At 65.0% G+C, this 115,343-nt stretch carries 95 protein-coding genes (1 of these 95 running past the window's edge); 52 read left to right on the forward strand and 43 right to left on the reverse strand.

The window, feature by feature from the left end; genetic code table 11:
• Nucleotides 1-357: the start of a cytochrome P450 gene (locus tag ACRQ5Q_RS39790; RefSeq protein WP_439395239.1), read on the reverse strand. It extends 852 nt beyond the left edge of the window; only the first 357 of its 1,209 coding nucleotides appear in the window; the start codon lies at nucleotides 355-357; its stop codon lies off the left edge, out of view.
• A gap of 81 nt (nucleotides 358-438) precedes the next feature.
• Here ACRQ5Q_RS39790 and ACRQ5Q_RS39795 point away from each other — a divergent pair, with 81 nt between their 5' ends.
• Nucleotides 439-945, forward strand: a complete 507-nt coding sequence (locus ACRQ5Q_RS39795; RefSeq protein ID WP_439395241.1) for a MarR family winged helix-turn-helix transcriptional regulator — start codon at nucleotides 439-441, stop codon at nucleotides 943-945.
• 410 nt (nucleotides 946-1,355) lie between these two features.
• Here ACRQ5Q_RS39795 and ACRQ5Q_RS39800 read toward each other — a convergent pair whose 3' ends face one another.
• On the reverse strand, nucleotides 1,356-3,203 hold the full coding sequence (locus ACRQ5Q_RS39800; protein ID WP_439371797.1) for a feruloyl-CoA synthase: 1,848 nt from the start codon (nucleotides 3,201-3,203) through the stop codon (nucleotides 1,356-1,358).
• A gap of 148 nt (nucleotides 3,204-3,351) precedes the next feature.
• Here ACRQ5Q_RS39800 and ACRQ5Q_RS39805 point away from each other — a divergent pair, with 148 nt between their 5' ends.
• Both ACRQ5Q_RS39805 and atzF read left to right on the forward strand, forming a co-directional pair.
• On the forward strand, nucleotides 3,352-3,846 hold the full coding sequence (locus ACRQ5Q_RS39805) for a MarR family winged helix-turn-helix transcriptional regulator (RefSeq protein WP_439371798.1): 495 nt from the start codon (nucleotides 3,352-3,354) through the stop codon (nucleotides 3,844-3,846).
• A 193-nt stretch (nucleotides 3,847-4,039) separates the two neighbouring features.
• A complete protein-coding gene (gene atzF / locus ACRQ5Q_RS39810) occupies nucleotides 4,040-5,842 on the forward strand; it encodes an allophanate hydrolase (protein ID WP_439371799.1) in 1,803 nt (600 codons plus the stop codon).
• Between the two features lie 15 nt (nucleotides 5,843-5,857).
• On the opposite strand, the gene ACRQ5Q_RS39815 is transcribed toward atzF, so the two are convergent.
• From ACRQ5Q_RS39815 to ugpB, 11 genes are all read right to left on the reverse strand, one after another.
• A complete protein-coding gene (locus ACRQ5Q_RS39815; RefSeq protein ID WP_439395243.1) occupies nucleotides 5,858-6,073 on the reverse strand; it encodes a hypothetical protein in 216 nt (71 codons plus the stop codon).
• 112 nt (nucleotides 6,074-6,185) lie between these two features.
• The gene (locus ACRQ5Q_RS39820; protein ID WP_439371801.1) at nucleotides 6,186-6,908 is read right to left on the reverse strand and encodes a GntR family transcriptional regulator; all 723 of its coding nucleotides are present in this window, start codon (nucleotides 6,906-6,908) and stop codon (nucleotides 6,186-6,188) included.
• A gap of 4 nt (nucleotides 6,909-6,912) precedes the next feature.
• Nucleotides 6,913-7,305 (reverse strand): oxalurate catabolism protein HpxZ, encoded by a 393-nt coding sequence (gene hpxZ / locus ACRQ5Q_RS39825; protein ID WP_439395245.1) that lies wholly within the window; start codon nucleotides 7,303-7,305, stop codon nucleotides 6,913-6,915.
• A gap of 1 nt (nucleotide 7,306) precedes the next feature.
• A complete protein-coding gene (locus tag ACRQ5Q_RS39830; protein WP_439395247.1) occupies nucleotides 7,307-8,701 on the reverse strand; it encodes an AtzE family amidohydrolase in 1,395 nt (464 codons plus the stop codon).
• Between the two features lie 7 nt (nucleotides 8,702-8,708).
• The gene (locus ACRQ5Q_RS39835) at nucleotides 8,709-8,888 is read right to left on the reverse strand and encodes a DUF4089 domain-containing protein (RefSeq protein WP_439371804.1); all 180 of its coding nucleotides are present in this window, start codon (nucleotides 8,886-8,888) and stop codon (nucleotides 8,709-8,711) included.
• Between the two features lie 22 nt (nucleotides 8,889-8,910).
• Nucleotides 8,911-10,758 (reverse strand): dipeptide ABC transporter ATP-binding protein, encoded by a 1,848-nt coding sequence (locus ACRQ5Q_RS39840; protein WP_439395249.1) that lies wholly within the window; start codon nucleotides 10,756-10,758, stop codon nucleotides 8,911-8,913.
• 265 nt (nucleotides 10,759-11,023) lie between these two features.
• Nucleotides 11,024-11,923 (reverse strand): ABC transporter permease, encoded by a 900-nt coding sequence (locus ACRQ5Q_RS39845; protein WP_439371806.1) that lies wholly within the window; start codon nucleotides 11,921-11,923, stop codon nucleotides 11,024-11,026.
• 3 nt (nucleotides 11,924-11,926) lie between these two features.
• Nucleotides 11,927-12,940, reverse strand: a complete 1,014-nt coding sequence (locus ACRQ5Q_RS39850; protein ID WP_439371807.1) for an ABC transporter permease — start codon at nucleotides 12,938-12,940, stop codon at nucleotides 11,927-11,929.
• Between the two features lie 209 nt (nucleotides 12,941-13,149).
• Entirely contained in the window at nucleotides 13,150-14,772 is a 1,623-nt protein-coding gene (locus ACRQ5Q_RS39855) for an ABC transporter substrate-binding protein (protein WP_439395251.1), read from the reverse strand.
• 327 nt (nucleotides 14,773-15,099) lie between these two features.
• Nucleotides 15,100-16,047, reverse strand: coding sequence for an aminoglycoside phosphotransferase family protein (locus ACRQ5Q_RS39860; RefSeq protein ID WP_439395253.1), 948 nt, complete (start codon nucleotides 16,045-16,047; stop codon nucleotides 15,100-15,102).
• A gap of 193 nt (nucleotides 16,048-16,240) precedes the next feature.
• On the reverse strand, nucleotides 16,241-17,566 hold the full coding sequence (gene ugpB, locus ACRQ5Q_RS39865) for a sn-glycerol-3-phosphate ABC transporter substrate-binding protein UgpB (RefSeq protein ID WP_439371811.1): 1,326 nt from the start codon (nucleotides 17,564-17,566) through the stop codon (nucleotides 16,241-16,243).
• A gap of 209 nt (nucleotides 17,567-17,775) precedes the next feature.
• On the opposite strand from ugpB, the gene ACRQ5Q_RS39870 reads away from it, so the two are divergent.
• The 10 genes from ACRQ5Q_RS39870 (at nucleotide 17,776) to ACRQ5Q_RS39915 (ending at nucleotide 29,185) form a co-directional block, all read left to right on the forward strand.
• Nucleotides 17,776-18,765: a TRAP transporter substrate-binding protein gene (locus ACRQ5Q_RS39870; protein WP_439395255.1), complete on the forward strand. Its 990-nt coding sequence runs from the start codon at nucleotides 17,776-17,778 to the stop codon at nucleotides 18,763-18,765.
• A gap of 54 nt (nucleotides 18,766-18,819) precedes the next feature.
• Complete coding sequence (locus ACRQ5Q_RS39875; RefSeq protein WP_439375759.1) at nucleotides 18,820-20,850, forward strand: ATP-binding protein; 2,031 nt, start codon at nucleotides 18,820-18,822, stop codon at nucleotides 20,848-20,850.
• Nucleotides 20,820-22,565 carry an ATP-binding response regulator gene (locus ACRQ5Q_RS39880; protein WP_439371814.1) on the forward strand — a complete coding sequence of 582 codons (1,746 nt, stop codon included), beginning with the start codon at nucleotides 20,820-20,822 and terminating at the stop codon, nucleotides 22,563-22,565. The genes ACRQ5Q_RS39875 and ACRQ5Q_RS39880 overlap by 31 nt, the downstream gene beginning before the upstream one ends.
• Nucleotides 22,566-22,575: 10 nt before the next feature.
• The gene (locus ACRQ5Q_RS39885) at nucleotides 22,576-23,310 is read left to right on the forward strand and encodes a response regulator (RefSeq protein ID WP_439371816.1); all 735 of its coding nucleotides are present in this window, start codon (nucleotides 22,576-22,578) and stop codon (nucleotides 23,308-23,310) included.
• A gap of 482 nt (nucleotides 23,311-23,792) precedes the next feature.
• The gene (locus ACRQ5Q_RS39890; protein WP_439371818.1) at nucleotides 23,793-24,404 is read left to right on the forward strand and encodes a sigma-70 family RNA polymerase sigma factor; all 612 of its coding nucleotides are present in this window, start codon (nucleotides 23,793-23,795) and stop codon (nucleotides 24,402-24,404) included.
• Between the two features lie 384 nt (nucleotides 24,405-24,788).
• On the forward strand, nucleotides 24,789-25,487 hold the full coding sequence (locus ACRQ5Q_RS39895; RefSeq protein ID WP_439395257.1) for a cytochrome c biogenesis CcdA family protein: 699 nt from the start codon (nucleotides 24,789-24,791) through the stop codon (nucleotides 25,485-25,487).
• A gap of 31 nt (nucleotides 25,488-25,518) precedes the next feature.
• Nucleotides 25,519-26,082 (forward strand): thioredoxin family protein, encoded by a 564-nt coding sequence (locus tag ACRQ5Q_RS39900; protein ID WP_439395259.1) that lies wholly within the window; start codon nucleotides 25,519-25,521, stop codon nucleotides 26,080-26,082.
• 102 nt (nucleotides 26,083-26,184) lie between these two features.
• Nucleotides 26,185-27,159, forward strand: coding sequence for a hypothetical protein (locus ACRQ5Q_RS39905; RefSeq protein WP_439395261.1), 975 nt, complete (start codon nucleotides 26,185-26,187; stop codon nucleotides 27,157-27,159).
• 307 nt (nucleotides 27,160-27,466) lie between these two features.
• Nucleotides 27,467-28,060, forward strand: a complete 594-nt coding sequence (locus ACRQ5Q_RS39910) for a L,D-transpeptidase (protein WP_439371824.1) — start codon at nucleotides 27,467-27,469, stop codon at nucleotides 28,058-28,060.
• Between the two features lie 87 nt (nucleotides 28,061-28,147).
• The gene (locus ACRQ5Q_RS39915) at nucleotides 28,148-29,185 is read left to right on the forward strand and encodes an amino acid ABC transporter substrate-binding protein (RefSeq protein ID WP_439371825.1); all 1,038 of its coding nucleotides are present in this window, start codon (nucleotides 28,148-28,150) and stop codon (nucleotides 29,183-29,185) included.
• Between the two features lie 266 nt (nucleotides 29,186-29,451).
• Here ACRQ5Q_RS39915 and ACRQ5Q_RS39920 read toward each other — a convergent pair whose 3' ends face one another.
• Complete coding sequence (locus ACRQ5Q_RS39920; RefSeq protein WP_439371827.1) at nucleotides 29,452-30,591, reverse strand: acyl-CoA dehydrogenase family protein; 1,140 nt, start codon at nucleotides 30,589-30,591, stop codon at nucleotides 29,452-29,454.
• 92 nt (nucleotides 30,592-30,683) lie between these two features.
• The gene (locus tag ACRQ5Q_RS39925; protein ID WP_439371829.1) at nucleotides 30,684-31,898 is read right to left on the reverse strand and encodes an acyl-CoA dehydrogenase family protein; all 1,215 of its coding nucleotides are present in this window, start codon (nucleotides 31,896-31,898) and stop codon (nucleotides 30,684-30,686) included.
• Nucleotides 31,899-32,038: 140 nt separating this feature from the next.
• Between ACRQ5Q_RS39925 and ACRQ5Q_RS39930 the strand changes: the two genes are divergently transcribed.
• Together ACRQ5Q_RS39930 and ACRQ5Q_RS39935 are read left to right on the forward strand one after the other, a co-directional pair.
• Nucleotides 32,039-32,584 carry a carboxymuconolactone decarboxylase family protein gene (locus ACRQ5Q_RS39930; protein WP_439395263.1) on the forward strand — a complete coding sequence of 182 codons (546 nt, stop codon included), beginning with the start codon at nucleotides 32,039-32,041 and terminating at the stop codon, nucleotides 32,582-32,584.
• 186 nt (nucleotides 32,585-32,770) lie between these two features.
• Nucleotides 32,771-33,265 (forward strand): VOC family protein, encoded by a 495-nt coding sequence (locus ACRQ5Q_RS39935; protein WP_439371832.1) that lies wholly within the window; start codon nucleotides 32,771-32,773, stop codon nucleotides 33,263-33,265.
• A 159-nt stretch (nucleotides 33,266-33,424) separates the two neighbouring features.
• Here the strand turns inward: ACRQ5Q_RS39935 and ACRQ5Q_RS39940 are convergent, their stop codons facing one another.
• Both ACRQ5Q_RS39940 and ACRQ5Q_RS39945 read right to left on the reverse strand, forming a co-directional pair.
• Nucleotides 33,425-34,660, reverse strand: coding sequence for an MFS transporter (locus tag ACRQ5Q_RS39940; protein WP_439395265.1), 1,236 nt, complete (start codon nucleotides 34,658-34,660; stop codon nucleotides 33,425-33,427).
• Nucleotides 34,661-34,803: 143 nt separating this feature from the next.
• Complete coding sequence (locus tag ACRQ5Q_RS39945) at nucleotides 34,804-36,048, reverse strand: MFS transporter (RefSeq protein ID WP_439395267.1); 1,245 nt, start codon at nucleotides 36,046-36,048, stop codon at nucleotides 34,804-34,806.
• 186 nt (nucleotides 36,049-36,234) lie between these two features.
• Here ACRQ5Q_RS39945 and ACRQ5Q_RS39950 point away from each other — a divergent pair, with 186 nt between their 5' ends.
• A complete protein-coding gene (locus ACRQ5Q_RS39950) occupies nucleotides 36,235-38,304 on the forward strand; it encodes a prolyl oligopeptidase family serine peptidase (RefSeq protein WP_439395268.1) in 2,070 nt (689 codons plus the stop codon).
• 269 nt (nucleotides 38,305-38,573) lie between these two features.
• Here the strand turns inward: ACRQ5Q_RS39950 and ACRQ5Q_RS39955 are convergent, their stop codons facing one another.
• Nucleotides 38,574-39,248, reverse strand: coding sequence for a DUF938 domain-containing protein (locus tag ACRQ5Q_RS39955; protein ID WP_439395270.1), 675 nt, complete (start codon nucleotides 39,246-39,248; stop codon nucleotides 38,574-38,576).
• 259 nt (nucleotides 39,249-39,507) lie between these two features.
• On the opposite strand from ACRQ5Q_RS39955, the gene soxX reads away from it, so the two are divergent.
• From soxX to ACRQ5Q_RS40010, 11 genes are all read left to right on the forward strand, one after another.
• Complete coding sequence (gene soxX, locus ACRQ5Q_RS39960; protein WP_439371840.1) at nucleotides 39,508-39,861, forward strand: sulfur oxidation c-type cytochrome SoxX; 354 nt, start codon at nucleotides 39,508-39,510, stop codon at nucleotides 39,859-39,861.
• A gap of 24 nt (nucleotides 39,862-39,885) precedes the next feature.
• Complete coding sequence (gene soxY, locus ACRQ5Q_RS39965) at nucleotides 39,886-40,377, forward strand: thiosulfate oxidation carrier protein SoxY (RefSeq protein ID WP_439371841.1); 492 nt, start codon at nucleotides 39,886-39,888, stop codon at nucleotides 40,375-40,377.
• A gap of 15 nt (nucleotides 40,378-40,392) precedes the next feature.
• Entirely contained in the window at nucleotides 40,393-40,704 is a 312-nt protein-coding gene (gene soxZ, locus ACRQ5Q_RS39970) for a thiosulfate oxidation carrier complex protein SoxZ (RefSeq protein WP_439371843.1), read from the forward strand.
• Nucleotides 40,704-41,567 (forward strand): sulfur oxidation c-type cytochrome SoxA, encoded by an 864-nt coding sequence (soxA, locus tag ACRQ5Q_RS39975; RefSeq protein WP_439395272.1) that lies wholly within the window; start codon nucleotides 40,704-40,706, stop codon nucleotides 41,565-41,567. Before soxZ ends, soxA begins: the two co-directional genes overlap by 1 nt.
• Complete coding sequence (locus tag ACRQ5Q_RS39980) at nucleotides 41,564-41,869, forward strand: hypothetical protein (protein ID WP_439371846.1); 306 nt, start codon at nucleotides 41,564-41,566, stop codon at nucleotides 41,867-41,869. The genes soxA and ACRQ5Q_RS39980 overlap by 4 nt, the downstream gene beginning before the upstream one ends.
• 61 nt (nucleotides 41,870-41,930) lie before the next feature.
• Complete coding sequence (gene soxB, locus ACRQ5Q_RS39985) at nucleotides 41,931-43,676, forward strand: thiosulfohydrolase SoxB (protein ID WP_439395274.1); 1,746 nt, start codon at nucleotides 41,931-41,933, stop codon at nucleotides 43,674-43,676.
• Nucleotides 43,677-43,735: 59 nt separating this feature from the next.
• Nucleotides 43,736-43,918 carry a hypothetical protein gene (locus tag ACRQ5Q_RS39990; protein ID WP_439395276.1) on the forward strand — a complete coding sequence of 61 codons (183 nt, stop codon included), beginning with the start codon at nucleotides 43,736-43,738 and terminating at the stop codon, nucleotides 43,916-43,918.
• A 66-nt stretch (nucleotides 43,919-43,984) separates the two neighbouring features.
• On the forward strand, nucleotides 43,985-45,022 hold the full coding sequence (locus tag ACRQ5Q_RS39995) for an MBL fold metallo-hydrolase (protein WP_439375760.1): 1,038 nt from the start codon (nucleotides 43,985-43,987) through the stop codon (nucleotides 45,020-45,022).
• Nucleotides 45,023-45,110: 88 nt separating this feature from the next.
• Entirely contained in the window at nucleotides 45,111-45,296 is a 186-nt protein-coding gene (locus tag ACRQ5Q_RS40000) for a hypothetical protein (RefSeq protein WP_439371849.1), read from the forward strand.
• Nucleotides 45,297-45,471: 175 nt separating this feature from the next.
• Entirely contained in the window at nucleotides 45,472-46,683 is a 1,212-nt protein-coding gene (locus ACRQ5Q_RS40005; RefSeq protein WP_439371851.1) for an MFS transporter, read from the forward strand.
• A gap of 92 nt (nucleotides 46,684-46,775) precedes the next feature.
• A complete protein-coding gene (locus ACRQ5Q_RS40010; RefSeq protein ID WP_439395278.1) occupies nucleotides 46,776-48,491 on the forward strand; it encodes an N-acyl-D-amino-acid deacylase family protein in 1,716 nt (571 codons plus the stop codon).
• A gap of 51 nt (nucleotides 48,492-48,542) precedes the next feature.
• On the opposite strand, the gene ACRQ5Q_RS40015 is transcribed toward ACRQ5Q_RS40010, so the two are convergent.
• Nucleotides 48,543-49,889, reverse strand: a complete 1,347-nt coding sequence (locus ACRQ5Q_RS40015) for an MFS transporter (RefSeq protein ID WP_439395280.1) — start codon at nucleotides 49,887-49,889, stop codon at nucleotides 48,543-48,545.
• A 146-nt stretch (nucleotides 49,890-50,035) separates the two neighbouring features.
• On the opposite strand from ACRQ5Q_RS40015, the gene ACRQ5Q_RS40020 reads away from it, so the two are divergent.
• From ACRQ5Q_RS40020 to ACRQ5Q_RS40035, 4 genes are all read left to right on the forward strand, one after another.
• Nucleotides 50,036-50,689: an ABC transporter ATP-binding protein gene (locus tag ACRQ5Q_RS40020; RefSeq protein ID WP_439371854.1), complete on the forward strand. Its 654-nt coding sequence runs from the start codon at nucleotides 50,036-50,038 to the stop codon at nucleotides 50,687-50,689.
• Nucleotides 50,686-53,148: an ABC transporter permease gene (locus ACRQ5Q_RS40025; protein ID WP_439395281.1), complete on the forward strand. Its 2,463-nt coding sequence runs from the start codon at nucleotides 50,686-50,688 to the stop codon at nucleotides 53,146-53,148. Before ACRQ5Q_RS40020 ends, ACRQ5Q_RS40025 begins: the two co-directional genes overlap by 4 nt.
• Nucleotides 53,138-54,220, forward strand: coding sequence for a lipocalin-like domain-containing protein (locus ACRQ5Q_RS40030; protein WP_439395283.1), 1,083 nt, complete (start codon nucleotides 53,138-53,140; stop codon nucleotides 54,218-54,220). Before ACRQ5Q_RS40025 ends, ACRQ5Q_RS40030 begins: the two co-directional genes overlap by 11 nt.
• 90 nt (nucleotides 54,221-54,310) lie before the next feature.
• On the forward strand, nucleotides 54,311-54,697 hold the full coding sequence (locus ACRQ5Q_RS40035; RefSeq protein ID WP_439395285.1) for an MAPEG family protein: 387 nt from the start codon (nucleotides 54,311-54,313) through the stop codon (nucleotides 54,695-54,697).
• A gap of 94 nt (nucleotides 54,698-54,791) precedes the next feature.
• Here ACRQ5Q_RS40035 and ACRQ5Q_RS40040 read toward each other — a convergent pair whose 3' ends face one another.
• The 3 genes from ACRQ5Q_RS40040 to ACRQ5Q_RS40050 form a co-directional block, all read right to left on the reverse strand.
• Nucleotides 54,792-55,982 (reverse strand): ABC transporter substrate-binding protein, encoded by a 1,191-nt coding sequence (locus ACRQ5Q_RS40040; RefSeq protein WP_439371860.1) that lies wholly within the window; start codon nucleotides 55,980-55,982, stop codon nucleotides 54,792-54,794.
• Between the two features lie 271 nt (nucleotides 55,983-56,253).
• On the reverse strand, nucleotides 56,254-59,421 hold the full coding sequence (locus ACRQ5Q_RS40045) for an efflux RND transporter permease subunit (RefSeq protein WP_439395287.1): 3,168 nt from the start codon (nucleotides 59,419-59,421) through the stop codon (nucleotides 56,254-56,256).
• Nucleotides 59,418-60,623, reverse strand: coding sequence for an efflux RND transporter periplasmic adaptor subunit (locus ACRQ5Q_RS40050; protein ID WP_439371863.1), 1,206 nt, complete (start codon nucleotides 60,621-60,623; stop codon nucleotides 59,418-59,420). Before ACRQ5Q_RS40050 ends, ACRQ5Q_RS40045 begins: the two co-directional genes overlap by 4 nt.
• A 368-nt stretch (nucleotides 60,624-60,991) precedes the next feature.
• Between ACRQ5Q_RS40050 and ACRQ5Q_RS40055 the strand changes: the two genes are divergently transcribed.
• From ACRQ5Q_RS40055 to ACRQ5Q_RS40085, 7 genes are all read left to right on the forward strand, one after another.
• Nucleotides 60,992-62,146: an iron-containing alcohol dehydrogenase gene (locus ACRQ5Q_RS40055; RefSeq protein WP_439395289.1), complete on the forward strand. Its 1,155-nt coding sequence runs from the start codon at nucleotides 60,992-60,994 to the stop codon at nucleotides 62,144-62,146.
• A 17-nt stretch (nucleotides 62,147-62,163) separates the two neighbouring features.
• Nucleotides 62,164-63,714 carry an AMP-binding protein gene (locus tag ACRQ5Q_RS40060; protein ID WP_439395291.1) on the forward strand — a complete coding sequence of 517 codons (1,551 nt, stop codon included), beginning with the start codon at nucleotides 62,164-62,166 and terminating at the stop codon, nucleotides 63,712-63,714.
• Between the two features lie 342 nt (nucleotides 63,715-64,056).
• Complete coding sequence (locus ACRQ5Q_RS40065) at nucleotides 64,057-65,655, forward strand: ABC transporter substrate-binding protein (RefSeq protein ID WP_439371867.1); 1,599 nt, start codon at nucleotides 64,057-64,059, stop codon at nucleotides 65,653-65,655.
• A gap of 35 nt (nucleotides 65,656-65,690) precedes the next feature.
• A complete protein-coding gene (locus ACRQ5Q_RS40070; protein WP_439371868.1) occupies nucleotides 65,691-66,638 on the forward strand; it encodes an ABC transporter permease in 948 nt (315 codons plus the stop codon).
• A 197-nt stretch (nucleotides 66,639-66,835) separates the two neighbouring features.
• Nucleotides 66,836-67,729 carry an ABC transporter permease gene (locus ACRQ5Q_RS40075; RefSeq protein WP_439371869.1) on the forward strand — a complete coding sequence of 298 codons (894 nt, stop codon included), beginning with the start codon at nucleotides 66,836-66,838 and terminating at the stop codon, nucleotides 67,727-67,729.
• Complete coding sequence (locus ACRQ5Q_RS40080) at nucleotides 67,729-68,736, forward strand: ABC transporter ATP-binding protein (protein ID WP_439395293.1); 1,008 nt, start codon at nucleotides 67,729-67,731, stop codon at nucleotides 68,734-68,736. The genes ACRQ5Q_RS40075 and ACRQ5Q_RS40080 overlap by 1 nt, the downstream gene beginning before the upstream one ends.
• Nucleotides 68,733-69,728 carry an ABC transporter ATP-binding protein gene (locus ACRQ5Q_RS40085; protein ID WP_439395294.1) on the forward strand — a complete coding sequence of 332 codons (996 nt, stop codon included), beginning with the start codon at nucleotides 68,733-68,735 and terminating at the stop codon, nucleotides 69,726-69,728. Before ACRQ5Q_RS40080 ends, ACRQ5Q_RS40085 begins: the two co-directional genes overlap by 4 nt.
• Before the next feature lie 15 nt (nucleotides 69,729-69,743).
• Here ACRQ5Q_RS40085 and ACRQ5Q_RS40090 read toward each other — a convergent pair whose 3' ends face one another.
• The 7 genes from ACRQ5Q_RS40090 to ACRQ5Q_RS40120 all read right to left on the reverse strand — a co-directional run bounded on the left by ACRQ5Q_RS40090 (nucleotide 69,744) and on the right by ACRQ5Q_RS40120 (nucleotide 78,397).
• Nucleotides 69,744-71,720 carry an acetyl-CoA carboxylase biotin carboxylase subunit gene (locus tag ACRQ5Q_RS40090; RefSeq protein ID WP_439395296.1) on the reverse strand — a complete coding sequence of 659 codons (1,977 nt, stop codon included), beginning with the start codon at nucleotides 71,718-71,720 and terminating at the stop codon, nucleotides 69,744-69,746.
• Nucleotides 71,717-73,333 carry an acyl-CoA carboxylase subunit beta gene (locus ACRQ5Q_RS40095; RefSeq protein WP_439371876.1) on the reverse strand — a complete coding sequence of 539 codons (1,617 nt, stop codon included), beginning with the start codon at nucleotides 73,331-73,333 and terminating at the stop codon, nucleotides 71,717-71,719. Before ACRQ5Q_RS40095 ends, ACRQ5Q_RS40090 begins: the two co-directional genes overlap by 4 nt.
• A gap of 113 nt (nucleotides 73,334-73,446) precedes the next feature.
• On the reverse strand, nucleotides 73,447-74,313 hold the full coding sequence (locus ACRQ5Q_RS40100; RefSeq protein WP_439371877.1) for a 3-keto-5-aminohexanoate cleavage protein: 867 nt from the start codon (nucleotides 74,311-74,313) through the stop codon (nucleotides 73,447-73,449).
• Nucleotides 74,314-74,449: 136 nt separating this feature from the next.
• On the reverse strand, nucleotides 74,450-75,250 hold the full coding sequence (locus ACRQ5Q_RS40105) for a helix-turn-helix domain-containing protein (protein WP_439395297.1): 801 nt from the start codon (nucleotides 75,248-75,250) through the stop codon (nucleotides 74,450-74,452).
• A gap of 181 nt (nucleotides 75,251-75,431) precedes the next feature.
• Nucleotides 75,432-76,085, reverse strand: coding sequence for a glutathione S-transferase family protein (locus ACRQ5Q_RS40110; RefSeq protein WP_439395299.1), 654 nt, complete (start codon nucleotides 76,083-76,085; stop codon nucleotides 75,432-75,434).
• Complete coding sequence (locus ACRQ5Q_RS40115; protein WP_439371882.1) at nucleotides 76,085-77,248, reverse strand: acyl-CoA dehydrogenase family protein; 1,164 nt, start codon at nucleotides 77,246-77,248, stop codon at nucleotides 76,085-76,087. The genes ACRQ5Q_RS40110 and ACRQ5Q_RS40115 overlap by 1 nt, the downstream gene beginning before the upstream one ends.
• Before the next feature lie 12 nt (nucleotides 77,249-77,260).
• Nucleotides 77,261-78,397, reverse strand: coding sequence for an acyl-CoA dehydrogenase family protein (locus tag ACRQ5Q_RS40120; RefSeq protein ID WP_439395301.1), 1,137 nt, complete (start codon nucleotides 78,395-78,397; stop codon nucleotides 77,261-77,263).
• 267 nt (nucleotides 78,398-78,664) lie between these two features.
• Here ACRQ5Q_RS40120 and ACRQ5Q_RS40125 point away from each other — a divergent pair, with 267 nt between their 5' ends.
• Together ACRQ5Q_RS40125 and ACRQ5Q_RS40130 are read left to right on the forward strand one after the other, a co-directional pair.
• Nucleotides 78,665-80,215, forward strand: a complete 1,551-nt coding sequence (locus ACRQ5Q_RS40125; protein ID WP_439395302.1) for an acyl-CoA synthetase — start codon at nucleotides 78,665-78,667, stop codon at nucleotides 80,213-80,215.
• 75 nt (nucleotides 80,216-80,290) lie between these two features.
• A complete protein-coding gene (locus tag ACRQ5Q_RS40130) occupies nucleotides 80,291-81,514 on the forward strand; it encodes an ABC transporter substrate-binding protein (RefSeq protein ID WP_439371888.1) in 1,224 nt (407 codons plus the stop codon).
• 70 nt (nucleotides 81,515-81,584) lie between these two features.
• On the opposite strand, the gene ACRQ5Q_RS40135 is transcribed toward ACRQ5Q_RS40130, so the two are convergent.
• Entirely contained in the window at nucleotides 81,585-82,346 is a 762-nt protein-coding gene (locus tag ACRQ5Q_RS40135; protein WP_439371889.1) for a helix-turn-helix transcriptional regulator, read from the reverse strand.
• Nucleotides 82,347-82,533: 187 nt separating this feature from the next.
• Here ACRQ5Q_RS40135 and ACRQ5Q_RS40140 point away from each other — a divergent pair, with 187 nt between their 5' ends.
• From ACRQ5Q_RS40140 to ACRQ5Q_RS40155, 4 genes are all read left to right on the forward strand, one after another.
• Complete coding sequence (locus ACRQ5Q_RS40140; RefSeq protein ID WP_439395304.1) at nucleotides 82,534-84,798, forward strand: marine proteobacterial sortase target protein; 2,265 nt, start codon at nucleotides 82,534-82,536, stop codon at nucleotides 84,796-84,798.
• A gap of 180 nt (nucleotides 84,799-84,978) precedes the next feature.
• A complete protein-coding gene (locus ACRQ5Q_RS40145) occupies nucleotides 84,979-85,545 on the forward strand; it encodes a class GN sortase (RefSeq protein WP_439395306.1) in 567 nt (188 codons plus the stop codon).
• A gap of 128 nt (nucleotides 85,546-85,673) precedes the next feature.
• A complete protein-coding gene (locus tag ACRQ5Q_RS40150; protein ID WP_439395308.1) occupies nucleotides 85,674-87,890 on the forward strand; it encodes an acetate--CoA ligase family protein in 2,217 nt (738 codons plus the stop codon).
• 108 nt (nucleotides 87,891-87,998) lie between these two features.
• Nucleotides 87,999-88,820, forward strand: a complete 822-nt coding sequence (locus ACRQ5Q_RS40155; protein ID WP_439395310.1) for an MlaD family protein — start codon at nucleotides 87,999-88,001, stop codon at nucleotides 88,818-88,820.
• A gap of 122 nt (nucleotides 88,821-88,942) precedes the next feature.
• Here the strand turns inward: ACRQ5Q_RS40155 and ACRQ5Q_RS40160 are convergent, their stop codons facing one another.
• The 8 genes from ACRQ5Q_RS40160 to urtA form a co-directional block, all read right to left on the reverse strand.
• On the reverse strand, nucleotides 88,943-89,983 hold the full coding sequence (locus ACRQ5Q_RS40160) for an aliphatic amidase (RefSeq protein ID WP_439395312.1): 1,041 nt from the start codon (nucleotides 89,981-89,983) through the stop codon (nucleotides 88,943-88,945).
• Between the two features lie 43 nt (nucleotides 89,984-90,026).
• On the reverse strand, nucleotides 90,027-90,404 hold the full coding sequence (locus ACRQ5Q_RS40165; protein WP_439371896.1) for an FmdB family zinc ribbon protein: 378 nt from the start codon (nucleotides 90,402-90,404) through the stop codon (nucleotides 90,027-90,029).
• Between the two features lie 109 nt (nucleotides 90,405-90,513).
• On the reverse strand, nucleotides 90,514-91,743 hold the full coding sequence (gene fmdA / locus ACRQ5Q_RS40170) for a formamidase (RefSeq protein WP_439371897.1): 1,230 nt from the start codon (nucleotides 91,741-91,743) through the stop codon (nucleotides 90,514-90,516).
• Nucleotides 91,744-91,770: 27 nt separating this feature from the next.
• Nucleotides 91,771-92,460, reverse strand: a complete 690-nt coding sequence (urtE, locus tag ACRQ5Q_RS40175) for an urea ABC transporter ATP-binding subunit UrtE (protein ID WP_439395313.1) — start codon at nucleotides 92,458-92,460, stop codon at nucleotides 91,771-91,773.
• A gap of 179 nt (nucleotides 92,461-92,639) precedes the next feature.
• Nucleotides 92,640-93,395: an urea ABC transporter ATP-binding protein UrtD gene (urtD, locus tag ACRQ5Q_RS40180; protein ID WP_080133634.1), complete on the reverse strand. Its 756-nt coding sequence runs from the start codon at nucleotides 93,393-93,395 to the stop codon at nucleotides 92,640-92,642.
• A 64-nt stretch (nucleotides 93,396-93,459) separates the two neighbouring features.
• Nucleotides 93,460-94,602, reverse strand: a complete 1,143-nt coding sequence (gene urtC, locus ACRQ5Q_RS40185; protein ID WP_439395314.1) for an urea ABC transporter permease subunit UrtC — start codon at nucleotides 94,600-94,602, stop codon at nucleotides 93,460-93,462.
• Between the two features lie 17 nt (nucleotides 94,603-94,619).
• Nucleotides 94,620-95,546: an urea ABC transporter permease subunit UrtB gene (gene urtB, locus ACRQ5Q_RS40190; protein WP_439395316.1), complete on the reverse strand. Its 927-nt coding sequence runs from the start codon at nucleotides 95,544-95,546 to the stop codon at nucleotides 94,620-94,622.
• A 132-nt stretch (nucleotides 95,547-95,678) separates the two neighbouring features.
• On the reverse strand, nucleotides 95,679-96,938 hold the full coding sequence (gene urtA / locus ACRQ5Q_RS40195) for an urea ABC transporter substrate-binding protein (RefSeq protein ID WP_439395318.1): 1,260 nt from the start codon (nucleotides 96,936-96,938) through the stop codon (nucleotides 95,679-95,681).
• Between the two features lie 170 nt (nucleotides 96,939-97,108).
• Here urtA and ACRQ5Q_RS40200 point away from each other — a divergent pair, with 170 nt between their 5' ends.
• Together ACRQ5Q_RS40200 and ACRQ5Q_RS40205 are read left to right on the forward strand one after the other, a co-directional pair.
• Nucleotides 97,109-100,480, forward strand: a complete 3,372-nt coding sequence (locus ACRQ5Q_RS40200) for a hybrid sensor histidine kinase/response regulator (protein WP_439395319.1) — start codon at nucleotides 97,109-97,111, stop codon at nucleotides 100,478-100,480.
• The gene (locus ACRQ5Q_RS40205) at nucleotides 100,464-101,390 is read left to right on the forward strand and encodes a response regulator (protein ID WP_439395321.1); all 927 of its coding nucleotides are present in this window, start codon (nucleotides 100,464-100,466) and stop codon (nucleotides 101,388-101,390) included. The genes ACRQ5Q_RS40200 and ACRQ5Q_RS40205 overlap by 17 nt, the downstream gene beginning before the upstream one ends.
• A gap of 244 nt (nucleotides 101,391-101,634) precedes the next feature.
• Here ACRQ5Q_RS40205 and ACRQ5Q_RS40210 read toward each other — a convergent pair whose 3' ends face one another.
• Nucleotides 101,635-103,137 (reverse strand): flavin-containing monooxygenase, encoded by a 1,503-nt coding sequence (locus tag ACRQ5Q_RS40210; RefSeq protein WP_439395323.1) that lies wholly within the window; start codon nucleotides 103,135-103,137, stop codon nucleotides 101,635-101,637.
• Between the two features lie 125 nt (nucleotides 103,138-103,262).
• Complete coding sequence (locus ACRQ5Q_RS40215; protein WP_439395324.1) at nucleotides 103,263-104,021, reverse strand: S1 family peptidase; 759 nt, start codon at nucleotides 104,019-104,021, stop codon at nucleotides 103,263-103,265.
• Nucleotides 104,022-104,125: 104 nt separating this feature from the next.
• On the opposite strand from ACRQ5Q_RS40215, the gene ACRQ5Q_RS40220 reads away from it, so the two are divergent.
• Entirely contained in the window at nucleotides 104,126-104,761 is a 636-nt protein-coding gene (locus ACRQ5Q_RS40220) for an HAD-IA family hydrolase (RefSeq protein WP_439395326.1), read from the forward strand.
• Nucleotides 104,762-104,882: 121 nt separating this feature from the next.
• Here ACRQ5Q_RS40220 and mtnA read toward each other — a convergent pair whose 3' ends face one another.
• The 3 genes from mtnA to ACRQ5Q_RS40235 all read right to left on the reverse strand — a co-directional run bounded on the left by mtnA (nucleotide 104,883) and on the right by ACRQ5Q_RS40235 (nucleotide 107,406).
• The gene (gene mtnA / locus ACRQ5Q_RS40225) at nucleotides 104,883-105,989 is read right to left on the reverse strand and encodes an S-methyl-5-thioribose-1-phosphate isomerase (RefSeq protein WP_439395328.1); all 1,107 of its coding nucleotides are present in this window, start codon (nucleotides 105,987-105,989) and stop codon (nucleotides 104,883-104,885) included.
• Nucleotides 105,990-106,007: 18 nt separating this feature from the next.
• Nucleotides 106,008-106,883 carry an S-methyl-5'-thioadenosine phosphorylase gene (locus ACRQ5Q_RS40230; protein ID WP_439371912.1) on the reverse strand — a complete coding sequence of 292 codons (876 nt, stop codon included), beginning with the start codon at nucleotides 106,881-106,883 and terminating at the stop codon, nucleotides 106,008-106,010.
• A 250-nt stretch (nucleotides 106,884-107,133) separates the two neighbouring features.
• Nucleotides 107,134-107,406, reverse strand: coding sequence for a phosphopantetheine-binding protein (locus ACRQ5Q_RS40235; protein ID WP_439371913.1), 273 nt, complete (start codon nucleotides 107,404-107,406; stop codon nucleotides 107,134-107,136).
• Between the two features lie 358 nt (nucleotides 107,407-107,764).
• On the opposite strand from ACRQ5Q_RS40235, the gene ACRQ5Q_RS40240 reads away from it, so the two are divergent.
• The 5 genes from ACRQ5Q_RS40240 to ACRQ5Q_RS40260 all read left to right on the forward strand — a co-directional run bounded on the left by ACRQ5Q_RS40240 (nucleotide 107,765) and on the right by ACRQ5Q_RS40260 (nucleotide 115,188).
• Nucleotides 107,765-108,982 carry an acyl-CoA dehydrogenase family protein gene (locus ACRQ5Q_RS40240; RefSeq protein WP_439395330.1) on the forward strand — a complete coding sequence of 406 codons (1,218 nt, stop codon included), beginning with the start codon at nucleotides 107,765-107,767 and terminating at the stop codon, nucleotides 108,980-108,982.
• Nucleotides 108,983-109,038: 56 nt separating this feature from the next.
• Nucleotides 109,039-110,019, forward strand: coding sequence for an amino acid--[acyl-carrier-protein] ligase (locus ACRQ5Q_RS40245; protein ID WP_439371917.1), 981 nt, complete (start codon nucleotides 109,039-109,041; stop codon nucleotides 110,017-110,019).
• A 73-nt stretch (nucleotides 110,020-110,092) separates the two neighbouring features.
• Entirely contained in the window at nucleotides 110,093-110,968 is an 876-nt protein-coding gene (locus ACRQ5Q_RS40250; RefSeq protein WP_439395331.1) for an acyl-CoA acyltransferase, read from the forward strand.
• Between the two features lie 173 nt (nucleotides 110,969-111,141).
• Nucleotides 111,142-114,009 (forward strand): PAS-domain containing protein, encoded by a 2,868-nt coding sequence (locus ACRQ5Q_RS40255; RefSeq protein ID WP_439395333.1) that lies wholly within the window; start codon nucleotides 111,142-111,144, stop codon nucleotides 114,007-114,009.
• Nucleotides 114,010-114,213: 204 nt separating this feature from the next.
• The gene (locus ACRQ5Q_RS40260) at nucleotides 114,214-115,188 is read left to right on the forward strand and encodes a tripartite tricarboxylate transporter substrate binding protein (RefSeq protein WP_439371922.1); all 975 of its coding nucleotides are present in this window, start codon (nucleotides 114,214-114,216) and stop codon (nucleotides 115,186-115,188) included.
• Nucleotides 115,189-115,343: the final 155 nt, after the last annotated feature.

Raw genomic sequence — 115,343 nt, forward strand, 5'->3', positions numbered from 1 at the left:
GTCCCGCACCTGCTTCATCACCGTCGGCGACAGAACCTTCGACAGCACCGCGCGGGTGCGGGTGTGCGCGGGGGGATCGGCCTCCAGGATCAGGCTTGGCGGCCGCCAGGGCGTCTCCTTCCTGAAGTCTGACAGGCCGACGCCGCGGCTGGAGCAGAAGGTGGCAGGATCGTTCAGCACGGCATGGACCTCGGCATAGCGCGCCACACCGTAGACCTTCCATTTATCGAGATAGACCACCGGCCCCGCCTCCCGCAGCAGCTCATGGGTGGGATAGGGGTCGGCGAAAAACTTCATGTCGAAGGGGTCGACGTCGAGATGCGGGACGCCTGATACGGCGGAGCCGGGTGCGCTCATTGAAGTCCTCCCTCATTTTAATCTTGTGAAAGGGCGGCGCATGCCCTTAGGTCTTTCGGCACGCCGCGAGTCAGTACCGATATGCCGCCGTCCTCGACCAGAGCCCGCCAGAAGCCCGCGCCCACGGATGCTGGGCCGACGCTCGACCTCGAGCGTTACGTGCCGGCGTTCATCACCTTCATCGCCAACAAGCTCTCGAACAGCGCGACCGCATTCTACCAGAAGCAGTTCGGCGTCAACGTCACGGAATGGCGGATCATGTCGCTGCTGGCGATCGAGCCCGGCATTCCCGCCTCGCGCATCTGCCACGTCATCGGCTTCGACAAGGGTCCGGTGAGCCGGACGCTGGCGGGCCTCGATAAGCGCGGGCTGATCTCGATCCGCACCGACCCCAATGACGGCCGCACCCATTCGATCTCCCTGACCGCGAGGGGCCGCGCCACCCATGACAAGGTGATCGTGGCAGCGTTCGAGCGTGAGCGGCGCCTGTTGTCCTGCCTGAGCAAGGACGAGCGCGAGGTGCTGATCGACCTGCTTCGCCGGCTGCACGAGAATCTCGGCGCGGTGACGGACGGCAGCTACACCTGACGCGCCGCGCCGCGCGCGATTCGCACCGCCACTGTCAGCCATACGCCCGCGTTTGCCCGCGGCACCTCTCCTGCCAAGCATTGTTTCCTCCGAGAGCGGCCGCGGCAGTTCTTCCACCGTCGACCTTCACCAGAACGGTTCGCACAAATTAGTTGCTTAGGCAACAAAATATATCGTGACAGGTTGGCTGCCGTAGTTGGGGGCCCTTCATTCCCTCTCCCCGTTCTTACGGGGAGAGGGTGGGGCGGGGGATAGTCCCTCTTGGCACGAGGCCGTCGACCATTCTCCGTCATTGCGAGCGCCGCGAAGCAATCCAGAGTCTTTCCACGGTGGGATTCTGGATTGCTTCGCTGCGCTCGCAATGACGGGTGGACTGAGCGTGGCCTTACTCCGACTAGATCTACCAGCGGCTACAGCCCGATCCACTCCCCCGACGCATCGTCGTTCAGTCGGGCCACCGCCTCAGCGCGCCGCGTCAGCACGGCGCGCTGGTTGATGTAGCCCTTGTCGGTGATCTCGCCGCCGTCGACCGATGGCGGCTCGGCGAGCAGCAACGCGCGCGTGGCGTGGCCGGAGGAGTTTGCGCTCTGCTGCTTCAGTCTTGCGAGACCCTGAGCGATCGCGCTGCGGACCTTGCCATGCGCCAGCACATCGCTCACCGCTGCCGTCTCGGGCAGGTCCGCATGAGCGCGGCAGGCCCCGATGTTCGGAAACACCAGGAAGCGCACCTCGTCGCCGCCGTGGCCCGACACGACGATGTCCTGCGCGAGCGGCGCCAGCGCGGCGATGCCGGCAACGCGTAGCGTACCGACACTGACCCAGGTGCCGGAATTGAGCTTGAAGTCCTCCGCGACGCGCCCGTCGAAGAACAGGCCGCGCTCCGGCCGTTCGCGATCGGCAAGCTTCACCGCATCGCCGATGCGATAAAACCCCTCCTCGTCGAACGCCTGCTTCGTCAGCTCGGTCGCCTTCCAATAGCCCGGCGTGACGTTGGGACCGCGCACCCGCACCTCCAGCTTGTCGGCTGACCTAACGAGCTTCAGCTCGGTGCCGGGAATCGGCACGCCGATATTGCCGGAGCGCTCGGCCAGGAAATGACAGTCGGTGGCGAGCGGCGAGGTTTCGGTCGATCCCCAGGCCGAGACCATCGGAAGCGCCCGGCCGACAGTCTCGACGGAGAGCTGCTCGAGCGCATCCCAGAGATTCTGCGGCAGCGCCGCGCCGGCATAGAACGCGAATTTGACCTCGCTGAAGAAGCGGCGACGCAGTTGCTCGTCGCCGCGCAGCGCCCCGATCAGCATGTCGAAGCCGCGCGGCACGTTGAAATAGACCGTCGGCATCACGCTTTTCAGATTGGCGAGTGAGGTCGCAAACAGGCCGGGCGCGGGCTTGCCGCCGTCGATATAGAGCGAGCCGCCATTGCGCAGCACGAGGTTGAAATTGTGATTGGCGCCGAACGTATGGCTCCAGGGGAGCCAGTCAAGGATGACGAGGTCGCGGCTGCGCTCGAGAAATGTCCAGGTCTGCGCCTTGGCCTGCTGGCTCGAGGTCAGCATGCGCTGGGTGTTGATGACGGCCTTGGGCGTGCCGGTCGAGCCCGACGTGAACAGGAATTTTGCAATCGTATCAGGCGTGATCGCAGCGAAGGCCTTTGCGACTTCCGGACTCTCCGGCGTTGCCGCAACAGTGCGGAAGGCCAGCGCATCGGCGTCATCCGCATTGCCGCTGATGATAGGCGCCCGGTGCAGCGGCTTGATCGCAGCGAGCGCTGCCGCAAACGGCTTGGTCGCGGAGACATAGATTGCGCCGGGCTCCAGCAGCGCGATCATGCTCTTGAGCTTGTCGAAATCTTTCGACATCAGCGAGTAGGCCGGGGAGATCGCCGCCGAGGGCGCGCCGACATGCTGGGCGGCAAGCGCGAGCAGTGCGTGGTCGATGCTGTTGTCGGAGAGGATCGCGAGCGGGCGCTCCGCGCTGAGGCCTTGCGCGAGGATCCACGACGCCGTCCCGCGCACCCGCCGCAGCGCCTGCGCGTAGGTGACGGTGGTCCATGGCGCATCAACATTGCCGCGTTCAGCGAGGAAGATCGTGTCGGGCGTTTGCCGCGCCCATTGCTCCAGCCAGTCGCCGATGCACCGCGCGCTTTCGCGCAGAGGCTCGGGCGAACGCAGCACGATGGTGCCGTCCGCGCGATGCTCCGCGACCGTGTTGGGCGCTGCGAACAGGTTCGAAGCTTCACCGCGAGCGGCGCTTGTCATGGTTCCCTCCTCCCCCGTATCAGCGGTCGGCCGCAGCCTCGTTCCGGACTGCTTTGGCCATAATGTCGGGCATGACAATTGTTGTCGTCAACAACAATCTTTCGCTGTGGCTGTCGAGACGCTATGGTTCCGCGGCAGGAGACACAACGTGACAGCCAACGCAGCCCTGACGTCCCCGCGTCAACGATCCGGCAACGGCGCAGTGCGACGCAATGACGACGACGAAATCGGCCTCGACGCACTGGTCGGCCACGCCGGCTATGCGGTGCGGCGCTTCCAGCTCTGGATTTTCCAGGACTTCATCAAGACGCTCGGCGATGTCGACATCCGGCCAACGCAATATTCGGTGCTGACGGTGGTGGGCGCCAATCCGGGCCTGTCGCAGATGGCGGTGGCAAAGCGCCTTGGCATCGAGCGCGCCCGTCTGGTGCACCTGCTCGACAGCCTCGAACAGCGCAAGCTGGTGAAGCGCATCAAGTCGAAGGAGGACCGGCGCTCCCACGCGCTGCACCTCACCACGCAGGGCGCCACCGCGCTGGCGAAGTTCAAGCGGCTGGCGGCCGAGCACGAGCGAAATGTCGAGGCCAAGATCGGCAAGGAGAACCGGGAGCGGCTGCTTCGCATCCTTGCGGGCTTCACCTGATCCAATCCGCCCAATCTTTATGCAGATGCCCGGAACAGGGCGCTGGCACGACCACCTGCCGTGGCGCCGAAATATCCCCCAACTCACTGATCCCACGATAATATCCGGCGCACGTGCCCTGCCCGGATTCTGTACACAATGGCACATCGCTTGCTTCCGTCCGGGTGAAGCATGTTGCCGGAGTTTGGATGCCATGGGGGCCGAGCCTGAAACGATCGCCGCGATTGTGGCCGCACATCGCGCGGGCACGCTGACCCCCGCCGAGACGATCGCGCGGACCTATCAGCGCATCCGCGACCACAACGATCCCGCCGTCTTCATCAGCCTGCGCGAGGAGAAGGACGCGATCGCGCAAGCGGAAAAGCTCGCCACGCAGAATGCGGCCAACCTGCCGCTCTATGGCGTTCCGGTCGCGGTGAAGGACAATATCGACGCGCTGGGCTTTCCGACCACGGCGGCCTGCCCGGCTTTCTCCTACACGCCGACGCATGATTCGACCGCGGTGGAGCGCCTGCGCGCCGGGGGCGCCATCATCATCGGCAAGACCAATCTCGACCAGTTCGCAACCGGCCTCGTCGGCGTGCGCTCGCCCTACGGCATCCCCCGCAACGCGACCCGGGAGGACCTCATTCCCGGCGGATCGAGCTCGGGATCGGCAACCGCCGTCGGCGCCGGCCTCGTCCCGCTGTCACTCGGCACCGACACCGCAGGCAGCGGCCGCGTGCCGGCGATGCTCAACAACATCGTCGGGCTGAAGCCGAGCCTCGGCATGATCTCGACCGCGGGCCTCGTGCCGGCCTGCCGCACGCTCGACTGCATCTCGGTGTTCGCCTTGACGGTGGACGACGCCGCGCTCGCGCTGTCGGTGATGGCCGGACCGGACCAGGCCGATCCGTTTTCGCGCGACCGGCCGCTTGGCGCACTTACGCCGTTCCCCGCGAATTTGCGCCTCGGCGTGCCGCGCAATGGACAGCTGATCTTCTTCGGCGACAAGAAGGCGGAAGCGGCTTACGGCGATGCACTGAAGCGCTGGACCGCGCTTGGCGCAACGCTGGTCGAGTTCGACCTCGAGCCGTTCTACGAGACGGCGCGACTGCTGTATGAAGGTCCCTGGGTCGCCGAGCGCTATCTCGTGATCAAGAACCTGCTCGCCTCGGCACCTGACTCAATCCATCCGGTCACGCGCGAGATCACCGCCGCCGGCGCGCGGCTCACCGCCGCGGAAACCTTCTCGGCGCTCTATCGCCTGCAGGGCCTGCGCAAGATCGCCGAGCGCACGTTTGCGAACATCGACGCGCTGGTGCTGCCGACCGCCCCGACCGCCTACACGACCGCGCAGGTGCTCGCCAATCCGATCGAGCTCAACAGCCGGCTCGGCACCTACACCAATTTCGTCAACCTGCTCGACCTCTGCGGCCTCGCGGTCCCGGCAGCGATGCGCAGCGACGGCATTCCGTTCGGCATCACGCTGCTCGCGCCGGCAGGACGCGATGCGCTGCTCGCGAGCATCGGGCGCGTGTTCCATGCGGATACGAAGCTGACCGTCGGCGCGAAAGACGTGGCGCAAACACCGCTCGCGCCGCTGCCTGCGACCGGCGGCGACGAGATTCCGATCGCAGTGGTCGGCGCTCATCTCTCCGGCATGACGTTGAACGGCGAGTTGAAGGCGCTGAGCGGCAAGCTGGTCGAGGCGACAAGGACTGCGCCGGACTACAAGCTCTATGCGCTTCAGACCACGCCGCCGAAGCCGGGCATGCTGCGCGTCGAGGCCGGCAAGGGCGCTGCGATCGAGCTGGAGATCTGGTCGCTCTCGGCGGCTGCGTTCGGCAAGTTTGTGAATGCGATACCGGCGCCGATGGCGATCGGCACGATCAGACTCGCCGATGGGCGCAGCGTGAAGGGTTTCCTCGTCGAGCCGGAAGTGCTGGGCGAAGCCCGCGACATCACGAGCTACGGCGGCTGGCGGAAGTTCATGGCGGAAGCAGCGACGGCGTAGACGTCGACCGCGCTCTCACGCCGATTTGCGCCAGGCGGCTTCGTTCTTCTTCTCGTAGTCCTCGAACGCCTTGATGAGGCCGGCCAGCACTTCGGCCGAGGTCTCGAACATCGCCGCGAGTTGCGGCTCGTCGACCTTGCGGATGTCTTCGCGCAGATGCGTTACCGTCTCCTGGAGACGCTGTTTCATCTTCCGGGTGTGATGCCGCGGATCTTTCTCGGAGGATGCCATGATGTTTCTCCTCATCGATCGATGAGAGAAAACGATCGGGGCAAAGCCGGGTTCCCGGCAGCAGTCACCGCTGCTTCACCTCGCAGTGAACGCGCGAAGGTCAACCGGGAACTCAAACCGACACTGCGTAGATCTCGTACTCCCCGCGCACCAGTTCGATGTGCGCGCGCATCGCAGCCGCAGCGCCCTGCTTGTCGCCGCGCATGATGGCGACGACGACGCGGTCGTGCTCGGCCTGCGATTTGGCGAGGCGGCCGAGGTTGCGGAACTGGGCGCGGCGGAACGGCTGCACCCGCACGCGCGTGGCCAGCGTGATCTCGGCGATGTAGCCGTTCTGGGAGCCCGCATAGATCGTGTTGTGGAAGCGCTCGTTGACCTCGTGGAAGCGCTCGGGATTGCCGGCGTAGCTCAAGAGCCGCAGCTCTTCGTGGACGGCCTCGAGCGCATGCCGCTCGGCAGGGGACATGCGCTCGGCGGCAAGGCCGGCGCACAGCGCCTCGAGCTCGGCCATCGCCTCGAACATGCTCTTCAGCCGCTCGATCGACGGCTGCGCCACCACTGCGCCGCGATGGGGCCGCGCCTCGACCAGGCCGCTCGCCACCAGCTGGCGCAGCGCCTCGCGTACCGGCGTGCGCGACACGCTGAAGCGCCGCGCGATGTCGGTCTCGTCCAGCGGTGAGCCCGGGGCCAGGGTCCCACGCACGATCTCGTCGGCAAGCTGAAGACGCAGCTCCTCGGCGCGCGTGACCTTCAGCACCGACGGCAGTGCCCGGTCGACGCGGGGCACCACCGGCTCGGCCGGCAGTGTCCCGGGCGGAAGATCGTCAAGCGTCATTCGATCAGGTCTCTTTCGGCTCGTCGATGATGCTGACATGAGCGGCGACGACGCGCCAGCCCTCCGGGAAACGTATCCACGTCTGCATCTGCCGGCCGACCTTGCCGGGCGCCGTGTCGCGATAGAACAAGGTGGATGCCACCGCCGTGTCGCGGCCATAGCTGGTAATTACGGTTTTCGCGGTCCGGCGATTCAGTCCGACCGGCGAACGGCCGGCGCGGAAGCCGGAGATCGCCTCGTAGCCATAGAGGTTCTCGCCGATGCCGTAGCGCAGCGTGCGGGGATCGTTGCGGAACAATTCGCCGAGCACGGCGACGTCATTGCTGACCAGGGCCTGCTCATAGCGCTCGAACGCGGCTTTGACTTCCGCGATCGTCTCGGGGAGATCGATCTCCATTTCAGAATCCTCTTGGTGCGGGCGCGGATACGACGCCCATCTGTTCCAGGGCGTACGCGACACGCAACGCAATATCCTCGCGCCAGGGCGCGGCGATGATCTGTACGCCGATCGGCAACGGCTCGAGCGGCACCGGGACGGCGACGACGGGCAGGCCGATGAAGGAGATCGGCTGGGTGTGAATGCCGATATTGGCGCGCACCGGCAACTCGACGCCGTCGAGGCTGAAATTGACCTGGCCGAGTTTTGGCGCGGTGCAGGGCGTTGCGGGTGCGAGCAGCACGTCGACCGATTTGAAGATCTCCGCGAGCTGCGCGCGATACCAGCGGCGGAATTTTTGCGCGCGATCAACCATCGGCGCAGGAACCATGGCGCCCGCGATCAGCCGGTCGCGCACGGCAGGATCGAAATCGTTCGGGCGCTTGCGCAGGCGATCGAGATGCAGCGATGCGCCTTCGGTGGTGGTGATGACGTAAGCCGCCGCGCGGGCGCGCGAGGCTTCGGGGATGTCGACGATTCGCGTTGCGCCCAGCGCCTTGGCAACGCGGCCGACGGCTTCGACCGCTTCCGGAAACACGTTCGTCTGGAAGTGGCCGCCGGCGATCGCGATGCGCAAATCCGAGATTGGATTTGCGATCAACGGCAGCGTCGGCTCCAACCCGCGCGTGGTGCAGGCGCCATCATCCGCGTCCGGACCCTGCATCGCGTCATAGGCGAGCGCGAGATCGGTGACGGAGCGCGCGAACGGCCCGAGATGATCGAGGCTCGCCACGAACGGGAACGAGCGGGCACGAGAGAGCCGGCCATAGGTCGGTTTCAAACCGAAGATGCCGCAGAACGAGGACGGCACGCGGATCGAACCGTTGGTGTCGGAGCCCAGCGCGATCGGCACCAGCGCGCCGCCGACGGCGCTGCCCGAGCCACCGGAGGAGCCACCGCTCATCCGGGTGGTGTCATGCGGATTGCGCGAGGGACCGTCATGGATGTTCTCGCCGGTGAAGTCGTAGGCGTATTCGCCCATGTTGAGCGCACCGACGAGGACGGCGCCGGCCGCCTCCATCCGCTCGATCAAGGTGGCGTCGCGCCTGGCGGGCGCGAGGTCGCGGTTGATCTTCGAGCCGGCGCGCGTGGCAAGGCCCGCGACGTCGAACAGGTTCTTCACCGCGAAGGGCACGCCGGCGAGCGGGCCGACGGTCTTGCCCGCCGCGACGTCCGCGTCGATCGCGCGCGCTTTCGCACGGGCGCGCTCGGCGGTCACGTCGGTGAAGGCATTGAGGATGCCGTCGTGCTGCTTGATGCGTGCAAGAGCGGCTTCGGTGGCATCGAGCGCGCACAATTTGCCGCCGGCCACCGCTTTGGCGATGTCGGCCGCATTCATCTCTGGCTTGGCGGTCATGGCAGCATCAGGCGGTGAAGATCGGCGCCGGCTCGGTCTCGTCCGGCAGTTCGAATTCGTCGACCAGGCGGGCGAGCCGCAGCGACACTTCGAGGTTGGCGCGGATCGCGGGCCTGAAGGCCTCCTCGACCGGCAGCGCCAGCGCTTTCGATACGGCGTCGATATAGTCGTCCAGCGGCTCGGCCATCACGCTCCCAAACAATCAATTCTCAGTGGACCGGCAACGGCGGATGCGGGATCGCCGTCAGCAGCTCCTTGGTGTAGTCGTCCTGGGGATCGCTGAGGACCTGCTCGGAAGAGCCTTCCTCGACGATCCGCCCCGTCCGCATCACAATGACACGATCGCACAACAAGCGCACTACATTCAAATCATGCGAGACGAACAGATAGCTCATACCTAGCCGCGCCTTGAGATCCTGCAGCAGGTTGAGGACCACGGCCTGCACCGAGACGTCCAGCGCCGCGGTCGGCTCGTCCAGGATGACCAGCTTCGGATGCAGGGCAATGGCGCGGGCGATGCCGACGCGGGCTTTCTGGCCGCCGGACAATTGGTGCGGGAAGCGGTCGAGCAGATTGTGCGGCAGCCCGACCATGGTAGCCAGCTCCTCGCAGCGGGCGCGCAGCGCGTCGCGCCCCTTGATGTCCCCCAATTGCATGATCGGGTCGGCGATGGCGCGCGCCGCGGTGAAGCGCGGGTTGAGGCTGTCGGTCGGATCCTGGAACACCATCTGGATGCGGCTGCGCTGCGGCAGCCGGGCAAATGATGCCGGCTGGATGGCGCCGATGTCCTCGCCGTCGAACTCGATCAGGCCGGAGGTCTGGTCCAAGAGGCGCATCACCATCATGGACGTGGTCGATTTGCCGCAGCCGGATTCGCCGACGAGGCCGACGCTCTCGCCATGGCCGATCGAGAAGCTGATGCCGTCGACGGCGCGGAACACATCCGGCTCGACCGGCGGCTTGCGGCTGAACAGCTTGCCGAGCACGGCCGTGGCGCCCTGGCGGGGGTACTCTTTCACGAGCTTTTCGATCCGGAGGAGGGGCTGGTCGCTTGCGCTGGTCTGCTCCCTCTCCCCGTCCTTCACGGGGCCGCGACGAGCTTCGCTCGCGCTGAGAGGGTCGTGGTGAGGGGCCGCCTCCGCGAACTCGGCTCGTGGCGCGTCCCCCTCACCCGCCGCGCGTTGCGCGTCGGCCTCTCCCCGCACGCGGGGAGAGGCGAAGACAGCGGCGTCCTCTTCAGGCAGCAAGTCTCTCAACGACACGCCGAGCCGCGGCGTCGCGCGCATCAGCTTCTTGGTGTAGGGGTGCTGCGGGCTCGCGAAGATGTCCGCGGCTTTCGCGGTCTCGACCACGCGGCCCTTCTCCATCACGACCACGCGGTCGCAATAGGCAGCGGCGAGGCCGAGATCGTGCGTGATCAGGATGGTCGACATCGCGCGGCGTTTCGTGAGTTCGACGATCAGATCCATCACCGCCTTCTGCGTGGTGACGTCGAGCCCGGTGGTCGGCTCGTCCGCGATCAGGAGCTGCGGATTGCAGGCGAGCGCGAGCGCGATGACGACGCGCTGGCACATGCCGCCGGAGAGCTCGAACGGATAGGCGTGATAGCGCTCGCGCGGGCGGGCGATCTTGACCTGCTCCAGCGCCTCGATCGCCTTCTCGCCGTGATCTTTGACCTGGGCCTGCTGCACATGGGTGCGCAGCACGTCCTCGATCTGGTCGCCCACCTTCCGGATCGGGTTCAGCGCCGCACGCGGGTTCTGGAAGATCATCGAGACTTCGCGGCCGCGCAGGTCGCGCATCTGGTCTTCGGTCGCCGCCTTCACGTCGACGCCGGAGAACATCACCGAGCCCTCGGCAATCTTGCCCGCGCGGTCGAGGATGCGCATCACCGCGTAGGACGTCACCGACTTGCCGGAGCCGGACTCGCCGACGATGGCCAGCGTCTCGCCCTTGGCGACGGCGATGTTGACGTGCTGCACTGCTTTCACGATGCCGCGGCGGGTGGTGAACTCGACCGTGAGATCCTGGACGTCGAGCAGGGGTTGGGCGGTCATGGGCGGCTCCCGTCGCTCAAGGCGTCGAAAACAACCCCATGCACAGTAGAATGAGGATTGGAATCATTGAGGAATTTTGCGCGTGAGGAGGGCAAAGCTGTCTCGCTCCCTCCCCCCTCGTGGAGGAGGGTCGGGGAGAGGGGTGGCCCCAAGCGAGATCGGAGTTCGTGGCTACCCCCCTCTTTGCCCCTCCCCCACAAGGGGGGAGGGAATGAGAGAGTGGCGCCCTCCTCACATGGTGGTTTGACACACTCGAATCCGGCCATCACGTCCTCCTCTGGGGGTCGACGATGTCGCGCAGGCCGTCGCCGAGGAGGTTGAAGCAGAACACGGCGATCATCAGGGCAAGGCCCGGGAACAGCGCGATCCACCATTCGCCTGAGACCATGAAGCCCGCGCCTTCGGCGACCATGATGCCCCATTCCGCGGTCGGCGGGCGGACGCCGAGGCCGATGAAGGACAGGCCCGCGGCGTTGAGGATGGCGTAGCCCATGGTCAGCGACATCTGCACGATCATGATCGGCATGATGTTCGGCAGGATGTGCACCAGCAGGATGCGGAATTCGCCGTTGCCTGAGAGACGCGCGGCCTGCACGAAGCCGGCATTGCGGCGGACATTGGCCTCGGCGCGCGCGACGCGGGCGTAGAGCGGGAAGTTCACGATCGCGGTGGCGAGGATGATGTTCTGCACGGTGTTGCCGAGGGCTGCGACGATGCCCATGGCGAGCACGAACAGCGGGAAGGCCATGATGGTGTCGGCGATGCGGCCGACAATGCGGTCGGTCCAGCCGCCGAAATAGCCCGCGGCGATGCCGGCGAGGCCGCCCATAAAAAACACCAGCACGACCGAGGCGATCGCGATGAAGAAATCGAGCCGCGTGGCCACGATGACGCGGCTGAAGATATCGCGCCCCAATTGGTCGGTGCCGAACCAGTGCGCCGCCGATGGCGGTTTCAGCGCGGCGGCGGTGTCGGAGGCGAGCGGATCGTAGGGCACCACATACGGGCCGAGCAGCGCGGCGAACACGATGATCAGGAGCAGCGCGAAGGCAAAGCCCGTGACCTTGTTCTCGCCGAGGACGTAACGGGTCTGTTCGAGCACCGCGACGAGGCCGGACGTGCGGGCGGGACCGACAGGTTCAACAGCAGGCGCAACCGAACTCATGATTTAGCCCTCCAACCTGACGCGCGGATCGATCACCCCGTACAAAATGTCGATCACGAGATTGAGCAGCACGTACATGACCGCCATGGTCAGCACGAAACCCTGTACCGGCGCGAAGTCCGATGAGATCAGCGCTTCCACCGCGTAGGAACCGATGCCGGGCCAGGCGAACACCTTCTCCACCAGCACGTTGGCGCCGAGCAGGAACGAGAACACCATGCTGAGCGTGGTGATGACCGGCAGCATCGCGTTGCGAAAGGCGTAGGTGACGATGACGGTCGCCGGCGACAGGCCGCTGGCGCGCGCGGTGCGGACGAATTCGGATGCGAGCACCGCCAGCATCGAGGCGCGCGTCATGCGCGCGATCGGGGCCAGCGAGAAGATCGCGAGCGTCGTCGCGGGCAGGATGAGCTGGCTCAGCGCCGAACGGAACGCCTCGACATCGCGCGCGATGAGCGTGTCGATCAGATAGAAGCCCGTCACCGTCGGCGGCGCGCTGTAGAACACGTCGAGGCGGCCGAGCGGCGCCGGCGACCAGCCGAGCCGGAAATAGAAGACATAGACCAGCACGAGGCCGGTGAAGAACACCGGCAGCGACACGCCGGCCGTCGTCGTGACCCGGCAGAGATGATCGATCCATGACCCCGGCCGTGTCGCGGCCAGCACGCCCAGCGGAATGGCGATCACGATGGAGACGATGAGGCCGAGCAGCGTGAGCTCGGCGGAGGCCGGCAGGCGGTTGCGGATCTCGGTCGCGACCGGCTGGCCCGTGGTCAGCGAGTTGCCGAAATCGCCGTGGGCGAGATCGTTGGCGTAGCGGAAGAACTGCTCGACCAGCGGCTTGTCGAAACCAAGCTTTTTCCGGATCTGCTCGACGGCTTCCTTCGTCGCCGCGGGGCCGGCGAAGTAGGCGGCCGGGTCACCCGGCAGGGCACGCGTCAGCAGGAAGGTGACGATGACGACGCCGATCAGCGAGGGAATCGCAAACATCAGGCGCTTGCCGATCATGGTCAGCATGGGATGAGACTCCAGGATGACGAAGCTCTGCCGATGAGAGGCGACCTAGCCCTCGCGCGCTCCGCTGCGTTCCCTCCCCCCTTGTGGGGGAGGGCTAGGGAGGGGGGTGGCTCCGGGAGGGATCGGAGTTCGTGGCTACCCCTCTCCCCAACCCTCCCCCGCAAGGGGGGAGGAAGCCTGAAGAGCGTGCTCACCTCACCCATCACGCGTCACCCCTTCGCCATCGCGCGATAATCGAGCCTGCGGTGGAACCAGTATTGGTAACCGCTGATGTTCTTCTGCATCGCGACGTTGACGAAGGGCTGGTACAGCGGGATGCGCGGGATGTCGGCGAAGGCGAGGTCGACGAAACCTTTCACGTCGGTGGCGTAGGTCGCGGTGTCGCCGGTGGCGGCGGCGGTGCGCGCGCCGTCGATCAGCTTGTCCATCTCCGCCGACTTGTAGCTCATGGTGTTGAAGACGGAATTGTTGCCGTGATAGCACCAGTAGAAGAAGTACTCGGGGTAATCGAGCCAGCCCGAGAACACGTTGGTGAAGAGCGGCATCTCCTTCTTGTTCAATTCGGTGCGCCAGTTGGCGCCGGGCACCTTGTTGATGGTGGTCTTGATGCCGAGCTGAGCCAACGATTCCTGCACCAGCACGCAGAGCGGCTCGTTGACGCCGGCGAAGTTGAGATCGAACGAGATCGTGGTCTCGAAGCCGTTGGCGTAGCCGGCTTCGGCCAGCAGCGCCTTCGCCTTCTCCATGTCGGTGTTGTATTTGTGCGGCTGCGGCCAGGCGACCTCGGTGGCCTTGTCCAGGGGCGCGCCGAACATGGGATTGCCGAGGCCGAACAGCACCGCGTCCATGATCTTCTGGTACGGCAGCGCATAGGCGATCGCCTGCCGCACCTTGACGTTATCGAACGGCGGCTTGGTGACGTTCATGCCGATGTACTGGATGCCGTTGGAGAACGGCAGTGACACCACGTTGAGCTTGCCGTTCGCCTTCATCTCCTGGAAATCCTTGAACGGCAGCTCGTAGGAGATGTCGGCGTCGCCGCGCTCCAAGAGCGCGCGACGGTTGCCGGCCTGCGGCACCATGCGCCAGATCACGCGCTTGATCTTGGGCAGGGGACCACCGACCCAATCCTCGCTGCGCTCCATGATCACTTCGGTGCCGGCGGTCCATTTTGTGACTTTGTAAGCGCCGGAGCCTGCGGTCTGCTGCTTTGTGAACTCGAGACCCCACGGGTCTTTCTCGCTCGCATTCTTCTTCACCAGCTCGGAGTTGACGATGCAGGGCACGATGACCGCGAGATCGGGAATCGTCAGCCGGTCCTTCTTGGCGAAATCGACGCGCACCGTGGAATCGTCAACCACGACGAACTGCTCCGGCTTGGTCAGCGAGCCCGCGCTCATCTGGAAAGTGGGGAAGCCGCCGACGCTGACGGCGCGGTCGAGCGACCATTTCACATCCTTGGCGGTAACAGGCGCGCCGTCGTGGAATTTGGCGTTCTTCTTCAGCTTGAAGGTGACCGACATGTCGTCGATCTTGAAGTCGTCGGCGAGCTCGCCCTTGAACTTGTCGCGGTCGTAATAGGGCACGCCGCCGGGGCCGCTCTTCATCTCGTGGCTGATCAGCCGGTCGTAGCAATTCCAGGACACCTCATAGCCGGGCACGTTGGTGCCGACGCCGTGGATGTCGAGATTGTTGGGGCCGCCCTCCGAGACGATCAGCAGCGTCTCCGAGCGCGCATCGGCCCTGGCCGAGGAGATCACCGAGGGCATGGCCGGAAGCGCCGCGCCAGCGGCCAATCCGGAAACGGACTTGAGGAAATCGCGGCGCTTCATGAAATCGCTCCAACACAAAAGTTTCTGGTTGGAACGGGCTTCGCAAGGTTCGTGCCAAGGATTAAGGGAAGCTCACGCCACGAATAAACTATTGATATAGAACAAGAATATTTCTGTTCGCACCGAGGGATACTTTCTGATCAAAGCCAATCATTGCATACAAAGCTGTGATTTTGACTATAAAACAGGCTGGCATGCGCGGAGCCCGATTTGTCACCACAACTTGCCCCGGCATAACCTCGTCGCGAGCGCAGCGAAGCAATCCAGAATCTTTCCGCCGAGACAGTTCTGGATTGCTTCGCCGCGCTCGCAATGACGGGTGGGTCGTCAGCCTGCCCAGATCAAATCCTGCAGCTCGATCAGATCACCCGCCCTCTCCTGCCAGCCCTCGATGCAGATGTGGCTGTTGAGGTCGCTGGCATGGTGCAGCAGCATCAGCGCCATCAGGCGGCGCTTGAGCGCGAAGTCGAGCTTCGCATAGCCAAAACCTTCGAGCAGGCTCTTCACCCTCCCCGGCCGTCCGGCGGCCATGAAGGCGCTGGGGCCGAGCAAATCGTAGTCGCGCCAGCCGGCGCGCACGTCGCCGAAGTCGAACAGGCCTTTGAGCGACCATGCGCCGTCATCGCGGCCGAGCAGGAAATTCTCGGGGATGTATTCGCCGGTCAGGATCACCGGCGGCGCATCCATCGGAATCAGCGCGGCCGCATCGCGCAGGAGATCGTCGAGGCCTTCGAGGAATTTCGGCGCAAGGCCGAGGCGTTCGTGCCGCGCACGGCAGCCCCGCATCTGGGCACGCATGAAGTCGTCCCAGCGCGGCTCGATGTGTGCGAGCGGACCGAGCGGGGCGCGCTGCACCGAGGCGATGGTCTCGCCGATCTGGCGCAGCACACGCTCCTTCTGGTCTTCCGCCAGGGACGGCCACACCTCCGAGCCGAGCGTGCCGGCAAGGCGGGTGATGACGAGATAGGGCCAGCCGTCGCGCACCCCTTCCGCGACGATCTCGGGGATGGGCAAGGACAGCCGGCCGGCAAGTTGCGTCAGCGAACCTCGTTCGGAGAGGAATTGCGCGCGAAGCAGCGGCGGGAAGACCTTCAGGATCAGGTTCTCGCCGAAGCCAACCACGAGATTGGTGCCTGTCGCGAAGACGTGAGGCGCGCTGATATCGAGACCGTGGCCGCGCGCGATGTCGAGCGCGATTCCCAGCCATCGCGCGCGGTCGGCGCGAAAGATGCGAAAGCTTTTGGAGTCGATGATGTGAGGCAGTTTCAGCGACATTGCGACCTTGATGCATTTCAAAATCAGTTTCCCCGCGGTCCCATCCGTCGAGACGCCCGCTTTGGCGGGCTCCTCAGGATGAGGGCGGAGTGCGTGGCAACAATTTCGCGGGCACCGATGCCGCTTAGCCGCCATCCTGAGGAGACCGCGACAGCGGTCGTCTCGAAGGACGAGGCGAGCGCTGAGACCGCCGCTATCGCTCCGGACTTGCGCGCTCGAACTGGCGCAGCAGCTTGTTGCCGCGCTCGACCGCGGAATCGAGCGCTCCCTGCGCGCTCTTCTGGCCGGTAAAGGCCTGCTCCAGCTCGTCCTCGATCACGCCGCGGATCAGGACGAAGGAGCCGAGCCGGATGCCCTTCGAGTTCTCCGTCGGCGGATGCAGCGTGATCTCCTCGAACGAGATCGCCGATCCCGGATTGCGCTGGTAGAACCCCTGCGCCCGCGTCAGCTCGAAAGCGGCGCGGGTCACAGGCAGATAGCCGGTGTTCTGGTGCCAGGCGGCCTGCACGCCGGGCTGCGACAGATAAGCGAAGAACCGCGCCACGCCCTTGTATTCCTCGCGCGGCCGGTCGCGCAGCACCCACAGCGTGGCGCCGCCGATGATCGAGTTCTGCGGCGCATCCTTCACGTCCGGCCAGTACGGCATCATGCCGTAGCCGATCTCGAATTTCGAATTCGCCTTGATGTCGGCGCGCGTCGCCGAGGAGCCGATGAAAATGCCGCATTCGCCGTTCTGGAAGCGCGGCTCGGCGGACTGGCCACGACCGCCATAGTCGAACACCTTGCTCTTCTGCCATTCGGCGAGCTGGGCGACGTGCTTGACGATGACGGCATTGTTGATGGTCAGCTCGGCATCGAGCCCGGCAAAGCCGTTGGTGCGGGTCGCGAGCGGCAGATTGTGGAAGGCGGAAAAATTCTCGACGTGAATCCAGGACGGCCAGGACGTGGTGAAGCCGCACGGCGCGCCGCGATCGCGCAGGCGTTTGGCGGCGGCACCGAGCTCGGGCCAGGTCCTCGGCGGCGCCTCCGGATCGAGGCCGGCGTCGCGGAACATGGACTTGTTGTAGTACAGGATCGGCGTCGAGGAATTGAACGGGAACGACAACAGATTGCCGGCCGCATCGGTGTAGTAGCCGGAGACCGCGGGAAGGTAGTCGTCGAGCGAGAACGGCTCGCCCTCGTCCCGCATCAGGCTGAACACCGGATAGATCGCGCCCTTGGCCGCGGTCATCGTGGCGGTGGCGACCTCGTTGACCTGGACGATCGCGGGCTGGCTGCGCGAGCGGAAGGCGAAGATCGCGGCCGTCACCGTCTCGGTATAGCTGCCCTTGTAACTCGGGACGATGCGGTAATCCGGCTGCGAGGCGTTGAAGTCGGCGGCGAGCTTGTCCAGTTGCCGGCCGAGCTCGCCGGACATGGCGTGCCACAGCGCAATCTCGGTGGCGGCGCGCGCCGGCGCGGCCAGCGAGAGAGCCGCGAAGACGGCGAGGACCTGCAACAGGCGCGATGCTGACGTCACGATGGCTCTTCCCGTGTCGCACGACCAAAGGCGACCGGTCCTGCTTAAGGCGGGGCGTTTGCGGTTTCAACGGGAATGAGAGGCGGCCGCACCGCACAATCAGCCCGCGGGCCGGGCGCGGGATGGCCTTCCCTTGACCATCTGCTAGATTGCATTGAACCTTTTGGTCCCGCCATAGACTCCACCACTGAGGGGTTGAGTGTGCCAGTGTGTTGAACCGTGCCGAACTCTCGCGGACCGGGGTGATCTTCGTCGCGCTTCTGCTCGCCGTCTGCGCCACGGGCGCCGTCGCGCGCGAATTTCGCGCCGCCGACACCCAGACCGAGGATTATCCGACCGTCCAGGCGCTGCGCTACATGGGCGCGCTGATCACTGAACGCACCGGTGGCCGGCACCAGATCAAGGTGTTCCACTCCCGCCAGCTCGGCGAGGAGAAGGAGACCATCGAGCAGACCCGGGCCGGCGCGATCGACCTCAACCGGACCAATGTCGCCCTGATCGGCAATTTCGTTCCGGCCATGAACGTGCTCGCCATGCCGTTCCTGTTCCGGTCCATCGAGCACATGCAGAAGGTGCTGGACGGGCCGATTGGCAGCGAGATCCTGAACAGTTTCGAGCCCTACGGCTTCGTCGGGCTCTGCTTCTACGATTCCGGGGCACGGTCGATCTACAACGGTGTCCGCCCTATCAGGAGCATCGAAGACCTCCGGGGCCTGCGGATCCGTGTGCAGCAGTCGGAGTTGATGAGCCAGATGATCCGCTCGCTCGGCGCCGAACCGGTCGAGATGCCCTACGGGCAGGTGCTCACCGGGCTTGCCAACCACCTGATCGACGGCGCCGAAAACAACTGGCCATCCTTCGTGACGACCGACCATTACAAGCATGCCGGGCACTACACGTTGACCGAGCACACGATGAGCCCCGAGGTGCTGGTGATCTCGCTGAAGGCCTGGCGGAGCCTCCCGGCGGAGGACCAGACCATCTTCAGGGAGGCCGCGCAGCGCTCCAGCCGGTTCATGCGCGAGAAGTGGCGCGACCTCGAGGAGCAGTCGCAGCGCAAGGCGGTCGCAGCCGGTGTCAGCATCGTTAGGGACATCGACCGCAAGCCGTTCGAGGATGCCATGGCCCCGATCTACACGAGGGCCGCCCGGGACCCCGCCGCGGCCGCACTGATCGAACGCATTCGCAAGGTGGAGTGAGCCCCGTTGCCTGCGCCTGGAAACAGCGAGCACGCAGACAGGCCGTCCGGCCCGATCGGGGGGGTGCGCGTGCGTCTGGTCGGCGTGCTCCGCGCAGTACCGATCCGCTGGCGCATCCTGTCGATCGCGGCGCTGAACTCCGCCGTCGTGGTGGTGCTGGTGGCGCTGATCTGGAACGGCTCGCAGGTGCTGGGCTCGGCCTGGGACGACGTGCGCCGGGTGCGCGAATCCGACCGCATCCTGGCGCTGCTCGAAAGCGAGACCGGGCGCCTGCACAATCTGATCCACCGCTACATCAACCAGCCGAGCCCGGACCTGTTCGCCGAGATCCTGTTGCTGCGCGAGGCGGTGCTGGGCACGCTGAGCAACCGTGCGGCCAAGGACCCGATGCTGTCGGGCTCGGTCGAGGAGCTGGAGCGCACCACCGAGCGCTTCCTCAACGGCTTTGGCGAGCTGCGCAGCGTGCAGGCGACGATCGCGAAGACCTATGAGGACCAGGTGCAGGGGCCGGCCAGGGACATGGCGGGGCTCTATTCCATCATCGAGGGTGCCACCGGCCATCGCGACGCGCTGATCTGGCCTTCGCTCGGCAAGTCGCGCGAGGCTTTCACCGCAATGCTGGTCGCGGCCAATTCCTACTATCTGTCGCAGTCGAAGGGCGCGGCCGACGATGCGCGCCGCCACACCGAGACGATCGAGAAGACCATTCCCGTGATGATCGATCTCGCCGACAACGACCTCCAGCGCATGGCGCTGCAGCGGCTCGGGGCCCGCACCGCGTCCTTACGCGAGGGCTTTGCCAAACTCTCCGAGCAGCTGACGAGCCGCACCGAGCTGCTGCGCAACAGCATCGACGTCAGCCAGGCCGAGGCGATCGGCGCCATCGATGATCTCTCGACCAAGATGCGCCAGCGCGAGCAGAAGGCGCAGGAGACCTTCGACCGCACGCTGGCGGACATCTCCCGCCGTGTGCTGTCCATTGCGGTGATCTTCCTCGGCATCATCCTCACCGCGGGCGTCTTGATCGCGCTGTCGATCCGCCTGCCGCTGCAGCAGATCATGGCCGCGATGCGCGCGATCACGCTCGGCAATCTCGATCGCGAGGTGCAGGGCACCATGGCACGCGACGAGGTCGGCGCCATGGCGCGCGCGGTGGAGGTGTTCCGCGAGAACGCGATCGCGAAGCGGCAGACCGAGGACGAGCTGCGTGCGTCGAAGGAAAAGGCCGAGAGCGCGCTGCTCGAGCTCAATACCGCGCAGCAGAATCTGATCGATGCCGAGCGGCTGGCCGCGCTCGGCGGTCTCGTCGCCGGCGTTGCCCACGAGGTCAACAACCCCATCGGCATCAGCCTGACGGTCGCCTCCAGCTTCGCCCGGCGGACCGAGATCTTCGAGGCCCAGCTCAAGGGCGACGGCGGCCTGCGCCGCTCGCAGCTGGAGGAGTTCGTGCAGTCCTCGCGCGACGCCTCGCAGCAGCTCGTCGCCAACCTCACCCGCGCCGGCGAGCTGATCCAGTCGTTCAAGCAGGTCGCGGTCGACCGCTCCCATGCCGAGCGGCGGCAGTTCTCACTCAGCGAAGCCACCGACCAGATCATCGCGAGCTTAAGGCCCGTGCTGAAGCGCTCGCCGATCACGCTCGAGGTCGACGTGCCCGAGGGGCTGCTGCTGGACGGCTATCCCGGCTCCTACGGCCAGATCCTGACCAACCTCTTCCTCAACGCCGCCAACCATGCCTTTGCCGACGGGCGCGCCGGCACCATCACGATCTCGGCGCGGCCGCGCGGGGCTGACGACATCGAGATCATCTTCACCGACGACGGGGCCGGCATGACCCCGGACGTGCAGCGCCAGGCCTTTGACCCCTTCTTTACCACGAGGCGCAATGAAGGTGGTACGGGACTCGGGCTGCATATCGTCTATAACCTCGTCACCCAGCAGCTCGGCGGTCGCATGATGCTGGAATCCAAGCTGGGACAAGGCACCACTTTTCGCATTATCATGCCGCGAGTCGCCAAGGGCGGCGCGCAAAGCACAGAGACTGACGGGACTTCTCAATGGCCGAACAGGACGATGTCCTCCACCTGATCGACGACACCGGCGCCGCGTCGGAGGACCAGAACGCACGAAAGTGGAAGATCGCCGTCATCGACGACGATCCGGCCGTGCATGACGGCACCCGCTTCGCGCTGTCCGACTATACCCTCAACGGCCAGAGCCTCGAGATCCTGTCGGCCTATTCCGCGGCGGAGGGCCGCGAGCTGATGGCCGCGCACGGCGACATCGCGGCCGTCCTGCTCGACGTCATCATGGAGACGGATGTGGCCGGCCTCGATCTCGTCGAGTTCATCCGCAACGAGATCAGGAACGAGACCGTGCGCATCATCCTGCGCACCGGCCAGCCCGGCCAGGCGCCCGAGCGGCGCGTGATCGTGCAGTACGACATCAACGACTACAAGGCCAAGACGGAGCTCACCGCCGACAAGCTGTTCACCTCGCTGACCGCGGCGCTGCGCTCCTATCAGCAGCTCGAGCGCATGGTGCAGACGCGGCGCGGGCTCGAGATCATCATCGACGCTGCGTCCACGCTGTACGATTTCAAGTCGATGCAGCGGCTCGCCGAGGGCGTGCTGACCCAGCTCGCCTCGCTGCTCAACGTCGACTGCGCAGGTATACTGGTCCTGCGCGATAATGGCGGCGTCGACCCCGAGTTGTCGGTGCTCGCCGGCAGCGGCTGCTACAGCCGCTTCATCGGCACCACGTCGTCGAAGGCGCTCGACCCCGAGCTGCGCGAGATGGTGGAGGCCGCGTTCCAGCGCCGCAAGAACGAGTTCGCCGATCATCGCAGCGTGATCTACCTGCGCACCGGATCCGGCCGCGAGGTGGTGGTGCTGCTGCAGGCCGAGCGCGAGCTCTCGGAGACCGACCGCTCGCTGGTCGAGATCTTCTCCTCGAGGCTCTCGATCGCCTTCGACAACGTCATCCTCTATCAGCAGCTGCAGGACGCCAACACGCAGCTGGAAGACCGCGTCGCCCAGCGCACCCGCGCCCTGATGCAGGCCAACCGCCGCCTGTCGGCGCAATGGCTGCGGCTGCAGCGCGCCAACGGCTTCAAGAACGAGATCCTGGGCACCGTCGCACACGACCTGAAGAATCCGCTCGGCGTCATCCTCGGCCGCACCGAGATGCTGAAGGAGCTGATCTCGACCGGCGCATCCGAAAGCGGCGTGGTCGCCCAGGTCGATCACATCCGCGACGCCACCAAGCGCCTGACCACCATGGTCGACCATCTGATCTCGGACGCGATGGCCGATGCCTTCGACATCACCATCCGCCGCGAGCCGGTCGACGTCGCGGCCCTGGTCAAGGAGGTCGCCGAGGCCAACCAGCCGCTCGCCGTCAACAAGCAGCAGGCGATCAGCGTCACCGCGCCGTCCAACATCGTCACCATGTGCGACACCGACCGCATCCGCGAGGCGATCGACAACCTCATCAGCAACGCCATCAAATACTCGCCGATCGGCGGCAGGATCGGCGTCGCCGTCGTCCACGAGGGCAGCGACACCATCGTCCGCGTCAGCGACGAGGGCGCCGGCCTGTCGCCGGAGGATCTCGGCCGCCTGTTCGGCCGGTTCCAGCGGCTGTCCGCCAAGCCAACCGCCGGCGAGAGCTCGACGGGGCTTGGGTTATCCATCGTCAAGCGTATCATCGACATGCACGGCGGCGAGGTGACCGCCGAGAGCGACGGCCCCGGCAAGGGCTCGACCTTCACCATCACCCTCCCTGCGACAGAGATGCCGTGACCTAGAGACCATGACCCAAAGCCAGCACATCATGATTGTCGACGACGAGGCCCCGGCCCGGGAGATGGTCGGCGATTACCTCAAGATGCACGGCTTCACCGTGACGCTGTGCGACGGCGGCAAGAGCTTGCGCGCCGCGATCCAGGGCAGCATGCCCGATCTCGTCGTGCTCGATCTCAACATGCCCGAGGAAGACGGGCTCTCGATCATCCGCGACCTCAAGAGCCGCATCAACGTGCCCGTGATCATGCTGACGGCGACCGCGAGCCCGATCGACCGCGTCGTCGGCCTCGAGCTCGGCGCCGACGACTACGTCGCCAAGCCGTGCGAGCTGCGCGAACTGATGGCGCGCATTCGCTCGGTGCTGCGGCGGAGCACGCCGGTGAAAGCGGCAGCGGAGACGGCGGCGGCGAAATCCGACAAGGACCAGCTGGTGCGCTTCGGCACCAAATGGCTCGACCTCGAGGCGCAGGCGCTGCGCGACGACGAGGGCAATGAGCATCCGCTGACCGCATCCGAATTCGGATTGCTGAAGGTGTTCGCGGCCAATCCGAAGCGCGTGCTGTCGCGCGAACGTTTGCTCGAGCTCGCCAATGCGCGCGATGCCGAAGCCTTCGACCGCGCGGTCGACCTCCGCATCATGCGCATCCGCCGCAAGATCGAGCCGGATCCGGCCAAGCCCGCCGTGATCCGCACCATCCGCGGCGGCGGCTATCTGTTCTCGCCGCAGGGCGAGAAGGCGTAAGCTCGGCATCGCTGCCTCCAACGTCACATTGCGAGCGCAGCGAAGAATCCAGAATCCCTCCGCGGAAGGACACCTGGATTGCTTCGCTGTGCTCGCGATGACGGAGCAAGTGGCATCGGCGCCACTCTCCATCAGGCATTTCAGGCCGCGGACCCACCGCCCGCCTTGAGCCCATCAAACGCCCTGGACCGGCGCTTTCCCCCCGCGACCGCAGCGCTGGGTCTCGCGCCACCGAACGCAATCCCCCAAAATTCGTTCCCCTCGCCTCGGCGCGCCTCCAAATCCCACCCCCGTATTTTCCGTATATTGAAATTCCACGGTTTTTTGCCCCGAATGTTTCGTCGCGCCTTCTGCGACGAAACAATTTGGCGGCGCACGAAACCATTTTCCGCTTTTGGCGCAGACGTCCCGAAACGGTGGCTGATTAACACTTTGCTCCAAGGAAACGCCGCTCGGTTGCGGCGCTACGGGGAGCCAGGTCCATGCCGAACGTCATCGCCATCAACGCCCAGGCCAGCCAGAGCATCATTGCCGCTCAGGCGACTTCGGACGACATGCTGCTCGAAAGCATTGCCGACGGCAACCGGACCGCGATGCACATCCTTTATTGCCGGCACAATGTGCGGGTCTACCGTTTCATCCTGCGCATCGTGCGCGACGTCACCACGGCGGAAGATCTGGTCAGCCAGGTGTTCCTCGACGTGTGGCGCACCGCCGGTCAATTCCAGGGCCGCTCGCAGGTCTCGACCTGGCTGCTCTCGATCGCCCGCTTCAAGGCGCTGACTGCGATGCGCCAGCGCCGCTTCGAGGACATCGACCAGGAAGACGTGCGCCAGATTCCCGACGATTGCGACACTCCCGAGACCTCGCTCGACCGCAGCGACACCAGCGCCATCCTGCGCGCCTGCGTGGCAAAATTGTCGCCCGCGCATCGCGAGATCATCAACCTCGTCTACTACCACGAGAAGTCGGTGGAGGAGGTCGGGCAGATCATCGGCATCCCCCAGAGCACGGTGAAGACGAGGATGTTCTATGCCCGCAAGCAACTGGCCGATTTGCTTAAGGGCGCCGGCGTTGATCGTTTCGCCGCGTAAGCACAAGGATTTCAAGGGGATAGGACATCAATCTCGATCCTGTCCCCGGACACGGAAGCGTTACCGCCGATGAAACAATTGAAACAAACGACAACATCAGGCGGAAAAACTTCCCCCCTATAAAGGTCCCATACGGTTTCGTTAAACCTCCCAAGACCTCCAGCGACCCGGACGATGCCCCCGTCCGGGTCGTTTTTATTTGGGCCCAGGCTCTCGCCGCGGGCTCCCGCCTCTCCCGCGCCGCGAGCGGGGGAGGGAGCGCACCTCCTGTGCGGTTAGCAATTGCTCCGCCAACAACCGCACCCGTCACGAAGGCGTGACGTCGCGTAACGACCGCCCCATCGCACACGAACTGCCCTCGTGACCTCCATCACGAGTGCCCCGATGCTCGAACTTCTCTTCGCCGTCCTTGCCGGCATCCTCACCATCGCCGCGCCCTGCACGCTGCCGATGCTGCCGATCCTGCTCGGCGCCTCGATCGGGCGCGCGGGGCACTTGCGCCCTGCGATGATCGCGATCGGCTTCGTCGTTTCCTTCTCCGCGGTCGCGCTGCTGCTAGGCGCGCTGACGCGGCTGTTCGATTTCGATCCGAACGTGCTGCGCGAGGCGGCGTCGATCCTGCTGCTCGGCTTCGGCCTGGTGATGCTGTGGCCGGCGCCGTTCGAGTGGCTGTCGATCCGGCTCAATGGCTGGCTCGCTTTCGGCAACGCGAGCGGCGTGCAGCGCGAGGGCGCGCTCGGCGGGCTCATCCTCGGCACCACGCTCGGCCTGGTCTGGACGCCCTGCGCCGGACCGGTGCTCGGCTCGATCCTGACGCTGGTGGTGACCTCGAAGAACCTGGCCTGGGCCGGCACGCTGCTGGTCGCCTACGCCATTGGTGCTGCGATCCCGATGCTCGCGATCGCCTATGGCGGACAGGCCGCGACCACGCGCGTACGCAGCCTGGCGCGGATCTCGCCGCGGCTGCAGCAGGGCTTTGGCGTCATCGTGATCGCCTTCGCGGTCGCCGCCTATTTCCAATACGACACGCTGATCGTGGCGTGGCTGACCGGCTTCTATCCCACCGGCCAGATCGGCCTGTGATCATCCCAAGGCTTCACCGGAGGAGACTTCCATGACTCTCAAACTGCTCGCAACGTCTGCTGCACTGATCGGCATCACTGTCATCGGCGCCGTCATCCCCGGCATCTGCGACGAGGCCGCGCGTGCTACGCCGGTCACCGCCGCCGCCGCGAGCCAGCAGGCCGCACCCGACTTCACCGGCATCACGAACTGGTTCAACTCGAAGCCGCTGAGCCTTTCCGAGCTGCGCGGCAAGGTCGTGCTGGTCGACTTCTGGACCTATGGCTGCGTCAACTGCGTCAACACGCTGCCCCACGTCACCGACCTCTACGCAAAATACAAGAACAAGGGCCTCGTCGTGGTCGGCGTGCACACGCCGGAATTCCCGTTCGAGCGCTCGGCCGCCAACGTGCAGGCCGCGCTGAAGCGCCACGGCATCACCTATCCGGTGGCGCAGGACAATGATTCCAGGACCTGGAACGCCTACAGCAACCAGTATTGGCCGGCGCAATACATCATCGACCAGAGCGGCAGGATCGTGTTCCAGCACGCCGGCGAAGGCCGCTACGACGAGATCGACCGCACGGTGGCCAGGCTGCTCAACGCCAGCAGTTGATCCCGCGCGGAGATCGTGCGGCTGATTTCGCCTGACGCCCTTGTTGCTTGACTCCGCAGACCCGTCCGTGGAGTTTCGCGCCATCGGAACCAGCCGCCCGCAATGGACGACGCGAACACCAGCACCGACATCCGCCTTCGTGAAGGCTCCTCGATCGCGCAGCGGCTGGTCGTGTCCGGCTTCGCGGCCGCTGTCGCGCTGTGCTTCACCCCGGGCCTGTTCACGCACGACGCCCTGGAGATCGTCATCGCGGTGGTGGCGCTGCTGGTCGGAGCCGGGTTCGTCGTCGGCATCATGATGGCCCCGGCGGTGGTGTGGATCATCACGCCCGATGAGATCCTGATCGGGCATCAACGGCCATTCGGGAAACTGCAGACGCGGCTCGTCGGGAAGGACGAGATCAGCAGATTGCAGGTTCCCGGCAGCAGGCGGGTGAAGGCCCGCTTTCAACTCGTCTTCACGCTGGTCTCGGGAGAGCGCCTGACGTCGCCGCCGATCTCAGACGTCACGCATGTTCACGACACCGTGGCGCGGATCGCCGCGCAGTTCGATGTCCCCAACGTCGAGGCCCCCAGCAATCCGCTCGATGCCAGCAATCCCGAGATGCATCTCGGCGAGCCGCTCGAGGCGTTTTCCGCGCGCGATATCCGCATCGTCGCATTGATCGCCGTCGCGTTGTCCGCCGTGCCCTACGCCTACAAGCTCTGGCGCGGATGGCCGCCCAGCCATGTCGATATCCTGCTGCTGCCGCTCGGCGCTCTCGCCGCGTTCGCGGTCTACAGATACGCCAACCTGGCGACCGGCGCGTTCTGGGTCATCCGGCAGGGCGATATCCGCGTCGAAAGATTGTGGGGCGACGGCACGCCGCGCACGGACAGCATCAGGGGAGACGAGGTCAAGACGATCACCGTCGAGCGCCGCGGCCGGTCGGAGGACGAGCATTGCATCGTGGTGATCCGGCTCCATTCAGGACGAAGGTTTCGCAGCCCCCGCATCGGCTCACGGCTCGAGGCCGGTGCGGTGGGAGCTGAAATCGTGCGGCGGCTCGGGATCGCGCCGGAGAGCAACAAGATCTAGCTCCTGAGTCAGACTCTGAGGAGCGCGCCCTTGCGCGCGTATCGAAGGATGGGGCGCGCGCTCAGGCCGCCGTCAAGAAATCCCACGCGATCCCTTCCCGCAGCCGGGGAGAGGGAGCCCACTACCACCGCGGTACCATTCTGGGCTTTTCGCGCCATACCCTGTTTGTGGCGTTGCCCAGACCTCGTAAAAAACCGAAGCATTCTCGTGACATACCAGCCGCGCGCGCCATCAACTTGCCATGAACATGCCCCTGAGATTTGATGGTTCCGAATGATTTGCGCTGTGGCAGCGGGGAGAGCTTGAAATGACGGATTATCGTCGCCTGACCGGGGCGTTCATCACGGCCCTCAGCCTGGTTCTGACCACCTCATACGGCTCCGCCCAGCAGCCGGACCGCGGCGACGAGCCGGGCCTGATCGCCGACGAATCCTACCAGCTCGATCCGGAATGGCAGAAGCAGGTCGTGTACTTCCGCACCACGGAAGCACCGGGCACCATCATCGTCTCGACTGCCGAACGGCACCTCTATCTGGTACAGCCCGGCGGGCGCGCGATCCGCTATGGCATCGGCGTCGGCCGCGACGGCTTCCAGTGGCAGGGGCTGGTGACCATCACCAACAAGAAGGAATGGCCGGACTGGACGCCGCCGGCGGAGATGATCCAGCGCCAGCCCTACCTGCCGCGCTTCATGGCCGGCGGCCCCGGCAATCCGCTGGGCGCCCGCGCCATGTATCTGGGCACCACCGTCTATCGCATCCACGGCACCAACCGTCCTGACACGATCGGCACCAAGGTGTCCTCGGGCTGCTTCCGTCTCGTCAACAACGACGTCGCCGATCTCTACGATCGCGTCCCTGTCGGCACCAAGGTCGTGATCCGGCAGAAGCCCGAGCTCTAAGGGCTATGGTTCGAGCATGATCGCACCGATCATGCTCCGCCCCCTCCTGCCATTTCCTTTTCCCGATTTTTTCGAGAGAGAGACATCATGCGCACTTTTCGAGGCGGCCTGCTGATCGGGCTCGCGGTCGCCGTGCTGGTCGGCGTGCTCGCCGTCATCTACGAGTTCTACGACACCCGCACCCTGAAGCGCACCGTTCGCCGCGGCGAGGTGCTGTGCGGCGTCAACAAGGGCCTGCCGGGCTTCTCGATCCCCGACGACAAGGGCAACTGGACCGGCTTCGACGTCGATTTCTGCCGCGCGGTGGCGGCGGCGATCTTCAACGACCCGAACAAGGCGAAGTTCGTTCCGCTCGACGCCAGCGAGCGCTTCAAGGAATTGCAGAGCCGCAAGGTCGACATCCTCTCGCGCAACTCGACCTGGAGCATGGCGCGCGAGCTCGACTACGATCTTTATTTCCCGGCGGTTGCCTATTACGACGGCGCAGGCTTCATGCTGCCGCGGTCGCGCAACAAGGAGACCTCGCTGGACCTGACCGGCAGCAACGTCTGCGTGCAGGCCGGCACCACCACGGCGCTCAACGTCTCCGACTACTTCCGTGCCAACAACATGAAGTATGAAGAGGTGAAGTTCGACAAGCTGGATGACGTGGTGAAGGCCTACGACACCGGCAAGTGCGACACGCTCTCCGCCGACGTCTCGCAGCTCTATGCGCTGAGGCTGAACCTGTCGAAGCCCGGCGACCACATGATCCTGCCGGACATGATCTCCAAGGAGCCGCTCGCCCCCGTGGTGCGCCAGCGCGACGACGACTGGATGATGATCGTGAAGTGGACGCTCTATGCGATGATCAACGCGGAAGAGCTCGGCGTCTCCTCGGAGAACATCGACGAGGCCCTGAAGTCGAAGAAGCCAGAAGTGATGCGCCTCGTCGGCACCGAAGGCAATTACGGCGAGCAGCTCGGCCTCACCAAGGACTGGGTCGTCCGCATCATCCGCCATGTCGGCAATTACGGCGAGATGTACGAGCGCAACATCGGCGAGAAGTCCAAGCTGAAGATTCCGCGCGGCATGAACCAGCTGTGGAACGCCGGTGGCGTGCAGTACGCGCCGCCGATGCGGTAACAGGTCCCTCCGCCGTCATTGCGAGCGAAGCAAAGCAATCCAGAATCTTTCCACGGCGACGGTCTGGATTGCTTCGTCGCAGGCGCTCCTCGCAATGACGAGCTCGGGGCAGGCGCTTTCCACGCCCTCAACTGTCATCGCCCGGCTCGATCGGGCGATCCAGTACGCCGCGGCCTCTCCTTAAGATCACTGCTGCCTCTGGATTCGGTCGCCCGGCTTGACCGGGCGAGGACACCGATATTGAGGCGCGCGCCGCCTGCCGCGCCTCAATACCCCCGCGCCCTTGCCAGTTGCTCGGTGTGGTAGTTCGCATCGCCGAACAATTCCTCGCAGACCCGCGCGCGCTTCATGAAGAAGCCGATGTCGAACTGGTCGGTCATGCCCATGCCGCCATGCATCTGCACGCCCTCCTGCACCGCGCGCGTGGCGGTGGTGCCGGCACGCGCTTTTGCGACCGCGACGGCTGAGGCGGCCCTGGCAACGTCGGCATCCAGCGCCTGCAGCGCCTTCATGGTGGCGGCGCGGGTGATCTCGATGTCGACATAGAGCTGGGCGGCGCGGTGCTGCAGCGCCTGGAATTCGCCGATCAGCTTGCCAAACTGCTTTCTGCTCTTGAGATACTCGACGGTGCGGCCGAAGACCTCCTCGCTGAGCCCGACCATCTCGGCGGCGACCGCGCCGCGGCCGATGTCGAGCACGCCGTCGAGCAGCGTGGCGCCCTGATCGACCTCGCCGAGCACGCTGTCGGCGGTGACCTCGACATTGGCCAATTCGATCCGCGCCGCGTTGTGTGCATCGACCATGATGGTGCGCTCGACGGCAACGCCCTTGGCCTTGGGGTTGACCAGGAACAACGTCAAGCCGTCGCGCTCGCCGGCCGAGCCTGCGGTGCGCGCGGCGACGATGAAGAGGTCAGCGACATGGCCGTCGACGACCAGTGCCTTGGCGCCGGAGAGTTTGAAACCGTTGCCGGCGCGCACGGCCTGCAGGCCGGTTTGCAGCGGGCGATGCTTGGCGCCCTCGTCGACCGCGAGTGTCGCGAGCAGCGAGCCGCTCGCAATCTTCGGCAGATATTCCGACTTCTGCGCGGCGTTGCCGCCGCGGTTCAGCGCGGAGGCCGCGACCACGCTGGTGGCGAGGAAGGGGGACGGCATCAAGGTGCGGCCGATCTCCTCCATGATGACACCGACTTCAATGAAACCAAGGCCGCTGCCGCCGAACTCTTCCGGCACGAGCAGGCCGGCGAAGCCCATCTCGGCGAAGGATTGCCACAGCTCCTTGGAGAAGCCGGTGGGATCCCTGGAATCGCGCAAGTGACGCAGATGCGACACCGGCGCCTTGTCGCTGATCAGCCCGCGCGCGCTGTCGCGGAGCATCGATTGTTCTTCGGTGAGGACGAGGGCCATGTGCGTGTTTCCGATTCGAAATCTATTTGTCGCCGTCATTTTGGGAGGGGCCGCCGGCGCAGGCCCGGAATGACGGGTGGCGAGAGCGTGGCTCACGCCCCCGGCAAATCCAGGATGCGCTTGGCGACGATGCCGAGCATGACTTCGGACGTGCCGCCCTCGATCGAGTTGGCCTTGGTGCGCAGCCAGGCGCGCGGGCGGGCGCCCTGCTTCGAGCGCTCGCTCTCCCATTCCAGCGCATCGACGCCGCCGGCCGACATCAGGATCTCGTAGCGGCGCTTGTTGAGCTCGGTGCCGTAATATTTCATCGCCGAGGAGAACGCCGGATGTGCCTGCCCGGCCTTGGCGAGATCGACCGCGCGCTCGGCGCTGGCGGCAAGGGCGGCCTCATCGACCTCGAAACTCGCGATCTGGCCGCGCAGCATGGCATCATCGAGCCGCCCCAGCGCATCGGTGCCGACCGAGTCGGCCGCGATCTGGCCGAGCGGACGGCCGACGCCGCGCTCGCCCATGCCTGAGATCATCGCGCGCTCGTGCTGGAGCAGATATTTCGCGACGTCCCAGCCGCGGTTGATCTGCCCGACCACATGCGACTTCGGCACGCGGACGCCATCGAAGAAGGTCTCGCAGAACGGCGAATAGCCGGAGATCAGCAGGATCGGCTTGGTCGAGACACCCTTCGAGGTCATGTCGAACAGGATGAAGCTGATGCCGTCGTGCTTCTTGGCGGTGGGATCGGTGCGGACGAGACAGAAGATCCAGTCGGCGTAATTGGCGTAGGACGTCCAGATCTTCGATCCCGTGATGATGAAATCATCGCCGTCGCTTTCGGCGCGGGTCTGCAGCGAGGCGAGATCGGAGCCCGCGTTCGGCTCGGAATAGCCCTGGCACCAGCGAATCTCGCCCGCGGCGATTTTTGGGAGATGCTCCCTTTTCTGCGCCTCGTTGCCATACTTGAGCAAAGCCGGCCCGAGCATCCATATGCCGAAGCTCGACAGCGGCGGCCGCGCCCCGATCCGCGCCATCTCGGCGCGCAGCACCTTGTGCTCGGCAGCGCTCAAGCCCCCGCCGCCATACTCCTTCGGCCAGTCGGGCACGGTCCAGCCCTTGTCGCGCATGCGCTCGAACCAGATGCGCTGCGGCTCGGACGAGAATTTTGCATTGCGTCCGCCCCAGAACACGTCGGCGTCGGATGTTGCGGGCTTGCGCATCTCCGGCGGGCAGTTCGCTTCCAGCCAGGCGCGCGTCTCGGCGCGGAATTGTTCGAGATCGGCGGTCTCAGTGTCGCTGGTTTTCGGGTCAGTCATTGGTCGTTTCCATCGCTCAAAATCGGCTTGTTGGCGGCGACTCTGGGCCAAGCTCCTGCGGAATTCAACCACTTCCGGCGAGCCGCATTCGGCTATAGTCCCTGCTCACGACGGTGCTTGAAAACAAAGAGGAAACGACAATGCGCCTGAAACTTCTTTCGCCCGGCGAAATGAACGAGAGCCAGCGGCAGACTTATGACGAGTCGATTGCCGGCAAGCGCGGCAGACCGCCGGCCCCGATGATGGCCTGGCTGGGCAGCCCGGAGATGGCGCGCCACGCCACGCGGCTCGGCGAAGTGCTGCGCTTCGACACGATCTTCCCGGCAAAGCTCTCGGAGATCGCGATCCTGGTGACGGCGCGGCACTGGACCGCACATTACGAATGGTATGCGCATAAGCGCCTCGCGCTCGCCGGCGGCATGAAGCCGGAGATCATCGACGCAATCCGCGATCGCCGCACGCCCGAGTTCGACGATCCCAAGGGCAAGATGATCTACGACGTCGCGAAGTCGCTGCACGAGGGACACGGCGTCGCGAAGGGGCTCTATGAGGAGGCTGTGAAGCTGCTGAGCGAACGCGGCGTGGTCGAAGTGATCGGGTTGTGCGGCTATTACACGCTGGTGTCGATGACGCTGAACACATTTGAATTCGGGTTGCCCGAGGGCGAGGTGTCGGAGCTCAGCTAGAGCGGATGAAGTTGCGTACGACCGGACCGCATCTTGCGATGCGATCCGACCTCTGCCCTGCGCGGACACCCGACACCATCAATTCATCCCAATTGGTTTCCCATCCGGAAACGATGGGTTTCGGGATCGGCCCATGGCGCGGTGCCGGAGCCGGCCTTATGTGGATGGCTTGAACGGAGCATCCCCATGTCGCAGAACCCAGCCGTCGCCGCCGCCACCCGAATCGGCCACGTCCATCTCAAGGTCGCCGATCTCGATCGCGCGCTCGGCTTCTATTGCGGGGTGCTCGGCTTCGAGCTGATGCAGAGGATGGGCTCGGGCGCGGCGTTCATCTCGGCCGGCGGCTATCATCACCACATCGGGCTCAACACCTGGGAGAGCAAGGGCGGCTCGCCGCCGCCGCCGGGAACGACGGGCCTCTTCCACACCGCGATCCTCTATCCGACGCGCCCCGCGCTGGCGGATGCGCTGCACCGGGTGCTCACGGCGGGCATTGCGCTGGACGGCGCGAGCGACCACGGCGTCAGCGAGGCGCTGTACTTGCGCGATCCCGACGAGAACGGCGTGGAGCTGTATTGGGACAAGCCGCGGGAGCAGTGGCCGTTCGGGCCCGACGGCAAGCTCGCGATGTTCACCAAGCGGCTGGATGTGGAGGCGTTGCTGAGGCAACGCGAGGATTAAACTTCGCCCTCTCCCCGTCATTGCGAGCGCAGCGACTTGTCCGCCGAAGCCTCGGCGAAGGCGCAAGCAATGCAGAATCTTGCCGCGGAAACAGTCTGGATTGCTTCGTCGCAAGGGCTCCCCGCAATGACGGAGTGTGTTGAGACCGCCGTCGCCCCTCTATGAAAGCTTCGCCCGCGGCTTTCCCCGCACCATGATCAGCGCCGCGGCGACCACCTCCAGCGCGATGCAGAGATAGAACGGCAGCACGTAGCCGCCCGACCAATCACGCAAGGCCCCGACGACACCGGGGCCGAACGCGTAGGTCACCTGGTTGATCGCGGTGTTGAGGCTGATCAGCACACCGAACGAGGCGCTGTCGAACTCCTGCTGCACGATCAGCGACGGCAGCGTGATCAGGTTGCCGACCGAGAAGCCGAACACCGCGCAGCCCGCGATCAGCACATGGTCGTTGTGCAGGTTGATGACGACGAGGAGCGCGGCGGCCTGGCTCAGGAACGAGATGGCCGAAGCCAGCCGCTGGTCGAGGCGGTCGATCACCAGCGAGAACAGCACCCGGCCGACCACCGCCATCGCGGTCAGCACCGCGACGGCAACCGCGGCGCGCTCGCGGCCGATCACGGGATCGAGGAACGAGATCAGGTGCACGACGAAGCCGACCTGCGCGAACAGCACCAGCGAGAATGCGATCGTCACCGTGAGGAAGCCGACGTCGCGCAGCGCCCAGGCGCGGATCTGCGTCGACGATTGCGGCTTCTCCTTCGCCGCCGTCCAGCCGTGAAGATCGGGCGGGCGGCCGACGAGAAGCAGGATTACCGGCGCGAGCAGCACCAGCATGGCGCCGGCGGCGGCATACATCGCGCTGGCAAAGCCGATATGGCCGATCAGCGTCACCAGCAGCGGCACGCCGACGATGCCGCCGAAGCTCGCCCCGTTGAGCGCGAGACTGATCGCCATGCCGCGCTTGTGGTCGAACCACAGGCTGATCGTGTTGGTGATCATGGCAAGACTGGTGCCGGCCCAGCCGAAGGCGAGCACGGCGTCGGCGAGATAGAGCTGCCAGGGCTCGCGCACCGCGCCGATCGCGACCGCGGCGGCCGCCATCGCCAGCGCGCCGGCGATCAGGCTGAGCCGCGGGCCATATTTTCGCACGGCTTCGCCGACGAAGACGACGAGCAAGGCGCCGAACAAATAGAAGAAGGTCGTGCCCGACGAGATCAGCGAGGCCGACCAGCCGCGGGCGCGCTGGAGCTCGGCGACATAGACGCTCTGGCCGTAGAAGCCGAGCCCCCAGCCGAAGGTCGCGAGCAGGAAGCAGACGGCGACGATGCGCCAGCCTTCGTAGCGCAGCGAAGATTCGTCGATGGAAACCGTATGGCGGGGGTTGTCGAGCATTTGCGCTTCTCCGTGAGGTTCTCCCGCAAGCGCCCGGCTTTCGCGCTCACCCGTTCATGACGAGCATCATGTAACAACGCGGCTTCCGAAAATCACTTCGACGGCGATCGAAGTGTCGACACTGCTGACAGTCTCATGCCAGTTCAAACCGCGTCGGGGAACTCGCCGATGGCCGCCTCCGGCCGCGCCTTGCGCCTCGCCCAGGAGACCAGCGAGAGCACGGCAAGGCCGAGCATAACAGGCGGGAACACCACCATGTTCACCGCGGACCAGCCATAGTTCGCGAGCAATTGGCCGGAGGAGAACGAACCGATCGCCATCATGCCGAACACCAGGAAATCGTTGAAGGCCTGCACCTTGTTGCGCTCCTGCGGTCGGTGCGTCTCCAGCACCAGCGCGGAGGCACCGATGAAGGAGAAATTCCAGCCGATGCCGAGCACGATCAGCGTGGCCCAGAAATGCATCGCGGTGAGGCCGGAGAGGCCGATGCCGGCGGCGCCCGCTTCCAGCAGCAATCCGGCAGCCACGATCTTCGGCGCGCCGAAGCGGGCGATCAGCGCGCCGGTGAAGAAGCTCGGCCCGTACATGGCGACGATGTGCCATTGAATGCCGAAATTGGAATCGGACACGGACAGGCCGCACATCTTCATGGCGAGCGGCGCCGAGGTCATCACCAGATTCATCAGGGGATAGGCAATGACACCGCACAGCGCGGCCGCGATGAAGCGCGGCTGGGTCACGATCATGAGCAGCGGTCGCCCGCCGTGCAGATCGGCCGGCGCAGGCCTCGGCATATCGATGCCGGCGACGATGCCCATCGCGATCAGCGCGACGGCGGCCTGCACCAGGAAGCTGAAGGCGAACAGATAGGGCTGCCAGACATCCATGGTCCATTGCACGAGCTGCGGACCGAGTACCCCGGCGAACACGCCGCCCGCCATCACCCATGACACCGCCTTGGGGCGGTACGCGGCGCTGGCGCCGTCGGCGGCTGCGAAACGATAGGATTGCGCCACCGCGCCGTAGAGGCCGCCGAGGAAGGTCGCCAGACAAAACAGCGCGAACGAGCCGTGCAGGATCGCGAACGAGCCGAGCAGACCGGTGAGCGTTCCGAGACCCGTGCCGGTGATGAAGGCGGCGCGGCGGCCGAAGCGGCGCGAGATCGCGCCGGTCGGCAGCGTGCCGGCGGCGAGGCCCACCACATACATCGAGATCGGCACGGTCGCGAACCACATGTCGGGTGCGAGCGTGGCGCCGACGATCGCGCCGGTGGCGAAAATGACCGCCGAGTTGGCGCCGGTCAGCGCCTGCGCGGCGGCAAGGCGCACCACATTGGCACGCACGCGGGCGTCGGCGGCAATCTCATTGGCAGTCGTCACGTCCAGCATCGGCATGTCCGCCCAAAGGGCTGTGTTGATTCGCGGCACTATGGAGGGGTGAGGGAGAGCGGGCAACCGGCGCAAACGGGCGCGGGCCATGCCCCTGACGCAATCGGTGGGATGATAGCGGCGCGCGCCCTTGACGGCTTGCGCTCGATCAAATCCTATCCGCCGCAGATGACCGGAGCTTCGTTCATGCGCGTCGACGACAGGCCCACGCTTCAAGCCCCCGACGACGATCCCTGGCTGTGGCTGGAAGACATCGAAGGCAGGCAGGCGCTCGATTTCGTCGAGCGGCAAAATCAGCTGACGCTGAGCGCGTTCGGCGGGACTGCCTATGAGCGCGACCGCGATATCCTCGCCGCGATCTACGACCGTCCGGACAACATTCCCTATGTGCGGCGCCGCGGCGGCTGGCTCTACAATCTCTGGAAGGACGCCGACCATCCACGCGGCCTGTGGCGGCGCACCACGCTTCCAGAATTTCGCAAGCCCGAGCCGTCCTGGGAGATTCTGCTCGACATCGACGAACTCGCTGCAACGGAAGGCAAGGACTGGCTTTTCAGCGGGACGTCCTCGCGGCCCGGAAGCGCGCGCGTCATGCTGGGTCTGTCGCGCGGCGGCAGCGATGCCGTGACGTTGCGTGAGTTCGATACCGATACCAGGAGTTTCGTGGCGGACGGCTTCTTGCTGCCGGAAGCCAAGAGCAGCGCCGATTGGGTCGATGACGACACGCTGCTGCTGTCGAGCGCGCTAGGCGAGGGCATGGCGACGGCATCGGGCTACGCAAGGACCGTGCGGCTATGGCGAAGAGGGAGCAGCGTCGACCAGGCGCCGGTGATCTTCGAGACGACCGCCGACCATATGCGCGTGTACAGCTACGTCGACGACACCGTGCCGGCACAACGCATCTGGTTCATCGACCAATCCGACTTCTTCAATTTCCGCACCTCGATTGGCACCACAGCCGGCGCCACGACGAAGCTCGACCTGCCCAGCAACATCTGGATGCAGACCCACGGCGATTGGCTGTCAGTCAAGCCACGCGCGACCTGGTCGGTCGCGGGACACACCTATGAAGCCGACGCGATGCTCGGCATTTCACTATCGGCATTTCTTGCCGGCAGCCGCGAATTCACGGTCCTGTTCGAGCCCGAACCACGGCGGGCCGTGCAGGGCTTCTTCTGGACCGGAGGCAAGCTCGTCCTCTCCATCCTCGACGAATTGCAGCCCGTGTTCGAGGTGTGCACGCCCTCAGCTTCGGGTTGGAGCAGGCAGAGAGTGGAGGGACTCCCAGGCATCGGGGTGGTCGACGTCTGGAGCCTCGATCATCATGAATCCGAGAGCAACGGCGACATGCTCGCCAACGTGCAGGATCCGCTCACGCCGCCCTCGCTGATGCTGATCGAACGGGATGTCGCGAGTCCGGCCGTTCTGAAGCAGGCGCCGCGGACGTTCGCCGCCGACGCTCTCGTGGTGACGCAGCACGAGGCAATCTCCATCGACGGCGAGCGCATTCCCTATGTCCAGACCGGCCCTGCGGGCGAGACCGGCGATGCGCCGGTCTATATGAGCGCCTATGGCGGCTTCGGAGCTTCGGTGAAGCCGTATTACAACGCTTCGCTCGGCAAGCTGTGGCTGGAGCGGGGCGGCACCACCGTGCAGGCAAATTTGCGCGGCGGCGGCGAGTTCGGCACGCGCTGGCACGATGCCGGGCGCCTTGCCGGCAAGAAACTCTCGCACGACGATTTCGCCGCCGTTGCCGCCGATCTCGTCCGCCGCGGCGTGACGAGCGCGAAGCGCATCGCGGCGCAGGGCGGCTCGAACGGCGGCATCCTCATCACCAACATGCTGGTGCGCTACCCCGAACGTTTCGGCGCATTGTTCTGCACCATCCCGCTGATCGACATGCGTCGCTATACCAAGCTGCTCGCGGGCGCGAGCTGGATCGCGGAATATGGCGACCCCGATAAGCCCGAGGAATGGGAGTGGCTGAAGACCTACTCCGCCTATCACAACGTGAAAACCGGCCAGGCCTATCCACCGATCCTGATCGCTACGACGCGGCGCGATGACCGCGTTCATCCTGGCCATGCCCGCAAGATGGCGGCAAAGCTCCAGGCGATGGGCTATGAGGCCTGGTTCTACGAGCCGGCCGCAGGCGGCCACGGCTACGGCAAGGACAACAAGGAGCGCGCCGGCTTCGAGGTGCTCGGCTATCGGTTCCTGAAGGACAAAATCGGGTGGCGGGATAGCGAATGCTGACGCTTTGCGACAGCCAAACTCGCGGCCATCCTTCGAGACGCCCGCTTTAGGCGGGCTCCTCAGGATGAGGACGGAATGCGTGGCGGCAGTTTCAACAGCCACGGCGCTGCTTAGCCTCATCCTGAGGAGACCGCTGGAAGCGGTCGTCTCGAAGGACGAGGCCTGCGGTCAGGCGTCGCCAAATGTCATATGCGATGACCCTCCCCCGCAGGCAAGGGAGGGAGCGCACCGCCGTCGTGGCGTGCACCCGGACTTAAATCGGCAACGCCTCAGCTTCGCGCGAACACCAGCGTCAGATTGTTCGCGGGCATCTCGACCGTATCGACGAGGCAAAGGCCTGCCGCGTTCGCGAGCTTCTTGACATCGACGATGTCGCGGACGCCCCAGTCGGGATTGCCTTCGCGCAACGACGTGTCGAACACGGCATTGCTGAGCGCGGTGTGCTTGCCGTCGCGCTTGAACGGGCCATAGAGGAACAGCTTGCCGTCGGCGCGCAGATAACGGCCGGCGCCGGCGAACAGGCCTTCGGCCACGGTCCAGGGCGCGATGTGGATGACGTTGGCGCAGAACACGGCGGCAAGGCTGGTCGGCCCCTGCCCGCTCTTCATCTCCGGGCACCAGTCGGGATCGGTGAGATCGATCCGCAGCGGCGAGCGGATGTTTGGCAGGCCCGAATGGACGCGCCAGGCCTCGATGCTCTTCACATGCCGCTGGTTGAGATCGCTCGGCCACCAGATCAGGCCGGGCGTATGCCGGGCGAAATGGACCACGTGCTGGCCGGTTCCGCTGCCGACCTCGATCACGTTGCCGGTCAGCCCAGCCAGGTGCTTCTCCAGCGCCGCCCAGATCGGCTCGTGATTGCGATGGAAGGCCGGCGCATCGAGCCGGCCGTCAGGCTCGACCCGTCCGCCGTCCCTGCCAAATTCGACGACATATTCAGCCAAGTGAGGTCCCCTTGAAAAACCGAGAACGCGATGAAAACAGGATGAGCGCCCCAACGTCCTGGAACAGCCGGCCCGCACCCACTACCCTTAACGCCTGGCCAAATCGGCCGCACAAACGATCTCTTCAGTTGCAATGCGGAAGATATTAACTCCAATTTGCCGCGTGCATAGTCTTGATTGTCAGGGGCACCCCTTTGTGCTTTGGAACGCTCCTATTTCCGCGATCGAGATCATCGCCATAACGCCTCGGAATGACACCTTGACCGCCCTTGTCCGGACGCCTGTCCTGTTCATCCTGCTGGCCATCGCCGCCGGTTTCGCGAGCCCGGCACGGGCACAATCCGCCGTGACCGAGGGCCAGAAGCTCGCCTTCGACCGCGGCAAGGGCAATTGCCTGACCTGCCACGTCATCAAAGGCGGCGACCTGCCGGGAACGATCGGGCCGGAATTGAAGGACATCAAGTCGAAATACCCTGATCGCAACGAGCTGGCGGCGATCATCTTCGACGAGACCAAGCGCAATCCCCAGACCATGATGCCGCCGTTCGGCCGGAACCGGATTTTGACCGAACAGGAGATCAGCGCGATCGTTGATTTCCTGCAGACCCTGTAACGGCAGCGGCCCAGGAGACCCGAGATGACCACGACCACCGGCCCTCATCCGACGCGCCGCCTGATCCTTCAGGGTACGGCCTCCGTCGTGCTGCTCGGCCTCGGCAATCTGCCGTTCGCAGCCGCGCCTGCGCACGCGGCAGCCAACGACAAATATCCGGACGAGGCGTTCAAGCAAAAGAACGAGGCGGACGCGATCAAGGCGCTCTACGGCAAGACGGCCGAGCCCTCGGACAAGGTCAAGCTCGACGCGCCCGAGATTGCCGAGAATGGCGGCGTGGTGCCGATCTCGGTGACGACGACGCTCGACAAGGTGACCTCGATCTCGTTCTTCGTGGCCGAGAACCCGGTCGCGCTCGCAGCAAGCTACAGGATTCCGGACGGCACGCTGCCGGGTGTCGCCAACCGGCTGAAAATGGCCAAAACCACCAACGTGACCGCGATCGTGGAAGCCGACGGCAAGCTCTACAGCGCGACCAAAGAGGTCAAGGTCACCGTCGGCGGTTGCGGCGGTTAAGCGAGGCAGATCGACATGGCATCCAGCATTCGCGTGCGCGCAACATCAAACGGCGACATCACCGAGGTGCAGGCGCTGATCCAGCACCCCATGGACACCGGGCTCGTGAAGGATTCCAAGGGCGAAGTGATCCCCGCGCACTTCATCCAGCGGCTGACGTTCGAATGTAACGGCAAGGACGTGTTCGTCGCCGATTGGGGCACCGCGGTCTCCAAGGACCCCTACGTCAAGTTCAGCTTCAAGGGGGCCAAGAAGGGCGACGAGCTCAAGATCTCCTGGACCGACAACAAGGGTGGCTCGGATACGACCACCGCGAAGATCGCGTGATGAAGGCCCGCATCCCCCTCCTGCTTGGCTCGCTCAGCGCCGCGCTGGTCGCACTGGCGCTGAACTCTCCACGCGTCGTCGCGGCCGACAGGGTCGATCCTGTCGCTGATGCCAAGGCATTCCAGAACTTCTTCTTCCAGAAGTTTCCCGACGTGAAGCACGAGGATTTCGTCAACGGTCCTTATTCCATGAACGAAGACATGAAGCGGCAGTGGCAGGAGAAGGAGGAATTCCCGCCTTACGAGTTCGCGCTCGATGCCGGCAAGGAGATGTTTTCGACCCCGTTCAGGAACGGCAAGACCTATGCCGACTGCTTCCCGAACGGCGGCATCGGCATCCGCCAGAACTATCCCTATTTCGACGAGAAGGAAGGCAAGGTCGTCACGCTCGAGCTCGCGCTCAACCGCTGCCGCGAGGCCAATGGCGAAGCGCCCTATTCCTACGTCAAGGACGAGATGGCCTCGCTGACCGCCTACATGGCGTACACCTCGCGCGGCAAGCTGATGGACATCAAGATTCCCGATGATCCTCGCGCGCTCGCGGCGTTCGAGAACGGCAAGCGCTATTTCTACACGCGGCGCGGCCAGATGAATTTCTCCTGCGCGAGCTGCCATGTGCAGAGCCCGGGCGAGCGCATCCGCGCCGAGATCCTGGCGCCGGCGCTCGGCATTTTGAACGCGATGCCGATCTACCGCTCCGAATGGAGCGGCATGGGCACGATCAGCCGGCGCTTCGTCACCTGCAACAGCCAGACCCGCGCGGTTCCGCTGGAGCCGCAGGCGGATGAATATCGCGACGTCGAATATTTCCTCTCCTACGTCGCCAACGGCCTGCCGATCTCGGGACCGGGAGCGCGGCCATGAAGCTGTCACTTCCCCTCGCCATGCTGCTCGCCTTTAGCCTTGCGCCATCCGCGCGCGCGGCAAACGAGGCGGACTACAAGGCGGCCTATGCCGCTGCCGAGGCCGCCTCCAAGGAGGCAGCCGGCATGCGCAACCAGTGGACCGTGACCGTATCTGCGCTGGCAGCCGCCAAGAAGGCGGCCGACGGCGGCGATTTCGACCAAGCGCTGGCCGCAGCCAGGGAAGCCGAAGCGCTGGCGAAGGCGTCGATCTTCCAGGCGACGTCCGAAAAAGAAGCCTGGAAGGCGATGGAAATCCGCTAGACTGGGCCTGCTGGAACTGTCGGACCGTCGTTGAAGGGGCGCGGAGAATTCGAGATTCGAGATGGCCATCCGCCGCCGCGATTTCCTCAAGACTGCAGGCCTTGCCGCCGTATCGCTCAGCCTGCCCCGGCTCGCGAGCGGCACTGAGACCGCGAGCATTTACGAGCTCGAACGGTTCGGCAATGCGCGGATCCTGCACATCACCGACGCGCATGCGCAGCTCAATCCGGTCTATTTCCGCGAGCCGAGCGTCAATATCGGCATCGGCGACATGGCGGGACGGCCGCCGCATCTGGTCGGGCGCGCCTTCCTCGAGCGATTTGGAATCCGCCCCGACAGCGCGGATGCCTATGCCTTCACCTGCTTCGAGTTCGAGAGGTCCGCGGGCCGCTTCGGCAAGCTCGGCGGCTTCGCCCATCTGAAGACGCTGGTCGATCGGCTGCGCGGAGAGGTCGGCGAGAAGGATTCCGTGCTCGTCGACGGCGGTGACCTCTGGCAGGGGACCGGCCTTGCCAACGTCATGCAGGGCCGCGACATGGTCGAGGTCGCCAATCTGCTCGGCATCGAGGCGATGACCGGGCATTGGGAATTCACCTATGGCGAGCAGGTGCTGCGCGACAATCTCGAACGCTTCAATGGCGAGTTTCTGGCACAGAACGTCTTCCTGACCGAGGAAGCCGCGTTCAACGACGCCCGCGCCTTCGATCCCCCGACCGGGCGCGTGTTCAAGCCTTCTTTCATCAAGGAGCTGGGCGGTCATCGCGTTGCGATCGTCGGGCAGGCATTCCCTTACGTTCCGATCGCGCATCCCAGGCGCTTCACGCCGGACTGGACCTTCGGCATCCGCGAGGAAGAGCTGCAGAAGCATGTCGATGCCTTGCGCGGCACCGACAAGGTCGATGCGGTGATCCTGCTGTCGCACAACGGCATGGACGTCGACCTCAAGCTCGCCAGCCGCGTCAGCGGCATCGACGTCATCCTCGGCGGCCACACCCATGATGCCGTGCCGCAGCCTGTGCCAGTGAAGAACGCGGGCGGGACCACGCTCGTCACCAATGCCGGGTCCAACGGGAAATTCCTGGGCGTGATCGATCTCGCGCTCGACAAGGGCAAGGTCAGCGACGTCAGGTATCGCCTGTTGCCGGTCTATTCGGAGCTCCTGAAGCCCGATCCGGCGATGGCCGAGCTGATCGGCCGGGTCCGCGCGCCGCATGTCGCCGACTGGTCGGAGAAGATCGCGACCCCCGACCGCCTGCTCTATCGCCGCGGCAATTTTACCGGCCCCATGGACGAACTGATCTGCACCGCGCTGCGCACCGAGCTCGATGCCGAGATCGCGCTGTCGCCTGGCTTCCGCTGGGGCGTCACCGCGCTGTCGGGCCAGGCGTTGACCATGGAGGACCTGCTCGCGGAAACCGCGATCACCTATCCCGAGACCTATGTGCAGGAGATGACGGGCGCGGAGATCAAGACCGTGCTGGAGGATGTCTGCGACAATCTCTTCAACGGCGATCCCTATTACCAGCAGGGCGGCGACATGGTGCGCGCCGGCGGGCTCAGTTACACCTGCACGCCGACGGATGCCATCGGCAGCCGCATCTCGGAGCTGAAGCTCGATGGCGGCAAGGCCATCAACGCCAGCCACCGCTACAAGGTCGCGGGCTGGGCCTCGGTCAACGGCCGGCAGGGCGCTCCGGTGTGGGAGGTCGTCGGCAAATATCTGCGCTCGGGCCGCATGCTTCAGGAGCGGCTCGGCACCGGCATCGCGCTGAAGGGCGTCGAGGGCAATCCGGGCAATTCGGGATAGGAATGATGCGGTTGCGGGTGTTTCGCGCGATGTTGCTGCCGCTGCTCGCTTGAGCGGCGATGCTGCCGGCACGGGCACAGCAGGTGCCGCTCCAGGACAAGCCGTTCGCCCAGCACGAGATCGTGCTCCAGCTCTCCGACGTCGGTGAATACTGGAGCCCGGTCAAGCCGGGCGATGACAGTGGTGGGTGCGCTGCCGCACGCGCAATAAAAATCTTCCAAATATTACTGTCACCACAGTGAATTGCTTCTCTTTCTGGCCCTAAACGTATTAGAATCTTGGACATCAGTTCCAAGCCGGGTCCTGCCATGATCTTCCGCCAGCTCTTCGACAGCGTTTCGGGCACCTACAGCTACATCCTCGCCAGCCGCCCCGGCGGCGAGGCGCTGATCCTCGATCCCGTGCTGGAGAAGGTCGACCGCTATTGCCAATTGCTGCGCGAGCTCGACCTCAAGCTGGTGAAAGCGGTCGACACCCATCTGCATGCCGACCACGTCACCGGGCTCGGCGAACTGCGCGACCGCACCCATTGCATGACCGTGATGGGCGACCAGACCAAGGCCGACGTGGTGGCGATGCGGGTCGCCGACGGCGACAAGGTGACGATCGAGGGCCTGTCGCTCGACGTGATGTACACGCCGGGCCATACCGACGATTCCTATTCCTATCTGATGGGCGACCGCGTCTTCACCGGCGATACGCTGCTGATCCGCGGCACCGGCCGCACCGATTTCCAGAACGGCTCGTCGCGCGCGCAATACGATTCGATCTTCAATCGCCTGCTCAAGCTGCCTGACGAGACGATGGTGTTTCCGGCGCACGACTACAAGGGCGACACCGTCTCCACCATCGGAGAGGAGAGGCGCTACAACCCGCGCCTGCAGGTGCGCTCGGTCGACGAATATATCGAGCTGATGGCGAACCTGAAGCTGCCGAACCCGAAGATGATGGACGTGGCGGTCCCTGCCAACATGCGGGTCGGACTGCATCAGGAAGAGCTGGAGAAGGAAGGCCGCGCACTCGGTGCGAGCGAGGCGATCCGCTCGCTTCACCGACCCGATATCCTGCTGGTCGATCTGCGCGAGACCAACGAACGGATGAAGCACGGCATGCTCGAAGGCGCGCTGCACACGCCCTATCCGTCGGTCGAGGAGAGCCTGAAGCCCGGCGGCATGCTGCGTGAAGTGGCCGCTGCAACGGGCCGTCGCGTGGTGTTCTTCTGCGCCTTCGGCGAGCGCTCGGCGATGGCGGTTGCAGCCGCCAAGGAAGCGGGCCTGCTCAACACCGCCCATATCGCCGGCGGCATCGATGCCTGGAAGAAGGCGGGCGGGCCGATCGTGCACTGACGGCCTCGTCGCGTCCCTTGAGATAAGTCAGGAACCGCACATATTGTGCGGGTAGATTCGGATGCAGCATCACCATCCGGGACCAGCCATGGCCAAGACCGCCAACAAGACTGCCGGGAATACGACCGTCAAGCCGAGCGGGCCACCCAAGACGACCGACGACGAGCCCAAGAAACCGCTGCCGCCTCGCGACACGGACGACGACGATTACGAGGACGGCGACATCGCGACGCCGAAGCGCGATCGGTATGGCCCGGATGACGAGCCGTTGTGAGCGGCTCGGCTCTGGCTACGCTTTCAACCGTCGTCCTGGCAAGGCATCACACCCGCGATCACCGTGACGCCCCTCACGCCCCCGCCCGCACTACCTGCCATGCGCCGGCGTTCATGGACAAATAACGGCCCTCCCCGATAGTTTGCCCGTCCATCGGGAGTGAAACGGAACTGCAATGGTCGACGTTCTCGCCGCACCGCAGCAAGGCAAGGCGGATAGTGCGCTGCGCACGCTGACGGGGATCTCGATCGCGCATTGGGTCAGCCATTTCCATCTGCTGGTCCTGCCGATGCTATTCCCGTTCCTGAAGGACAAGCTTGGCGTCGGCTATGTCGAGCTCGGCTTCTCGCTGACCACGCTTGCCGTCGTCTCGGGCCTGACACAGGCGCCGACCGGCTATCTCGTCGACCATTTTGGCGCGCGCAAGATCCTGCTGATCGGGCTGACGCTCGGCGGCTGCGCGCTGATCCTGCTCGGGCTGCAGCTCAGCTACGCCGCGCTGATCGCCTGCGCCGTGCTGCTCGGGCTCGCCAACAGCGTCTATCACCCCGCCGATTACGCGATCCTGGCCGAGCACATGGACGAGGCGCGGATGGGCCGCGCCTTCTCGGTCCACACGTTTGCGGGCTTTCTCGGCGGCGCGGTGGCGCCGGCGATCGTCGCAGCGCTCGTCACGATGTCAGGCGGCACCGGCGCGTTGATCGCATCGGGGGCGATCGCCGTGCTGGTGGCGTTGCTGCTGATCGGCATGAACATTCCCGATGCCGGCGCGCACAAGAAGAAACCGGGCGCGGAGAACGCGCCGAAGCAGGCCGTGATCACGCCGGCGCTGATGATGCTGACCGTGCTGTTCATGCTGCTCAGCCTGTCGGTTGCCGGCATCAACAATTTCGGCGTCGTCGCGCTGATGAGCGGCTATGGCGCCTCCTATTCCGCGGCCAATGTGATGCTGACCGCATTCCTCGGCTGCAGCGCCGCGGGCGTGCTCGCCGGGGGCTTCCTTGCCGACCGCACCGAACGCCACGGCTATGTCGCCGCGGCCTGTTTTGCCGTGAACGCAGCACTCGTGCTGCTGATCGCGCTCGTCGCGCTGCCCGGCTGGGCGCTCACTGCCGCGATGGCGACGGCAGGCTTCCTCTCCGGCGTGATCGCGCCGTCGCGGGACATGCTGGTGCGCAACGCCGCCCCTGCGGGTGCAGCGGGGCGCGCCTTCGGCATCGTCTCGACCGGCTTCAATCTCGGCGGCATCGTCTCACCGCTGCTGTTCGGCTGGATCATGGACCAGAGCGCGCCGCACTGGGTGTTCGGGGCGTCCGTGATCTTCATGCTGGCGACGGTGGTGCTGTCGCCGTTCACGGAACGGAAGCCGGCCAGGGCTGAGGCGTAGGAGAAATTCAGGCGTCGTCCCGGGCTAGTGCGCAATTGCGACGGGGGCCGGGACGAGGGAAACAAACAACAAACAAAACGGGAAGAAACACCATGAGCACCCCTGATCTCGTGATCCGCGGCGGCACCGTTGCGGACGGACGTGGCGGCGAGCTGTTCGAGGCTGATGTCGCCATCACCGCTGGCAGGATCAGCGAGGTCGGCAAGGTCTCCGCCAAGGGACAGGAAGAGATCGACGCGCGCGGCAAGCTCGTCACGCCTGGCTTCGTCGACGTGCACACCCATTACGACGGCCAGGTGACCTGGAGCCAGGACATCACGCCGTCCTCTCAGAACGGCGTCACCACCGCGATCATGGGCAATTGCGGCGTCGGCTTCGCGCCGTGCAAGCCCGCCGACCACACCCGCCTGATCCAGCTGATGGAAGGCGTCGAGGACATTCCCGAGCCGGTCTTGAGCGCCGGCATTCCCTGGGCCTGGGAGAGCTTTCCGGACTACATGGACTGGCTCAGCAAGCGCGATTTCGACATCGATGTCGGCGCGCAGCTGCCGCATGCGGCGCTGCGGGTCTATGTCATGGGCGAGCGCGGCGCGCGCCGCGATCCCTCGACCGCGGAAGACAACGCGGCGATGGCGAAGCTCGCGGGCGAGGCGGTGCGCTCCGGCGCGCTCGGCTTCTCGACCTCGCGCACGCTCAACCACCGCACCTCCACCGGCGATTTCACGCCGACCTTGAAGGCCGGCGAGGACGAGCTCACGGCGATTGCCGGCGCGATGCATCGGCAGGGCCGCAGCGTGCTGCAATTCGTGCTCGACCTCTCGACGATCCACGAAGACCTGCCGATGATGCTGCGGGTGGCGGATAGCACGAAGTGCCCGATCTCGTTCTCGATCACGCAGAACGACAGATCGCCAAACCGCTGGCGCCAGACGCTGGACGAGATCAATGCGGCGGCCAAACGCGGCCTCTCCGTCACCGCGCAGATCGCGGCGCGCCCGGTCGGCCTGCTGCTCGGGCTCGAGCTGTCGCGCAACCCGTTCCAGACCCATCCGAGCTACAGGGCTATCGCGCACCTGCCGCTTGGGGAGCGACTGACGCGGTTGCGTCAGCCGGAGGTGCGCAAGGCGATCCTCAGCGAGACGGCGACCGCGACCGATGATCCGCTGTTCTTCCGGCCCAACTACGACAAGATGTTCCTGCTCGGCGATCCCCCTGACTATGAGCAGCCGCCGGAGAACGCGCTGGGACCGCAGGCGCGCAAGCAGGGAAGGCCGCCGGAGGAGCTCGCCTACGATGCGATGCTGTCCGACGGGGGCCGCGGCATGCTCTACGTGCCGTTCCTGAACTATTCTGACGGCAATCTCGATGCGACGCGCGAGATGTTGCTCGATCCGCAATCGGTGCCGGGCCTGTCCGACGGCGGCGCGCATTGTGGCATCATCTGCGATGCGAGCTTTCCGACCTATCTGCTGACGCACTGGACGCGCGACCGCAAACGCGGCGAGAAGCTGACGGTCCCGTTCGTGGTCGCGGCGCAGTCGCGCAAGACCGCGCTTTCGGTCGGCCTCACCGATCGCGGACTCATTTCGCCCGGCCACAAGGCCGACGTCAACGTGATCGACTACGACCGGCTTCATCTGCATCCGCCCAAGGTGCATTACGACCTGCCGGTCGGCGGGCGTCGATTGCTGCAGGATGTCGACGGCTATGACGCCACGATTGTCTCGGGCGTCGTGACGCGGCGGCACGGCGAGGCGACGGGACGGCGGCCAGGAAAGCTGATTCGCGGGGCGCAGGGGGTGAATTAGCTGCCCTGCTTACCCTCCCCTCCAGGGGAGGGTAAGCAAGAGGCCGCCTCCTTACGTCGGCGAGACCGCGCCCTTCAGCGGCGCTGCTTGCGGTGCCGCACCGCGGGTCAGCCTCGCCTTCTCCGTGTTCGGCCAGAGCAGCAGCAGGCCGATGAGGCCGGAGCCGACCATGACCACCGCGTTGATGGTGAAGCCGGTCATGTAGCCGTCGAGCATGCTGCCGGCGCGCTGGATAACGGTACCCATCACGCTGGGCGCGATGATGCCGGAGAGTGTGTAGAGCGCGCCGTAGATGGCGATGACGGCGCCGCGCTGCGAGGCCGGGGTGAACTCGCCGAGCATCGGCGGGCAGACCACGTAGATCGCGCCGCACAGGCCGGAGCCGACGACGAGCGCCGCGATCTGCAGGCCGGCGCCCTCGACATGCCCCATCATGGCGAGGATCAGGCCGCCGATGATCAGCGGCACCGAGCCGAGCACGCCGCGCGAGATGCGCGTGGTGTAGCCGCGCGCCATCATCACCTGCGAGATCCAGCCGGTGAGGATGACGATCGTGGCGCCGAACACCCAGGGCAGGATCGAGATGAAGCCGGCCTGGCTCTGCGAGAATCCGAGCCCCTTGACGATGAACGGCGTGAACCAGGTGAGGCCCAGCGACAGCGCCCAATAGGCGCCGAAGGTCGCGATCACGCAGCCGAGAAAGGTGCGCGAAGTCAGGAGCTGCACATACGGAATCTTCGGCTCGGTGGCGGCGAGGACCTGGGTGTCCTCCAGCGGCCCTTCCTTGCCGAGCGCGAGCCAGGCCGCGACCCAGATCAGGCCGACGACACCGAGCGCGCCGAAGGCGTAGTGCCAGGAGTGGTTGACGATGACCCAGTTCAGCGCCGGCACCGCCAGGATGACGCCGAAGGCCGAGCCCTGCGACAGGATCGCGGTCGGCAACGTGCGCTTCTCGTCGGGGAACCATTTGTAGATCGCATGCGCGGCGACCGAGAAGGCCGGGCCTTCGCCGGCGCCCAGCACGATGCGGCAGATCAAGAGCGTGGTGAAGGAGACGGTGCCAACCATCGGGAACTGCGCCAGCGCCCAGATCACCGCCAGCGTCAAGAGCACCCAGCGCGTCGGCACCTTGTTGACGATGAAGCCGACCACGACGGCCGAGATCGAGAACAGGAAGAAGAACGAGGAGCCGAGCAGGCCGAATTGCTCGGCGCTGAGGTTCATGTCGGTCATGATCGGCACGCCGGCGAGACCGACCACGATCTTGTCCGCGAAGTTCACCACCATGAAGAGAAAGAGGAGAAATGTGACGGTCCAGGCGCCCTTCGGCGTTGGCTTTGCCAAACCCTTGGAGTCCCCTGCCGTCCTGCCCATTTCGGGCGTTCCCTGAGCGCTCATCGTTCTCCCCGTATGTCTTTATCGTCGGCACTTTTGATTTGGCCGTCCTGGGAGCTAACAACGGCTTGAAAGCCAACGCAACCCCGGCATTTCCACGGCGGGTGTGCTACGCAGCATTGAGTTAAATTCCGTACGGCGCATCAATCTTGCTGAGCATCCGAAACCTCTCAAAGACCTTCTCCTCGGCCGGCGAGCCGGTCCATGTACTGCGCGGCGTCGACCTCGACCTCAAGGCTGGCGAACGCGTCGCGCTCACCGGGGAATCCGGCAGCGGCAAGAGCACGCTGCTGCATCTGATCGCGGGCTTGGACGCCGCCGACAGCGGCACAATTCGCCTGGAGGACATCGAGGTCACCAAGCTCTCGGACGCGGGCCGCGCGGAGCTTCGGCGTGACCGGGTCGGGCTCGTTTTCCAGCAGTTCAACCTGATCCCGAGCCTTTCGGTTGCGGACAATCTGGCCTTCCAGGCGCGCATCGCCGGCCGGCACGATGCGGCCTGGAGCAAGGAGCTGGTGGAGCGGCTCGGGCTCGGCGCCCTGCTGCGTCGTTATCCGGAGCAATTGTCAGGCGGCCAGCAGCAGCGCGTCGCGATCGGCCGGGCGCTGGCGACAAAGCCCTCACTGCTGCTCGCGGACGAGCCGACCGGCAATCTCGATGAGGACACCGCCGAGGACGTGCTGGCGCTGACGCGCGACCTCGTGGCGCGCACCGGCTGCAGCTTTCTGATGGTGACGCACAGCCTGCATCTGGCCGGCACGCTCGACCGGCATCTCACCCTGCATGCGGGGCGAATCACATGAGACGCGCGCTCTGGGTGCTCGCGGTGCTTCTCAGCCATTGGCGGCGACACGGGATGCAGTTCGCAACGCTCCTGATCGGGCTGATCGCGGCGACCGCGCTGTGGAGCGGCGTGCAGGCCATCAACCAGCAGGCCCGCAACGCCTATGACCGTGCCGCGGCGACCTTTGGCGGGGCGCGCACGGCGATGCTGGTGGCGCCCAATGCAGCGACGTTTCCGCAGGAGCTGTTCGTAAAACTACGTCGCGCGGGCTGGCCGGTGTCGCCGGTGCTGGAGGGACGCGTCCAGGTGGGCGGACGCTCGGTGCGGCTGCTCGGCATCGAGCCGGTGACGATGCCGGCCGATGTCGGCAACGCCCCGCGCCTCGGCGCCTCGGATTTGCGCAGCTTCGTTGCTCCGCCGGGCCAGACATTGGTGGCGAAGGAGACGCTGAGCGATTTGCAGGAGATGGAAGGCGCGGCACCTCAGATCAGCAACGGCGCAAAGCTGCCGCCATTGCGCGTGCTGCCGCAGCTGGCGCCTGATGTGCTGGTGGTCGATATCGGCGTGGCACAGCGACTGCTGAACAAGCCCGACCAGGTCTCGCGCCTCCTGATCGGCAAGCCGAGGGGCAAGCCGGCGCCGGTGCAGGACGTCGTCGGCGATCAGCTGCAGCGGGTCGAGCCGAACGCGGAGACCGAGCTGGAGCGCCTCACCGACAGCTTCCATCTCAACCTCACCGCCTTCGGTCTGCTGTCCTTCTTCGTGGGCCTCTTCATCGTCAACTCGGCCGTCGGCCTCGCCTTCGAGCAGCGGCTGCCGATGCTGCGCACGTTGCGGGCCTGCGGTGCCTCGGCACGCCTCGTCAACACGGTGCTGGTAATCGAGCTGGTGGCCCTGGCGCTGGTCGCGGGCATGATCGGGCTCGTCTGCGGCTATTTCATCGCAGCCGCACTGCTGCCCGATGTCGCGGCCTCGCTGCGCGGGCTCTATGGCGCGCAGATCCCGGGGCAACTCAGCCTGCGGCCTGAATGGTGGCTCGCCGGCGTCGGCATCAGCGTTGCCGGCGCACTCGTTGCGGCGGCGACGAGCCTGGTCAAGGCGATCAGGATGCCGGTGCTGGCCACCGCCCAGCCGCGCGCCTGGCAGCAGCGGCAGCGCCGCTGGCTGGTCCTGCAAAGCCTCGCGGCCTGCGCCGTATTCGCGGTGGCGCTGCTGCTGCTTCACTACGGCCAATCGCTGATCGCAGGTTTCGGCGTGCTGGCCGCGTTGATGCTCGGCGCAGCGCTCATCCTGCCGGCATTCCTCGACATCATCCTGCTCGTCGGTCAGCGCAGCGCGCGCGGCCCGATCGCGCTGTGGTTCTGGGCGGACAGCCGGCAGCAACTCTCCGGGCTGTCACTCGCGCTGATGGCGCTGCTGCTGGCGCTCGCCGTCAATGTCGGGGTGTCCACCATGGTGGAAACCTTCAGCCGCACCTTCATCGGCTGGCTCAACGGGCGGCTCGCGGCCGACGTCTACATCAGCGCATCCGACAATGCGCAGGGCACAGCGATCCGCAGCTGGCTGAGGGAGCGCAGCGACGTCCAGGCGATCCTGTCCGGCGGACGCGCGGAGACGCAAGTGCAGGGTCAGCCGGTGGAGCTGCTCGGCCTGCCCGATCACGCGCTCTATCGCGAGCGCTGGCCGCTATTGGAGGCCACGCCGCGTGCATGGACGCAGCTCGTTCCCGGCAATGCCGCCTTCATCAGCGAGCAGCTGAGCCGCCGGCTCAACGTCCGCGTCGGCGACGTGATCGAGGTGCCGGCGCCGGGCGGGACATGGGAGCTCGATGTAGTCGGCATCTATGCCGACTATGGCAATCCCAAGGGGCAGCTCGCCGTCAATGTCGCGGCGCTGATCCGGCATTTTCCGCAAACGCCGCAGACGCGGATGGGCCTGATCGTCGCGAAGGAGAACATCGCCGGCCTGATCGCGGCGTTGCAGAAGCAGTTTGCGCTCGACGATCGCAGCGTCGCGGACCAGGCAACGGTAAAGGCGGAATCGATCCGCATTTTTTATCGTACCTTTGCGGTGACCTCGGCCCTCAACGCCTTCACGCTCGGCGTCGCCGGCATCGCTTTGCTCACGAGCCTACTGACGCTGGCGAATTCCCGCCTGCCGCAGCTCGCCCCGCTGTGGGCGATCGGCCTGACGCGGCCGCGCCTTGCCGCGATCGAATTGACGAAGACGCTGTCGGTCGCGTTGTTCACGGCGCTGCTGGCCGTGCCGCTTGGATTGGTCGTGGCCTGGTGCCTGATTGCGATCGTGAACGTGAAAGCGTTCGGCTGGCGGCTGCCGTTCCATGTATTCCCCTTGCATCTGATCGAGCTGGTCGCCGTCGCGCTGCTGGCTTCGCTGCTGGCCGCACTGCTGCCGATGCTGCGGCTGGCGCGGATGCAGCCGGCGAACCTCGTCAAGGTGTTTGCCAATGAGCGCTGACAAAATCACGCGGCGCGCTTTTTCCGGCGGCATCGCCGCCCTCGCACTTGCACGCCGCGCAACTGCGCAAGGCTACGCCGGGCTCGGCGAGACCGCCGACGGCTTTGCCAGGGTGACGCCGGGCAAGACATTCACCTTCCCCGGAGATCACGGCCCGCATCCGGAGTTTCGCATCGAGTGGTGGTATCTCACGGCGAACCTCACGGACAGCAGTGGCGCGGCCTGCGGCCTGCAATGGACGCTGTTCCGCCAGGCGGCGCAGCCGGGACCGCAGGGCGACGGCTGGGCCAATCAGCAGATCTGGATGGCGCATGCCGCGGTGACCCGGGCCGGCACGCATCACTTTAGCGAAGTGTTTTCGCGCGGCGGGATCGGACAGGCCGGCGTCACGGCAAAGCCGTTTGCGGCCTGGATCGACGATTGGGAAATGAAGGGTCTCGAGCGCACCGACGATCGCACGCTGGCGCCGCTGACGCTGAAGGCCTCGGGCACCGCATTCAGTTATGCGCTGACATTGGAGGCCGACCGTCCGGTGGTGCTACAAGGCGATCGCGGCTACAGCCGCAAGTCGGAGCGCGGGCAGGCATCCTACTACTACAGCCAGCCATTCTACCGCGCGCGCGGAACGCTCAGCATCGACGACAAGCCGGTCGATGTCACAGGCCAGGCCTGGATGGACCGCGAATGGAGCAGCCAGCCGCTCGACACCGACCAGACCGGCTGGGACTGGCTGTCGCTGCATCTTGCGTCCGGCGACAAGCTGATGCTGTACCGGCTGCGGCAGAAGGACGGCAAAGACTATCCGTTCGGCAACTGGATCAGTGCCGCGGGCGAGACGCAGATGATTGCGGGCGGCGACGTCCGGATGATGCCGAAGGCGACCGCCGAGGTTGCAGGGCGCAAGCTGCCGGTGGAGTGGCACATCGCGATTCCCTCGCGCTCGTTCTCGATCCTGTGCAAGCCGCTCAATCCGAACGCCTGGATGGGGACCGGCTTCTCCTATTGGGAGGGGCCGATCAGCTTTGCCGGCACGCATGACGGCGTTGGCTATCTCGAGCTGACGGGGTATTGAAGCGCGGTCTGCCTGGCTTCTCGTTTTGACGCGTTTTCTTTACGCGAACCGGTATCCACTTCGCTCGAAAACGCTCTGGGGAAATTCGCGATGTATCATCTCACCGCCCTCGTCACGCTGCTGGCGATCGCGTTCTACTTCTTTACCTGCATCAACGTCTCACGCTCGCGCGCCAGGACCGGTGTCAAGGTGCCGGCGACGTCGGGCCACCCGGATTTCGAGCGCGCTTTCCGCATCCAGATGAACACGCTGGAATGGATGCCGATCTTTTTGCCGGCGCTCTGGCTGTTCGCGGCCTATATCGGCGACGCGATTGCAGCGGGAATTGGCGCGGTGTGGATCATCGGCCGCATCGTCTATTTCATCGGCTATTCGCAGGCCGCCGCAAAACGCGGCCCGGGCTTCATGATCCAGGGCATCGCCGCGATTGCGCTGTGGGTGGGGGCGGCGGCAGCGGTGGTGATGCGGATGGTGTAGCCCAACCACGACCGTCGTCCCGGACAAGCGCGCCCCGAGCGCGCGCCGATCCGGGACGACAGCGAGGGTGTGGCGCTCGCTGTGCCCTTCCCTCTCACTTCGTCAGCGGACAGCCGCTTTCCTTGGCGGTGAAGAAGGCCTTGTCGCCGGGGACGGTGGCGAGCAGCTTGTAATAGTCCCAGGGCTTCTTCGACTCCGAGGGCTTCTTGACCTCGAACAGGTACATGTCGTGGACCATGCGGCCGTTCTCGAGCACCTTGCCGCCCTGCGCGAAATCGTCGTCGACCGGCAGCTCCTTCAGCTTCTTGGCGACGGCATCCGGATCCTTGGTACCGGCGGCTTTGACGGCCTTCAGATAGCTCAGCGTCGCCGAATAGGTGCCGGCATGGATCATGCTCGGCATCCGGCCGGTGCGCTTGAGGAAGCGTTCGCCGAGGTTGCGGGTCTTGTCGTTGAGATCCCAGTAATAGCCCTCGGTCAGCACCAGGCCTTGCGCGGCCTGCAGGCCGAGGCCGTTCACCTCGGCGAGCGTCATCAGGAGGCCGGCGAGCTTCTGGCCACCGGAAACGATGCCGAACTCGGACGCCTGCTTGATCGAGTTGGTGGTGTCGAGGCCGGCATTGGCGAGGCCGACGATCTTCGCCTTCGAGCTTTGCGCCTGCAGCAGGAAGGAGGAGAAGTCCGACGAGTTGAGCGGCACGCGCACCGAACCAACCACCTTGCCGCCATTGGCGGTGACGATCTCGCTGGTGTCCTTCTCCAGCGCATAGCCGAAGGCGTAGTCCGCGGTGAGGAAGAACCAGGTGTCGCCGCCGGCCTTGGTCAGCGCGCCGCCGGTGCCGACGCCGAGCGCGCGGGTGTCATAGGCCCAGTGGAAACCGTAGGGCTGGCACGCGTCACCGGTGAGGCGCGAGGTCGCGGCACCGACGACGATGTCGATCTTCTTCTTTTCCTTGGAAAGCTCGTGGATCGCGAGCGCAACCGAGGATGTCGTCAGCTCCGTGATCATGTCGACGTTCTCGACGTCGTACCAGCGCCGCGCGATCGAGCTCGCGAGGTCGGGCTTGTTCTGGTGATCGGCGGTGACGAGCTCGATCTTCTGGCCGAGCACCTCGCCGCCAAAATCCTCGATCGCCATCTTGGCCGCTTCGACCGACCATTTGCCGCCGTAATCGGCGTAGACGCCCGACTGGTCGTTGAGGATGCCGATCTTGACGCCTTGCGCGGAGGCTGGCGCCGTCAGCAATACGACCGAGGCCGCAGCGGCCAAAAATGGTGATTTCATATGTTAACTCCCAGCAGTCTTCTGTTGTGAAATCGCGCGGATATTAGGGAAGAACCCCGCGCATGCCCATCCATTGCATGTTGGTCGTTAGTATGAAGGGCGGGCTACAAAACGGCTGTCGTCCCGGGGCGCGCGTAGCGCGAGCCCGGGACCCATAACCACAGGGAGAGGTTGGACGAAGACTCGGAGTTGGCAGCTTGGCCCCAAACTCCTCCGCGCCTGCGCGGGAACGACAGCGAGGATTGAGGATATGCCGGTGGCCACCATGCACTCAAGAAGCCGCCACCTCCGGCTTCTTGTCCCGCCGCCCTTCCGCGAGGTTCCGCACCACCACGTAGAAGATCGGCGTGAACAGAAGCCCGAACAGGGTGACCCCGATCATGCCGAAGAAGACGGCGACGCCGACGGCCTGGCGCATCTCCGAGCCGGAGCCGGTCGAGATCACCAGCGGCAAGACGCCGAGGATGAAGGCGAAGGAGGTCATCAGGATCGGCCGCAAGCGCAGGCGGCAGGCTTCGATCACGGCCTCCAGCCGCGGCTTGCCTTCGTTCTCGATGTCGCGCGCGAACTCGACGATCAGGATCGCGTTCTTCGCCGCCAGTCCCACCAGCACGACGAAGCCGATCTGGGTGAGGATGTTGACGTCCTGGCCCATGAGGCGGACACCGATGGTGGCGGCCAGCAGACACATCGGCACGATCAGGATCACCGCGAACGGCAATGTCCAGCTGCCATATTGCGCGGCGAGCACGAGATAGACGAACAGCACGCAGATCGGGAACACATAGAGGCCGGCATTGCCGCCGGTGACCTGCTGATAGGACAGGTCGGTCCACTCGAAGCTGAAGCCGCTTGGCAAGGTGTCGTCGGCAAGTTTCTTGATGGCGTCGAGCGCGGTGGTCGAGCTCGTGCCCGGGGCCGGCTCGCCCTGAAGCTCCGATGCCGCATAGAGATTGTAGCGCGCGACGCGGTCGGGACCTGAGATATCCCTGAAGTCGACCACGCTGCCGAGCATAACCATGTCGCCGGAGGCGTTGCGCGTGCGCAGGCGCGCCAGATCGGCCGGCTCCTTGCGGAACGGGAAATCGGCCTGCGCGGTGACGTGATAGGTGCGGCCGAACAGGTTGAAGTCGTTGACATAGGTCGATCCGAAATAGGTTTGGATCGTGTCATTGATATTGGCGATGGGCACGCCGAGCTTCTGCGCCTTGGTGCGGTCGATGTCGACGAACAGCTGCGGCGTGTTGGCCGAGAACGGCGAGAACACCGAGGGGCCGAGAAGCGAGGGCGATCTGCGCGCGGCGGCGACGAGCTCGTCGGTCGCCGATGCCAACAGCTGCGGTCCACGGCCCTGCCGGTCCTGGATGCGGATGGTGAAGCCACCACCGGTACCGATGCCGGGCACGGCCGGCGGCGGAATAACGATGATGAAGGCGCCCTGAATCGCAGCGAGGCGCTTGCGCAGCTCAGCCGTGATGGCGTTTGCCGTCAGCCCCTTCTTCAGCCGCACCTCAGGCTCGTCGAACACCGGGAATAGCGCAGCAGCGTTGCCCGCCTGTGTGCGCGTGGCGCCGGAGAAGCCGGCGAAGGCCGCGACGCGGATGATGCCCGGCGTATCCAGCGAGATCCGCTCGATCTCGCGGACGATTTCAGTGGTTCGCGCCAGCGATGCCGCCCCCGGCAATTGCACCGAGATGATGACGTAGCCGCGGTCCTGCGCGGGGATGAAGCCCTGCGACGTCGTCCCGATCAACCAGCCGGCGCTGCCGATCAGCACGACATAGATCAGGAGCATCACCACCGAATGGCGGATCACGAAATTGGCAAGGCCGGCATAGCCGTGCGAGAGCCGGTCGAACACGCGGTTGAACACGCCGGTGAAGGCGCCCCACGCTCGCGCGATGACGTTCCAGCTCGCCGGCGGCCGCTTCTCCTCGTGTGGCGTGAGGATCTGCGAGGCCAGCGCCGGCGACAGCGTCAGCGAACAGAAGCAGGAGATCGCGGTCGCGACCGCAATGGTGACGGCGAATTGCTGGAAGAACTGGCCGGAGATGCCGCCGATGAACGCAGTTGGCACGAACACGGCGCACAGCACCAGGGCAATCGACACCAGCGCGCCGCCGACCTCCTCCATGGTCTTGAGCGCGGCATCGCGCCGGCTCAGGCCATGCTCGAGATGGCGTTCGACATTCTCGACCACCACGATGGCGTCGTCGACCACGATGCCGACCGCGAGCACGAGGCCAAACAGGGTGAGATTGTTGATGGAGAAGCCGAGCGCCGCCATCACCGCGAAGGTGCCGACCAGCGAGACCGGGATCGCGATGATCGGAATGATGGCGGGCCGCCAGCCCTGCAGGAACACCAGCACCACGATGACCACGAGCAGCATGGCCTCGTAGATCGTCTTGATCAGCTCGTGGACCGACTGGGCGATGAACTCGGTCGGGTTGTAGCCGATGTTGAAGTCGAGGCCCTTCGGGAAGCTCTCCTTCAGCTTCACCATGGTGTCGGAGATGTTCTTGGCGGTGGCGAGCGCGTTCGATCCCGGCCGTTGCGTCACCAGCATGGCGACGGCGGATTTGCGCAGCAGGAAGCTGTTGGTGGAATAGGCCAGCGCACCGAGCTCGATGCGGGCGACGTCGCGCAGGCGCACCGTGCGGCCGTCGGCGCCGGCCTTGATCAGGATGTCCTCGAACTGCTTCTGGTCCTTCAGGCGCCCCGTGAAGGTGAGGTTCGGCTGGAAGGCACGGTCGGCGATCGGCGGCTCGGCGATCTGGCCGCCGGCGATCTGCACGTTCTGGGCACGGATGGCCGCGAGCACCTCGGTGGAGGTCAGGCCGAGATTGGCGATACGGTCGGGATCGAGCCACAGCCGCATCGAATAGTCGCGAGCGCCGAAGATCTGGATGTCGCCGACGCCGTCGATGCGCAAGAGCTGGTCGCGGACCTGGAGCAGCGCGTAGTTGGAGATGTAGAGCTGGTCGAACGTGTCGTCGGGCGACAGCATGAACACGACCATCAGGATGTCGGGCGAGTTCTTGCGGGTGGTGACGCCGTTGCGCTGAACCTCTTCGGGGAGCCGCGGCTGCGCGATCGCGACACGGTTCTGCACCAGCACCTGGGCCTTGTCGAGATCGGTGCCGAGCTTGAAGGTGACGGTGATGGTGAGCTGGCCGTTCGAGGTCGCCTGGCTGTAGAGATACAGCATGTCCTCGACGCCGTTGATCTCCTGCTCGATGGGAGCGGCGACCGTGTCGGACACGGTCTGCGCAGAGGCGCCGGGATACTGCGTGGTGACGACGACGGTGGGCGGCACCACTTGCGGATATTCGGAGACCGGCAGCGTGGTGTAGGCGAGCGCGCCGACGATCAAGAGCACGATCGACAGCACCATCGCCAGGATGGGCTGATTGATGGAGAGACGGCCGAGATTCATGACTTGCCACCAACCGGGGCTTGCGCGGTCTGCGGAGCGACCTTGGCGCCGACGCGGGCACGTTGGATGCCGTTGACGATGACGCGGTCGTCGGCCTTCAGGCCTTCGCGGATCACGCGCAGACCTTCGTCGAGCGGCCCGAGCACGACCGGGCGCGCCTCGACCGTATCGTCCGGCTTGACCACGAACACGATCTTGCGGGACTGGTCGGTCGCAACAGCGACGTCCGGGATCAGCAGCGCCTCGTAGGGCGCGCTGCCGATCAGGCGGACGCGGCCGAACTGGCCGGGCAGGATCGACAGGTCGGTGTTCTTGATGACGGCGCGGCTGCGCAGCGTGCCGGTGGAGACGTCGAGACGGTTGTCGAGGAAGTTGATGGTGCCTTCATGCGACGGCTTGGTCTCGCCGGCGAGAGACACCTGCACCGGGTTCGCCGTGTCGCGCGAGCTCGGGCGCTTACCTTCGAACCACAGCTTGCTGTATTTGATGAAGGTCGCCTCATCCATGTCGAAATAGATGTAGATCGGATCGAGCGCGACGATGGAGGTGAGCAGCGTCGAGGTGCCGGTGTCGCTGCCCTGCACGAGATTGCCGGGGCTGACGAGATGGCGGCTGACGCGCCCCGTGAGCGGCGCGGTCACGTGCGTGAACTCGATATTGAGACGTGCAGCCTTCAGCGCGCCCGCGGCCTGCGTTTCCGCCGCATGCGCGGCCTGCAAGGCCTGCCGGCGCTGGTCGACGACCTGTTCGGAGACCGCGCTGGTCTGCACCAGGTTGAGGCCGCGATCGAGCTCGCGCTTGGCAAGCTCGACCTTGGCGCGGGCGTCGGAGAGCTGGCCGTCGGCCTGCTCGGCCACCGCCTCGAACGGGCGCGGGTCGATGACGTAGAGCAGATCGCCCTGACGCACGATGGCGCCGTCCTGGAATTCGACGGAATTGACGAAACCGCCGACGCGCGGACGCACCTGCACCTCCTCGACGGCCTCGAAGCGGCCGGTGAACTCGTCCCAATCGGTGACGGTGCGCTTGACCGGCTGGGCGACCGTCACCGGCGCCGGCGGCGGCGCGGCGGCCTGCGAGGTCGGTTGTCCGCAACCGGCGAGGGCGAATGAAGCGGCGAGGAGGCTCGCTATTGCGTAATGCCGCGGTTGAACGAAATCGTGCTTTTTTACAAATGGCTCGCTTCCGTCCGGTCCAGTCATCCCAGGTCCTCACTCAAAAAACCGCGGAAAAAGCGGGGTATTCGCCATCGCGCGGGCCCTACAGGATGGGCGGCAATGATGAACACTTCAAGACCAATGCGCGTGCAATGCCCGCGCGCGCCCTGGCCGGATGGCGGGTTGACAGTGGAGTTAGCCGGCCTCGGGCGCACCGATGAGTAGGCAAGACGCGAATGGACTTGTTCGCGGGGCTCTTGAATGGAGCGCATGATTCTCGCGCAGCGCCTTCCGCCCTCACCTGGAGGGGGACGGTAAGGGGAGCGGCCAGCGTCTTCACGCATGACGGGCGGCGGCCGCTCGGCTAGACTTTCCCTTACAAAACAAGACGAATTTGTCCGGGGAGGACAGGCGTGCATCAGGGACGTGTCGTTTACGGCGCGATCGAGGAGGTCGTGTTCGGCCATCCTGCGGCCAGCGCGATCGTGGCGCAGATGGACCGGTTGGGAGCGCGCCGCGCCTTCCTGATGGTCTCGCGGACGCTGAACCGGCAAACCGACGAAATCGCGAGGATCAAGCAAGCCCTGGGTTCCCGTTGCGCCGGCCTGTTCGACGCCATGCCGGCACACACGCCGCGCGAGGCGGTGATCGCGGCTGCCAATGCGGCGCGTGACGCCGGCGCCGATCTGATCGTCACCGTCGGCGGCGGCTCGATCACCGACGGCGCGAAAGCCGTGCAGCTCTGCCTTGCCAACGGTATCGACACGATCGACGGCATCGACCGCATCCGCGTGCACAAGGGCATCGCGCCCGAGATGAACGGGCCGACGGTGCGCCAGGTCAGCGTGCCGACCACGATCGCCGGCGGCGAGTTCTCATCGATCGCCGGCGTCACCGACCGCAGCACCAACGTGAAGCAGATGCTGCGGCATCCGCTCACCGTTCCGCGCGCGACCATCCTCGACCCCGCAATCACCGTGCACACGCCGGAATGGCTGTTCCTGTCGACCGGCATCCGTGCCGTCGACCATTGCGTCGAAGCGATCTGCTCGCGCGAGACGCATCCTTATGCCGATGCGCAATCGGTCAAGGGCCTTGCCATGCTTGCCGATGCGCTGCCGCGGGTGAAGGCCGACCCGTCCGATCTCGATGCACGGATGGATGCCCAGATCGGAACCTGGCTGTCCATGGGCGCGCTCGCCGCCGGCGTGCCGATGGGCGCCAGCCACGGCATCGGATACGTGCTGGGCGCGGCCTTCAACGTGCCGCATGGCGACACCTCCTGCGTCATGCTGCCGGCGGTGATGCGCTGGAATGCGCGTGACAATGCCGAGCGCCAATTGACCGTCGCCGCCGCGATGGGTTTTCCCGGCCATGACGCCGCCGACGTACTCGATGCCTTCATCCGCTCCCTCGGCATGCCGCGCAGCCTCGCGGACGTGCATGTCTCGGCGGAGCATTTCGACGCGATCGCCGAACAGGCGATGCGTACGAACTGGATTCCGCGCAACCCGCGCAAGATCGCCGGTCCCGCCGACATCAAGGAAATCCTGCTTCTCGCCGCATGATCCAAGCCGGAGGATAGATGTACACTGGTCACCACGCCCGCCTGCGCCCGCTGCAGCCCGCGTTCGTCATGGCGGCGACCGGCGAAGCCGTCACCTATCGCGAGCTCGAGGCACGCAGCAATCGCCTCGCGCATCTGTTCCGCAAGCACGGCTTGAAGCGGCTCGACCACTACTCGATCTTCATGGAGAACAATTCGCGCTATCTCGAGGCCTGCGGCGCCGGCGAGCGCTCCGGCCTGTACTACACCTGCATCAACTCCTTCCTGACGCCGGGCGAGCTCGCCTATCTCCTGGTCAACAGCCAGTCGAAGATCCTGATCACGTCGGTGGCGAAGCTCGACATCGCGCGGGAGGCGATCAAGGCTTGTCCCGACGTCAAGCTCTGCATCGTCGCCGATGGTCCCGGCGAAAGCGAGCGCATCGTCGGCCTTGCCGAGGTGACCGCCGACTCGCCGAAGACGCCGATCGCGGATGAATGGCTCGGCACCGCGATGCTGTATTCATCGGGCACGACGGGACGGCCAAAGGGCATTTTGCGGCCGTTGCCGGAGGAGCCGCCGAAGCACAATCTGCCGCTGTTCGATTTCCTCACAAAACTTTGGCACTACCGCGAGGGCATGGTCTATCTCTCGCCCGCCCCGCTCTATCACTCGGCGCCGCAGGCTGCCGTCAACCTCACGATCCGCATGGGCGGCACCGTGATCATCATGGAGAGCTTCGATCCGGAACGCTATCTCCGGCTCATCGAGCAATGGGGCATCACCCACACCCAGCTGGTGCCGACGATGTTCTCACGGATGCTGAAGCTGCCGGAGGAGGTACGCAAGCGCTACGACCTGTCCTCGCTGGAGATCGCGATCCATGCGGCGGCGCCCTGCCCGGCCCTCGTCAAGGACGACATGATCAAATGGTGGGGGCCGATCATCCACGAATATTACGGCGCGACCGAAGGCCTCGGCTTCACCGCCTGCAACAGCGAGGAATGGCTTAGCCATCGCGGCACCGTCGGCAAGGTGCTGCTCGGTGATCTCCATATCCTCGACGAGAACATGCGGGAATGCCCGACCGGCACGCCGGGCCAGGTCTGGTTCAAGACGGGATCGCCGTTCGAATATTTCAACGATCCAGAGAAGACCAAGGAGGCACGCTCGGCCGACGGCAGCATGAGCACGGTCGGCGACGTCGGCTATGTCGACGCGGACCGCTTCCTCTATCTCACCGACCGCGCGACCTTCATGATCATCTCCGGCGGGGTGAACATCTATCCGCAAGAATGCGAGAACCTGCTGATCACCCATCCGAAGGTCGCCGATGCCGCGGTGTTCGGCGTGCCCAATCCCGATCTCGGCGAAGAGGTGAAGGCCGTGGTGCAGCCGATGCCGGGCGTCGTGCCGGGCCCCGCGCTCGCCGAAGAGCTGATCGCGTTCTGCAGCCAGTCGCTGTCGCGGCAGAAGGTGCCGCGCTCGGTGGACTTCGAGAAGGAACTGCCGCGGCTGCCCACGGGCAAGCTGTACAAGCGGCTGCTGCGCGACCGCTATTGGGGGAACAAGACGTCGCGGATTGTGTGAGGGCGCTGCTGCGTAACTTGCGCGCACAAGCGCGGGTGAGGGGAACTCTCCGCTAGTCCAACTCTCACCGCGCCCGCGGAAACTCCCCCTCGCCCCAAGCCTCTCCCCGCAAGCGGGGCGAGGGAGCGCACCTTCGCCGCGGCTCCAGCAACGCCAATTACACGATGTCCGTTCGCACCTGCACTCTCACATTGTGAGAGATTGAAAACCCTGCGGCCTTGCGTCATCCGAATTGCCGAGAGCGCGGCTGCCCTTGCCCGTTGCCTCCCTCCACCTGCCTCGCTATCGTCCTGACAAACAGGCCTGAAAAGGCCCAAAGACCGATGTCCAGGGAGGACGAGGATGCGGAGCGTACGGGCGCTCGCCGCGACGGCGGCGCTATCTTTGCTGGCGTTTTCGACCATTGCATTCGCCGGCGGACCCAAGCAGGGCGGTATCCTGCGGATGTATCATCGCGACAGCCCCGGCAATGCCTCGATCCATGAAGGCGCGACCTACTCGCTCAATGTTCCCTTCATGCCCGTGTTCAACAACCTCGTCATCTACAAGCAGGACGAGGCGCAGAACCGGATGGACAATATCGTCCCGGAACTCGCCGAGAGCTGGGCCTGGGCGGGCGATAACAAGACGCTGACCTTCAAGCTGCGCCAGGGCGTCAAATGGCACGACGGCAAGCCGTTCACGTCGGCGGACGTCAAATGCACCTTCGACATGCTGATGGGCAAGGCGCAGCAGAAGTTCCGGCAGAACCCGCGCAAGACCTGGTACGAGCAGGTCAACGACATCTCGACCAATGGCGATTTCGAGGTCTCGTTCAACCTGAAGCGGCCGCAGCCCTCGCTGCTGGCGCTGCTCGCCTCCGGCTATACGCCGGTCTATCCCTGCCACGTCTCGCCCGGCGACATGCGCACGCGCCCGATCGGCACCGGCCCGTTCAAATTCGTCGAGTTCAAGGCCAATGAATCGATCAAGCTGACGCGCAACACGGACTACTGGCGCGAGGGGCGGCCCTATCTCGACGGCATCGAGTTCACCATCATCCCGAACCGTTCGACCGCCATTCTCGCCTTCGTCGCCAGCAAGTTCGACATGACTTTCCCGACCGAGGTGAGCATTCCGCTTCTGAAGGACGTGAAGTCGCAGGCGCCGAACGCGGTCTGTGTGGTCGAGCCCAACAATGTCGCGACCAACATCATCGTCAATTCGTCCGCGCCGCCGTTCGACAACATCGACATCCGCCGGTCCATGGCGCTGGCGCTCGACCGCAAGGCCTTCATCTCGATCATGTTCGAGGGCCAGGGCGACATCGGCGGCACCATGCTGCCGCCGCCGAACGGGCTGTGGGGCATGCCGAAGGAGATGCTCGAAACCATTCCCGGCTACGGCCCCGACGTGAACGCCAACCGCGAGGAAGCCAAGAAGCTGATGCAGAAGGCCGGTTACGGGCCCGACAAGCATCTCGCCGTGAAGATCTCGACCCGCAACATCCCGGTCTACCGCGATCCCGCGGTGATCCTGATCGACCAGCTCAAGAGCATCTATATCGACGGCGAGCTCGACGTGGTCGAGACCGCGAACTGGTTCCCGAAGATCGCCCGCAAGGACTACATGCTCGGGCTCAACCTGACCGGCAACGCCGTCGACGATCCCGACCAGTCCTTCTACGAGAACTATTCCTGCGGTTCCGAGCGCAACTACACCAACTACTGCAACAAGGAGATCGAAAAGCTGTTCGACGAGCAGTCGCAGGAGACCGATATCGCCAAGCGCAAGAAACTGGTGTGGGACATCGACAAGAAGTTGCAGGAGGACGTTGCCCGCCCGATCATCTTCCACGCGCGCACCGGCACCTGCTGGCAGCCCTACGTCAAGGGCGTGACCGTGATGTCGAACAGCTCGTATAATGGCTACCGCTACGAGGATGTCTGGATGGACAAGTAGCGCAGGCGGCTGACGGGTTCGGCAGGAGGCGAAGGATGTTTGCCTATCTGGTGCGGCGCCTGTTCCTGATGCTCGTGACCCTGTTCGGGATCTCGGTCGTCATCTTCTTCCTGCTCCGCATCGTGCCCGGCAACATCGTCGACATCCTGTTCGCCGCCGCCGGCTATGTCGATCCCGCCGACAAGGCCAATCTGGAGAAGGAGCTCGGCATCGACCAGCCGCTGATCGTACAATACTGGCGCTGGATCAGCGGTTTTCTGCGCGGCGATTTCGGTTACTCCTACGTCTCGGAGAAGCCGGCGCTCCAGGAGATCCTGCCGCGGATTCCGATCACGGCGCGGCTCGCGGGGCTCGCGCTGTTGTTCTCCGCGTCCATCGGCATTCCCTTGGGCGTCATCAGCGCGGTGAAGCAGGGCACGCGGCTGGACTACGCCTTGCGCGTCGTCAGCTTGAGCGGCCTGTCGCTGCCCTCGTTCTGGCTTGGCCTGCTCATCCTCACCGCGGCGGTGGCGATGTTCGGTCAGATACCGATTTTCAATCCCAATCCCAATACCTGGCTCGAAGCCTTCGCGACCTATGCGGTGCCGGCCGCCGCCGTCGGCTTCCGCAGCGCGGCACTGACAATGCGTATCACGCGTTCCTCGATGCTGGAGGTGCTGCGGCAGGACTATATCCGCACCGCGCGCGCCAAGGGCGCCTCCGATGCCGCCGTGAACTATCACCACGCGCTCAAGAACGCGATCCTGCCCGTCATCACCGTGATCGGCATCGAGGCCGCGTTCCTGATCGGCGGCCTGATCGTCACCGAGACCGTGTTCAACATTCCTGGCGTTGCGCGCTTCCTGGTCGAGGCGATCCGCTGGCGCGACTATCCGATCGTGCAGAACCTCGTGATGTTCATTGCGGTGGTGGTGGTGTTCGCGAATTTCACCGTCGACATGCTCTACGCGGTCTTCGATCCGCGGATCAGGTACACGGATTAGCCGCATGATTGTCTCTCGCACAGCGCTTGCGCTCTCCTTCACCTCTCCCCGCTTGCGGGGAAAGGTCGAATTTGCGCAGAGCGCAAATTCGGGTGAGGGGGAGTCTCCACGAATCCGGCTCTCACCTCCCCTCCGGAAAGGCCCCCTCACCCCAACCTTCTCCCTGCAGGCGGGGAGAGGGGGAAGATAGAGCTCACATGGCCGCGATCGACTTCGACGTTGAACTGAGGCGGGCCGGGGCGCATGCGACCGGGGGCTGGCGGCGCGTGCTGTTCATGGCGCAGCGGCATGTGCTGGGCGCGGCGGGGCTCCTTATCATGACGGTCTTCGTGCTCACCGCGATCTTTGCCGATTTCATCGCGCGTTATGATCCCCTCACGGTCGATTCCGCCCACGCGCTGGCGCGGCCGAGTTTCGCGCACTGGATGGGGACTGATTCCTTCGGCCGCGACGTCTTCAGCCGCATCATTCACGGTGCGCGCATTTCGCTGGCCGTCGGCATCGGCTCGACCGCGCTCGGCGGCACGATCGGCGTCATCGTCGGCCTAACCTCCGGCTATCTCTCCGGCTGGGTCGATCTGGTGTTCCAGCGCGTCTCCGACGTGCTGCAGGCGCTGCCGCTGCTGGTCCTCGCCCTGATCATGACGGCGGCGCTCGGCCCGTCGCTACCGAACGTCATCATCGCCATCGCCATTCCGCTGATCCCGACCGTGTCGCGCGTCACCCGCGCCAACACGCTGGCTCTGCGCGAGCAGCCTTTCGTCGAGGCCGCCAAGTCGATCGGCATGAGCGAGATGCGCATCGCGCTCCGTCACGTGCTGCCGAACACGCTGGCGCCGCTGATCGTGCTCGCCACCGCCCAGCTCGGTTCGACCATCCTCACCGAAGCCTCGCTCTCCTTCCTCGGCCTCGGCATTCCCGAGCCTTATCCGTCGTGGGGCCGCATGCTCTCCGAATCCGCCGCCGAATATGTCCGCACCGCGCCGTGGCTGGTGATCTTCCCCGGCATCGCAATCAGCCTCGCCGTGTTCGGCGCCAATTTGTTCGGTGACGCCCTGCGCGACATCCTCGATCCCCGGCAGCGCGGCTGATGGCACAAAAATCCGACATCGTGCTCGAGGTGAAGAACCTGAAGACGGTGTTCTTCACCACCTCCGGCCTGTTCAAGGCCGTCGACGACGTCTCCTTCACCGTGAGGCGCGGCGAGACGCTGGCGATCGTCGGCGAATCCGGCTGCGGCAAGAGCGTGACCGCGCTCTCGCTGATGCGCCTCGTGCCCGATCCGCCCGGCCGCATCGTCGGGGGCTCCGTGACGCTCGAAGGCACCGACCTGCTGGCGCTGGATGAAGCGCAGATGCGCGCCGTCAGGGGCAATCGCATCTCCATGATCTTCCAGGAGCCGATGACCTCGCTCAACCCGGTGATGCGGATCGGCGACCAGATCGTCGAGGCCGTGCGGCTGCACCGGAACATCTCCTCGAAGGAGGCGCAGAATATCGCCGTGGAGATGCTGCGGCTGGTGCGCATCCCCGAACCGGCGCGGCGGGCGCGCGAATATCCGCACCAGCTGTCCGGCGGCATGCGCCAGCGCGCGATGATCGCGATGGCGCTGGCGTGCCGGCCGGCGCTGTTGCTCGCGGACGAGCCGACCACGGCGCTCGACGTCACCATCCAGGCGCAGATCCTAGCGCTGATCCTCGATCTGCAGAAGGAGCTCGGCACCGGGCTCGTGCTGATCACGCACGATCTCGGCGTGGTCGCGCAGACCGCGCAGCGCGTGATCGTGATGTATGCCGGCCGGAAGGTCGAGGAAGCCAGCGTCGAAGCGTTGTTCGCAGCACCAAAGCATCCCTACACGCGCGGCCTGATGGCTTCGATCCCGGCCGTCCCTGCATCCGGCCTCCCGGCCCAGGCGCGGTTGAACGAAATTCCGGGCACCGTGCCCTCTCTGGTGCGGCTGCCGAAGGGCTGCGCCTTCGCGCCGCGCTGCAAGCTCGCGATCAAGCGCTGCGAGGACGAATATCCACCGCTCGCGGATTGGGGCGGCGGCCATCTCGCGGCGTGCTGGCGCGCGGAAGAAGTCGCGGAGGTGGCATGACCGGGGCGCTGCTCGAAGTCACCGACCTCAAAAAGCACTACCCCGTGCGCGCCGGCGTGCTGCGCCGGCAGGTCGGCACCGTGCATGCGGTTGACGGCGTCTCGTTCTCGCTTGGGACCGGCGAGACGCTCGGCCTCGTCGGCGAATCCGGCTGCGGCAAGTCAACGGTGGCACGCAGTGTGCTGCGGCTGGTCGAGCCGACCTCCGGACAAATTCGTCTCGGCGGCGAGGACATCACGCATCTCTCAAAGACGGCGCTGCGCCCGCACCGCCGCTCGATGCAGATCGTGTTCCAGGATCCGTTTGCCTCGCTCAACCCGCGCATGACCGCGGGCGACATCGTCGGCGAGCCGCTGGCGGTGCACGGGCTTGCGAGCGGCAAGGAGCTGGAGACTCGGGTCGCAAGGCTGTTCGAGCAGGTGGGCCTGCGGCCCGACCAGATGGGCAATTTCCCGCATCAGTTTTCGGGCGGCCAGCGGCAGCGCATCTGCATCGCACGCGCGCTCGCGCTGGAGCCGCGTCTGATAGTCTGCGACGAGCCGGTATCCGCCCTCGACGTCTCGATCCAGGCGCAGGTGATCAACCTCCTGATCGACCTGCAGCGCCAGCACGGCTTCTCTTATCTCTTCATCGCGCACGACCTTGCCGTGGTGGCGCATATCAGCCATCGCGTTGCCGTGATGTATCTCGGCCGCATCGTCGAGATCGCCGACAAAGACGAGCTGTTCCGCAATCCCAGGCATCCCTATACGCAGGCCCTGCTGGCCTCGGTGCCGATCGCCAATCCGCTCGCAAAGAAGCTGGCGCCGCTGGTCGACGGCGACGTGCCGAGCCCCGTCAATCCCCCTTCGGGCTGCGCGTTCCACACGCGCTGCCGGTTTGCGATGGAGCGGTGCAAGACGGAGCGCCCGGCGCTCGCGGATGCAGGCGACGGGCACCAGGTGGCGTGCTTGCTCAATGACGGGACGGGGCGGAGCAACGCGTCTGCGTAGGTGGCGCGTGCCGCGCTACCCGGCCCCGATCTCCGCGACGATCCTGCCGGTCGTCACCTGCTCGCCTTCGGCGACGTCGATCGCGGCGATCACGCCCTCGATCCCCGCCTTGTGGACGTGCTCCATCTTCATCGCCTCCAGCGTCAGCACCGGCTGGCCGGCGGTGACGCGGTCACCCGGCTTGACGAGGACGGCCACGACGCGGCCGTTCATGGCGGCGCGGACCTTGCCGTCGCCGCCATTGGTTGCCGCCGCTTTCGGCGCGGCGAGGGTGAGATCGGTGACCGCTAGCGGAATGCCGCGGTGCTGGAGGTAGAGCCGGTCGCCATTGCGCAGAAATTTTGCGCTGTCCATCACGCCGTCGTGGCGGAAGCGGATGGCGTCGGGATCGAGCTGGTCAATCTCGAACCTGTCCGGGCGGCCGTCGGCGGCGACGGTGTAGCTGCCATCGCGCTCGCGCGTGACTTCGAGCTCATGCGCGTGGCCGTCAATTTCGATCTTCGCCGGCAGCGGAAAGGTGACGGCGAGACTCCGCCCGCTTTGCCATGATGGTGCGCGTGGATTGGTCACGTAGAGCAGCAGGCCTGCCAGCGCCCTATCGAATGCGGCGTCGGCGCGCGCCGCCAGCAGATCGTCGCGATGCGCGCCGATGAACCCCGTCGTCGCCTCACCCCTGGCAAAGCCGGGATGGCGCAGGCAGGACATCAGGAACGCCTGGTTGGTGGTCACGCCGAAGGCCGTGAGCTGCTCGAGGCCAACGATGAGCCGCCCCCTCGCCTCCTCGCGAGTCGCGCCATGGCTGATCACCTTGGCGATCATGGAATCGTAGAATGGCGGAATCTCCGAGCCCGACCGAAGCGCATGCTCGACGCGAATGCCATCAGGCACCTGCCAGTACCCCATGCGGCCGGACTGCGGCATGAAGTCCTGTGCCGCATCTTCCGAGCAGAGCCGCACCTCGATGGCATGGCCTGTGAAGCGGATGTCGTGCTGCCTCAAGGGTAACGGCTCGCCACGCGCGACGCGCAGCTGCAGCTCGACGAGATCGAGCCCGGTGATCGCCTCGGTCACGGGATGCTCGACCTGGAGACGGGTGTTCATCTCCATGAAATAGAATTCGCCGCTTTCGTCGAGCAGGAACTCCAGCGTGCCGGCGCCCTCGTAGCGCAGCGCCTTCACCGCCGTTACCGCAACCTCGCCCATCTTGGCGCGCAATTCCGGCGTCACCGCGGGCGACGGCGCCTCCTCGATCAGCTTCTGGTGGCGCCGCTGCACCGAGCAGTCGCGCTCGCCGAGATGGATGGCATTGCCGTGGCTGTCGCCAAAGACCTGGATCTCGATGTGGCGGGGATTTTGAATGGCGCGTTCGAGGATGACGGTGGGATCGCCGAACGCGGCCTTGGCTTCCGAGCGCGCGCTGCGCAGCGCGTCGGGGAACGACGCCGCGTCGCTGACGAGCCGCATGCCACGGCCGCCGCCACCGGCCACCGCCTTGATCATCACCGGGAAGCCAATCTTTTCGGCTTCCGCGAGCATGACCCCATCACCCTGGTCTGCGCCCTGATAGCCGGGCACGATGGGCACGCCGGCCGTCTTCATGATCTCCTTGGCGCCAGCCTTGTTGCCCATCGCCTCGATCGCCTGCGGCGACGGGCCGATGAAAACGAGGCCGGCATCCTTGCAGGCCTGAGCGAAGTCTTCGTTCTCCGCGAGGAAGCCATAGCCGGGATGAACGGCATCCGCGCCGCTCGCCTTGGCCGCGGCAATGATCGCGCGGACGTTGAGATAGGATTCGCCCGGCAACGCCGCGCCGATGCGCACGGCCTGATCGGCGTGCTTGACGTGAGGCGCATCGCGATCGGCGTCCGAATACACCGCGACGACACCAAGGCCTAGCTGCCGCGCGCTGCGCATCACGCGCAATGCGATCTCGCCGCGATTGGCGACCAGCACCTTGAAGAACGGGCGGTGATGCACTGATCCGTTCCTCATGGGCGGGCCACCGAAAACTGCATGCGCTGAGGCGAGCGCGCATCGCCCTCGCGGCAGATCGCGAGCACCTCGGACAGCACCGCGCGGGTGTCGCGCGGATCGATCACGCCGTCGTCGAGCGCGCGGGCGCTGGTCGAGAACACATCCATCTGGCCGTCGAACACGCCGATGATCTCGGCCTTCATCGCATCCAGCCTGTCCTTCTCGATCGGCTTGCCGCGGCGGGCGGCGGCCGCCTCCGTCACGATTGCCATGGTCTCGGCGGCCTGCTCGCCGCCCATCACGGCGGTCTTGGCGTTGGGCCAGGAGAAGCAGAACCGCGGATGGAAACCGCGGCCGCACATGCCGTAATTGCCGGCACCGAACGAGGCGCCGCAGTAGATGGTGATCTGCGGCACCGTCGCCGAGGTCACGGCCTGGATCATCTTCGAGCCGTGCTTGATCATGCCGGCTTCCTCATAGGCCTTGCCGACCATGTAGCCGGTGGTGTTGTTGAGATAGAGAATCGGCGTGCGGGTCTGGCAGCAGGCCTGGATGAAATGCGTCGCCTTGTTGGCGCCGGCGGGATCGAGCGGGCCGTTGTTGGTGATGATCCCGATCGCCTGGCTCTCGATGCGGGCATGGCCGCAGACGGTGGCCGGGCCGTAATTAGGCGCCATCTCGGTGAAATCGGAATCGTCGACGATGCGGGCAATCACCTGCTTCATGTCGACGGGGCGCTTGTGATCCATCGGCATGATGCCGAGCAGCTCGTCCTGGTCGTAGCGCGGCGGCTTGAACTGGGTCGACGCTTTGCCCGGCCGCTCCCATTCCATCGCCGCCATGATCTCGCGCGCGATGCGAAGCGCGTCGCGATCGTCCTCGGCGAGGTAATCGCCGAGTCCGGAGACTTGCGTATGCATCTCGGCGCCGCCGAGCTCCTCCTCGGTCGCGATCTCGCCCGTCGCGGCCTTCAGCAGCGGGGGCCCGGCGAGGAAGGCGCGGGTGCGGCCGCGGACCATGACGATGTAGTCGGACAAACCGGTCTGGTAGGCGCCACCCGCAGTCGAGGAGCCGTGCGTGACGGTGACGACCGGCAAGCCCGCCGCCGACAGCCGCGCCAGATTGCGAAAGATGTTGCCGCCGCGAATGAAATCCTCGACGCGGTAGCGCAGCAGATTGGCGCCGGCACTTTCGACGAGCTGGACATAAGGCAGCTTGTTCTCCAGTGCGAGCTCCTGCACCCGCAGCGTCTTGTCGAGGCCGTAAGGCTGCAGCGCGCCGGCGTCGATGCCGGAATCGCTGGCGCTGACCATGCAGCGGATGCCCGAGACGAAGCCGATGCCGGCGATGACGCCGCCGCCCGGCACACTCTTGTTCGGATCGGGCACGTCGAACATGTAGCCGGCGAGCGTCGACAGCTCGACGAAGGCCGCGCCGGGATCGAGCACCAGCGCGACGCGCTCGCGCGGCAGCAGCTGGCCGCGCTTGTGGAAGCGATCTTTCGCTGCCGCGGACGCCGCACGCGTGCGCTCTTCCAGCGCGCGCATGCGGTCGATCAGGCCGAGCATACCGTCGCGGTTGGCGTGGTAGGCGGCGCTGCCGGGGGAGATGGCGTTTTCGAGAATGGCCATGACTTTATCCTCTCGTCACTGCGAGGAGCGAAGCGACGAAACAATCCAGACTGTTTCCGCGGACGCACTCTGGATTGCTTCGCTTCGCTCGCAATGACGGGTGAGGCGATACCTTACCTGTTCGTGCCAAAGATCTTCCGCGCTTCGGCCGGCGATGCGATCTCGCGGCCGGCGCGCCTTGCACAGGCGGCGACCGCTTCAATGAGCTGGCCGTTCGAGGTCACCTTGGTGCCATCGGCGAGATAGAAGGTGTCCTCGAGGCCGGTGCGTAAGTGGCCGCCGAGCTCGGCGCAGCGCTGGTGCAGCGGCCAGATCTCCTCGCGGCCGATGGCGGTGACCTGCCAATGCGCCTCGGGACGTTTGAGCTTGATCAGGATCGGCAGCAATTCAGGATCGGCGGGCATTCCTGAGGCGACGCCCATGACGAAATTGTATTCGAGCGGTCCCCTGTACATGCCGACCTGGTGATACATGCCGACGCAGCGGACGATGCCGACGTCGAAGCATTCGAACTCCGGAATGGTGCCGACCGCGTTCATGACGTCGAGATAGTCCTTCACCTTCTCGACCGCGTTGTCGAACATCATCGGCGGCCAGGCCCAGGTATTGTCGGCCTTCACCTTCAGGTAATTCAGCGAGCCGGCGTTGCAGGCGGCGATCTCGGGCTTCGTCTCACGGATACAGTCGAGCGCGCCGGAGTAGTTCGGCCCCGACACACCCGAGGTGTGGTTGATGATGACGCCGGGACAGGCCTCGCGGATCGCCTGCTGGATTTCCTTGCTGACCGCGACCTCCCAGGACGGCAGGTGCCCCTTGTTCGGCGCCTGCTGGCGCAGGTGGATGTGCATGATGGACGCGCCGGCATCGAACGCAGCCCTGGCCTCGTGCGCCATCTGCTCGGGCGTCACGGGCACGTTGTGCTGCTTCGGGTCGGTAAGCACGCCGTTCAGCGCGCAGGTGATGACGGCCTTGTCGCTCATGCCAAGAATGTCTCGCACGTTGAGAACTCAACGTTTGCGATCATGTGACGCGCGACATTCGGCTTCTTGCGCGGAGAAGCTGGAAAAGGAGGTGATGTAGGGTGTGTTGGCCGAGGGCGTAACCCACCCTAACAAGCTACGAGGCCTCCGCCATCCGCACGGTCTCGGTGCTGCGGTAGATCGCAAGATCCCGCGAGCCGACGAAGATCGCGCGCGGCTTCAATCCGTAGAAGCGGCGGATCGAGTGGCTGAAATGCGTGGAATCTGGATAGCCGATGTCCTGCGCGAGATGCGCGAGGTTGAGATCCTGGTTGGCGAAGTGCAGCAGGTGCCGCGCGCGCTTCCAGGCGCGGAACGAGCGGAACGAGATGCCTGTCTCCTCCTTGAACAGATGCAGGAAGCGCGAGGTGGAGAGACCTGCCTCAGTGGCGCAGGTGTCCGCCGTGACGGGCTCGCCGGAGAAGCGCTCGATGCGGGCGACCGCGCGCATCACGCGCGGGTCGAGCACGCGGCGCGGCAGCGCTTCGCCAAAACACATCTCGTCGAATTCAGCGGTGGTGATGTCGCCGTAGCGGCGCTGGCGCAGCAGCGCGTAGGCTGCGAGGATCTTGCGCGCGTAGACGGCCCGATCGGGTCCGGTCAGCCGCTCGGCCAGGGCCTCGATCACGCCATCCGGCAGGCTCTCCGGCTCGAGCGTCACGCTGATCGCAGTGCGGTAGTCGCCGGCGATGGAATGGCGCTGGTTCGGCAGGGTGACGAACAGCTCGCCGGTGGCGAGAACGTCGTCGATCGTGAGGTGCAGATTGCCCTTCACCGCCACATAGACATGGCAGCAGCCCGGGGTCCGCTTGCGGGGGCGACCGAGCAGGCCCGCATAAAACACCCGCTCCGGCGTGATCAGCATCAGATGGTCGGATTCGCGACCGTTATCTTGCATTGGGCTCCTCCTCGCGCGGCTCTCGGGCCGCTGCGGACGGAGGTCACCTTAGCGGAAATTTGGGCGCTGTCACGACGGGATAGCGCTGTCACGGCGCGCAAAAGATTACCATTCCGGGAGGGCCGTTGGGCGAACCCGGAACTCTTCGTCACCGTCGTCCCGGCGCAGGCCGGGACGACAATCAAGCCCTCACCCGTGCCGCAACATTCTGCTCGATCCCGGCCTTTTGCTCCGCAGCAACGGCGCGCCTGAACCCGTCGCGCTGCTGCAGGCGAGCCCAATAGGCTGCGACACTTGGCCCGAAATCCTTGGCTAGACCGGTGGTTTCGGCGAGCCGGAGGGCGAAACCGATCGCAATATCGGCGGCGGTGAAGCGGCCCGCGCACAATGTATCGGCATTTGCAGTCGCTGCCTCAACCGCGCGCAGCCGCCCCAGGAACCATTTCGCATAGTCGCCCACGACCTTGTTGTTGCGCTGCTCCGGCTCGTGCTGGCTGTAGCGGAGCACCAGCGTCTGCGGGAAGGTCAACGTGGCGTCGCTGAAATACATCCAGTTCAGGAACGCGCCATAGGCGGGATCCTCGGGGCCGATCATCAACGGCGTCGGCCCATATTTGATGCCGAGGTAGTGGCAGATGCCGGAGGACTCCGTCATCCTGGTCTCGCCGTCGATCATGAAAGGAATGGTCCCGAGCGGATTGATCGCGAGATATTCCTTTGCGAAAACGCGCGGCGGGAATGGCAGCATCTTCAATTCGTACGGCAGCCCCATCTCTTCCATCATCCAGAGCGGACGGAAGGAGCGCGCAGCTTCGCAGTGATAGAGCGTAATCATCAGGCGTTTCCCTTGCTCCCCGGCAGCGTACCCATCATCTTGCACAGGACCATCAGCATGACCTCGTCGGCGCCGCCACCGATCGAGGTCAGGCGGCTGTCGCGATAGGCACGGCTGACCGGCGTCTCGTTGGTAAAGCCCATTCCGCCCCAATATTGCAAGCAGGCGTCGGTGAGCTCGCGGCCGAGCCGGCCGGCCTTGAGCTTGGCCATGGTCGCAAGCCGCGTCACGTCCTCGCCGGCGACCAGCTGCTCGCCGGCGCGATAGATCAGCGCGCGCAACAGCTCGACCTCGGTCTGCATCTCCGCGAGCTTGAAATGGACGACCTGGTTGTCGAGGATCGACTTGCCGAAAGCCTTGCGGTTGCGCGTGTACTCGATGGTCTGGTTGATGATGTATTCGTGCGCCTTCAGGCAGGCCGCCGCGCCCCAGAGCCGCTCTTCCTGGAACTGGATCATCTGGTAGGTAAAGCCCTTGCCCTCCTCGCCGATCCGGTTGCGCTTGGGCACGCGGACATTGTCGAAGAAGATCTGCGCGGTGTCCGATGAGCGCATCCCCATCTTGTCGAGCTTGCGGGCTACGGTGACGCCCTTGCTCTTCATGGGCACGCAGATCAGCGACTTGTTGCGGTGAACGGGTCCATCGCCGGTGTTGGCGAGCAGGCAGATCCAGTCGGCCTGAGTGCCGTTGGTGATCCACATCTTGCCGCCATTGATGACGTAATCGTCGCCGTCGGAGCGCGCATTGGTCTTGATCGAGGCGACATCGGAGCCGGCGCCCGGCTCGGAGACGCCGATGCAGGCAACGTAATCGCCTGATATCGAGGGGCTGAGAAACTCGCGCCGCACCTCGTCGGACCCGAACCGCGCCAGCGCCGGGGTCGCCATGTCGGTCTGCACCCCGATCGCCATCGGCACGCCGCCGCAGGTGATGGCGCCGAGCTCCTCCGCCATCATCAGCGCGTAGGAGTAGTCGAGGCCGGAGCCGCCGAACTCGACCGGCTTGTTCAGGCCGAGGAAGCCGAGACTGCCCATCTTCTTGAACAGCTCATGCGCCGGGAAAATGTCGGCCTTCTCCCATTCATCGATATGAGGATTGATCTCGTTGGCGATGAATTTCTGCAAGCTGCGGCGGATGTCGTCGTGGTCGGCGGTGAATAGCATTTTGTCCTCTCGTCACAACCCCATCTGCCGTGCCGCCAGATCCTTCATGATCTCCTCGGTGCCGCCGCCGATGGCGTTGACCTTGACCTCGCGGTACATGCGCTCGGCCTTGATGCCGCGCATGAAGCCGGCGCCGCCGAAAATCTGCACGGCTTCCGAAGCGCAGAACGCCATGGTCTGGGTCGCCTGGTTCTTCATCATGCAGATCTCGGCAACGGGGCTCTCGCCCTGCTGCAGCCGCCAGGCCAGCATCTCCAGCATCGCCTGACTTGCAGCGACCTTCTGCGCCATGTCGACGATCTTGTGCCGGATGACCTGGTGTTGGGCGAGCGGCTTGCCGAACGTCTTGCGTTCCTTGGCATAGGCGATCGCCTCGTCGAGGCAGACGCGCGCAAAGGCGGTGCAGCTCGCCGCCATGCTCATGCGCTCGCTGTTGAAATTCTGCATGATGATCTTGAAGCCCTGGCCCTCCTCGCCGATCAGGTTTTCGGCCGGCACACGGCATTCGTCGAAATGCAGCGTCGCGGTGTCGGAGGCCCACCAGCCCATTTTCTTCAGCTTTATCCTGGAGAGGCCGGGCGTATCGCCCTCGATCAGGAGCAGGCTGACCCCGCCGGCGCCCTCGCCGCCGGTGCGCACGGCAACAGTCAGGTAGTCGGCGCGCACGCCCGAGGTGATGAAGGTCTTCTCACCGCTCACGACGTAGTGATCGCCGTCGCGCCGCGCCCTGGTGCGGAGGTTTGCAACGTCCGAGCCGCCGCCCGGCTCCGTGATCGCGAGCGCGGAGATCTTCTCGCCCGCCAGCACCTGCGGCAGCACCCGTGCCTTCACCTCGGCCCGCGCCGCGCGCGCGATCGGCGGCGAGCCGATGGTGTGGCTCATCAGGCTGGCGCTGACGCCGCCGGCGCCGGCCCGCGCCAGTTCCTGGCTGGCGACGATCTTCATGAACTGGTCGGCGGCGATGCCGCCATATTCCTCGGGGAATCCAAGTCCCAGAAGGCCGATTTCGGCGGCCTTGCGATAGAGCGCCCGCGGGAATTCGCCGGCCTCGTCCCATCCATGGGCGAACGGGGCGATCTCCTTCTCGACGAAGCGGCGCATGACGTCGCGAAAGGCGTCGTGCTCGGCGGTATAGAACGGGCTCTTCATCGTGGTCTCGCCCTGTTGGCGGATTCGTCGCGTCCACCATGGCTGGAACATTTGCCGTTCACTTGCGCAGAGTGGCTGACCGGAGGAACCGCTTCACCGCGGCCTGCAACCTAGCAACTCAACGCAAGACGATTTTCGCTCCTCGCAGGCCAACTCCAAATCAAAAAAAGACGTGGTGCACAAACTCCGGCTGGCCCTCGCGGCCACGCCGGGCATGTGCCCGGCAAGAAGGCTATGGCGGCACAAGACCGCCGGGGGGAGGGATTTTTGGCCGTTCGTTACTACGACTGGATCGCCCATCATGGCCGCCGCGCGCCCGGCAAGGTCGCGCTCATCGATCTCGCGAGCGAACGCCGCTTCAGCTATTCGCAGCTCGACGCCCGGGTCTCGCGGCTCGCCTCCTTCCTGCGTCACGGGTTGAAGGTCTCGCGCGGCGACCGCGTCGCGGTCCTGGCACTGAACACGACCGATACGCTGGAGGTGCAGTTCGCCTGCGGACGGCTTGGCGCGATCTTCGTGCCGCTCAACACCCGCCTCACCGTCCCCGAGCTCCAGTTCATCACCGCCGATTGCGCGCCGAAGGTGATGATCCACGACGCTGATCTGGCCGACACGGCGCTCAGCGTCGCAAAGCTCTGCAACGTTGCCACCTGCCTGCTGCTTGGCCCGGGCGGCAGCTATGAGGCCGGCATCGCCGCCGCAAAGCCGCTCGAGGCCATCGAGGAGGTCACGCTCGATGATATCTCGACCATCATGTACACATCGGGCACGACGGGACATCCGAAGGGCGCGACCATCACCCATGGCATGACCTTCTGGAATTGCGTCAATCTCGGTGGCCCCGCCTGCATCGGGCCCTCTTCGGTGCTGCTCACCGTGCTCCCGCTGTTCCACACCGGCGGGCTCAATTGCTACACGAATCCAGTGCTGCACGCGGGCGGCACCGTGATGATCATGCGCGCCTTCGATCCCGGCACGGCGCTCGGCCTGATCAACGATCCCGCGCAGGGCATCAACGTGTTCTTCGGCGTGCCCGCGATCTACCAATTCATGGCGCAGCATCCGGCATTCGCCACGACCCACCTGAGCCGACTGATCGTTGGCGGTGTCGGCGGCGCGCCGATGCCGGTGCCACTGCTGAAGGTCTGGGAGGCGCGCGGCGTCGCGCTGCAGCAGGGCTACGGCATGACCGAGACCTCGCCCGCCGTGCTGGTGCTCGACCGCGAAGATGCCGCACGCAAAGCCGGCTCCGCCGGCAAGCCGGTGCTGCACACCGAGGTGCGGATCGTGCGGCCCGATGGCAGCGATGCCGATATCGGCGAGCTCGGTGAGCTCTGGGTGAAGGGGCCGAACATCACGCCCGGCTACTGGAACAGGCCCGAGGCAAACAAGATCTCGTTCACGGACGGCTGGCTGCATACGGGCGACGCGACGCGCGTGGACGAGGAGGGCTTCTACTACATCGTCGATCGCTGGAAGGACATGTACATCTCCGGCGGCGAAAACGTCTATCCGGCCGAGGTCGAGAACGTCCTGCACCAGCTCACCGCCATCGCGGAAGCCGCCGTGATCGGCATTCCCGATCCGCAATGGGGCGAGGTCGGCCTTGCCATCATCGCGGTCAAACCGGGCCAGCGGCTGACCGATGCGGATGTGTTCGCGCATTGCGCGGCCAATCTGGCGCGCTTCAAATGCCCGCGCCAGATCCGCTTCGTCGATGCGTTGCCGCGCAACGCCACCGGCAAGATCCACAAGCCGACCTTGCGCAAGGAATTATCCGTCGCCTCGGAGGTCGACAGGAAAGTCGCAAACGCCTGATCGAAGCGCCCTTTGCCGGCGCTTTTCTTTTTTGAAGTGCCTGCCCAGCCAACAAGGAAAACCCAAGGAATTTCCATGAAGAACAAGAAACTCTCCCTGCTCGCCGCGGCGGCGGCGGTGACATTGCTGTCGGCCCAGGCCGCCCAGGCGCAGAAGAAATACGACACCGGCGTCAGCGACACCGAGATCAAGATCGGCAATGTCGAGGCCTATTCGGGCCCTGCCTCCGCCTACGGCATCATCGGCAAGACCGAGGAAGCCTATTTCAAGATGATCAACGACCAGGGCGGTATCAACGGCCGCAAGATCAACTGGATCTCCTACGACGACGGCTATTCGCCGCCGAAGACCGTGGAGCAGGTCCGCAAGCTGATCGAGAGCGACGAGGTGTTCCTGGTGTTCAACGCGCTGGGCACGCCGACGCAGACCGCCGTGCAGAAATATCACAACACCAAGAAGGTGCCGCAGCTGTTCCTCGCCACCGGCGCCAGCAAGTGGAACGACCCGAAGAATTTTCCATGGACCATGGGCTTCCAGCCCAGCTACCGGGTCGAGGCACAGATCTTCGCAAAATACATCCTGAAGGAGAAGCCGGACGCGAAGGTCGCGATCTTCTATGCCAACGACGATTTCGGCAAGGACTACCTCGCCGGCATCAAGGATGTGTTCGGCGACAAGGCCTCGAAGCTGATCGTGGCCGAGGAGAGCTACGAGACCTCCGAGCCGTCGATCGACGCCCACATCGTCAAGCTGAAGGGCACCGGCGCCGATGTCTTCGTCAACATCGCGACGCCGAAGTTCGCGGCACAGGCGATCAAGAAGATCGCCGAACTGGAGTGGAAGCCGATGCACCTGATGACGGACGTCTCGGTCTCGATCGGCGCGGTGATGAAGCCTGCCGGCCTCGAGGCCTCCGAAGGCGTGCTGTCGGCCGGCTATCTCAAGGATGCGTCGGATCCCCAGTGGAAGGACGACGAGGGCATGAAGAAGTTCATGACCTTCATCGACAAGTACATGCCCGGCGCCAACATCTCCGACGCCAATCTGGTTTACGCCTATGCCGCGGCCCAGACCATGGTGCAGGTGCTGAAGCAGTCCGGCGACAATCTCACCCGTGAGAACGTGATGAAGCAGGCCGCCAGCCTGAAGGATTTCGTTCCGGACACGCTGATCCCGGGCATCAAGATCAACACCTCCGCCACGGACTTCGCGCCGATCGAGCAGCTCAAGATGTGGCGGTTCAAGAAGGGCCAGTGGGAGCTGTTCGGCGACATCATCAGCGCCGAGCCGAACGGTTAGCTCGGAGCGAACGGCCCGTGCACGGGAGATGGCGGCCGCGAGGCCGCGATCTCTTTATCCGCAAGTGAACCTATGCCGGCAGGAACAGCGCGAACGGCTCCTCCACCGTGCGGCGCAGGTGCTTTCGGTACAGCTCGTAGTTGGCGTCGTCCGGCGCGACCCGTCCCAGGGACGGCTTCGGAATGTTTTTGAGCGGCACATAGGCGATGGGCGCGGCGATCGGCGTCAGCTGCGAGCCGGGGCCGGCGCGGAGCGTCGAGATGATGCCGTACATCTCGCCGGCGACCGTCGGCCGCGACACCGTGATCACGCGATGCTGGCCGTGCTTGATGATGACGAGGTAGATGAAGCCGGACTGATGGGGAACGGCGACCTCGCCGGTATGTTCATAGGCGGTATCGGTCCGGTCGCCTTCGCGGAAGACCAGCGATGAGACTTTCGGCTCCCAGGCGATCTCGGTGCGGTAGGCGAAGATCGCGTCCTTGTCGCCGAATGACGGCCGCAACGTGATGTAGACGTCCTCGAGCCAGGTCACCGCGCGATGCGCATAGGAGCCGAGGCTGTCGGGAGCGACGTCGTTCGCGGCCGGTGGCGTCACCACGGCGGCGCTCTTGCGCAAGGACACGCCCAGCGCCTGCTCCAGCCGGACCGTGGTCGCCAGGGTGAACGGCCGGCGGCCGCCTAAAACCTTCTCCAGCGTCGACAGACTAAGCTTGGCCTGCTCCGCCAGCGCCTGCCGGGAGATCCGGCGTCTGGCCAGCTCCTCGCGAATGGTCTCCGCGATCTCGCGGCTCTGCTCGTCCGAAAGCTGCTTGTCGGCCTGTGTCTGCATCGTCAACCCTGCCCTGGGAGTGCCATCCTATCAGGGCGGACAAACCAGCACAAAACCGCACATGGCCGCCCCGGCGGCGGGCCCGTCCGGCCGGCGGCGGCGGAACATTGCCGATCATTCTGCTCGCGAAATCGCGCCCTCCCGGCGGATGCTGAAGGCCAGCAAACATGCTTCGGGAGCAGGCCAAATGAGTACCTACGACACAGCCGAGGGGGACGAACACCCCTTGTTGAGCCGGCTGATCAAGGTCGGATTATTCCTTCTCGCGCAGGGCATCGCCGTGATGCTGGTCGCCTTCGTGGCGCTGCTGGTGAGCTTCGGGACGGGCTGGTCGGCAACGACCGAGCCGGCCAGCCTGCTCCAGCCCGGCGAGGCCAAATCCGGCAGCCTGCTGCTGAAGGAGGACGGCGCCTACACCGAGGCCATCCGCCTCGGCACCGATGTTGACATCACCGTGTCAGGCCCGACGCTGCGCGCCCGCGTCACCCAGGTGTTCCGCAATCCGACCAGGGACTGGGTCGAGGCCACCTATGTCTATCCGCTCGCGACCGACGGCGCGGTCGATACCCTGAAGATCGTCGTCGGCGACCGCGTCATCGTCGGCGACATCAAGGAGCGGCAGCAGGCCCGCGTGATCTACGAGCAGGCCCGCAGCGCCGGCCAGAAGGCCGCGCTCACCGAGCAGGAGCGGCCCAACATCTTCACAAATTCCATCGCCAATATCGGCCCCGGTGAGACCGTGCTGGTGCAGATCGAATACCAGGAGCCGGTGCATCAGAGCGGCAACGAATATTCGCTGCGCCTGCCGCTGGTGGTCGCGCCGCGCTACAATCCGGCACCGATCGTGCAGAGCGTCGACTTCCGCGAGGACGGCTCCGGCTGGGGCGCGACCAATTCGGATCCGGTGCCGGATCGCGATCGCATCTCGCCGACCGTACTGGATCCCGCGAGGAACGCGCCGGTCAATCCGACCAGCATCACGGTGCGCCTGAAGGCCGGCTTCGCGCTCGGCGAGGTCAAGAGCCATCACCACAACGTCAAGACGGAAAGCCCCGACGATGCGACGCGCATCATCACGCTCGCCGACGGCACTGTGCCCGCGGACCGTGATTTCGAGCTGACCTGGAAACCGGCCGCCGAGAAGGCGCCGTCGGTCGGGCTGTTCCGCGAGCATGTCGGCGATGCCGATTACCTGCTCGCCTTCGTCACCCCGCCGAGTGCCGAGCAGGCGGTGCAGAAGCCGCTGCCGCGCGAGGTCGTGTTCGTGATCGACAATTCCGGTTCGATGGGCGGCACCTCCATCGTCCAGGCCAAGGCGAGCCTGCTCTATGCCCTCGGCCGCCTGCAGCCGAACGACCGATTCAACGTGATCCGTTTCGACGACACCATGGACGTGCTGTTTGCGGCCTCCGTGCCGGCGGATGCCGCCCATGTCGGCGAAGCCACTTCCTTCGTCGGCGCGTTGCAGGCGCGCGGCGGCACCGAGATGGTGCCGGCGATGCGTGCGGCGCTGACCGACAAGCTCGCCGACAGCAACATGGTCCGCCAGGTCGTGTTCCTGACCGACGGGGCGATCGGCAACGAGCAGAAATTGTTCGAGACCATCACGGCGATGCGTGGCCGCTCGCGCGTGTTCATGGTCGGCATCGGCTCTGCGCCCAACACCCATCTGATGACGCGCGCCGCCGAGCTCGGCCGCGGTGCCTTTACCCATATCGGCTCCGTCGAACAGGTCGAGGAGCGCATGCGCGGCCTGTTCGCCAAGCTCGAAAATCCCGCCATGACCAGCCTCACCGCAAAGTTCTCCGACGCCGGGGCTGACATCACCCCGGCGATCATTCCCGACGTCTATCGCGACGAGCCGCTGGTGCTGGCGGCGAGGCTCGACAAGCTCGCGGGCTCGCTCGAGATCAAGGGCCGCGTCGGCGACCGCCCGTGGTCGGTGACGCTGCCGCTGCAGAACGCGGCCGAGGGCAAGGGCCTGTCGAAACTCTGGGCGAGGCGCAAGATCGGCGATGCGGAAGTCGCGCGCACCCTGCGCGAGATGACGCCGGAAGTATCCGACAAGGCGATCCTGGCACTGGCGATTGATCATCAAATCGTCACCCGCCTCACCAGCCTCGTCGCCGTCGACAAGACGCCGAGCCGGCCCGAAGGCGAACCGCTCAAGCTGAGCGAGCTGCCGATCAATCTGCCGGCCGGCTGGGATTTCGAGAAAGTGTTCGGCGAACGGCCGCATCTGACGCCGACGCAGCTGCGCGAACGCCATGCCGATGCGCGCAGCCAGCCGGCGGCAAGGCGGCCGACACCTGCTTCGCCCGATGCGATCCGGCTGCCCAAGACGGCGACCTCGGCCGAGCTGAAGATGATCGCGGGCCTGATCCTGATCGTGCTCGCCCTGTTCCTGTTCGTGTTCAACCGGCGTCAGCCCTTGCTCACTGACGCCGCTTGAGAGAGGAGAGCCCCCCGAACTCCTCTGTTAGCGCACGCGGCTGCCCGTCCCGACAAACGGCCGCGCGCGCCTTTTTTGATCGTCATTGCGAGGAGCGAAGCGACGAATCAATCCAGACTGCCGCCGCGGAGACAGTCTGGATTGCATCGCGTCGCTCGCAATGACGGGGGACGAAACACAATGCCCCGCCTCATCTCTCTGCTGATACCGGCACTGATCGGCCTGCTCCTGTTCGGCGAAGGCGCATACATCCACGCCAAGGCATGGCTGGCGCAGGTGCTGCTGGAGCGGGCGTTCGACCAAGGCGTTGCGACGGGACAGGCGGTCAAGCCGTGGTCGTGGGCCGACACCTGGCCGGTCGCTCGGATCGAGGTCAAGCGGATCGGCGCCAGCGCCATCGTGCTGGAAGGCACGAGCGGACAGGCGCTTGCTTTCGGACCCGGCCATATCGACCACACGGCCAATGCAGGCGAACGCGGGATTGCGGTGTATGCCGCGCATCGCGACACGCATTTCCGCTTCCTGCGGAACGTTGCCATGGGTGACATCATCGATGTCACCCGCGGCGACGGCCATCATTTTCGCTATCGCGCGGATTCCTCGAGCGTGGTCCGTTTCGATGAATCGGGCATCGACGCCACGGCACAGGGTTTCGAGCTTGTTCTCGCGACCTGCTGGCCATTCGACGCCGTCACCTCGGGCCCCGAGCGCTATATCCTGCATGCAACATTGATTGCTGACAGATAGATCGCCATTGGGGGATGCGCACTTCATTCCACCGCACGGCATACCAGCCACACAGTTGCCACTCCGAAGGACTCGCCATAGAACAGAGTGACGCGCCACCAAATAAGAACAACAGGTGAGGTCACGCCATGGAAGCCCATGTGTCTGCAGCGTCCGCGTCCCGTCCATGGTCTCCGCCGCCCGACGCCAGCGACATCGTCAAGGGCATCCACGCCATGCTGCACCCGCACAACATCGTCCTGGTGGGCGCGACCGACAAGCCCGGCAATTATGCCGAGCGCATCTGGAACAATCTGGTCAAATACGGTTTCGAGGGCGGGCTTTATCCGGTCAACGCCAAGCGCCAGAGCATCTGGGGCGTCACCTGCTACAAGGATTTCGCCAGCCTGCCGGAAAAGCCCGATCATGTGCTGGTGCTGGTGCCGGCACGGTTCGCCGTGCAGGTGATCCGTGATGCGGCTGCGGCCGGCGCGCGTTCGGCGACCATCGTCACCTCCGGCTTCAGCGAGCTGCAAGATGAGGAGAGTCAAAAGCTCGCGACGGAATTGCAAGCCGCGATCCGCGAGACGGGCCTCGCCGTCACCGGGCCGAACTGTCTCGGCAATTTGAGTGCCGGCGAAAAACTCTTCACCAATATCGACGACCGCATAGTCACCATGGAACAGGGCGCGGTGGCGATCGCCGGGCAATCCGGCGCCATCGTCATGGCGATCCGCCAGGCGCTGGAGGATCGCGGCGTCGGCGTCGGCTACATGGTGACGACAGGCAATGAAGCCGGGCTCGAGACGCCGGATCTGATGCGCTATTTCGCCGAGGATCCCAGCATCAGGGCGATCGTCGTCTACCTCGAAGGCGTCCGCAACACCAAGGCATTCCGCGATGCCTGCAAGGCGGCGCGCGCCGCCAGCAAACCCGTGATCGCGCTCAAGCTCGGCGCATCCGAGGGCGGCCGCGCCGCGGCGATGGCGCACACCGGCGCGCTGGCGGGATCGATCGAAACCTTTGACGCCATCGCCACGCGCGAAGGCGTGATCCGGGTCGGCGGGCTCGATGAGTTGATCGAGACCACCGAATGCTTCGTTCACGCAGCGGTGCCGAAGGGCGACCGGCTCGCTGCCGTCACGTTGTCCGGCGGCAAGCGCGGCATGCTGATCGACGCGTTCTACAAGGAGGGCCTGAACTTCGCGCCGCTGAGCCCGCATGTCAGTGCGGAGCTGGCAAAGATGCTCGGACCGGGATCGATCGTCGGCAACCCGCTCGACGCCGGCTTTGCCGCGGTAGTCGATCCCTCCGTCTACATGAAGTCGATCAAGCTGATGATCGACGACCCCGACATCGACATCGTCATCGTCGATGCCGAGCTGCCGAAGGCTCCGCACGAGGTGCGCGAGCGGAACTTGCGCATCGTCAACGACATGGCGAGCCGGGCCGCCAAGCCCGTGATCTATATCAGCGCGATGTCGATCGGCTTCACCGAATTCACCAAGACCCTGCGCAAATCGCTGCCCCATCTCACGGTGATGCAGGGAATGGACCGTGCGGTGACCGCGATCAAGTCGCTGCTCGCCTATGCGAAGCTGCGCAAGGTGGTGCCCGAGATCGTCTCGGGCTCGAAGCCCGCCGCACGCGCGGTGCTGGAAAAGGTGCTGAACTCGGCGAACGGCGCCGCGCTGGACGAAGTCGCCTCGAAGAAGCTGCTGAAGGCCTATGGCATCCCGATTTCCAAGGAGGCGATCGCGCAGACGGCGGCGGAGGCGGTGAAGATCGCCAGGCAGATCGGCTTCCCGGTTGTCGCAAAAGTCGTCAGCGCCGAGATCCTGCACAAGTCCGATGTCGGCGGCGTGGTCCTGAACCTCACCAGCGCGGCCGAGGTGAAGAAGGCGTTCGCCGACATCACCGCGCGGATGTCTAAGCTGAAGGGCAAGCCGAAGCTCGACGGCATTTTGATCGCGCAGCAGGTGAAGGCCGATCTCGAGCTCGTGGTCGGCGCCTCGCTCGACGCCGAGATGGGTCCGGTCGTGCTGTTCGGCACCGGCGGCATCGACATCGAGCTGATGAAGGACGTCGCGCTCGCCGGCGCGCCGCTGGACGAGACCGAGGCGCGGCTCCTGATCGGCCGCACCAAGGCCGGCATCAAGTTGCGGGGTTATCGCGGCAAGCCGGCCCTGCACGAGGCCTCCGCGGTGAAGGCGCTGGTCGGCCTGTCCAATCTGATTGCGGATGCCGGCGACCGGATCGCCTCGATCGACATCAACCCGTTCCTGATCAATGCCAGGACGGGCGTCGCGGTCGATGCCCTGATCGTTCTCAACAATGCTGCGGCAAAACGTGCCGCCAAGCATTGAGGTGCGTGCGGCGCCTCTAGGCGCTTCGGCGGGACGAGTCGTTAACCCGCCCGATGTACCATCGCGGCCTTCTTCCAACCATCTCGCTTTGGCCCTAAACTCTGCCTCATGGCACGCGCGAGCAATCTTGTGATCGGAACGGCGACGCTGGCGGTGATCGCCGTGGTGTTTGGCGGCCTGCTCGGCGTGCAGAAATGGCGCACCATCCAGAGCCGCAGCCAGCTGCGCGTGGTGTTCGAGGGCGGCTCCGCCAGCGGCTTGCGCCGCGGCGGCCCGGTGAATTTCGACGGCGTGCCCGCCGGCCAGATCCTGTCGATCAAGCTGGACAATCCACGCCGGATCGTGGCGCTGGTGATGCTCGACAACACCGCACCAATCCGCAAGGACACCGTCGCGGGCATCGAGTTCCAGGGGCTCACCGGCGTTGCCGCGATCTCGCTGATCGGAGGCGCGCCCTCTGCGCCACCGGTGCCGCTGGACGCGGACGGCATCCCCGTGCTGACCGCCGACCTTAGCGATGCCGAATCGATCGTCGACACCCTGCACAGCGTCGACCGCTCCATCGTGAGCAACGCCCCCGCGATCAAGGAGGGCCTGCGCACATTCGAAGCCACCACCGCCGATCTCAGGAGCAAGGGCGGCGAGATCGACGCCGTGATGGCCAAGGTCGACAGCGCCTTCGCGGGCTTCGACAAGGCCGTCACGAAGATCGAGAGCGTGGTGCCCGGCTTCGTCGACGGCAAGGCCGACGAGCTGTTCGAGAAGGTGCAGGGGCTGCGCGAGCTGGCAGGCATGATGAAGAAAAAGTCGGCGAACTATATCGAGGACATTCGCCGCTCGCTGCTCGACGTCAGCGAGACCGCCAACAAGATGGCCGGCACGCCCCTGCCGCCACGACCACCGCGCCATCCCGAGCAGCAGAAGCGGTAGCCTTTTTCTGACCCTCCCTGCAGGGGCCTGGAGGGGGAGGGGTCGATCGCGCGCGGCGCGAGCGGGGACGCGCGCAATTGATCGGTGGCTGCAGTGGTCGCGCCGCTACATCCAAGACGGCCTTAGTAATTGCTGGCCGCCGCCTCGTTCGGGATGCCCTCGATCGGACACTCGTCGGTCCCCGGCGTCGAGCGGGTCATCGCCTCGACCATGTCGCGCGTGCCTTCGGGATCCTTGATCCAGTTCTTGTAGAAATCATACGGGCAGGCCGCGACGCCGCGCGGGCCGTCGCCGGAATTGATCATCCCGGTGTAGCCGCGGTGAACCAGCTTGTAGAGATGGTTCTGCGACTGGCCGTTGCGGCGCGCATCGCGGATCAGATGCTTCGAGAGCTGCGCGTACTGGATGCCGTAATCCTCCTCGCCGCACTCGCCGAGGGTGCGGCCGTCGAAGCCGATGATCGCGGAGTGGCCGAAATAGGAATAGACGCCATCGAAGCCGGCGGCGTTCGCGACGGCGACATAGACGTTGTTGGCCCAGGCCATGGCCTTGGAAATCATGACCTGCTGCTCCTTGGCCGGATACATGTAGCCTTGGCAACGCACGATCAGCTCCGCGCCCTTCATGGCGCAGTCACGCCAGATCTCCGGATAATTGCCGTCGTCGCAAATGATCAGGCTGACCTTGAGGCCCTTCGGGCCCTCGGAGACATAGGTGCAATTGCCGGGATACCAGCCTTCGATCGGTACCCATGGCATGATCTTGCGATATTTCTGCACGATCTCGCCCTTGTCGTTCATCAGGATCAGGGTGTTGTAGGGCGCCTTGTGCGGATGCTCCTCGTGGCGCTCGCCGGTCAGCGAGAACACGCCCCACACCTTGGCCTTGCGGCAGGCCTCGGCGAATATCGCGGTCTCCTCGCCCGGCACCACCGACGCCGTCTCGTACATCTCCTTGGAGTCGTACATGATCCCTTGCGTGGAATATTCCGGGAAGATCACGAGATCCATGCCGGGCAGGCCGACCTTCATGCCCACGATCATGTCGGCGATCTTGCGGGCATTGTCGAGCACCTCGGCCTTGGTGTGCAGGCGGGGCATCTTGTAGTTCACCACTGCGACGCCGACCGTGTCGTTGCTGCTGGAAATGTCACCGTGAAGCATGTTGAGCGCTCCTGTCTTTATTCGTGTGAAGTCATCGCGTGGATTAGTGGCTGATCATCCAGGGGCGCGCTGTCGGAAAACCCTTGGCGCCGCTCCTGGTCTTGGTCATCAGCCGCGCCGGCTTTTTTCTGTCCGGCGAGCTCTTGTCCTTGATCGTCTTGCCCGATGAGCAGCAGCCACAGCCGGGGCCATGCGAAGCCTTGTATTGCGCCAGCGTTTGCGGCGCGTGCGCGCTGCGTTCGTTGACGGCGTGCGCCTTGCGCTTATCCGCCGGCATGCAGAAGAAGTTCGGCGCGGTCAGCATCACCCGCGGCGCCATGGTCTCGCAGTGCGGGCAACTCTGCGGATCGTCGCATTCCGCCATCGGGCGGAGGTCCTTGAAGGGACCGCAATCCTCGCAGAGATATTCATAGACCGGCATCGCATCATCCTTTTAGTGTTGCTCAATACAACTCACGGCGACCGCTCGTGCGGAGACAGCCACTCACCCCGACCCTCTCCCCGTGAGAACGGGGAGAGGGAGCGCGGCGTCATTTGTCCGGCGAGATCGGCATCTGGATGTCGCCGGTGATGTGCTTGATCGGTCCGGCCGCCGACGGCATCACGTCGAAGTCGAAGATTTCGGTCGGCAGCCACAGCGTGGCGCAGGCGTTGGGTACGTCGACCACGCCGGAGATGTGGCCCTGGCACGGCGCGGTGCCGAGAATCGAATAGGCCTGGGCGCCGGAGTAGCCGAACTTCTTCAGATACTCGATGGCGTTCAGGCAGGCCTGGCGATAGGCGATGTGGACGTCGAGATAATGCTGCTTGCCGGCTTCATCGACCGAGATGCCTTCGAAGATGAGGTAGTCCTTGTAGTTCGGCGTGATCGGCGAAGGCTTGAAGATCGGGTTCTTGATGCCGTATTTGGCGACGCCGTCCTTGATGACACCGACCTTCAGATGGAGCCAGCCGGCCATCTCGATCGCGCCGCAGAAGGTGATCTCGCCGTCGCCCTGGCTGAAGTGGAGGTCGCCCATCGAGAGACCGCCGCCGGGGACATAGACCGGGAAGTAGATCTTCGAGCCGCGCGAGAGGTCCTTGATGTCGCAATTGCCGCCGTGCTCACGCGGCGGCACCGTGCGCGCGCCCTCCGCACCAATCTTCACCTTGGCATCGCCCTTGGCGCGGCCGCCATGAGCGGTCGGCGCGAATGGCGGATTGGCAAGGCCGGGCACGCGGGTCGGGTTGGTCGAGATCAGCTCGGCCTCGCGCTTGTTCCACGTCTCCAGCATCTTCGGATCGGGCAGACAGCCGATCAGGCCGGGATGGATCAGGCCGGCAAAGTTGACGCCGGGCACGTGGCGCGACGAGGTGTAGAGACCCTTGATGTCCCAGATCGACTTCTGCGCCAGCGGGAAATGATCGGTGAGGAAGCCGCCGCCATTCTGCTTGGAGAAGAAGCCGTTGAAACCCCACAGGCTCTCCTTGAGCGGCCCGACGTCGAGCAGGTCGACCACGAGGAGGTCGCCGGGCTCGGCACCCTTGACGCCGATCGGACCGGACAGGAAGTGCACGATCGATAGGTCGATGTCGCGCACGTCGTCGGCGGAATCGTTGTTCTTGATGAAGCCGCCGGTCCAGTCATAGGTCTCGATGATGAAATCGTCGCCCGGATTGACCCAGGCCACGATCGGGATGTCCGGGTGCCAGCGGTTGTGCACCATGTCATTTTCGTAAGCCGACTTGGTGAGATCGACCTTGATCAGTGTCTCTGGCATCGAGATGCTCCCCTTTACTACGGTTGGTTAGACGGACAAATATTTCGAGACCTGCGCGGCATCGACGGCGTCGCGCGGATCGTCGCGTACGATCTCGCCGTTCTCGATGACCAGAACGCGGTCGGCGATGTCTAGCGCGAAGCTCAGGACCTGCTCGGAGACGACGATCGAGAGCCCCTTGTCGGCGCGGATGCGCTTCAACGTGCGCGCCATCTCCTTGATGATCGAGGGCTGGATGCCTTCGGTCGGCTCGTCCAGCAGCAGCACCTTCGGCCTGGTCGCGAGCGCACGCGCAATCGCGAGCTGCTGCTGCTGGCCGCCTGAGAGATTCCCACCGCGGCGGCCTTTCATCTCCAGCAGCACCGGAAACAGCTCGTAGATATCCGCCGGCACCTCCGACCCGCCGGAGACGACGAGACCGGTCTCGATGTTCTCCTTCACCGACATGGTGGAGAAGATCATGCGGCCCTGCGGCACATAGGCGAGCCCCTTGGCGACGCGCTCGTAGCTCGGCAGGCTACCCAGCTCGGCGCCGTCCATGGTCACCGAGCCGCTTTTGGTCGGCAGGATGCCCATCAGCGATTTCATCAGCGTGGTCTTGCCCATGCCGTTACGGCCCATGATCGCGACGATCTCGTTCGGCGCGACCTTGACGTTGAGCCCGTGCAGCACCTCGCTCTGGCCGTAGGCGACGTGAAGATCGGAAATTGCCAGCATGATGCGCTCCTAGGCTCGGTGCTTCTTCACCTCTCCCCACCGGGGAGAGGTCGCGCCGAAGGCGCGCAGGTCTCTCGAGGGAGTGAAACCCCTCACCCGAATTGCTGCGCAATTCGACCTCTCCCTATGGGAGAGGTGGGCCGTCATTGCCGCGGCGGATTCGATCGAATTCACCATCGTCAGTGCCCCAGATAGACCTCGACGACCTTCGGGTCGTTCTTCACCTTCTCCATGGTGCCCTCCGAGAGGATCTGGCCCTGATGCAGCACGGTGACCTTGTGCGCGATGTCCTCGACGAACTTCATGTCGTGCTCGATCACCAGCACCGAGCGGTTCTTGATGATGCGGTTGAGCAACTCGGCGGTCTTGGCGCGCTCGGACACGCTCATGCCAGCGACGGGCTCGTCCAGCATCAACAGGTCCGGGTCTTGGATCAGCAGCATGCCGATCTCGAGCCACTGCTTCTGGCCGTGGCTGAGCAGGTCGGCATTCATGTGCAGCCGGTCCTTCAGGAAGATCATCTCGGCGACCTCGTGCACCCGGTCGCGCACGGCGGCATCGCGGGTGAAGGTCAGCGCACCGAACACCGAGCGGCCACGGGGATAGGAGATCTCCAGATTCTCGAACACGGTGAGATCATCGTAGATCGACGGGTTCTGGAACTTGCGCCCCACCCCGGTCTTGACGATCTCGTTCTCCTTCATCCGCGTCAGCTCCTTGCCGCGGAACTGGATCGAGCCCGACGTCGCTTTGGTCTTGCCGCAGATCAGGTCGAGCACGGTGGTCTTGCCGGCCCCGTTGGGCCCGATGATGACGCGGATCTCGTTCTCGTCGACATAGAAGGAGAGATCGTTGACCGCCTTGAACCCGTCGAACGACACGGTCAGCGCTTCGACGGCGAGCAGGAATTCCTTGGGCTGATGACCGACGAGCATGACCTATCTCCTCATTGCCAGCGTGGCATCGGCATCGTGGTGACCTATGAGCATGACGATCTCCTCACTCCGCCGGGGCGCCGTCGGCGACCGAGCTGTCGGTCCAGCCCTCGGGTTTCGATTTGCGCGAGGCGATCAGGCGATCGATGCGCGGCTGCACGTAGTCGCCCCAGATCCCGGCGAGGCCGTTCGGGAACGCCAGCACCACGGCGATGAACAGGCCGCCGAGGCCGAACAGCCACAATTCGGGGAAGGTTTCCGACAGGCTGGTCTTGGCGAAGTTGACCAGCAGCGTGCCGTAAATCGCGCCCAGGATCGACAGCCGTCCGCCGACCGCGGTGTAGATCACCATCTCGATCGAGGGCACGATGCCGACGAAGGACGGCGACATGAAGCCGACATTGAGCGCGAACATGGCGCCGCCGATCGCGGCGAAGACCGCAGCGATGCAGAAAGCGAAGATCTTGAAGTTGGCGACGCTGTAGCCGGAAAAGCGGACGCGGTCCTCCTTCTCCCGCATCGCGACCAGGATACGCCCAAGCTTGGAGTGCCGGACGAACTGCGCGATCATGATGCAGGCGAACAGGCAGCCGACCTCGAAGAAGTACAGCACGATCTTGGCGTGGTCGGGCCGGATGTCCCATCCCTTCAGCGTGCGCAAGTCGGTCATGCCGTTGATGCCGCCGGTGTAGCCCTGCTGTCCCACGATCAGGATCGTCATGATGGCCGCGACCGCCTGGGTGATGATGGCGAAGTAGGTGCCACCGACCCGGCGCTTGAACATCGCGGTGCCGATGATCAGCGCGAAGATGCCGGGCACGAGGATGATGGCGGCGATGGTGAAGGTGAGGCTGTTGAAGGGTTTCCAGAAGAACGGCAGCGCCGTGATCTGATTCCAGTCCATGAAATCGGGGATACCGGGGGTCGACTGGATCTTGGTGTTCTCCACGCTCGATGCCTCGAGCTTGAGGAACATCGCCATGCAGTAGCCGCCGAGCCCGAAGAACACGCCCTGGCCGAGGCTCAGGATGCCGCCATAGCCCCAGCAGATCACGAGGCCCAGCGCGACGAAGGCGTACGTCAGGTATTTGGCGACCAGATTGAGCCTGAAGACGTCAAGGGTGAGCGGCAGCACCACCACGAGGAAGACCGCGAGCACCAGAATTCCGATCAGCTCCGATCGATTGAAGAACCGATTGTCGGTCATAACATCAGCCCCATTTCTCACTTGCGGACCTTGAGGGCGAACAGCCCCTGCGGCCGCAGCATCAGGATTCCGACCACGGCGAGCAGCGTCAGCACCTTGGCCATCGAGCCCGACATGAAGAACTCGAGGGTGGATTGCGTCTGCGAAATCGAGAAGGCCGAGGCGATGGTGCCGAGCAGGCTCGCGGCGCCGCCGAATACGACGACGAGGAAGGTGTCGACGATGTAAAGCTGGCCGGAGGTCGGCCCGGTCGAGCCGATCATGGTGAAGGCGCTGCCGGCGATCCCGGCGATTCCGCAACCGAGGCCGAAGGTGTAGCGATCGACCTTCTCGGTGTTGATGCCGACGGCACCGGCCATGATGCGGTTCTGCACCACGGCGCGCACCTGGCGGCCCCAGCGCGATCTAAACATCACATAAGCGACGGCGATGGTGATCAGCACGGTCAGGCACATCACGAAGACGCCGTTGATCGGCACTTCGATGCTGTCGGTGACGTGCAGCGAGCCGAGCATCCATTGCGGCAGCTCGACCCCGACCTCGCGCGCGCCGAATACGGAGCGATAGGCCTGTTGCAGCATCAGGCTGAGGCCCCAGGTCGCCAGCAGCGTATCGAGGGGGCGCTTGTACAGATGCCGTATCAGCACCCATTCAACCAGCATTCCCAGCGCACCCGACGCGAGGAAAGCCAGGATCATCGCGAGGAAGAAGTAGCCGCCGAACAGGCCCGGCATGTAGCTCTGGAACAGATTGGAGGTCATCCAGGTGACGTAGGCCCCGAGGATCATGAACTCGCCATGGGCCATGTTGATGACGCCCATCTGGCCGAAGATGATCGCAAGCCCGAGCGCCATCAGGACGTAGACCGAGAACAGGATCAGTCCTGCGAAGCCCTGCATGACGAAGATGGAGCCAAGGTCACCAAGCGAGTAGTCGCCGAACATCGATGTCCTCCGTCGGGGAAAGGGCCCCGCGTCGCGATGCAGAGTCGCGACGCGGGGGTCTTGGGCACGGACTTGCGATCCACGCCAGGGAGCGGTTTTGCCTTGAGGGGAAAGCGCGAGTTATGCCGCTGCTTACTGGTAACCCTTCGGGAACGGATCCGGCTCGACGAGATCGGCGGTCTCGTAGATCAGTTCGAACTGGCCATCGAGCTTGGCGCGGCCCACGCGGGTCTTCGACCAGAGGTGATGGTTCTCGTGGATGCGCACATAGCCTTCCGGCGCGCCCTTGAACTCGACGCCCGGTGACGCCGCCGCGATCTTGTCGACGTCGAAGGAGCCCGCCTTCTCGACCGTCAACTTCCACAGCCACGGGCCGAGATAGGCAGCCTGGGTGACGTCTCCGATCACGGTCTTCTCGCCCCATGCCTTCTTGAACGCGGGCACGAAGGCCTTGTTGTTGGGATTGTCGAGCGACTGGAAGTACTTCATGCAGGCATAGGCGCCCGCGATGTTCTCGCCGCCGATGCCGTCGATCTCGTCCTCGGTCACCGAGATCGTCAGCAGCGGCTGCTTGGCGAGGTCGATGCCGGCGGCCTTGAGCTGCTTGTAGAAGGCGACGTTGGAGCCGCCGACGACGTCGGTGAAGATCACGTCGGGCTTGGTCAGCTTGATCTTGTTGATCACCGAGTTGAACTGGGTCGAGCCGAGCGCGTAGTACTCCTCGCCGACGACCTTGCCCTTCAGCACGTTCTCGACGTGCTTGCGCGCGATCTTGTTCGAGGTGCGCGGCCAGATGTAGTCGGAGCCGATGAAGAAGAAAGTCTTGGCGCCCTTCTCCTTGGCGATCCAGTTCAGGCCGGCGAGGATCTGCTGGGTCGCTTCCTGGCCGGTGTAGATCACGTTCTTGGACTGCTCGAGGCCTTCGTAAAAGGTCGGGTAATAGAGCATGCCGTTGTACTGCTCCATGACCGGCAGCACCGCCTTGCGCGAGGCCGAGGTCCAGCAACCCATGATGGCCGCGACCTTGTCGTTGACCAGCAGCTTCTTGGCCTTCTCGGCGAAGGTCGGCCAGTCGCTGGCGCCGTCTTCCTGAATGAACTTGATCTTGCGCCCGAGCACCCCGCCCATGGCGTTGATCTGCTCGATGGCGAGCTTCTCGGCCTCGATCGAGCCGGTCTCGGAAATGGCCATGGTGCCGGTAGCGGAGTGTAGGATGCCGACCGTGACTTCCGTGTCGGTGACGGCAAGACCTGTGGTGTTGACCGCAGAGGTCGCCGGGGCCTGCGCGAAAGACGCCCGCGGCAGCATCGTCATGGCGGGCACGGCCGCCATTCCCATCAATAGTTTACGCCGGAGCGGCGACAACAGGCCCTTGTTTGCTTCGTCTGACATGAGCACCCCACTTTTGTTCGAGGACACGCGATTGGTGCCGTGAGGATGGCTCGAATTTGTGCAGCGCAAGCATACGCAAGATCGCGTATACTGCACCGCAAAATACCGACGTAGGCTTTTGGTACGGGATTTGCGAGGGCTCCGGGTCCGTATCAGAAGTGGGGTAAAGAGTGGCAGGGCGGCAGCGAATAGACCGCGTCAGGCGCCAGTACAACCAATGGGTTGCCAACCAGACGCTGGAAGACTACGCGCTGCGCTTCACCGCCAAGAGCGCGCGGCGATGGTCCGCCGCCCGCGTCGCAAACACCGCGATCGGCGCGATCTCCTTCCTGGTGCTCGAGGCGATCGGCGGCACCATCACCCTCAATTACGGTGTCACCAACGCCGCAGCCGCGATCCTCGTCGTCTCAGCCATCATCTTCTGCTGCGGCGTGCCGATTGCCTATCATGCCGCCAAATGCGGCATCGACATCGACCTCCTGACCCGCGGTGCCGGCTTCGGCTATATCGGCTCGACCGTGACGTCGCTGATCTACGCCTCCTTCACCTTCATCTTCTTCGCGGTGGAGGCCGTGATCCTGGCGACCGCGCTGGAGATGTGCCTCGGCATTCCGCGCCCGATCGGCTACCTCATCAGCGCGGTCGCGATCATCCCGCTCGTGACCTACGGCATCACGCTGATCAGCCGCTTCCAGCTCTGGACGCAGCCGCTCTGGGTCGTGCTGCACATCCTGCCCTTCGTGGCGATCGCCTGGGCCAATCCCCACTCCTTCACGGAATGGCGCAAATTCTCCGGTGAGCATGGCGACCTCAACGGCCATTTCGATTTGCTCCTGTTCGGTGTGGCGTCATCGGTGGTGTTCTCGCTGGTGGCTCAGATCGGCGAGCAGGTCGACTTCCTCCGATTTCTGCCGCGCGATCGCCGCGCCTCCAAGGCCTCGTGGTGGATCGCGCTGATGAGCGCGGGGCCGGGCTGGATCGTGCTCGGCGCGCTGAAGCTGCTGGCCGGCTCGTTCCTGGCGTTCTTTGCGCTCAGCCACGGCGTGCCGCCCGAAGAGGCGGCCGAGCCCGCGCATATGTATCTCGTGGCGTTTCGATACGTGCTGTCGGAGCCGGACCTCGCGCTGGCCTTGACCGGCATCTTCGTGGTGCTGTCGCAGATCAAGATCAACGTCACCAACGCCTATGCCGGCTCGATCGCGTGGTCGAATTTCTTCTCACGCCTGACCCACAGCCATCCCGGCCGCGTGGTCTGGCTGGTATTCAACGTCATGGTGGCGCTGCTGCTGATGGAGATCGGCGTCTACAAGACGCTGGAGCAGACGCTGGCGCTCTACTCCAACGTCGCCATCGCCTGGGTCGGCGCGCTGGTCTCCGACCTCGTCGTCAACAAGCCGCTCGGCCTGCGTCCGCCACAGATGGAGTTCAAGCGCGCGCATCTCTACGACATCAATCCGGTCGGTGTGGGCGCCATGACGCTCGCGATCATCGTCTCGATCGCGGCGTTCTACGGCCTGTTCGGGCCGACCATGAAGGCGCTGGCCGCCTTCGTCGCGCTGACGGTCGCCTTCGTCACCGCGCCTGTCATCGCCTGGCTGACGGACGGAAAGTTCTACATCGCGCGCAAGCCGAAGCGAAGCTGGGCCAATATCGAGGCGATCCAGTGCTGTATCTGCGAGCATAGCTTCGAGCCGGAGGACACCACCTCCTGCCCCGCCTATGCCGGTCCGATCTGCTCGCTATGCTGCTCGCTCGACGCCCGCTGCCACGATCTCTGCAAGCCGCATGCGCGGGCGCAGGTGCAGTTTGCCGAGGCGCTCGGCAAGATTCTGCCGCAGCCGATCTATGCGCGGATCAACTCGCAGTTCGGCCATTACGTCGGCGTGTTCCTCGTCTCTGCCGGCCTCGTCGCGCTGGTGCTGGGGCTGATTTATCTGCAGACCTCGGCGAGCGTGCATGGCGAGAACATGCTGGTCTCCAACGTGCTGTGGAAGGTGTTCTTCTCGCTCAGCATCATCATCGGCGTGGTGGCCTGGCTGTTCGTGCTGGCGCAGCAGAGCCGCCGCGCCGCCGAGGCCGAGACGCGGCGGCAGACCGCGCTGCTGATCCAGGAGATCGACGCTCACAAGCGCACTGACGCCGAGCTGCAGCGCGCCAAGGAAGTTGCCGAATCCGCCAACCTCGCCAAGAGCCGCTACGTCGTCGGACTCAGCCACGAGCTGCGCTCGCCGCTGAATGCGATCAGCGGCTATGCGCAGCTGCTCGAGCAGGACTCGACGCTGAGCACCAAGCCGCGCGACCAGGTCCGCGTTGTCCGGCGTAGCGCCGATCACCTCTCCGGGCTGATCGACGGCATTCTGGATATCTCCAAGATCGAGGCGGGGCGGCTGTATCTGTCGCGCGACGAGGTGCGCCTGAGCGAATTCCTGGACCAGCTCGTCGGCATGTTCCGCCTCCAGGCCGCCGCCAAGGGCATCGACTTCGTGTTCAGACGTCCCGCGCATCTGCCGGCCGTGGTCTATGCCGACGAGAAGCGGCTGCGCCAGGTGCTGATCAATTTGCTCTCGAACGCCATCAAATTCACCCAGACCGGCAGCGTGCAATTCGTCGTGCACTATCGTAGCCCCGTTGCCGAGTTCGAGGTGACCGACACCGGCCCGGGCATCCGGGGCGACGATCTCGAGCGGATCTTCGCGCCGTTCGAGCGCGGCGCGCTCGGCGTTGCGCAGCCTCGGACCGGAACCGGCCTCGGCCTGACCATCAGCCGGCTGCTGGCCGGCGTCATGGGCGGCGACATCAAGGTCACGAGCACGGTCGGCACCGGCTCGACGTTCAAGGTCAAGATCCTGCTGTCGGAGGTCACCAATCCCCGACGCATCGCGCCGGTGGAGGCGCCGGTCTCCGGCTATCACGGCGCGCGCAAGACCATCCTGATCACCGACGACGACCCTGTGCATCGCGATCTCCTGCGCGAGGTGCTGACGCCGCTCGGCTTCATCTTGCTCAGCGCGCCCGACGGCGCGGGATGCCTGGCACTGGCGCAACATTGCCGGCCCGATCTGTTCCTGCTCGACATCTCCATGCCGGCCATGGACGGCTGGGCCGTTGCAGAGGCGCTACGCGCCAGCGGCCATCACCAGGCGCGCATCCTGATGGTCTCGGCGAGTGCGCTGGAAGCCCACGGCACCCCGCTGGCGCAGCCCTTCCATGACGGTTATCTGATGAAGCCGATCGACATTCCGCGGCTGCTGGAGACGGTCCGCCAGCTCCTCAAGATCGAATGGCAATACGGCTCTGAAGAGATCGCGGTGCCGTTCTGGCGGCCCGAGAGCGGCTCACGGCCGCCGGCGCGGCACATCGAGGCGTTGATCGGGCTCGGCCAGATCGGCTACGTCAAGGGCATTCAGCTCAAGCTGGACGAGCTCGGCAGCGAGCACCCGGAGCATGCCGACTTCGTGGCGCAGATGCGGTCGCTGGTCGACCGCTTCGATCTCGACCAGTACATGACCACATTGAAGACGTTGCATGCTTATGAGCATTGAACCAAAGAAGCGCGACGTCGCGCTCGTTGTGGACGATTCGCCCGAAACGCTGCGGCTGCTCACCGATGCGCTGGACGGCGCCGGCATGACCGTGATGGTGGCGCTCGACGGCGCGAGCGCAATGCGCATCGTCGACCAGATCACGCCCGACATCGTGCTGCTCGATGCCGTGATGCCCGGCATCGACGGTTTCGAGACCTGCCGCCGCCTCAAGCGCGATGCAGGCCTTGCCAATGTTCCCGTGATCTTCATGACGGGGCTTGCCGAGACCGAGCACATCGTGCGCGGGCTCGACGCCGGCGGCGTCGACTACGTGACCAAGCCGATCGTCGTCGAGGAAATGCTGGCGCGCATCCGCGTCCATCTCGGGAACGCCCGCCTGACCCAGAGCGCACGCGCCGCGCTCGACGTCTCCGGCCGCTTCCTGTTCGCGGTCAATCGGCAGGGCCATTTGCTCTGGGCGACCTCGCAGGCCCAGAAGCTGCTGGCCGACCATCACGGCGCGCAGGCCGACGACTTCGTGCTCCCGCCACCACTGCTGCAATGGCTGGAGCAGGCCAAGGGCAAAGGCGGATCGAAGTCGCAAGCCGCGTCCCTGCCCGACAATCCGCAACTCCGCTTCTACTACATGGGCGAGACCGCGCCGAACGAATTCCTGCTGCGGCTCTCCAAGGAAGCCGGCACCGCGCTGCCGCCCGAGTTCACCAGCGAGCTCGGTCTTACCACGCGCGAAGGCGAGGTGCTGGCCTGGCTCAGCAAGGGCAAGACCAACCGCGACATCGCGCAGATCCTGGGATTGAGCCCGCGCACGGTCGACAAGCATCTGGAGCAGATTTACTCCAAGCTCGGCGTGGAGAATCGCACGGCGGCGGCGGCGATCGCGGCGAATGCGACGCGGAGGAATACGTAGCTCGCAGTGAGGGTGAGTTGGGACGCGCTAGCCCGGCTAAAAGTGTCGTCCCGGGCAAGCGCAGCGAAGCGGAGCGCAGATCCGCGACCCCTAACCACAGGGAGTGGTTTCACGAAGATTCGGGGTTGCCTGTTCGCTCTATAACCACTGCCTGGGAGTATGGGTCCCCGGTTCGCTTCGCGCCCCGGGACGACGGCGGAGTGTGCGGCGATCGCGCCCGCCACACCCACCGCCCCACACCACATCACCCGTACACAAACGCCTTGTCGTCCAGATCCGTCTTCGGGATCTCGTCCTTCTCGGTCCAGTAATCCTGGCTGTGCTGCCATTCCGGCTTGTCGCCACGCTTTGGCAGCAGGTTCATGTTGCGCATGATGTAGCCGGGGTTGAAGTTTTCCGGATCGATCCAGGGCAGGATCGGCATGTTGTGGTCTTCGGGACGTAGCTTGACCTCGACCTTCTTCTTGCCCATGGCCTTCATGTGGCCGAGCAGGCGGCAGACGAAATCGGCGACGAGATCGACGCGCAGCGTCCAGCTGGCGCGGAAATAGCCGAACACCCAGACCATGTTCGGCACGCCCGTGAACATCATGCCGCGATAGGTGACGGTGTCACCGAAGGCGAGCGGCTTGCCGTCGATCTCGAAGGCGATGTCGCCGAGGGCCGAGAGATTGAAGCCGGTCGCCGTGACGATGACGTCCGCTTCCAGCAGCTTGCCCGATTTCAGCTGGATGCCGTTCTCGACGAAGCATTCGATCTCGTCGGTAACGACGGAGGCCTTGCCGCTGGCGATGCCCTTGAACAGGTCGGCATCCGGCACGAAGGCGATGCGCTGCCGCCATGGACGATAGCTGGGCGTAAAGTGTGTCTCGACATCATAGTCCGGCCCGAGCACCGCGCTGATCTGGCCGATCAAGTCCTTCTTCACCTGCTCGGGTTTGGCCAGACAGAGTTTTGTGAACGCATCCTGCTCGAACAGGATCTTGCGGCGGACGATCTCGTGGATCCAGGCCTCATCGACCTGGAGCCGGCGCAGCTCCTCGGCGATCTCGATGGCGTTGCGGCCGAGACGGAAATAGGTCGGCGAACGCTGCAACATGGTGACGTGCGTGCAATCGTCCGCGATGTTCGGCACCAGCGTTGCCGCGGTCGCACCCGAACCGATCACGACGACCTTCTTGCCCGAAAGATCGAGATCATCCGGCCAGGTTTGCGGGTGGACGATGCGGCCGTTGAAGCGGTCCATGCCCTTCCATTCCGGCGTGTAGCCTTCCGAATGGCGGTAATAGCCCTGGCACATCCAGAGGAAGTTTGCGGTAAAGGTCTTTGCCTCGCCCGTATCCGTGGTTGTCGCCTCGATGGTCCACAGGTTCTGCTCGCTCGACCACCTCGCCGAATTGATCCTGTGCTTGTAGCGGATGTGGCGGGCGATATCGTTGTCGTCGATCACCTCCTTCATGTAGGAGAGGATTTCCTCGGCGGTCGCGATGGGCGGCCCGACCCAGGGCTTGAAGCTGTAGCCGAAGGTGTGGAGGTCGCTGTCCGAGCGGATGCCGGGATAGCGGTGCGTGCTCCAGGTACCGCCGAACGTCGCCTGCGTTTCGAGGATGACGTAGCTCGTGCCCGGAAGCTGCTTTTCGATGTGATAGGCGCTGCCGATGCCGGAGATGCCGGCGCCGACGATCAGCACGTCGAAATGTTCAGTGGCCTGCTTGGTGGTGGCGTGACTGCGAACCGCGACATTCATTGCTGCTTCTATGCCTTGCTTGCTTTTGTGGCCGCCCTCGACCGGACGGCGCGTTTCCTCCGCGACGGGCATGGTCGCCCATCGCGCTTCCGCTTCAAAATGACATAGATCAAGTCGCGGTCAAATCACAGCGCTGCACCCCAGCTCCGCGCGGTCTGCAAAATCCAGTCGCGATAGAGCGTGAGCGGCGTGACACCGGTCAGGCCGCCGCAGCCGGCGGCACCGTTCGGTCCCGTCGACCAGCTGATGAGCCCGACGAGCATTGCGCCATTCGGCTTGTCCTCGAACACCGGACCACCGGAATCGCCGGTACAGGCGCCAATTCCGTCGCGAACTCCGTTGGTTACGGGATCGACCAGCCGGATCTGCAGCGTTCCGGGCTGGCCCGTGGCAACGAGACCGGCGACACGCGTGGCGCCGCCGCTCTTGCCGTCGCCGCGCACGGTGACGCCAATACCGGCGATGACGAAGCGACTGCCGACCTGAATCGGAATATTAGGCATGCCGACCGGCACCGTCGATTTTCCCTTGAGTGGAATTTCCAGTTGCAGCAGTGCAACGTCGGCCGTGGCGCGATGGTACTGCATCGCCTGCATGTTGAAGTTCGGATGGATCGCGACGGTGCGAACGTTCAGCAATTGCGGCGCGCCGTCGGCACCGCGATCGACGATCTTGTAGTCCGCGCCGGGCTGCACGCAGTGCGCCACCGTCAACACCAGTTTTGGTGCGATCAGGGTGCCGCTGCAGAAATTGCCGCGCGAGCCGACGATGGTGACGACGGCGCGCGCGACGCCATCGGCCTGCGGCGTGCCGCCCCCGACGATGGCGTAAGCGGGCGTGGCGAGCAGCAGCGCGGCTGCGATGAACGTGGCAGGCTTCTTCATGGGAACACGCTTCGGCATCGGTGACGGCGGCGAATTGCTTCGGGCTGGCCCTTGCCGATAGCGCATGCTAGCTCTCTTGGAAAGGAATTGACGAGGGCAGGACCTTGGCGATCGAGGCGGTGATCTTTGATTTTGGCGGCGTGCTGACGAGCTCGCCCTTTGAAGCGTTCACGCGGTTCGAGACCGAGCGCGGCCTGCCCATCGACATCATCCGGCGCACCAACGCCGCCAACCATCTGGAAAATGCCTGGGCCAAATTCGAGCGGGCCGAGGTCGACATCGAGACGTTCGATCAGCTATTCGCCGAGGAATCCCGCGCGCTCGGCGCCGAGGTCCGCGGCCGCGACGTGCTGCCGCTGCTCCAGGGCGATCTGCGGCCCGAGATGGTGGAGGCGCTGAAGCGTATCAAGGCGAAATTCAGGACGGGCTGCATCACCAACAATCTGCCGGCCAACGCCATCGGCAGCATGACCGGGCGCTCGCTTTACCTTGCCGAGGTGATGGTGCTGTTCGATCACGTCATCGAATCCGCCAAGATCGGCCTGCGCAAGCCCGACCCGCGGATCTACCGACGGATGGTGGAGACGCTGAAGGTCGATCCGAGGAATTGCGTCTATCTCGATGATCTCGGCGTGAACTTGAAGCCCGCGCGGGAAATGGGCATGACCACGATCAAGGTGACGAGCGGGGCTGAGGCGATCGCGGAGCTCGAGAAGGCGACGGGATTGACGCTGAGCTAGCGCGTCATACTCCGTCATTGCGAGCGCAGCGAAGCAATCCAGACTGTCTCCGCAGTGGGATTCTGGATTGCTTCGCTGCGCTCGCAATGACGGCGTGGGAGCATCTCGCCCGGCGAACTGACTACTCCGCCGCAATTGCGATCCGCTCGGGAAATGCAGCCGCCAGCGAGGCGCGGTCCGGCTTCAGCACACCGCGTTCGGTGATCAGGCCCGTCACCAGTCGCGCCGGCGTCACGTCGAAGGCGTAGTTCGCGACCGCCGATCCCTCCGGCACGATCCGCACCGTCTCCAGCCTTCCATCCGCGGTGCGGCCGGTCATGTCGGTGACCTCCACGCCGCTGCGCTGCTCGATCGGGATATCCCTGATGCCGTCATGGACCGCGAAATCGATCGTCGGCGACGGCAGCGCGACGTAGAACGGCACGCCGTTGTCATGCGCGGCGAGCGCCTTCAGATACGTCCCGATCTTGTTGCAGACATCGCCATTGGCGGCGACGCGGTCGGTACCGACGATGGCGAGATCGACCATGCCGTGCTGCATCAGATGCCCGCCGGTGTTGTCGGCAATGACCGTGTGCGGCACGCCGTGATGGCCGAGCTCCCAGGCGGTGAGCGAGGCACCCTGGTTGCGCGGCCGCGTCTCGTCGACCCAGACATGGATCTTGATGCCGCGCTCATGCGCGAGATAGATCGGCGCCGTCGCCGTGCCCCAGTCGACGGTGGCGAGCCAGCCGGCGTTGCAATGGGTCAGCACGTTGACCACTTCGCCCGGCTTCTTCGCCGCAATCGCTTCGACCAGCGCTAGGCCGTTGCCGGCAATGCCGCGATTGATCTCGACGTCCTGCTCGACGATCTCGTCGGCGCGTGCATAGGCCGCTTCCGCCCGTTCAACGGGATCGATCGGCGCGAGCGCGGTGCGCATCTCGTCCAGCGCCCATTTCAGGTTGATCGCGGTCGGCCGCGCCACGACGAGCGTGTCGTAGGCGCGCTTCAGGCCGGCGTCGGAGGCATCCTCGCGCATGGCGAGTGCCATACCATAGGCCGCGGTCGCACCGATCAGCGGCGCGCCGCGGACCAGCATGTCGCGGATCGCAACGGCCGCCTCCTCGCACGAGGTCAGGCGCGCGATGATGAATTCATGCGGCAGCCGGCGCTGATCGATCGCGCCAACCGACCAGCCGTCGCGCTCGCGCCAGATGCTGCGGAAATGCTTGCCGTCGACCTTCATGGCATTCTGCCTTTCGTATCACGCCCGCAGGATGCGCCCCGCCACCGCATCGAGCTTCTTCAGGAGCTCGGGATCACGGGCCTCGGGGGCCGTGATCAGCGCGGTGTCGAGCGCGCGGTCCGAACCGATCGGGCACGGCTCGTGCTCGCGCGGCAAATCCTTCGCCAGCCGCGCCACCAGCGCCTTCGCCTTGTCGGCGTTCGAGGTCAGCACGCGGATGATGTCCTGCACGGTGACGGCATCGTGATCGGGATGCCAGCAGTCGAAATCCGTCACCATCGCGACGCTCGCGTAGCAGATCTCGGCCTCGCGCGCGAGTTTTGCCTCGGGCATGTTGGTCATGCCGATCACCGAATAACCAAGCGTCTTGTACGTCATGCTCTCCGCACAGGTAGAGAATTGCGGCCCTTCCATGCAGACATAGGTACCGCCACGCGCGATCGCGATGCCCTCGGCTTCGGCGGCCGCTGCGAGATGGATGTGCAGCCGCGGCGAGACCGGGTGCGCCATCGAGACATGCGCGACACAGCCGCGACCGAAGAACGAGCTCTCGCGCTTATGGGTGCGGTCGACGAACTGGTCGACGAGAACGAAGGTGCCGGGCGGCAGTTCCTCTCTGAAGGAACCGCAGGCCGAGAGCGAGATCAGGTCGGTGACACCGGCCCGTTTCAGCACGTCGATATTGGCGCGGTAGTTGATGTCGGAGGGCGACAGCCGGTGGCCCTTGTCGTGCCGCGGCAGGAACACGATCTGCAGGCCGGCGATGGAGCCGCGCCTTAAGGGCGCCGACGGCTCGCCCCAGGGGCTCTCGATCACCTCTTCGCGCGCGCCCTCGAGACCCGGCAGGTCGTAGATGCCGGAGCCCCCGATGATGCCCAATACCGCCTGCGTCATACCCGCTCCACCCTGTTCGCCACGTGCGACATGGTTAAAGCTATGCCAGTTTTGCGGCGGTTTTGGAACGGGGTGGTGAGGGGATGGCGTAGCTGTGAAAAGCCAGCACCCATACCGCGAGGTCTATCGACGGGGCACTATATCAATCCCCAACGACGAAACTTCGCCAAACTCCTCGCTGGGTAATCGCGACGAGCGCAAGCGCTCGTGCGGAGGTCCTGGCTTTCGCCAGGACGACCCCCGAGAATGATCAAGCCGCAGTCGCGAGCCGCAGCTGCGTCGCGACCATCCGCTCCAGCGTCTCGACCGATTGGAAATTCTCAGGGGTGATCTCGGACTGCGGGATGGTGAAGTCGAACTCCGCTTCGACGCCGAGCATGAGATTGACCATGTCCATCGAGGTCAGGCCGACGTCGACGAGCTTGGCCGACGGGGTGACATCGGCGGACAGCGAGTTTCGCGCGAGGATGCCCTTCACCAGCTTGATGATGCGATTGCGCAATTCGGGTTCGAAGGCCTGCATCGGTAAATTCCATCTGTCTATGAAAGGTCCGGCCGGACTGCCGGGTACGATGGGCAGGGCCGGCCGATCCCGCAATGGGGGTCATCATTACTTCGCGTTTCTTAGTAAACGATGACTCAGATTGTCTGGATTCATGCCTCTTCCAGTCCACTAAAGCGATCGCGGAAACCCGCGTGATACAAAAAACCGGCTCTTAACTGTCCATTCGGAATTGGGCTTCGTTTACCCTCTATTTCATCGACGAATTTGAATTAAATCCGTAGCCTCGTCTCACAAGCAAAGATGGTCGGAGGATCTCTTTACACGGCATCGCGAATGATGCCGGCGATCCTGAACGGCAAACCGGAGGCGGACGAGCATGAACGTGCGTGAAGCGGTCCTCACTGTCGACGAAACGCAAGCCAGCTTCCTCGATCAGGGCCCCTCCCTGATCGAGCGCGCCGCCCGGACCGCCGCAGCGGCCGCGGCCGACGCAGACGGGGTCGATCGCGACGCCCGCTTCCCTCATGAAGCCTTCGACGTCGCGCGTGAGCAGAAGCTGCTCGGCGTGATGATCCCGGTCGAGTTCGGCGGCTTCGGTGCCTCGATCCACGACGTCACCGACATCTGCTACACGCTCGGGCGCTCCTGCGCCTCGACCGCAATGATCTACGCGATGCACACGACCAAGGTCGCCTGCGTCGTCAGGCACGGCCACGGCATCCCCTGGATGGAAACCATGATGCGCCGGGTCGCGCGCGACCAGTGGCTGCTCGCCTCCTCCACCACCGAAGGCCAGAACGGCGGCAACATCCGTGCCAGCGCCGCCGCCGTCGACCATGCCGGCGACACCGTCTCGCTGGTGCGCGACGCCACCGTGATCTCCTACGGCGCCGAAGCCGATGGTCTCGTCACCATCGCCCGGCGCGCCACCGATGCCGCCGCCTCCGACCAGGTGCTGCTGGCGCTCGCCAGGGACGATTATTCGCTGAAGCAGACGCAGGGCTGGGAGACGCTCGGCATGCGCGGCACCTGTTCGACCGGCTTCGAGCTGAAGGTCGATTGCCCCGCCGACCGTGTCTTCCCGGAAAGCTACGACAAGATCCACGCCCAGACCATGACGCCGTTCGCGCATATGTGCTGGTCCTCGGCCTGGGCCGGCATCGCCGCTGCGGCCGTCACGCGCGCGCAGGCTTTCATCCGCAAGGCGGCCCGCACGTCCGGCGGGCAGATGCCACCGGCGGCTGCACATTTCACCGCCGCGAAGATGTCGCTCGCAAAACTGCGCGCGCTGATTTCGGCCAACATCGAGGCCTTTTCCCGCGCCGAGCATGATGAACGCGCGCTCGGCTCGCTCGACTTCCAGTCGTCGATCACGCTGCTGAAGGTGCAGGCCTCCGAACTCGCGGTCGAGACCGTGATGCATGCGATGCGGACCGCAGGCCTTTCCGGCTACCGCAACGACGGCGAGTTCACCATGGGCCGTCACCTCCGCGACGTGCTGTCGTCGCCGATCATGATCAACAACGATCGTATTCTGGCCAACGCCGCCAGCTCGACGCTGATGAGCGGCGTACCATCGAGCCTTCATGACTGAAGTGCCTTCCCGACCAGATCAACAAGAACAATTTCGAGATAGCAGGACATCGACCCATGAATATTGCCGCCCTTCCCAATTCGCCGGAAACCGCACCGCAAATCGTTGATCCGCTCGATCATCTCGCCGGCAAGCTGTTCCACCGCATGGGTTCGGACGGCGTCTACGCCCGCACAGCGCTCTATGAGGGCGTCGTCGAGAAGCTCGCCGCGCTGATCACCAGCCATCGCGAAGCCGGCACCGAAGCCTTGCGCTTCCCGCCAGTGATGAGCCGCGCGCAGCTGGAGAAGTCAGGCTATCTCAAGAGCTTCCCGAACCTGCTGGGCTGCGTCTGCGGCTTGCACGGCACCGAGCGCGAGATCAACGCCGCAGTGAGCCGCTTCGACGCCGGCGGCGACTGGACCACGTCACTGTCGCCCGCCGACCTCGTGCTGTCGCCGGCGGCCTGCTATCCGGTCTATCCGATCGCGGCGAGCCGGGGGCAACTGCCGAAGGGCGGCCTGCGCTTCGACGTCGCCGCCGACTGCTTCCGCCGCGAGCCCTCGAAGCATCTCGACCGGCTGCAGTCGTTCCGGATGCGCGAATATGTCTGCATCGGAACGCCCGACGACGTCGCTGATTTCCGCGAGCGCTGGATGGTGCGCGCGCAGGCGATCGCCCGCGACCTCGGCCTTGCCTTCCGCGTCGACTATGCCAGCGATCCCTTCTTCGGCCGCGTCGGCCAGATGAAGGCGGTGAGCCAGAAGCAGCAGCAGCTCAAGTTCGAGCTGCTGATCCCGCTGCGCTCGGAAGAGCAGCCGACCGCCTGCATGAGCTTCAACTATCACCGCGAGCATTTCGGCACGACCTGGGGCATCCAGGATGCCAATGGCGAGCCGGCGCACACCGGCTGCGTCGCCTTCGGCATGGACCGCCTTGCCGTCGCCATGTTCCACACCCACGGCACCGATCTCTCCGCCTGGCCCGCCAAGGTGCGAGACATGCTGGGCCTGCAGCCGCAAGCCGCGGCTGAAGCCCATGGCGAAGGCTGGCGCTAGAGCATGATCCCGAAATGTTCATGCTGAAACGATGGACCGAACGAGGCCGACCATTTCCACGGGCAAGACGAGCGTGATCCATACCAAGGTCCGTTGCCGCGAGATCACCGAATCCGATGTCGGGAAGATTGCGAACTTGCTGACGCGCGGCTTCGTCGGCCGTTCACGCGAATACTGGATGCAGGGCCTGCGCCGGCAGGCCTTCCGGCCCGTGCCGGAGGGCTATCCGCGCTTCGGCTACATGCTCGACAACGACGGCGAGCCCGTCGGCGTGCTGCTGCTGATCTACACGACGCGAAAGCACGGCGAAGAGACCGCCATCCAGTGCAATTTGTCGAGCTGGTATGTCGATCCGGCCTACCGTAACTACGCTCCGTTTCTGACCAAGGTCGCGCAGCGACACAAGGATGTCACCTATCTCAACATCAGCCCGGCGCCGTGGACCTGGCCGATCATCGAGGCCCAGGGTTTTCGCGATTACTGTCGCGGCATCTTCTTTTCGGTGCCGGCGCTGGCGCGCGCCCCGCGCTGGAGCAAGGTTGAGGTGATCTCCCAGCACGCCAAGGCGATCGACGGGCTTTCCCCGGACGAGACCGATCTCCTGACGCGGCATGCGCGCTACAATTGCCTCAGCCTCGTCTGCCGCACGCCGAAGGGAACGTTCCCTTTCATCCTGCAACCGGTGCGCATTCGTCGCGGCTTCATCGCCCCGCCCGCGATGAAGCTGATCTACTGCCGCAACGCCGCCGAATACGCCGAATGCGCCGGCCGCATCGGCCGGCTGCTGCTGCGGTTCGGCAAGATCTCGGTGGCGGTCGACGCCAACGGCCCGATTCCCGGCCTCGCAGGTATCTATACCGAGCGGCGCGGCCGCAAATATTTCAAGGGTCCGCATCGGCCACAGCTTGCCGATCTCACGGATACGGAGCTCGTGCTGTACGGGCCGTAGCGAGCGCGGTCGGCCAACGCACGCAGGCGCTTCTGCATTTCCGACACACTCTCCATCGCCGGTCACCCTCCGTAAACTACTGCGCTTAAGGGAATTTTCCCGCCTCTTCGCTACCCTCGGCAACGGAATTACGTTGCGATAAGTCTATTGCCTGCCGAGATCATGCCGACCCCATGACGTCGACCTGCGACAACGAGCTTGGTGCACGCCGCGAGCAGGGCCCGGACGCCCTGGTCGCGCTGAGCCAGCTTGCGCTCGATCGCATGGAGCAGGGTGTCTGCGTCTACGATGCCGACAACAGGATCGTGCTGGTCAACCAGAGCTACCGCTCGCTTTTCGATCTGTCTGCCGAAATCGTGCGCATCGGCACGAGCTACCGCGAGGTGCTCGCGCACAGTGCGAGCCGCGGCAACTTCCCGGAGAGCGAGCTCGACGCGCTGTATTCGGCGCGGATCGCGCAGATCGCAGGGGGCCAGCCGTTTCGGACCGAGCAGCGGCTGGCGAGCGGCCTCGTCATGTCGCTCGAGCTGAAGCCGCTTCCGGGCGGCGGCTGGATGACGATCTGCGACGACGTCAGCCGCCTCGCGCGGCTCGAGGCGGAATTGCACGTGCAGACCGAACGCAGCCAGCATGCGCTCGCCAACATGTCGCACGGCCTCATCATGTATGACGCCGACAGCCGCGTCGTCCTCTGCAACGAGCGCTTCCTGAAGCTCTACGATCTCGATCCCGACATCGTGAAACCCGGCGTGGCGCACAGTACGGCCATCGCGCACTGGCTCGCGCGCGGCAACGTGGCGGGCATGCCGGCGGAGGAATTCCACGACGCCAGGCTCGAGGACGTGCGCGCCAGGAAGGCGAAGACCCTGCTGGTGATGCGCTACGACGGGCGGATGGTGCAGGCGGTTTCCCGCTTCCTTCCCGACGGCGGCTGGGTGACGGTGCACGAAGACGTCACCGAACGGCTGCAATACGAGGAGACTCTGCGGCGGCAGAACTTCATTCTCGACGCAGCGCTGGAGAACATGGCGCACGGGCTCGCCTTCTACGACAGCGACATGCGCCTGCGCGTCTGCAACACCACCTACCGAAAGATCTACCTGCTCTCGCCGGAGGAGACGAGGCCCGGCACGCATCTCGGCGAACTGATCGAACGATCGATGGCGAACGGCGCGTTCACCTCGGAATACAGCCCCCAACAGATCCTGGAAGCGGCCCGCGCGCGGATCGCGAACCGCGATTCCTCGCCGATGCGCCGGCGCATGTCGAACGACACCGTGATATCCGTCCGCTACTGCGCGCTGGCCGAAGGCGGCTTCGTCGCCACCTATGAAGACATCACCGAACGCGAGCGCGCGGTCGAGGAATTGAGCGAGCAGTATCGGCGCTTCGATGCGGCCCTGAACAACATGAGCCAGGGCCTGTGCATGCTCGATTCGAGCCTGCGCGTCATCGTCTGCAACCGCCGCTACATTGAGATGTACGGTCTCTCGCCCGACATGGTGAAGCCGGGCGTCTCGATGCGCGAGATCATGGAGCACAGTTGTGCGATCGGCATCCATCCGAACACTTCCGGCGCCAAGCTCTACGCCGACTACGTCGAGCGGCTGCGCGAGGGCGACCATACGCTGCATCGCCATTTGAGCGACGGCCGCATCATCAAGCTCAATCACAAGCGGATGGAGCATGGCGGCTGGGTCGTCACCTATGAGGACGTCACCGAGCGGCACAAGGCCCAGGCCCGCGTGGCGCACATGGCGCGGCACGACTCCCTGACTGACCTGCCCAACCGCACCCTGTTCCGCGAGAAGATGGGCGAGGGACTGAACCACGTCGCGATTGCCGGCGGCGCAATGGCTGTGCTGTGCTTCGACCTCGACAACTTCAAGACGGTCAACGACCGCCTCGGCCATGCCGCCGGCGACCGACTGCTGCGCTGGGTCGCGGCCCGCCTGAAGGAGAATGTCGGCGAGCACGACACCGTCGCGCGGCTCGGCGGCGACGAGTTCGCCGTACTCCAGCGCGGCCCGCAGCCGCAATCGGCCGAACAGCTGGCCCGCCGCCTGGTCGAAATCATCGGTCACCCGCCGCCGCTGGAAAGCCAGGCGATCCATGTCGGCGTCTCCGTCGGCATCGCGATCGCCCCCGATCACGGCTTGGACGCCGACGAGCTGATGAAATGCGCCGATCTTGCGCTGTACCAGGCCAAGGCCAAGGGGCGCGGCGCCTACCGGCTGTTCGAGCCCGAGATGGAGGAAGAGGCGCGCAGCCGGCACGCGCTGGAGCACGATCTGCGCGGCGCGCTGGAGTCCAACCAGTTCCACCTGGTGTTCCAGCCGCAGATGCGGCTCGATTCGTCCGAGCTCATCGGCTTCGAGGCGCTGCTGCGTTGGAAGCATCCCTCGCGCGACTCGGTCTCGCCCGCCGAGTTCATCCCGATCGCTGAAGAGAACGGGCTGATCGTTCCGATAGGCGAATGGGTGCTGCGCACGGCCTGTGCCACTGCGGCGTCCTGGCGCGACGTCACCGTTGCGGTGAACCTGTCACCGGTGCAATTCCGCTCCCGCGGGCTGGTGGCGCTGGTCACGAGCGCGCTTGCGGAAGCCGGCCTTGCGCCGCGGCGGCTCGAGCTCGAGGTCACCGAGACGGCGCTGCTCGACGACAGCGAGGCGACGATCGAGATCCTGCACCAGCTCCGCGCGCTCGGTGTGCGCGTCAGCCTCGACGATTTCGGTGTCGGCTATTCCTCGCTCAGCTATCTGCGCAAGTTTCCGTTCGACCGCATCAAGATCGACCGCTCCTTCGTCGGCACGCTCGGCGAAAGCCCGGAGAGCGTTGCCATCGTCCGCACCATCGCCAGTCTCGGCTCCGTGCTCGGCGTCGAGACCACGGCCGAGGGCGTGGAGACCGAGGCGCAACTCGACTTCGTACGCGAATGCGGCTGCACCGCGGTGCAGGGCTATTACTTCGGCAAGCCCTGCCCAGCGGCGGAGGTCGGCCACATCATCGAGGCGCTGAACGCTGTGCGGCGCGTGGCGTAGGGGCTTCGGGCCTCCTCGAAATTCCGCCTCTCGGCACGTCTCCAAACGACCAATTGTCGCACGTCCCGTTTCCGCGGAGATCGCCGCCGCGCCCTGCGCGCGATCTACGCAATGCGCTTTTCTTCTCCCGAGATTTCGAGGACAATCCGCTCATAACAACGAGAGTCGGCGGTCCAACGAGATCGCCGCGAGGGAGGTATTTCGATGTCGCGATACGGGCTGAAGACGATTGCCTTTGCGGCCATGCAAGTCGTGGGCGCATTGCTCGCGACCGCCGCAGGCGCGCAGGACTATCCCACCAAGCCGGTCACGCTGATCGTGCCATGGCCGGCCGGCGGCTCGACCGACATCTCGATGCGCGCCATCGCCGACAGCGCCTCGAAGGTGCTGGGGCAGCCGATCGTGATCGACAACAAGGCTGGCGGCGGCGGCACGGTCGGCCCTGCGACCATGGCGGCGGCTGCGAAGCCGGACGGCTACACCATCTCGCAAATTCCGATCACCGTGTTCCGCCTGCCGCTGATGCAGGAGGTGTCATGGGATCCGGCGAAGGACTTCACTTATATCATCCACCTCACCGGCTACACGTTCGGCGTGACCACCAGCGCGGAATCGCAGTTCAAGTCCTGGAAGGACGTCGTAGAGTTCGCGAAGGCGAACCCCGGCAAGGTGACCTATGCAACGCCGGGTACCGGAACCTCGCTCCATATCGGCATGGAGCAGATCGCGGCGATGTCCGGCATCAAGCTCACCCAGGTGCCGTTCAAGGGCGGCGCCGAGACCAACGCGGCCGTGCTGGGACAGCACACGATGCTGCAGGCGGATTCGACGGGCTGGCGACCGCTGGTCGATGCCGGCAAGCTGAAGCTGCTGATGGTATGGACCGGGGCGCGGTCGCCAAACTACCCCGACGTGCCGACGCTGAAGGAGCTCGGCTATCCCATGGTCTATGATTCCCCGTTCGGCATCGCGGGGCCGAAGGGCATGGATCCGAAGATCGTCGCCAAGCTGCACGACGCCTTCAAGAAGGCGGTCGAGGATCCGGCGGTGATCGCCACGCTGGCCAAATACGACATGGTGCCGAACTACAAGAACACCGAGGACTACAAGAAGTTCGTCATCGAGGTCACGGAATCCGAGCGCAAGGTGATCGACACGCTCGGGCTGGCGAAGAAGTAGGGTCAGGCCGCCACATATGCTGACGTCATCGCGAGGCGGAAGCCGCGCTTGCGGCTCGCCTCGAAGGATGGTCGGGGCACCGTCGCCCTTCGAGGGCCGCTGAAGAAGCGGCCACCTCAGCGACAACGGCTTGGCCGTTGCGCAGGGCTGACGGT

The organism is Bradyrhizobium sp. PMVTL-01, assembly GCF_051861855.1.
Lineage (GTDB): Bacteria > Pseudomonadota > Alphaproteobacteria > Rhizobiales > Xanthobacteraceae > Bradyrhizobium.

Coding starts and splice junctions, on each gene's coding strand:
- ACRQ5Q_RS39795 (WP_439395241.1), top strand. CDS start 439: ATGCCGCCGTCCTCGACCAGAGCCCGCCAGAAGCCCGCGCCCACGGAT.
- ACRQ5Q_RS39800 (WP_439371797.1), bottom strand. CDS start 3,203: ATGACAAGCGCCGCTCGCGGTGAAGCTTCGAACCTGTTCGCAGCGCCC.
- atzF (WP_439371799.1), top strand. CDS start 4,040: ATGGGGGCCGAGCCTGAAACGATCGCCGCGATTGTGGCCGCACATCGC.
- ACRQ5Q_RS39815 (WP_439395243.1), bottom strand. CDS start 6,073: ATGGCATCCTCCGAGAAAGATCCGCGGCATCACACCCGGAAGATGAAA.
- ACRQ5Q_RS39820 (WP_439371801.1), bottom strand. CDS start 6,908: ATGACGCTTGACGATCTTCCGCCCGGGACACTGCCGGCCGAGCCGGTG.
- hpxZ (WP_439395245.1), bottom strand. CDS start 7,305: ATGGAGATCGATCTCCCCGAGACGATCGCGGAAGTCAAAGCCGCGTTC.
- ACRQ5Q_RS39830 (WP_439395247.1), bottom strand. CDS start 8,701: ATGACCGCCAAGCCAGAGATGAATGCGGCCGACATCGCCAAAGCGGTG.
- ACRQ5Q_RS39835 (WP_439371804.1), bottom strand. CDS start 8,888: ATGGCCGAGCCGCTGGACGACTATATCGACGCCGTATCGAAAGCGCTG.
- ACRQ5Q_RS39840 (WP_439395249.1), bottom strand. CDS start 10,758: ATGACCGCCCAACCCCTGCTCGACGTCCAGGATCTCACGGTCGAGTTC.
- ACRQ5Q_RS39845 (WP_439371806.1), bottom strand. CDS start 11,923: ATGAGTTCGGTTGCGCCTGCTGTTGAACCTGTCGGTCCCGCCCGCACG.
- ACRQ5Q_RS39850 (WP_439371807.1), bottom strand. CDS start 12,940: ATGCTGACCATGATCGGCAAGCGCCTGATGTTTGCGATTCCCTCGCTG.
- ACRQ5Q_RS39855 (WP_439395251.1), bottom strand. CDS start 14,772: ATGAAGCGCCGCGATTTCCTCAAGTCCGTTTCCGGATTGGCCGCTGGC.
- ACRQ5Q_RS39860 (WP_439395253.1), bottom strand. CDS start 16,047: ATGTCGCTGAAACTGCCTCACATCATCGACTCCAAAAGCTTTCGCATC.
- ACRQ5Q_RS39880 (WP_439371814.1), top strand. CDS start 20,820: ATGGCCGAACAGGACGATGTCCTCCACCTGATCGACGACACCGGCGCC.
- ACRQ5Q_RS39885 (WP_439371816.1), top strand. CDS start 22,576: ATGACCCAAAGCCAGCACATCATGATTGTCGACGACGAGGCCCCGGCC.
- ACRQ5Q_RS39890 (WP_439371818.1), top strand. CDS start 23,793: ATGCCGAACGTCATCGCCATCAACGCCCAGGCCAGCCAGAGCATCATT.
- ACRQ5Q_RS39895 (WP_439395257.1), top strand. CDS start 24,789: ATGCTCGAACTTCTCTTCGCCGTCCTTGCCGGCATCCTCACCATCGCC.
- ACRQ5Q_RS39900 (WP_439395259.1), top strand. CDS start 25,519: ATGACTCTCAAACTGCTCGCAACGTCTGCTGCACTGATCGGCATCACT.
- ACRQ5Q_RS39905 (WP_439395261.1), top strand. CDS start 26,185: ATGGACGACGCGAACACCAGCACCGACATCCGCCTTCGTGAAGGCTCC.
- ACRQ5Q_RS39910 (WP_439371824.1), top strand. CDS start 27,467: ATGACGGATTATCGTCGCCTGACCGGGGCGTTCATCACGGCCCTCAGC.
- ACRQ5Q_RS39915 (WP_439371825.1), top strand. CDS start 28,148: ATGCGCACTTTTCGAGGCGGCCTGCTGATCGGGCTCGCGGTCGCCGTG.
- ACRQ5Q_RS39920 (WP_439371827.1), bottom strand. CDS start 30,591: ATGGCCCTCGTCCTCACCGAAGAACAATCGATGCTCCGCGACAGCGCG.
- ACRQ5Q_RS39925 (WP_439371829.1), bottom strand. CDS start 31,898: ATGACTGACCCGAAAACCAGCGACACTGAGACCGCCGATCTCGAACAA.
- ACRQ5Q_RS39930 (WP_439395263.1), top strand. CDS start 32,039: ATGCGCCTGAAACTTCTTTCGCCCGGCGAAATGAACGAGAGCCAGCGG.
- ACRQ5Q_RS39935 (WP_439371832.1), top strand. CDS start 32,771: ATGTCGCAGAACCCAGCCGTCGCCGCCGCCACCCGAATCGGCCACGTC.
- ACRQ5Q_RS39940 (WP_439395265.1), bottom strand. CDS start 34,660: ATGCTCGACAACCCCCGCCATACGGTTTCCATCGACGAATCTTCGCTG.
- ACRQ5Q_RS39945 (WP_439395267.1), bottom strand. CDS start 36,048: ATGCTGGACGTGACGACTGCCAATGAGATTGCCGCCGACGCCCGCGTG.
- ACRQ5Q_RS39950 (WP_439395268.1), top strand. CDS start 36,235: ATGCGCGTCGACGACAGGCCCACGCTTCAAGCCCCCGACGACGATCCC.
- soxY (WP_439371841.1), top strand. CDS start 39,886: ATGACCACGACCACCGGCCCTCATCCGACGCGCCGCCTGATCCTTCAG.
- soxZ (WP_439371843.1), top strand. CDS start 40,393: ATGGCATCCAGCATTCGCGTGCGCGCAACATCAAACGGCGACATCACC.
- soxA (WP_439395272.1), top strand. CDS start 40,704: ATGAAGGCCCGCATCCCCCTCCTGCTTGGCTCGCTCAGCGCCGCGCTG.
- ACRQ5Q_RS39980 (WP_439371846.1), top strand. CDS start 41,564: ATGAAGCTGTCACTTCCCCTCGCCATGCTGCTCGCCTTTAGCCTTGCG.
- soxB (WP_439395274.1), top strand. CDS start 41,931: ATGGCCATCCGCCGCCGCGATTTCCTCAAGACTGCAGGCCTTGCCGCC.
- ACRQ5Q_RS39990 (WP_439395276.1), top strand. CDS start 43,736: ATGCTGCCGGCACGGGCACAGCAGGTGCCGCTCCAGGACAAGCCGTTC.
- ACRQ5Q_RS39995 (WP_439375760.1), top strand. CDS start 43,985: ATGATCTTCCGCCAGCTCTTCGACAGCGTTTCGGGCACCTACAGCTAC.
- ACRQ5Q_RS40000 (WP_439371849.1), top strand. CDS start 45,111: ATGGCCAAGACCGCCAACAAGACTGCCGGGAATACGACCGTCAAGCCG.
- ACRQ5Q_RS40005 (WP_439371851.1), top strand. CDS start 45,472: ATGGTCGACGTTCTCGCCGCACCGCAGCAAGGCAAGGCGGATAGTGCG.
- ACRQ5Q_RS40010 (WP_439395278.1), top strand. CDS start 46,776: ATGAGCACCCCTGATCTCGTGATCCGCGGCGGCACCGTTGCGGACGGA.
- ACRQ5Q_RS40015 (WP_439395280.1), bottom strand. CDS start 49,889: ATGAGCGCTCAGGGAACGCCCGAAATGGGCAGGACGGCAGGGGACTCC.
- ACRQ5Q_RS40025 (WP_439395281.1), top strand. CDS start 50,686: ATGAGACGCGCGCTCTGGGTGCTCGCGGTGCTTCTCAGCCATTGGCGG.
- ACRQ5Q_RS40030 (WP_439395283.1), top strand. CDS start 53,138: ATGAGCGCTGACAAAATCACGCGGCGCGCTTTTTCCGGCGGCATCGCC.
- ACRQ5Q_RS40035 (WP_439395285.1), top strand. CDS start 54,311: ATGTATCATCTCACCGCCCTCGTCACGCTGCTGGCGATCGCGTTCTAC.
- ACRQ5Q_RS40040 (WP_439371860.1), bottom strand. CDS start 55,982: ATGAAATCACCATTTTTGGCCGCTGCGGCCTCGGTCGTATTGCTGACG.
- ACRQ5Q_RS40045 (WP_439395287.1), bottom strand. CDS start 59,421: ATGAATCTCGGCCGTCTCTCCATCAATCAGCCCATCCTGGCGATGGTG.
- ACRQ5Q_RS40050 (WP_439371863.1), bottom strand. CDS start 60,623: ATGACTGGACCGGACGGAAGCGAGCCATTTGTAAAAAAGCACGATTTC.
- ACRQ5Q_RS40060 (WP_439395291.1), top strand. CDS start 62,164: ATGTACACTGGTCACCACGCCCGCCTGCGCCCGCTGCAGCCCGCGTTC.
- ACRQ5Q_RS40065 (WP_439371867.1), top strand. CDS start 64,057: ATGCGGAGCGTACGGGCGCTCGCCGCGACGGCGGCGCTATCTTTGCTG.
- ACRQ5Q_RS40070 (WP_439371868.1), top strand. CDS start 65,691: ATGTTTGCCTATCTGGTGCGGCGCCTGTTCCTGATGCTCGTGACCCTG.
- ACRQ5Q_RS40075 (WP_439371869.1), top strand. CDS start 66,836: ATGGCCGCGATCGACTTCGACGTTGAACTGAGGCGGGCCGGGGCGCAT.
- ACRQ5Q_RS40080 (WP_439395293.1), top strand. CDS start 67,729: ATGGCACAAAAATCCGACATCGTGCTCGAGGTGAAGAACCTGAAGACG.
- ACRQ5Q_RS40085 (WP_439395294.1), top strand. CDS start 68,733: ATGACCGGGGCGCTGCTCGAAGTCACCGACCTCAAAAAGCACTACCCC.
- ACRQ5Q_RS40090 (WP_439395296.1), bottom strand. CDS start 71,720: ATGAGGAACGGATCAGTGCATCACCGCCCGTTCTTCAAGGTGCTGGTC.
- ACRQ5Q_RS40095 (WP_439371876.1), bottom strand. CDS start 73,333: ATGGCCATTCTCGAAAACGCCATCTCCCCCGGCAGCGCCGCCTACCAC.
- ACRQ5Q_RS40100 (WP_439371877.1), bottom strand. CDS start 74,313: ATGAGCGACAAGGCCGTCATCACCTGCGCGCTGAACGGCGTGCTTACC.
- ACRQ5Q_RS40105 (WP_439395297.1), bottom strand. CDS start 75,250: ATGCAAGATAACGGTCGCGAATCCGACCATCTGATGCTGATCACGCCG.
- ACRQ5Q_RS40110 (WP_439395299.1), bottom strand. CDS start 76,085: ATGATTACGCTCTATCACTGCGAAGCTGCGCGCTCCTTCCGTCCGCTC.
- ACRQ5Q_RS40115 (WP_439371882.1), bottom strand. CDS start 77,248: ATGCTATTCACCGCCGACCACGACGACATCCGCCGCAGCTTGCAGAAA.
- ACRQ5Q_RS40120 (WP_439395301.1), bottom strand. CDS start 78,397: ATGAAGAGCCCGTTCTATACCGCCGAGCACGACGCCTTTCGCGACGTC.
- ACRQ5Q_RS40130 (WP_439371888.1), top strand. CDS start 80,291: ATGAAGAACAAGAAACTCTCCCTGCTCGCCGCGGCGGCGGCGGTGACA.
- ACRQ5Q_RS40135 (WP_439371889.1), bottom strand. CDS start 82,346: ATGCAGACACAGGCCGACAAGCAGCTTTCGGACGAGCAGAGCCGCGAG.
- ACRQ5Q_RS40140 (WP_439395304.1), top strand. CDS start 82,534: ATGAGTACCTACGACACAGCCGAGGGGGACGAACACCCCTTGTTGAGC.
- ACRQ5Q_RS40145 (WP_439395306.1), top strand. CDS start 84,979: ATGCCCCGCCTCATCTCTCTGCTGATACCGGCACTGATCGGCCTGCTC.
- ACRQ5Q_RS40150 (WP_439395308.1), top strand. CDS start 85,674: ATGGAAGCCCATGTGTCTGCAGCGTCCGCGTCCCGTCCATGGTCTCCG.
- ACRQ5Q_RS40155 (WP_439395310.1), top strand. CDS start 87,999: ATGGCACGCGCGAGCAATCTTGTGATCGGAACGGCGACGCTGGCGGTG.
- ACRQ5Q_RS40160 (WP_439395312.1), bottom strand. CDS start 89,983: ATGCTTCACGGTGACATTTCCAGCAGCAACGACACGGTCGGCGTCGCA.
- ACRQ5Q_RS40165 (WP_439371896.1), bottom strand. CDS start 90,404: ATGCCGGTCTATGAATATCTCTGCGAGGATTGCGGTCCCTTCAAGGAC.
- fmdA (WP_439371897.1), bottom strand. CDS start 91,743: ATGCCAGAGACACTGATCAAGGTCGATCTCACCAAGTCGGCTTACGAA.
- urtE (WP_439395313.1), bottom strand. CDS start 92,460: ATGCTGGCAATTTCCGATCTTCACGTCGCCTACGGCCAGAGCGAGGTG.
- urtD (WP_080133634.1), bottom strand. CDS start 93,395: ATGCTCGTCGGTCATCAGCCCAAGGAATTCCTGCTCGCCGTCGAAGCG.
- urtC (WP_439395314.1), bottom strand. CDS start 94,602: ATGACCGACAATCGGTTCTTCAATCGATCGGAGCTGATCGGAATTCTG.
- urtB (WP_439395316.1), bottom strand. CDS start 95,546: ATGTTCGGCGACTACTCGCTTGGTGACCTTGGCTCCATCTTCGTCATG.
- urtA (WP_439395318.1), bottom strand. CDS start 96,938: ATGTCAGACGAAGCAAACAAGGGCCTGTTGTCGCCGCTCCGGCGTAAA.
- ACRQ5Q_RS40205 (WP_439395321.1), top strand. CDS start 100,464: ATGCTTATGAGCATTGAACCAAAGAAGCGCGACGTCGCGCTCGTTGTG.
- ACRQ5Q_RS40210 (WP_439395323.1), bottom strand. CDS start 103,137: ATGAATGTCGCGGTTCGCAGTCACGCCACCACCAAGCAGGCCACTGAA.
- ACRQ5Q_RS40215 (WP_439395324.1), bottom strand. CDS start 104,021: ATGAAGAAGCCTGCCACGTTCATCGCAGCCGCGCTGCTGCTCGCCACG.
- mtnA (WP_439395328.1), bottom strand. CDS start 105,989: ATGAAGGTCGACGGCAAGCATTTCCGCAGCATCTGGCGCGAGCGCGAC.
- ACRQ5Q_RS40230 (WP_439371912.1), bottom strand. CDS start 106,883: ATGACGCAGGCGGTATTGGGCATCATCGGGGGCTCCGGCATCTACGAC.
- ACRQ5Q_RS40235 (WP_439371913.1), bottom strand. CDS start 107,406: ATGCAGGCCTTCGAACCCGAATTGCGCAATCGCATCATCAAGCTGGTG.
- ACRQ5Q_RS40240 (WP_439395330.1), top strand. CDS start 107,765: ATGAACGTGCGTGAAGCGGTCCTCACTGTCGACGAAACGCAAGCCAGC.
- ACRQ5Q_RS40245 (WP_439371917.1), top strand. CDS start 109,039: ATGAATATTGCCGCCCTTCCCAATTCGCCGGAAACCGCACCGCAAATC.
- ACRQ5Q_RS40255 (WP_439395333.1), top strand. CDS start 111,142: ATGACGTCGACCTGCGACAACGAGCTTGGTGCACGCCGCGAGCAGGGC.
- ACRQ5Q_RS40260 (WP_439371922.1), top strand. CDS start 114,214: ATGTCGCGATACGGGCTGAAGACGATTGCCTTTGCGGCCATGCAAGTC.